Here is a 112,288-nt window from a genome sequence, read left to right as displayed (position 1 = left end):
ACTGACCCCGCCCGACGCGACGACGTACCCGCCGGTCGTAGCGGACGGCGTGTTCGCCGCCACGTACCCGTCCTGCGTCCCCACCGAACTGAAGGCTACCGCCGTGTCCGGCGCGGCTGTCAGCGTGTACGCGTACGACTGCGGGGCCGACGCGTTCCCCGCCGTGTCCACCGCGTACGCCCGCACCGTGCCGCTGCCCGCCAGCGTGACGCTCCCGCCGCCCGCCAGCGTCACCCGCGAGGCACTGCTGACCGGATCGCTGCCGTCCGTGGTGGCATACACCGTGCCCGGCTCGTTCAGGGCCAGCGTGACGGTCAGCGGCCCCACGTACGTGCCCGGTGCGGGCGACACGCTCACGACCGGCGCGGTCGTGTCCGGCGTCGTGCCGCCCCCACCCCCCGACCCCGCGCTGAAGAAACGCCACAGCTCCGCGCTGGCGTCCGGCCCTTTCGGATCCGTGTACGACCCGGCGGTACTCCCGCCACTCCAGGCGTGCCCCATGCCCGTCACCGACCACTGCTCGACCACGCCCCCCGCGAAGGTCTTCACGCTGTACGCCCGGCCCCCGCTGACCGTGCCCGAACGCGTCGTCACCTGCGCGGTGCTGCGACTGCCGTTGTCCTGCCCGTCGTCCGCGAGGTCGTTCGTCTGCACCCACTGCGCCGCCACCTGATCCCCGTTCACCGGGTACACCGTGTAGTCGCTGCTGCCGTGGAACACGATGGTCGGCACCGTCCGTTTGAACGTCCCCATCGCCGCATACGCCGCCGTGCCCTGCGCGTCCGGGTTCGGGCCGCCGCTGTTCATGGCCGTGAACGCCGCCGATGAACTCGTGGCCGCCTTGAACTCCAGCCCCGACGCGACCCCGATGCCGCTGAACACGTCCGGGTACGTGGCCCCCATGATCACGCTCATGGCCGCGCCCGCCGACAGGCCCGCCACGTACACCCGCGCGGCGTCCACGTTCACCTTGCCCTTCACGGCGTCCACGACCGCCTTGATCGCCGCCGGTTCCCCCTGCCCGCGCGCCTGATGTGCCGGATCGAACCAGTTCCAGCACTTGTTCTGGTTGGCCGTTGCTGGCTGCTCCGGGTACACGACCAGGAAGCCCTGCGTGTCCGCCAGATCGTTCATGCGCGTCCCCGCCGCGAAATCCGCCGGCGACTGCGTGCAGCCGTGTAGCATGACCATCAGGGGCCGCGCCGCGCCCGCCCCGGCCGCGGGGGTGTACAGCGTGTAGTTGCGGGTCACGCCCGCCCCGGTGGCGCTGCCCGTGGTCGTGGAACCGGTCGCCTGAGCGTGCAGTGGGGACGACAGGGGAGAGGACGGAGCCTGCGCGCAGGCAGCCAGCAGCAGTGGAAGAGACAGCAGGGCGGCGCGGTTCATGATGGACCTCACGGGAAGTGGGCGCGGCGCGCCCCGGCAACGGAACGACAGGAGTTCCGGCGCGGGCCGCCGGGAGAACGGGTTGAGACTGACCCGCCTACCCTACGCGCCGAGCGTCACACGCCGGTTACACACAGCGGGCGGAGGACAGGCTGCACGGCTCCCTGCGTCCCGCCTCTTCCGGCTGCCGTTACAGGTACGCCAGCGTCCAGTCCTGCGCGCCGTGATCCAGGCCCGCCCGCAGCAGCGCGAGGCCGTCCGGCGCGGTGTCCGCCCGGTGCGTCGCGCCGTCCAGCCCCGCTTGGAACTCCTCCAGCGGCAGGCGCGTGGGCGGCAGAAGTGTCGCGCGAACCACGCCGCCCTGCACGTCGTACCGCGCGGCGTACACGTTGCCCTTGCGGGCATCCAGCGACACGCCCTGCACACCGTCCCCGCCCACCAGCGCCTCCAGCGTGCTGACCCCCAGCACCGGCGCGCCCCACACCCGCCCCAGCCCCAGCGCGTAACTCGCGCCCACCCGCACGCCCGTGTACGACCCGGGCCCCGTGCCGATCACGACCGCGTCCGCCCGCAGGGGTAGCCCCGCCTCCGCGAACAGCGCCTGAACAGCGCCCGGCAGCAGCTCCGCGTGCGCGCGGCCCACCTCACGCGACACCCCCAGCGACCCGCCCGGCCACGCCAGCGCCAGCGTCAGCCACGGCGTTGCCGTGTCCAGCGCCAGGGTCACGTCCGGCTTCAGGGAGGCAGGGGCAGCGTGCTCAGTCATCGCCGGGCATTGTAAGGCAGCCCGCCCGGTGCGCCCGTCCCGCGGCGTCCTGACGTGCGGCGTTCACCCGCCCTTTGCAACCGCGTTTGTCACCCCGCCGGGAACGTGATCGGGGGGCGGCGGAAAGCGGCCCGGTGGTATGCTCGATCATCATGACGAACACCGCCAGTATCGCCAAAGGACTCGAAGGCGTTCTCTTCACCGAGAGCAAACTCACGTTCATCAACGGCACCGAAGGCATCCTGACCCACCTGGGCATTCCGATCCAGGAATGGGCGGAAAACAGCACCTTCGAGGAACTGTCCCTGGCCCTCCTGAACGGTCAGCTGCCCACCGCCGCGCAGCTCGCGCAGTTCGACGCGGACCTGAAAGCCAACCGCGCCATTCCCGAAGCGCTCGTGGAGATCATCAAGGGCATGCCGCGCGGCGTGCACCCCATGCAGGCGCTGCGCACCGCCGTGTCCTACCTGGGCCTGCTGGACCCGCAGTCCGAGGACACCAGCCCCGAGGCCCGGCGCGCCATCGCCACGCGCATGATCGCGCAGTTCTCCACGATCATCGCCGCGATCAACCGCGCGCAGGAGGGGCAGGACATCATCGCGCCCCGCATGGACCTGACGCACGCCGGGAACTACCTGTACATGCTCAGCGGCAAGGAACCCACCGCCGAGCAGGCCCGCCTGTTCGACATTGCCCTCGTGCTGCACGTGGACCACGGCATGAACGCCAGCACCTTCACCGCCATCGCCACCGGCAGCACCCTCTCGGACATGTACTCCTGCATCACGAGCGCCATCGGCGCCCTGAAGGGCCCCCTGCACGGCGGCGCGAACGAGGCCGTGATGGACATGCTCGACGAGGTCGGCACGCCCGACAAGGCCGAAGCCTATATCACGAAGAAACTCGACAACAAAGAGAAGATCATGGGCGTCGGGCACCGCGTGTACAAGTACTTCGACCCCCGCAGCCGCGTCCTGCGCGACTACGCCGAGGTGGTCGCCAGCAAGGAAGGCAAGAGCAACTACTACCAGATCCTGGAGACCATCGAGAAGGTCGTCGTGGACCGCATCGGCAGCAAGGGCATCTACCCGAACGTGGACTTCTACAGCGGCACCGTGTACAGCGACCTGGGCATCAAGAAGGAATACTTCACGCCCATCTTCGCGCTGGCCCGCATCAGCGGCTGGTGCGCCAGCCTGATCGAGTACACCGGCAACAACCGCCTGCTGCGCCCCGACGCCGTGTACACCGGCGCCACCGACGCGCACTACGTGCAACTGCAAGACCGCCAGTAACCGGCAAGGCAGAAGGGGCAGGCTGACCCGCGCGGGTTGGCCTGCCCCTCTGCCTGTTCATCCCTGAATCACGCGCAGATCGGTTCGACCACCCACGCCCCGTAATGATTCACGAAGTGCGCCCCGGACTCCCGGAATGCCCCGGCCACCTCCGGCAGGCGGCCCGGCTGATCCGACACGTCCACACTCAGGAGGATCTCGCCCCAGCCGAGCGCCTCCACGTACCGCTCCACGTGCACGCGCTCGTCGGTCGCGCCCTGCATCAACCGCAGCAGCTGCGCCCACAGTCCGTGCCGCCGACCGTCCGAGTCCAGCGCCGCCACGGCGTCCTCACCCATCAGCAGTTGCACCGACTGATCCCCCAGCCCCAGCGCCAGCAGGCGCGACGTGCACGCCTGCACGTCCTCCAGCGACCGGAACAGTCCGTACACCCGGCCCCGGCTGAGCATCATGAAATGCATCGCGCCCGCCCGCGCCGCGCGACCTCGACCCTGCACGCCTCTGGTCATGCCCATCACCTCATGACTGCCGCTGCCCAGCCAGGCAGCACCACGTTCCGGCGACCAACCACCGCGCCAACCGTCAGTTCAGGCCCCCACCGTACGCCGCCCGGACCACGCGGAATAGGCCCGAGCATACGGAAAGAGCCACGGGCACCGGTGTGCCCGTGACCCCGACGAAGCGTTACGCGCTCAGGCCCCGGCTGCCGTGCAGGGTGCGTTCCACCGTCTCGGTGACTTCCTGCTCGAAGCGGCGCAGGTGCTCGCGCAGGCGGTCCAGTTCCGCCACGCCCAGATCCGCCAGCCACAGCACGCTGCGGCCCAGCACCGCGAACGTCAGCGGCGCGTCCTCATCCGCGTCCTCGTCCGGGTCGACCGGGTCGAGATTCAACATCCCGTAATCCAGGCCCTGATTCATCAGGTTCATGCCCATCAGGATGTCCGGCAGGCTGTCCTCCTCGACGTACAGGTCCAGGTCCAGGTGCAGGCGCACGATCACCCCGCCCTGCGGATCGGCCTCCGCGAACATCGCCACGCGCGTCTCACCGTCCTGGATCAGCGCGCCGTCCTCGACCGCCTCGACAGTCAGGCCGCTCTGTTGCAGCGCCGCCATGATCCGCTGCAGTTCCGACTGGGATGCTGTCATGCGCCGGAGTATAGAGCCCACGCCCGCCCCGGACGGTCACGGCGTCCACGGTCCGTGCTCACTCGCGCAGCGTACGGTGGGGTATGCCCTCACTGCGTTCAGCTGGCTTCTTTCATGAACTGGGTTATGGAGACAGTCAGCCCAGCCAACCATCCATCCATGAGCCGCTGGACGTGAGTCTGTCTGCAGTCAAAGACCGGATCGTGGCATACCTGAGCCAGGGCAGTGCCTACGCGGTGGCAGCCGGTCCGTCGTTCGACTACTTTCAACGGCCGGAACGTCGTCCCATTGAGGGACTGGCTCTCTTGACGGATGGCGAGTGGATTTGGCCCTCGGATCTTGTCCATTACGTTCAGCATTACGCTGTCGCAGTACCGATCCAGTTTGTTGCACACATGCAGGCACAGAACTGGACGCCAAAGCAGCTGACGACACAGGAATTGATGGACGTGTCGCGTCGGGAACGCCAATAGATTCTGAAACCCTTACGCGTGGTACAGCCACACGCCGCGCGGCTCGTTCCAGGTGCGGTATAGCTGTCCCAGCAGGCGCAGGTGCTCGACGTGCGCCAGCGTCTCGGCCAGGGCGAAACGGCGACCCGAGACGTTCAGGTCACGCGGGAACATCGCCAGGGACAGCTCGTACGCGCTGCGGGGTTCGCGGGCCGCCTCGGCCGCCATGAAGTCCAGCCGCTCGTGGTGATGGGCGCGCAGTTCGCGCGCGCGGGCCTGCACGCCGGTCATGACCGGGCCGTGGTGGCCGACCACGGCCCGCGCCGGGTTCAGCGCCTCCAGTTTCCCCAGGGTCTGCAGGTAGTCGCCCAGCGGGTCGGGGCGGGTGTACGCGTACAGGCCCACGTTCGGACTGATGCGCGGCAGGATGGCGTCCCCGGCGATCAGGGTCCCCTCGGCTTCGTTCCAGAGGCCCAGGTGCCCGTCCGCGTGACCGGGCAGCCACAGCACCTCCCACGGCTGCCCGGAGAGGTCCACGTGCTGCCCCTCGCGCAGCGGCTGCACGCGCGACGCGGGATGCACCCGCTCGCGGCCCCGGCGGTTGTCGGCGCCCATGCTGCCTAGCGACTCGGGCGGCAGGCCGTGATCGCGCATATGCTTCAGGTGCCCCGGCAGCCACTCCTCCCACAGGTGCCAGTAGCGTTCGCCGCGGCCGATCTCGACGTCCAGCATCTGCACCTGCGCGCCGCTGCGTTCCTCCACGACGCCCGCCAGCCCGTAGTGGTCCGGGTGGTGATGCGTGATGATCAGGCGGTCCACGTCCGGCCAGTGCAGGCCCAGCGCCGCCAGCCCGGCCTCCAGCGCCGCGCGGGCCTCGGGCGTGTCCAGCGCGCAGTCGATCATCGTGACCGGGCCCACCGCCGGGCGGTCCAGCAGCACCGTCACGTACTTCATGGGGTACGGAATCGGCACCTGGAGGGCGTGAAGGTCACCCAGGACGTGGGTCAGCAGCGGCGCATCCGTCATGCCGCCGAGCGTACCACCGCGCCCCGGCGCCGCCCGCCACCGCGCCAGGAACACGAAAACCGGGTGCACGGCAAAGGGGAGGCGCCACGGCCTCCCCCGGACGCGCGCGCCGTCAGGGCAGTGTGCAGGTGTACGCGCCGCCCTGAACCGCGCAGATCACCGGACTGACCCGGTCCGCCGTGACCCGCACCAGCAGGTTCTGCGCCGCAAAACGCCGGTCGCGGGGCACCACGTTCAGCGCCACCACCCCGGGCCGCAGCGCCAGATCCAGCCCCACGCCCGGCTGCACCGACCCCGAGGGTCGCCGCTCGACGAACAGGTCGGCCAACACGTCGCTGCGCACCGACAGCGTCCCGGTCACCGGGCGCAGCGTGACGTCCACACGGTTCACGCTGTCCCCCGCGATGTTCACGCGCTGCGTGACGGTCTTGTACCCGACCCGCGACACCTCCACCGACACCTGCCCCTCCGGCAGGTCCGGGACGCTCAGCGGCGTCGTGCCCACCCGCACGCCGTTCACGCGCACGAGCGCGTCCCCGAAGTTCGACGTGACGTCCAGCGTCCCGAAGCGCACCACGCGGTACACCGTCGTGCCCACCGTGTACGACCCGGCGGGCAGGGCCCGCGCGGCGCCCTCGACCGCCCGCGACACGTCCGACACGCTGCGCGCACCCGCCGCGCCGTCCAGCGGCATCGGCTGCAGGCTGGCCACCGTGAACACCTGCGTGAAGCCCTGCGTGGCGGGCAGCGGCACCGGGACCACCTCGCCCGGACGGGTCTGCACCGTCGGCAGCACCAGCGCCCCACCCTGCGCGGGCAGCACCACCGACGTCACGAACGCCGCCCGGTCCGTCCCCACCAGCAGCGACCCCGGCCCGGGCGCGCGGTACAGCGCCTCCTCGCCCGTCACGGGCTGCGCGGCCCGCGTGCCCGGCGTCACCGTCAGGCGCAGCTGCGCGCCCGGCTGCGCCCGCAGCGGCGCCGGAACGCACCCACTGAGCAGACCCGCCAGCGCCAGGCCCGCCGCCCCCATCACACCACGTTTCATAAGACCAGGGTAAGGCACGCGCGTGACCCGCACCTGACGGTCCTCACACTCCGGCTTGCGCGGTGGGCGCGCCCTGCGTGCGCCGCTCCAGTTCCGCCAGCGTGCCGCTGACGTGCGTCAGGGGGTTGCCGCTGCGGTGCACCCAGGCGACCAGCCCGTCCGGGTCGATCAGGACCGTCACGCGGGACGCCATGTTCAGCAGGCCGCCCAGCGTGCCCATCACGCCGTACGCGCGGCACAGGCTGCGATCCCCGTCCGGGATGAGCGGGTAGCTCAGGCGACACGAGTCGCGGAACGCCGCCTGCCGCGCCTCAGTGTCGGTGCTCACGCCGATCACCTGCGCGCCCAGCCGCTCGAATTCCGGCAGGGCCGCCTCGAAGCGCTGCGCCTCGATGCTGCACCCGGCGCTGCCCGCGCGCGGGTAGAAGTACAGCACCACCCAGCGGCCCCGCAGCGCGCCGAGACTGACGGTGCGGCCGTCGTCGCTGCGGCGCGTGAAGTCGGGGGCGGCCTGTCCGGGCGTGACACTCATGCGCCCGATTGTACGGGCCGCCCGTACAATGCGCCCGTGCCCGATCCCACCGAATCCCTCCTGCGGCCCCTGCGCGAGCACGCGGGCGCCGTGGTGGTCGTGGGCGTGTCCGGTGGGGCGGACAGCGTGGCGCTGCTGCTGGCCCTGCGGCAGGCGGGCGCGCGGCCCGTGGCGGCGCACCTGGACCACGCCCTGCGGCCCGACTCCGCGCAGGACGCCGCGTGGGTACAGGCGCTCGCCGCGCGGCTGGACGTGCCGTTCGCGGGCGCGCGGGTGGACGTGGGCGCGGTCGCCGCCCGGCGCGGCTGGAACACCGAGGACGCCGCCCGCCGCCTGCGCTACGACTTCCTGGCGCGCGCGGCGAAGGCGCACGGCGCGCCGGTCATCCTGACCGCCCACACCCGCCGCGATCAGGCCGAGACGGTCCTGACGGCCCTGCTGCGCGGCGAGGCGGTGCTGCACGGCATTCCCGCCGTGCGCGGGCGGGTGCGTCGGCCCTGGCTGGACGTGCCCCGCGCCGACCTGGAAACTTTCCTGCGCGCGCAGGGGCAGGAGTGGCGCGAGGACCCCACCAACGACGACCCCGCGTACACCCGCGCGTGGCTGCGCCGCGACGTGATGCCCGTCCTGACCGCCCGCTACCCTGCGCTGGAGGCCACCCTGGCCCGCGTGGCACGGCATCAGGCGCAGGACGACGACGCCCTGAGCGCCCAGGCCACGCAGATCACCGCGCACGCCCCGCTGCGATCCGTGCCGCCCGCCGTGCTGCGCCGCTGGCTGCGCGCCCGTCTGCACGACGCGGGCCTCGACGCGCAAGCCACGCACCTCGACACTCTCGCGGACGCCCTGACGTCGGGCGGCACCACGCACCTCGACCTGCCCGGCGCGCACCCCGTCACCGTCACCGGGGGGAGGCTGCACCTCACCCCGCAGACGTACCCGGACCCCGACTTCCCCCTCCCGGACGGCTGGACGCGCCGCACCCGGCAACCCGGCGACCGCATCCACCTCCCGGGCGGCACCCGCAAGCTCAGCGACGTGCTGACCGACCGGCACGTGCCCCGCACCGACCGGGACCGCGTGCCCCTGCTGGTCAGTGATGAGGGCGTGCAGTGGATCGGCCTCCAGCCGCCCGTCTGGGCCAGCGGGGCACGCGAGCACGCCGCCCAGCCCCCCGACCCCCTGCATGCCGCGATGGGCGAGGCCCTCGCGCAGGCCCGGCAGGCCGCCGACGCGCAGGAAGTCCCGGTCGGCGCGGTCGTCCTCGGCCCGGACGGCACCGTGATCGGGCGGGGGCGCAACACCAGCCGCGAGCACGGCGACATGACCCGCCACGCCGAACTCCAGGCGCTGCGCGAGGCCGCCCGCACCCTCGGCACCCCGTACCTGACCGGCTGTACGTTGGTCGTCACCCTGGAACCCTGCCCGATGTGCCTCGGCGCGGCCCTCGAAGCCCGCATCGGGCACATCGTCTACGGCGCCGCCAACCCGAAGGTAGGTGCGCTGGGTGGCGTCACCGACCTCCTCGCCGCGCACTGGGGCCACGCACCCCGGGTCACGCCCGGCATCCGCGCCCGCGAGGCCGCCCGCCTCCTGAAAGACGTGTTCAGCCAGGTGCGCGCCCAGCGGTCCTAGCGGTTCAGCGCCGCGAGAGACGCCTGAAGCACCTGGAACTGCTCGGCGGTCAGGCCCAGCCGCGCCGCGCCCGCCTCGTCCTCGGCGGTCCCGTGCCGGACGATCAGCTCGTGCCGGGACACCCGCGCCACGTCAGTGTCCGTGGGGCCAGTGTGCAGTCCGGCAATCTCGAATCGCATGCGTCACCGTACCCGCGCCACTCCGGGCGCCGCAGCCGCCGACTGGCCGACGCTGCCCGAACGGATGATCAGCTGCTGCACCCGCCGCCACAGCTGGACCCGCAACTTGACCCGCCCCCGTCCGAGCAACTGCTGTCGCTGCCGGGCGCGCAGTCGCCGCCCGAGGTGCCGCCCATCCAGGTCACGCCCAGGTCCCCGTCGGAGCGGCGACGCAGCGCGGTGGGGGAGAGCTCCGGCGGGGTGAGGGTCACGATCAGCAGCGCGATCAGGCCCGCGCCCAGGGCCAGCAGCAGCGCCACGTGACTCCAGGCGAAGGTCAGGCCCGTGACGACCGCCACGCCCAGCGCCAGCCACAGGCCCGAGCGGCGCGCGCTGCCCTGCACGTGCTCCCGCCGGGCACGCGAGCGGCGAGGGTCCGGCCAGATGTCCGCCGGGGGACGCTCCCCGAAGGTGCGGGTGTAGGCATCCAGCGTCGCCTCGTACTGCGCGCGGAAGCGGGCCGGGTCGCCCGGCTGGCCGCCCCCGGGTTCGTGGTGCAGCGGCGCGGGCAGCAGCGGCGTCAGGCGCTCCCAGTAGTCGCGGGTGAACAGCAGGTGCAGGTGCCAGACCTCGTCCACGACCGCGGACGGCGTGACCGGCGTGCCCAGCGTGGACAGCAGCAGGAATCGGCGGTACTCCTGCGCGGCGCGCTGCGCGTAGGCGGGCGTCCAGCGCTGCTCGCGGCTCAGGCGGGCCAGCAGGCCGTCCGGCAGGGCGTAAGCGCGCAGCTCGTCCCACAGAGGGGGCAGCAGGGGCAGGGTGGGGAGGTCCGGGGTGACACTCGGCTGACCGCTCATTCGTTCGTGGCTCATGGCCCACTCCCTGACGGGACACGGCTTGCCGGTCGGCCTGGACGGCCTCCACGCTGGTGATCCCGTCACGATCAGCGTGCGCGCGCCCTGTCAGGCGCCCGTCAGCCCACCCGCGCCGACCCGTCCGCCATGACCTGCGCGTACGCCTCGCGCACCGCCGCCACCAGCTGATCGCCACTCAGGACACCACGCAGGTCCAGCATGCTGACGATCTCATGCGGGTCCAGCAGCGGATTCGCGCACGCCCGCAGCAGCGCGTAATGCACCACGCTCGTCCCCGGCCGCGCCCCGCCCGCCGGGGTCCACGCCTCGCGCAGGCGCGGCAGCAGCAGCGACGCGAAGCGCACCACCTCGCCCTCATGCCGCCGCAACTCCTTCTGCAAGGCCCCCACCGAGTGCACGCCCACGTAGTGCAGCAGGCTCGCCAGCCGCTGCGGCCGCTCCGGATCCGGCCAGTCCGTCAGGAGCAGGACGTCCAGCGCGCCCGCCACCTGCTGATCCAGATCCCGCACCGGCGCGACCCCCAGCAGGTGCTTCATGCTCGGCGCGTCGATGAACACCGCGTCCGGCGCGTCCTCCACCCGCGTGGGCAGCGTCGCCGCGTACTCCTGCGACAGGCGGTGCAGGGTCATGAACTCCTCGTCCGCCATCTCCAGCAGCCCCGCCAGCCGGTAGAAGCGCCGCTGCACCTCCCGCGGGATCGCCTCACGGTTCTTGTAGCCCAGATCATGCTCGATCTCCGCCCACGCGTGCTGGAGGATCGAACGGATCTGCACCTCGAACTTCAGGCCCGCGAACCCACCCAGGTCCGGCGAGTCCGGCGTGACCTGCACCACGTAATGCACGCCCATGTACCCGAAGCGGTCCGGGTCGTGCATCTTGCTCTTGTCGATCGAGTTCTCCCAGTCGATCACGTGATGCTCCTCCAGCAGGCGCGACACCACGCTCACGTCCGACTCGAAGTACGTGATCACGCGCACCGCCACCAGATCCGTCACGTCCGCCAGCGCCCCGTACCGGCCCGGCTTACGCCGCAACTTGTCCTCCAGACTCGCGCGTTTCTTCACGCGGCCCGTCACATGATGGATGTTCAGGCCCGCCCCGGCGATCAGGCGCGTGACGTGCGCCACCGCCGCGTCCCGCAGGCCCTCGAAGGTCTCGCACCCGTCCTCGTACGCCTGGAGTAGCTGACCGTTCATGTGCCCCCAGCTTAAACCCGCGCCCGCCCCGTCCGGCGCGCAGGTCCACACCCGACCCCCCGGCGCCGCGTGCTATCCCCAGACATGCGCCCCGCCCTGCCCGCCCTGCTCCTGGGCACCGCCCTGCTGACCCTCGGCGCGGCCCCCGCCGCCACCCCCAACCCCGCCACCGCCAGCGCCCCCGGCATCCTCGTCGCGTACCCCCCCGAAGGCCACCGGGTCGCGTTCGACCACGTCATCCTGGAGGGCATGGTCCCGCCCGGCGCGACGCTGACGGTCAGCGGCACGCCCGTCCCCACTGGCCCCGACGGCCTGTACATCAGCTGGTTCCCCCTGAAGCCCGGCGTGAACGACCTGCGCCTGATCGCCCGCACCCCCGCCCGCCCCGGCCAGAGCGCCCGCAGCATCACCCGCATCCTGCGCGTCACCCGCACCGTCCCCCGCACGCTGCCCACCACGCCCACCACCATCACCCGCGCCAGCATCACGCCCTCCCAGCCCACCGAACTGTGGGACCCCGCCGGGGACACCCCCCAGGACCGGCAGATTCCCGTGCGCTTTCAGGGCAGCCCCGGCGGCCGCGCCACCGCCCGCATCGCAGGCCTGCCCGCCCAACCCCTGCGCGAAGGCCCCGCCGGAACGTACAGCGGCACCCTCGACGTGCCCCCCACCGCCCGCCTGAGCAGCGCCGCCCTCACCGTCACCCTGACCGGCCGCGACGGGCGCACCTCCAGCGCCCCTGCGCCCGGCCCCGTCACCAGCACCCCCGGCACCGCCCGCACCGTCACCACCCCACCCGGCACCATCCCCGGCCCCGGCCTGAACGCCAGCAGCACCCGCCTCACCACCACCCAGGGCGCCCCGCTGCTGTACCCCAGAGACGGCACCACGTACCGCGCCGTCGGCCGCGTCGGCCCCGATCTGCGCGTCCGCCTCGCCCCCGGAATCAGCGCCCTGATCACTGCCAGCCAGACCACCCCCACCGGCTTCACGCCGCCCCCCGCCCCAGGCGGCGGCCCCATCACCCTGACCAGCACCCCCGACCAGCTCCAAGTGCACCTCCCCCTCGGCACCGCCCGGCCCCCCTTCACCCTCACCCAGACCGGCGAGCGCACCCTGCGCCTCACCCTCTACGCCACCCCCACCCCACCCCTCACCCCACCCGACCCCGGCGACCCCCACCTCGCCCACCTCACGATCAGCACCCCCACCCCCGGCGTCACCCAGCTCGACCTCACCCTCCAGTCCCCCATCTGGGGCTTCCACGCCGACCACGACGACCAGGGCCTCCTCCTCACCACCCGGCAGCCCCCCACCCCGGACCCCACCCGACCCCTCCAGGGCCGCGTCATCACCCTCGACCCCGGACACGGCGGCACCCAGAACGGCGGCGCCGGCAGCCTGGGCACCCCCGAAAAGAACCTCGTCCTCCCCATCACCCTCCTCATCGCCCAGCTCCTCCAGGCGCAGGGCGCCACCGTCATCCTCACCCGTGACACCGACACCACCCTCGGCCTCTACGAACGCGGCCTGATCGCCGAAAACACCAGCAGCGACCTCCTCATCAGCATCCACGCCAACGCCCTCCCCGACGGCCGCGACCCCCGCGGCACCCGCGGCCCCGAGATCTACTACACCCACCAGCAGGCCAGAGGCCCCGCGCAGGCCATCCTCACCGCCCTCCGCACCCAACTCCCCGACCTCGGCCCCGGCGCCGGACTCAAACCCGACGCCGACCTCGCCCTCACCCGCCCCACCACCCAACCCAGCCTCCTCGTGGAAACCGGGTACCTCACCGACCCGGGCAACCTCCGCCTCCTCAACAGCCCAGACGGACAGCGGCGCATCGCGCAGGCCATCGCCGACGGCATCAGCGCGTACTACGCGGGGCTGGCGGGACGGTAGGGATTCGGGGGTGGTGTTGGAAGGTGGGCGCCTGGCGGCGGGCCTCCCCACCCCCCAGCCCCCTCCGCAAGCGGCTCATACGAGTACCCCAGAGGGGCAGGGGGGGCAGTCGCTGCGCTCGGCAAGAGGCTTCACTTATGCAGCGGAGGTGGGTCGGGCGGTGACGGGTCTGGCTTCGACGCCATCCTCCGCCCCCCGTAAGGCCCGCGCGCTGCGCGCACGACGGCCGGTGGTGATCTGCGGTCAGCTGGTCGGTGGGACGCTGCACGCCGCTGATCGACTTTCAAAAGACTGCTTTTGCAGAAGCCCAAAAAGTAGAACCTTGCAGCACGCACCACGATGTGGGGCCAACCCATCGTCGTGGCAGACGAGCCCGTCGTGCGCGCAGCGCGCGGGGCGAACGCGGCGAGTTCGGAGGCATGCAGCCCCATACGTGGCCGAACCCGCCAGTTGCCCATCAGAAACGCCAGAGAAATACCTGCCGAGCGCAGCGAACACTCCCCCTGCCCCTCTGGGGTACTCGTATGAGCCGCTTGCGGAGGGGGCTGGGGGGTGGGGCAGCCCGCCGCAGGCGCAGCCACTCCAACTCAGTAGGCCAGCCCGCCACCAGTCCCAGTGAAGGGCCGTTACCGCCCGACAGCCTCCCGCCCGTACACGGCGATCAGCGCGTGCGCGAGTGGGGTGATGGCGTGGTCGGGAATGCCGGCGATGTTGATGCGGCCTTCGCGGGTGCCGTAGATGGCGTGGTGGTCGCGGAGGGTGTCCATCTGTTCTGGTGTGAGGGGGAGGAGGCTGAACATGCCCTGGTGGTGTTCGATGGTGAGGAGGTCGTGGGGGGCGCCTGCGTCGCGCAGGGCGTGTCCGAGGGCTTCGCGGACGGTGCGGATGCGGTCGCGCATGGTGTCGAGTTCCGCGTGCCAGGGGTGGGGGTTGTTCAGGAGGGTGGCGGCGATGGCGGCGCCGTGTTCGGGGGGCATGGAGTAGGTGCGGCGGGCGATGCCTTCGAGGACGCTGAGGACGGTAGGCTTTTCGTGTGGGTGGGGGACGAGGACGGTGGCGGTGCCGGTGCGTTCGCAGTACAGGCCCATGTTCTTGGAGCAGCTGGCGGCGATGAGGACGGTGCCGAGGTACTGGGTCATGATCCGCAGGCCCTGGGCGTCCTCGTGCAGTCCTTGGCCGAGGCCCTGGTAGGCCATGTCGATCAGGGGGATGAGGCCGCGCTCCTGGCAGTAGCTGGCGAGGGCGTGCCAGCTTTCCTGGTTGAGGTCGATGCCGGTGGGGTTGTGGCAGCAGCCCTGCACGAGGAGGATGTCGCCGGGCTGGGCGGCGTCGAGCGCGCCGAGCATGGGGGTGAGGTCTGTCGTGCCGGTGCCGTCGTCGTGCCAGGGGTACTCGGCGGTGAGGAGTCCGGCGGCGCGCATGAGTGGGTGGTGGTTGGCGTAGCCGGGGTTGGACGTCCAGACTGTCGCTTCGGGGTTGGCGCTGGCGATCAGGTCGGCGAGGGTGCGCAGCGCGCCGGTCCCGCCGACGGTCTGCACGGTGACGGCGCGGTCCAGGGTGGGGGTGTGGTCGCCGAGGAGCAGGCGGGTCATGGCGGCGTTGAAGTCGGCGTTGCCGCTCAGGGGCCGGTAGACCTTGCTGGGGGCCGCGTCGGCCAGGGTGCGTTCGGCGTGCTGGACGGCGTTCAGAACCGGGGTGTGGCCGTGCGCGTCGCGGTAGATGCCGATGCCGAGGTTGAGTTTGTGGGGGCGGGGGTCGTCGCGGTGGGCGTTCTGCAGGGCCCAGAGGGGGTCGAGGGGGAGGGGGCGCAGGTCACTGAACATGGGCAGCTCCTTTGGTTCGGGTGGGCATGAGGTTGAAGACGAGGACGCCGGTGGTGACGATGGCGACCCCGATGGCGGACGCGACGCTGGGCCGCTCGCCGAGCAGCGGCAGGGCGAGGAGGGTGGCGAGGACGGGCGCGAGCGCGCCGACGGTGGCGCAGCGCAGCGTGCCGAGGTGTTTCAGGGCGTAGGGGTAGGTGAGGGAGGCGACGACGCCGACGCCGATGCCCTGCACGGCGATGAACGGCAGCAGGTCCTGTGCGGGCACCTGCGTGAGGTGGCTGGGCAGCGTGCCAGTCAGCAGCAGCGGCGCGAGGATGATGAGTGACGGGTATGTGACCAGCATGGCGACGCTCAGCGGGTCGAGTCCGGCGCGGCGCATCCCGAGGGTGTACCCGCCCCACAGCAGGCTGGCGCTCAGCAGCAGCGCGATCCCGGTCAGGGGGGAGGTGCCGACCGTGCCCAGCCCGATGACCAGCAGGACGATGCCGAGGAGGATCAGGCTCAGGCCCGGCCACTGGGTGGCGGTCACGCGGTCGCGGAACAGCAGGGCGCCGACCAGCACGACGGACAGCGGGGTGGTCCCGGCGACGAGGGCGCTGACGTGCGCGGCAGACGTACTGGCGCCCCCGGCGGCGGCGATCAGGAAGAACGGCAGGCCCGCCCCGGCGGTGATCATCAGGGCCGCGTGTGGGGGGACGCGCCGCAGCGCGGGCAGGCGCGAGGGCAGCAGCGGCAGCAGCAGCGTGGCGGGAATCAGGAAGCGGATCAGCGCCACGTCCCCCGGCGTCAGCGGCGAGTGCCCGATGGCGCGGATGGTCAGCGCGAACGCCGCCCAGATCAGCACCGTGACGGCCAGCGCCGCCCAGCCGAGCAGCGCACCAGCAGGCAGGCCGCGCCCGGCGGCACGCGGGAACGAGGGGTTCAGTTGGCTCACCCTTGCATCCTCCGGCAACGGGTGGGTGCCGCCCCGGAATGGTCAGAAGCTGCCAAAACCTGCCCTCACGGGCGGCGTCAGGGGCAGAATCTGCCAGAATCCACCCATGGACGACCGTGACCGCCGCATCCTCGCCGCGCTGCAGGCGAACGGGCGCATCAGCAACCAGGACCTCGCGGATCAGGTGCACCTCTCGCCGTCGCCGTGCCTGCGGCGCGTGCGGCAGCTGGAGGACTCCGGCGTCATCCAGGGCTACACCGCCCTCGTGGACGAGGAAGCGTACGGCCTGACCGTCACGGCGTTCGTCCGCGTGCGGCTCCAGCTGCACACGACGGCCAGCATCCGCGCGTTCGAGGACGCCATCGCCCGCATGGACGCCGTACTCGACTGCTACGTCATGACCGGCGAGGCCGACTACCTCCTGCGGGTGCTCGTGGCGGACCTCAAGGCCTACGAGGCGTTCGTGCGCCGGGAACTGCACGCCGTGCCCGGCATCGCCTCCATCGACACCAGCTTCGCGTACGGCCGGGTGAAGCGGGCGACGGTGTACCCGCAGCTGGGGTGACAGGGGAGTAGGCAGTGGGGAGTGGGTCGGGGGTTGCGGGCGGAGGCGTCGCGGTCACGAACACCGCCCACTCACGGCTGATACGAGATTAAATTGACTTGCTTGCACCGTGATCTCGTTCCGTTGTCCCCTCTCCCCATGTGGGAGAGGGAGGGAGGAGCGAAGCGACGGAAGGGTGAGGGGGCCACCGGGCGACTCCGAAGGATGTGGAATCACTTTAGTCCCGCCTGACCTCTTCACCATTCCCTACAACCCACAACCCACATCCCACACCCCTGCTACCGTCGGGCCATGAGTGTTCGTCCGGTGACGGTGGTGACGGGTGCGGCGGGGGGGATCGGGGCGGCGCTGGCGCGGGAGCTGGCGGCGGGGCATGACCTGATCCTGTCGGGCCGGAACGTGGGGGCGCTGGAGGCCCTGTGCGCGGAGGTGGGGGGGACGCCGCTGGTGCTGGACCTGACCCGCCCGGAGTCGTTCGAGGCGGCGCTGGCGGGGCTGGGGCGCGTGTCGAACGTGGTGCACAACGCGGGGGTGGTGGAACTGGGCGCGGTGGCGGAGCAGCCTCACGCGGTGTGGTCGCACACCCTGGCGGTGAACGTGGTCGCCCCGGCGGAACTGACGCGCCTGCTGTTGCCGCGCGTGCGCGCGGAGCGGGGCTCGGTGGTGTTCGTGAACAGCGGCGCGGGCCTGCGCGCGAACGCGGGCTGGGGCAGCTACGCGGCGAGCAAGTTCGCCCTGAAGGCCCTGGCGGACGCGCTGCGTGAGGAGGAGGCCGCGCACGGCGTGCGGGTCACGAGCGTGTACCCGGGCCGCACGGCGACGCCCATGCAGCAGAAGGTGAGGTCGCAGGAGGGTGCGCCGTACACCCCGGAGGCGTTCGTGCGGCCGGAGTCGGTCGCAAAGCTGATCGCGTTCGCGCTGAATGCGCCCCGGGACGCGCTGCTGCCGGACCTGAGCGTCCGGCCCGGCCCGCAGTGAGCCCGGATGTCCCCGCGCCGCGTGCGGGTGAGGTCGTGCCGGGCCTGTGGGACGTGCTGGTCGTGGGGGCGGGTCCGGCGGGCCTGAGTGCCGCGTTGACGCTGGGCCGCTCGCGGCGCCGGGTGCTGCTGCTGGACGGCGGGCCGCCCCGCAACGCGAGCGTGTCGGCCGGGCACGGCCTCCTGACCCGTGACGGGATCAGCCCCGAGGAGCTGAAGGCGGCGGCCCTGGCGGACCTGGAACCATACGACGTGACGGTCCGTGCGGACAGTGCGCGCGAGGTCCGGCGGGTGGGCGAGTGCTTAGACGTGCGCGTCGGGGACGCGTGGCAGCGGACGCGGGTGCTGGTGTTCGCGACAGGTGTGCGGGACATCCTGCCGCCGGTGCCGGGCCTGCGGGAACGCTGGGGGCAGGGCGTGTTCCACTGCCCGTACTGCGACGGCTGGGAGCACGAGGGCCGTGCCCTTGCCGTGTACGGCTCCGGGCAGTCGGCGCATCACCTCGCCCTGACGGTCCGGGCGTGGTCCCCCCGCGTGACGCTGCTGTGCGACGGGGACCCGTGCCTGACGCCCGAACAGGCGCTCGATCTGGAGCGGGTGGGTGTGGCGGTCCGTACGCAGCCGGTGCGCCGCGTGAGTGGCGGCCCGCTGGAGGACACCCCAGTGTGCGTGTCGTTCGTGGGTGCCCCGCCCCTGAGCGTGGACGCGGTGTTCCTTGCGCCCGAGCAGCAGGGCGGCAGCCACCTGCCCGCCGCGCTGGGCTGCGCGATGGACGAGAAGGGCCGCGTGACCGTGGACGGCGATCAGGAGACCAGCCTGCCGGGCGTGTTCGCCATCGGGGACATGACGGGCGCGCCGCAGTACGTGGTGCAGGCGGCGGCGGCGGGTATGCACGCGGCGCAGGTGATCAACACCCGCCTGATCCACGCGGCGGTGCACTCCATGGGCGCGGCGTTCCACAAGAGCCCGGAGGACGAGGGGGCCCACGATCCCGACAGCCGTGAAGAGTAAGATGCTCAGGTGAGTATTGATGCGATCCTGTTCGATCTGGACGGCACCCTGCACGACCGCGCCGTCACGCTGCGCGCGTGGCTGGCCGAGCACGTCCGGCAGTTCGGCCTCCCGGACGGGTACGCCGCGCGCTTCCTGGAACTGGAGGATCACGGCTACCGCCCGAAAGCGGAGGTGATCCCGCAGCTCGTGCAGGAGTTCGCGCTGCCGCACGACCCGCGCACCCTGCTGGACACCTACGCGGGGCACGTGCAGCACGCTGTCCCGATGGCCCACGCACACGCCGTCCTGCGTGAACTGCGCGCCCGGGGCGTGCGGGTGGGGGTCGTCACGAACGGCTGGGAGAACCTCCAGCGCACCTGCGTGGACGTGTGCGGCCTGACGGGACTGATCGACGACCTCGTGATCAGCAGGGCCGTGGGGCTCAGCAAACCCGACCCGGCGATCTACCGGCTGGCGCTGGACCGCCTGGGCGTCCGCGCGGATCAGGCGTGGTTCGTGGGCGACTCGCCCCGCAACGACATCGCCGGACCGCAGGCGGTGGGCCTGCGCGCCGCGTGGCTGCCCACCACCCACCCCCTGCGCGGCGAGGTGCCGGACGCCACGCTGCGCGACCTGCGGGACGTCTTCAGTCTGCCCGGGTTGCCCGTTCCCGGAAGCGGGCGCTGAGCCAGCCCGTCACCTCGGCCAGCGGAAGGCTGAGCGTCTCGCCGCTGCGGCGGTCCTTCAGTTCGACCTCGCCGCGCTCCAGGGTGCGGCCCAGCGTCACGCGGTACGGGATGCCCAGCAGGTCCGCGTCGGCGAATTTCGCCCCGGCGCGTTCTTCCCGGTCGTCCAGCAGCGGGGCCAGTCCGGCGGCGCGCAGTGCGGCGTACAGGGTCCGCGCGGCCTCCTGCTGCGCCTCATGGCGGATGTCCACCACGATCAGGTGCGCGTGGAACGGCGCGAGGGCGTCCGGCCAGATCAGCCCCCGCTCGTCGGACAGCCCCTCCGCGACGGCCTGCGCCAGCTGCGACACGCCGATCCCGTAGCAGCCCATCTGGAACGGGCGTTCGCTGCCGTCCGCCGCCGTGAACGTCGCGTTCATCGCCGCCGAGTACCGCGTGCCCAGCTGGAACACGTGTCCCACCTCGATCCCCCGCGCGGACTGGAGCACCTGCGTGTCGTCGTGCAGGGCGGCCTCGCCCGCGCGGGCCTGCCGGACGTCCACCTCCTCCGGTAGGTCGTACTGCGTGCCCCAGTTCGCGCCCGTCACGTGCCAGTCGGTGTCGTTCGCGCCGGTCGTGAAATCCCGCAGCGCCGCGCCCGCCGGGTCGCACAGCCGCAGGAACGAGCCCACCACGTCCTCCCGCGCGGCAATCACACTGTCCGGCAGGTCCGGCGCGAGGTACCCCAGCGGCAGCGACCCCGCTGCCCAGGCGTCCGGCTGCGCGACCTCCAGCCCCACCAGTTCCCCGTCCACGCGGGCCTGCACGGCGTTCCACAGTTTCACCGGGTTCACGTTGTGATCCCCGCGCAGACTGACGAGCACCGGCCGTAGCACCCGCCGCCCCGCCCGCAGGAACACGGCGTCGTACAGGACGTTCTTCAGCATGTGCGCCGCGTCGCAGCCCAGCGCCGCGCACGCCCCGGCGACCGTCGCCGTGCCCGGCGTGTGCCGCCGCGCGAAGCCCGTGAACGGACTCGGGGCCGCCACCGACGCCCGCGACACGGCCCGCTCTGCGTTCGCCGCGTACTGCCCGTCCGGGGTGAACAGCACCTCGTCCTCACCCACGTCACTCAGGACCATGAACTCGCGACTCTCGGCCCCGCCGATGTTCCCGCTGTCCGCCTGCACCGCCCGCCACGCCACGCCCAGCCGCGACAGCACCCGCCCGTACACGCCACTCATCGCCTCGAAATGCGCCTCCAGGCTCGCCGGGTCCGCGTGGAACGAGTACGCGTCCTTCATCACGAACTCCCGCGTGCGCAGCAACCCGAAGCGCGGGCGCAGCTCGTCCCGGAACTTCCGGCTGAACTGGTACACGCTGACCGGCAGGTCCCGGTAACTGCGCACCAGACCGCCCACCACGTCCAGCGCGACCTCCTCATGCGTCGGCCCCAGCGCGTGCGCCCGCCCCGCGCGGTCCGTCACCGTGAACATGATCCCCTCCGCCTGCGTGTACGCCTCCCAGCGGCCCGACGCCTCCCACAGCGCCCGCGGCTGGAGCACCGGGAAGCTCACCTCCTGCGACACGCCCTCCAGCTCCTCACGGATCAGGGCCTCCAGCCTCCCCATCACGCGGGTCATCAGCGGCAGGTGCGCGTACAGGCCACTCCCCACCCGCCGCACGTATCCCGCCCGCAGCAGAAACTGTACCCCGCGCGTCTCCGCGCCCTCCGGCGTCTCCCGCCACGTGCGGAACAGACTCTCACTCAATTTCATGTGGTGCCCCCTCGGGAATCACGACCCACGCCACGCGACAGCAGGCAGGCGAGGTCGGAATAAGGCGATGTGACGACACACCCAGCTCAGAGCCGGGCGGCAAACTCCAGACATGGCAGCGTCGGACGTACCGCTTCCGACTCCGGTGCATTCCGGGAACTGCGCCGGAATGCTCCTGCGTCTCCGGCTGCACGTCTTTTCTGTTTCTCGCTCTGCTGCGCAGCTTTTTAAGTCCGCTCGGGTTGAGCAGAGTCCTCAACCACAGTTCATGTCACACCCCGGAGGGTGGCGGGAGCACGGGCAGGCCCGCACCGATCCGGATGGTGGGGAAGATCTGCTCGCTCATGCCGCCCAGACTAGACGCGAGGCCGGGGGCGGTCAAGCAGAACTGCCGGTTGTGGGTTGTCGGTCGTGGGAGGTGGGAAGAGCAAAAGGGCGGTGGGATGCAGGCCCACAGCCCACACCCCACCGCCCACAACCCGTTCACGCCCGCTGTTTGGCTTTCAGCGCGCCTTTCTGCTGGAGGTACTCGGCGATCTGCACGGCGTTCAGCGCCGCGCCTTTCAGGAGCTGGTCGCCCGCGACGAACAGGTCGATGCCGCCGTCGAACACCAGGGACTCGCGGATGCGGCCCACCTCGACGTCGTACTTGCCGCTGGCGGTCAGGGGCATCGGGTACAGCTTGCCTTCCGGGTTGTCGCGCACCTCGACCCCGGCGGCCCCGGCCAGCAGGTCGCGGACGGCGTCGGGGGTGGCGGGGCGTTCGAGTTCCAGGGTGATCGCCTCGCTGTGGGTGCGGAGGGTGGGGATGCGCACGGCGGTGCAGCTGATCTTCAGGCTGTCGTCCCCGATGATCTTGCGGGTCTCCCACGCGACCTTCATTTCCTCCTTGGTGTACCCGTTGTCCTGGAAGGAGTCGATGTGCGGGATGACGTTGAACGGGATGGGGTGCGCGAATACGCTCGCCTGCGCCTGTTCGCCGTTCAGTTCGGCGCGGGTCTGTTCGAGCAGTTCCTCCATGCCCTTGGCACCCGCGCCACTGGTGGCCTGATACGTGCTGACGATCATGCGTTTCACGCCGTACTCGCGGTGAATGGGGGCCACGGCCACCACGGCGATGGCGGTCGTGCAGTTCGGGTTCGCGATGATGCCCTTGTGGGCCAGGGCGGCGTCGCCGTTCACCTCGGGCACGACCAGGGGCACGTCGGCGTCGTAGCGGAAGGCGCTGCTGTTGTCGATCACGACCGCGCCGCCCTCCACCCACTTCGGGGCCAGGGCCTTGCTGATGCTGCCGCCCGCCGACGCCAGAATCACGTCCGCGTCGATGGCGCCTTCGGGCGTGACCTGCACGGTCAGGGGCTGGCCCTTGAAGGTCAGCTGCGTGCCCGCGCTGCGCGGGCTGGCAAACAGGAGCAGCTCATCGAATTGCAGCGTGCTGCTTTCCAGCACCTTGAGAAGTTCGTGGCCCACCGCTCCGGTCGCTCCGACAATCGCTACGCGCATGCTCGTCTCCTTGAATGAAAAAACCGCCCGGCGTGTCTCGCGGGGCGGCTGTCACAGAGCACCGCCCTCACGGGGTAATGGTGGTCATGACGGTCATGCGCCCCAGCGTAGGGGCTGCCCGGGTGGGGGTCAAGGCTGCCTGCCTAGCGTGAAGGGACGGTGGAGCTGGCCCCGACTCGCGCTGGGGTGCAGGGCGCATCTGGGGAAGTGCGGGTCATACGGGTTCCGTTTGTTTCGTTAACAGATCGGAACTCCACCGATCTGTCAACTCCACGTCCGGAACCCGCTTCTCTCCCGCTCGCTCCGCTCGGGTTGAAAGATTTTGCAAACCTTTCAACCGGAGTCCGTATCAGAGGTTCACGGGCCACCCGTCCACGCCCTGGTGGATGCAGGGCCCGGCGGTGGGGACGGTCAGGGTGATGGTCGTCATGGAGGTGAACGTGTTCATGTCGAGCATCCCGTCCCGCTGGACGGTCAGCGTCCCGAACGTCCGGGGGTCGAGGCTCTGCGTGGCGAGCCAGTCCGTCAGGTCGCGGACCTGGGGGCCGCTCAGGTTCAGGCAGGTGCGTCCGGCGCGGCCCAGGAACTCCTGCATCAGGTTCAGTTGCGTTCCGCTGAGGGTGTGCCTGGGCACCCTGATCTGCAGGTCGCGGATGGGCTGCTTGGGTGCGGCACTCGTGGTGAACGAGAAGAAGAAGTCCGGTTCGGTCAGGCTCCGCACGATGAACCCGTCGCGTCCGGTCTTCCAGATCGCCGTGCCGGTCACGGCCACCTGCGCCAGCGTGGTCGGCGCGGCGCTGACCCGGGTGGGAGCGGTCTGGGCCTGAGCGGCAGGCAGGGTCAGCAGGGCGGCCAGCAGCAGGGAGCGGGTCATGCCTCACGGTACGCGGGCGGACGGGCAGGAGTTGCCGCAGGTGCGTTACTTGCGCCTGCGTAGGAAGCTCAGCCACCCGGCGCGTTCGGGTTGCCGGGCCGGGGCGAAGTCCTCCATCTTGATTTCCGCTTCGGGGTGCGGCGCGGCTTCCCAGCCGTACTCGGTGGCGATCAGGCCGCCCAGGCGTCCGGCGGCGTACAGGGCGTGCGTGCGTTCCTGTTCCTCGGTGACGGCGCGGGGGTCGGCGAGGGACTGCAGCATGGCCTGCAGGCTCTCGTCGTCGCAGGTCCAGTGACCCTGGGTGAAGATGGCTTCCTTGCCGTACACGCGAATCCTGGCCGTCATGCGTTCCTCGGGGTGCCCGCCCGCGCGGGCTGAAGGGTGGGGTGGGTTGTGGGACCGGACCAGCATAGCGTACAGGGCACGCAAATGCAGGGGCAGGTGCGGCCGTCACGCCGCACCTGCCCCTTGTTGCTTCGGGGTCAGCTTTTCTGGCCGAAGCGGCGTTCGTTCCCGGCGGTCAGGCGGCCCACGTTGTCGCGGTGCTGCCAGATCAGCAGCGCGGCCAGGGCGGTCACGACGAGGCCCAGCCAACCGGGGCCGACCAGGAACGCGGTGAAGGCGGCCGCGACCGCGGCCAGGATGCTCCCGGCGGACACGAAGCGCGTGAGCCACACGGTCGTCATGAAGATCACGAAGAACGCGAGGCCCGCGACGGGCAGCAGCGCGGCGACCGCGCCGAAGGTCGTGGCGACGCCCTTGCCGCCCCGGAAGCGCAGGAACGGGCTGAAGTTGTGCCCGATGACGGCGGCGACGCCGCACGCGGCCATGACGGGCAGGCCGAGGTCCAGGTGGTACGCGGCCAGGACGGCCAGGACGCCCTTGAGAATGTCGAAGAGGGCGACCGCCAGGCCGGGGCCGTTGCCCAGGGAGCGCTGCACGTTGGTGGCGCCGCTGTTGCCGCTGCCGACCGTGCGGATGTCCACGCCACGGGTGCGGGCCACCCACGCGGCGGCGGGGATCGCCCCGAGCAGGTAGGAGAAGAGAACCGTCAGCACGGCAGAAAGGGTCACGGTTGCATGATAGGCCAGTCGTCTTACACCGGGTTTACTTCGGGGGGGGTTCAGGCGTGGCTTGCACTTCCCCCCGGAAGCCGCTACTCTGCTGTGCGCTGGAACGGTGTCCGAGTGGTTGAAGGAGCACGCCTGGAAAGCGTGTATAGGTGCAAGCTTATCGAGGGTTCGAATCCCTCCCGTTCCGCCAGATGCGTCGGGGCTCCCACATGGGGGCCCCGACGCCGTTCTGCGGATGGTGGTGGGGGCGTGCTTTACCACAATGGGCGGGCGTGTGCTGCCGCAGAGTTGTTGAACCGAGTCGATTTTTGGACCGGGAGGACTTTTTTTTGTCCGGGCGGGGGGGGTACGGTGTGCGTCGCACCAACAACTCATACGGACTCCGATTGAATGGCTGACGAAGCCGTTCAATCCGAGTGGAGCGAGTAGGAGCCGAAGCGGGTTCCGGACGTGAAGTTGGCAACCCGGTGCTGTCCCGGGTTGTCAACGAAACAAACGGAATCCGTATCAGCCCATGCCGGAAACCGGTTTCCGGCGCTCTTTCTCTGCCCGGAGGCCCATCATGATCCGTCGCCTTGCCATCCTGCCGTTCCTGCTGCCCGCCCTGCTCGCCGCCTGCGGCAGCCCCTCCGCCCCCACCGGCACCCCCACCGCCCAGCCGGGCCTGCCCGACGGCTTCAGCGCCGCCCTGGTCGCCGAGGCCGCCAAGGGCGGCACCGCCAGCACCCTGCGCGCGCAGGCCGCCAGCTGCCCCAACCAGCTGGCCCTCCCGTACGGCCAGAGCGGCCTGGACACCGGCCTGTACTGGTACAGCAAGGGTGAAACCGGTTCCCTGGGCGGCGTGGGCTGCAAGGCCCGCGCGGACGGCGCCGCCATGACCGGCTACTACGACCCCGCCAGGCCCGTGCTGGTGTTCGTGCACGGCTGGCAGAACGGCAGCACCGTCGCCGGCGTGCGCGACAACTTCTACTTCAGCGAGGCCAGCCGCAACGTCGCCGACGCCTGGATCGACGCCGGGTGGAACGTCGCCCTGTACCAGTGGACCCAGCTGGCCGACGACGAGGGCACGGCGGGCGCCCCGTACCACTCGCAGGCGAAGATCTGGACGCCCACCTACACCTACACCGACGCCCTGGGCCGCGCGCAGAACATCAACATGCGCTACCGCACCCCCAGCGGCACGTACGCCACGACCGGCATGCCCACCGTCAGCGCCGGGCAGCTGTTCTACACGGCGTACAAGAGCGCCCTGAGCCAGTGGACGTACGCCGGGACCGAGGGCGTGCGCGTCATGGGCCACTCGCTGGGCGCGCAGATGGCCCTCGCCATGACCGAGAAGGCCTACGCCGACACGGCCCTGAGCGCCGCCAAACGGCCCAAACGTGTCGTCCTGGCGGACCCCTACTGGACCCCCGCCAGCGCCGGGTCCGGTCACAGCTACGCGTTCCTCAGCCCCGACGTGAACCCCGCCGCGCGCAGCGCCCGCATCGCGCAGACCCTCAAGGGGCAGGGCGTGGCGGTCGAGTGGATCAAGTCCAGCCGCGTGAACGACCTGGGCGGCGACAACAACACGGGCATGGCGAAATTCATCAGCCGCACCGAGGTCTTCCCCGAGTACGTGTTCGATCTGAACCCCGCCAGCGGCGTGGCCCGCAAGCACGGCGTCGCGCCCCGCTGGTACCTGTGGAGCAGATCCTTCGCCGCCAAGACGGCCGTCAGCGCCGCGAACACCCTGAGCGGGGCGACCACCGTCATGAACAGCGGCGTGCGCTACGATCAGAACGCCGGGCGCAGCACCACCACCCCCGGTGACGACACCTTCGTCAGCGCCGCGAACCCCTGAACCGGGGAAGGGGAGGGGGCACCGGGAGTCGCTTCCCCGGTGCCCCCTCTGCCCTGCGTTACGCCCGTGCGGGGCGGGCGCGCCACGCGCTGATCAGCGGCAGGGCCGCCAGGACCGCGCAGGTGACCGCCAGTGCCGGGAAGCCCGCCCGCGCGATCACTGCGCCGCCCAGCAGGGTCCCCAGCCCGGCCGCGACGTACCCCAGCGCGTCGGTCACGCCCTGCGCCGCCGGGAAGCGCGTCAGGGCCTTGCTGCCCGCCACGAATGAGAGGTTCCAGCCGAGCCCCAGCAGGAACATGCTGACCGCCAGCCACACCTGACCGCTCAGGGGCGCCGTCAGGGCTGCGGCCGCAAGGAGCAGCGCGCCGCTCACGTACCCGAAGCGCAGGCCCAGCCGGTCGATCAGCGGGCCGGTCAGCCAGCCGAACCCGAACATGCCCAGGATGTGCCCGCTGATCAGCGCGGCCACCTGCGCGTGATCCATCCCCATGTGGTGCGCCCGCAGTGGCGTGAGGCTCATCAGGGTGACCATCAGCCCCTGCGCGGTCGCCACGGCCAGCGCCGTGGACTTCACGCCGGGAATCCGGAACGCCTCCGCCAGGGACAGGCGCTCGCGCCTCACCACGCTCGGGCCGCTCAGGGGCTGCCAGGACAGGATCAGCAGCGCGGCCACGCCCAGCAGCGCGCCGCCCACCAGCCAGCCCGTGACCTCCGGCGTGGCGCCCAGGACAGTCCCCAGCCGCTCGATGGGGTGCGAGAACCCGGTCATCACGAACGACCCCAGCACGCTCATGAGCATCAGCGCGCCCAGTGCGGTCCCGCGCCGCGCCTCGGGGACGCTCTCGGCGGCGGCGTAACGGGCCTGCTGGTACCCGCCCTGCGCGGCACCCATCAGCATCGCGCCGGTCAGGAACAGCGGCGTGAGCCCCGCGCGGGCACCCAGGAAACCCACCAGCGCCCCGACCGTCCCCAGCGCGAACGCCACGCTCAGGCCCGCGCGGCGGCCCCGGCGCAGCATCAGCGCCCCGAACAGCCCCGCCGACGTCGCCGCCGCCGCCTGGATCAGCGTGCTGGGCAGCCCGGCCAGCGCCTCGCTGCCCAGCCCCGACATGATCAGGCTCGCCAGCACCGTGCTGACGGTGGTCGCCCCGGTCGCCAGCGCCTGCGCGGCGTACAGCGGCGCCAACCGCGCGGCCCCGCTCAGCGTGGCGGGGCGGGCGGCGTCACTCACGGCAGGCGGCGCTCAGGGCAGGGGTCACGCCTCGCCCTGCGCCTGCCAGCGGGCCTGCACGGCGCCGCGCAGGTACGTCGCGGCGTCCTCGGTGCTGGCACCCGGCGTGAACACGCGCCCCACGCCCAGTTCCTGCAGGGTGGGCAGGTCCTGATCGGGGATGATGCCGCCCCCGAACACGATGATGTCCCCGGCGCCCTTTTCGCGCAGCAGGCCCATGACCTCGCGGAAGTAGTGCATGTGCGCGCCGGACAGGACGCTCAGGCCGATGGCGTCCACGTCCTCCTGCACGGCGGCGTTCACGATCATCTCGGCGGTCTGGCGCAGGCCGGTGTAGATGACTTCCATGCCCGCGTCGCGCAGGGCGCGCGCCACGACCTTCGCGCCCCGGTCATGGCCGTCCATGCCGGGTTTGGCGATCAGCACTCGAATTCGGCGGTCTTCCATGGTTCCTCCGGTGCCCGCCGGGCCGCGGCGCCTGCGCGGGGCAGGGCTCCGGGAACCTAACGGGCGTTTGGGCGCATTCTACGCGCTGCCCGGCGCGGCCGTCCCGCCCTGAGGCACGCAGGTCATCACCCGCCCGTCAGATTCACGGTGTACAACCCTCTCATGAGTGCCCTGCTGAACTCGCTGACCCTGGCCGCCCTGGCCGCACCATCCTCCGCCCCGGCCAGCCCGGCGGGCGTCACCTGGACGCTGGGCACCATCCAGCCCGCCGGGCGCGGCGCGATCACGCCCGGCGCGGCCCTGGCACGCCCCACCCTGCGCCTGGACGGCAGCGGCGCGGCGCTGAAACTCACGGGGAACACCGGGTGCAGCCCCCTGAGCGCGCAGGCGGCGCTGAAGGGCAGCGCGCTCGTGGTGCGCGGCGTGCAGGCGGGCGGCAGCGAACGCTGCACCGACGCCGCCCTGAGCCTGCGCGAGGACTACCTGCGCCTCCTGAACGCCACCACCCGCTACGACCTGAGTGGCGACACCCTGATCCTCAGTGGCGGGGCGGGCCGCCTGACCTTCACCCGCACCGGAGGCGCGATGACACAGACCCCCACCGACTCCCTGGACGGCACCTGGCAGATGCGCGTCACGCCCGGCCCGGCCGGACCGGAACGCGGGCAGGCGGCGCTGCGCTTCACGTTCAACGGGTCGAAGGTGACGGTCGCGGGCCTGACCGGCTGCAACACCGTGACCGCCTCGGGCGCGCTGGTGGGCCCGCAGGTCGTGCTGGGTCCGGTGATGTCCACCCGCCGCATGTGCCCCGGCACGGCCGGAGTGGCCGAGAACCGCCTGCTGGGCCTGCTGCGCGCCCCGCTGACTATCGAGCGGCAGGGCGCCGCGCTGGTCCTGCGTGGCCAGAGCGGCCAGCTGACCCTGACCCGCGCGCCCGTCCCGGCCACCCCCGGCAGCGTCCTGCCCGACCCGGCCGCCACGTACACCCTGACCCGCCTGAACGGGCAGCCTGCCCCGCAGACCCTGCGCCCGGTCACGCTGACCTTCAAGGACGGGCGGCTGGGCGGCAGTGACGGCTGCAACAGCGTGGGCGGCGCGTACGTGATCCGCGCGGGCCGCGTGGAACTGGACGGCGGGCTGATGGGCACGAAGATGGCCTGCGCGGACCAGCCGGACCTGGGCTTCCAGTCGTTCTTCGAGCAGCGGCCCACCCTGAGCGTGCAGGGCAGCACCCTGATCCTGAAGACGGCCGAGGACACCTGGGAATTCCAGGCGCGCTGAAGTCAGGCACACAGAGGAGGCCCCGGGGAACGTCCCGTGGGGCCTCCTCTGCCTGGAGTGGCGTTACTGCCAGGTGCCGCCGTTGTAGGTCGTGCTGCCCGTGGCGGGCGTGGTGAGGGTGCGGTTGCTGCCGCCTTCCCAGGTGACGCTGGCGCCGCTGTCGCCGGGTTTCTTGATGAACTTGAACTGCGCGGCGACGCTGGGCGGCAGGCTGACGGTGGTCTTCCAGGTGCAGGTGCTGCCCGAGCAGCCGCTGGGCGTCATGGCCAGCGCGGAGGCGGTGTTCCACGCGCCCAGGTCCGCGCGGTCCCCGACGAGGTACACGTCCTGCCCGAAGTACGTGCTGGCGCTGACCTGGAAGGTGACCTGCACGGCCGCGCCGCCCGTGCCGCCGGTGCCGGTCGCTCCGGCGCGGTAGATGCCCATCTTCCCGGCGCCGATCGTGACGGGCAGTTTGCCGCTGGCGACGGTGGCGCTGGCCGGGGCTCCCTCGGCGAGCAGATCGTTGAAGACCGTGCCGTTGCTCAGGGCGCTCTTGTCGGTCGCGCTGATGCCCGCGTTGCCCTGAATGTCGAGGTTCACGGTCGCGGCGCTGGCCGAGGTGTTCAGGACGACGATGACGCGGTTGGTGCCGCTGCCACGGTAGAAGGCGTACACGTTCTGCCCGCCGTTGGGGCGCCACATCTCGGCGTAGTTGCCCTTCCACAGGGCGGCGTTGCCCTTGCGAATACCGATGAGTTTCTTCGTCAGGTCGTACGTGACTTTCGGGTTGCCGCCGCCCGCCACGAAGTTCGCCTGGGTGGCGTTGCGGCCGGTGTCCGTCCAGGCCCAGGCGGGCATGTCGCGTCGGTTGTCGGGGTCGTTGCCGCCGTACATGCCGAGTTCGTTGCCGTAGTACACCTGCGGGATGCCGGGCAGGGTCATCAGGAGGCCCATGGCGTTCCCGTAGCGGGCGCGGATCTCGGTCTCGGCGACGCCGCTGCCGGGTTCGTTCACGAAGCGCGGCACGTCGTGGTTGTCCAGCAGGTTCACCTGCAGCAGCGTGCGGTCCAGGCCCAGGGTGCCCAGGGTGTCCTGCATGCTGCCCGCGACCCGGTCGAGGCTCCCGGCCTTCCCGACCGAGTCCACGAGCGCCTGCCGCAGCGGGAAGTTGAACGTCGAGTCGAAACCGGCGTCCAGGAACGGCTTGAGCTGGGCGGCGCTGCCGGACAGGAACGCCTCGCCCAGCAGGAACGTGTTCGGTCGCGCGGCGAGGACGCCGGGCACCCAGGAGTTCTGCCAGTAGCTGTTGGGGACGTGCTTGACGGTGTCCATGCGGATGGCGTCCACGGCGTAGTTCGTGACCCAGGTCTTGCTCAGGTTGGTCAGGTACGTGGCGACGGCGCTGTCCTCCTGCCGGAAGTCCGGCAGGCCCGCCAGCGGGCAGACGATCTCGTCGCCGGTGCAGTTGCTGTGGAACCAGGAGGGGTTCTGGGTGGTGATCCGCGCGCCGTACCCGGCGTGGTTGACGACCATGTCCATCATGTATTTCTGCCCGCCGGCCTTCAGGTCGCTGATCAGGCCGGTGAGGTCGGCGCTCGTGCCGAACTTGGGTTCGATGGCGGTGTCGTTGGGGTTGGTGTAGTCGGGCCAGTAGCCGTGGTAGCCGCAGGAATTGCCGTTGACGATGCCGACCTGCTTGTACACGGGGGTGGTCCAGACGGCGGTGGCGCCCAGGTCGCGGATGTACCCGAGTTTGTTGCGCAGGCCCTGGATGTCGCCGCCGTGGAATTTGGTGGGGCTGGCCGGGTCGAAGCAGTTCGGCTGGCCCAGCCCGTCGTTGGAAGTAGTTCCATTCGAGAAACGGTCAGGCATGACGAGGTAGATCACCTGCTGCCGCCAGGCGTCGATGTTCGTGCCACTGATGGCCTGTGCACTGACCGGCGTGGTGCTGGCTTTCCCGCTGGAAACGGTTCCATCAAGGGCAGGCGTCGGGGCGGAGGAGCAGGCGGAAAGAAGAAGGGCAGCCGAGAGGACTGCCGCGCCGGAGCGAGCCAGGACAGAGCGGTTCATGCGAAACCTCCATGGAATGGTTCCACAACGGCGTGGAACCGGTTTCAGGATTTTTGGTGCCCGGCAATCATAATCGACGGCACACCCGTTCCCGCAAGAGACCCCGCCGGTCCAGACAGACTGAAATCTAGACAGGTTGTCCAGATCTGCTTGCAGGGCGCTCAAAAAGCCCACCCGCCACTTCTGCGCCGCGCCACCAGCGCAGGAAGGCGGGCAGGCGTTCGCGCCACGCGGGTTCGTCGTGCCAGTGGCCCTCGCCGACCGTGAAGTGCGCCTCGGCGACGTGCGGGGCGAGCTGCGCGGTCAGGTCGCGGGCCAGTGTGAGGACCTCCTGCGCGCCCTGCACGCTGCTGCCCTCGTGGTCGCCGATGTCCACCCACACGCGCGAGTGCGGGTCGCCGCGCCCGGCCATCCAGCGCAGGAACGCGAAGTCGGCGGGCCACACGGCGGGACTGAACACGCCCAGCGTGCCGTACGTGCCGGGGTCGCGCAGGCCCGCGTACGCGGTGATCAGCCCACCGAACGAGGACCCGGCCAGCGCGGTGTCCTGCGCGGAGACGGGGCCGAAGCGGGCGTGCAGGTGCGGCAGGAGGGTGTCCCTGAGCCAGTCGGCATACTCGTCTGCGCCGCTGCTCTGGTCGTTCAGGTCGAAGGGGAACGGCACGTAGCGGCGGTTGCGGTCGTCGTTCACGGGCAGCGCGGCAATCCGGACCGGGTACCCGGCGTCCGCGAGGGCCTGCGCGGCCCCGGCGGCGTCCCAGCTGTCCCCGGCGAAGGTGCGGGCCTCGTCGAAGGCGTTCTGGCCGTCGTGCAGGATCAGCAGCGGCAGCGGTCCCTCGTGCCTGGCGGGCCACCACAGGCGCACGGACTGCGCGCCCCAGGGGGCGTCCAGCACGGTCTCCTCGCGCGGTGGGGCGCTGCGCGGCGGGCGGCCCGCGCCTTCGCTGGCGTCCTGCCAGCCCGCCACGGTCAGGAGCACAGTGGTGTCGCCATGAACTTTGATGCGGTGCGCGCGGGCGCGGCCGCCCCAGGCGTCGCCCTCCTCGGTGGTGGTGCCGTCCGGGTTCACGCGGCGCACCGTCGCCTGCGCCAGCAGACCGTCTGGCAGCTCGGTGTGCAGCACACCATCCCGGAAGGTCCAGCCCGTGGGGTCGTCGCTCCAGGCGCGGTGGTCGCCGGTCAGGAACAGCGTGCCCGGTGGGGTGCCGGGCGGCAGGGTCAGCCTGAAGGTCACGCGGGGCATGCGATCAGTCTAGGAGGGGAGGGCCGGGGTAGAGGAGTGGTGAAGGTCTCGTCAGCTTCGCGTGAGGGTTGTGTCAGGCGCGCAGCGGTAGGCTTTTGTCGTGGAGGACGAGGTTTGAAGTGATCCCGTCCGGGTCGGCTGCGGCTTGCCCACACCCCGGAAACTTGATATAGTCGCACTCAAGTTTCCTGGATGCAGGAGTTTCAGGAACCCGCTCTCACCAAGACCCCACCCGGGCGAAAAGGAGTTCCGAGATGCCCACCAACACCCTCCCCAGCAACGTCCCCGTCTGCCCGGTCCGCGGCAGCGTGATCTACCCCACGATGGTCCAGCACATCGACGCCAGCCGCGCCCTCTCCATCGGCGCGATCGAGGCGGCCATGGCCAGCGACAAGGTCATCCTGATCGTCTCTCAGCGCGACAAGGACATCGACGACCCCAAGGGCAGCGACCTGTACGACGTCGGCACCGCCTGCAACGTCCTGCGCGTGCGCAAGAACCCCGACGGCACCGTGCAGATGCTCGTGTCCGCCGTCGCGCGCGTCCGCGCCACCAACTACCAGCGTGGCGACCACCTCAGCGCCGACATCACCCCCCTGGCCGCCGAGGCCGACGACACCGTCGAACTCCAGGCCCTGGGCCGTGAACTGCGCGAACGCTTCGACGCCCTCGCCAGCGGCGGCAAACTGAACGCCGAGACCGTCCAGACCATCCACAGCAAGGAAGACCTGGGCGAGATGGCCGACCACATCGCCTTCAACCTCGACTTCAAACTGGACGACAAGCAGGCGCTGCTGGAACTGCCCAGCCTGACCGGCCGCATCCGCAAACTGCTCACCCTGCTCGACACCGAGAAGGAAGTGCAGGAAGTGCAGGCCAAGATCCGCGCGCAGGTCAAGGAAGAGATCGACAAGAACCAGCGCGAGTACTACCTGCGCGAACAGATGAAGGTCATCCAGAAGGAACTCCAGGGCGGCGAGGACGGCGAGGACGGCGACGAGGCCGAAGCCTTCCGCGCCAAGCTCGACACCCTCGACCTGCGCCCCGAGGTCCGCAAGGACATCGACCGCGAAGTGAACCGCCTGGCGCGCATGCACCCCGACGCCGCCGAGGCCAGCGTCATCCGCACGTACCTCACCTGGATCACCGAACTGCCCTGGAACACCCGCAGCGACGACCAGCTGGACGTCATGCAGGCCTCCCAGATCCTCGACGACGACCACTACGGCCTGGAGAAGGTCAAGGACCGCGTCCTGGAATTCCTCGCCGTGCGCCGCCTGCGCAAGGAACGCGCCGAACGCGGCGAACTGAGCGCCGAGGACGTCAACAAGGGCCCGATCCTGGTGTTCACCGGCCCTCCCGGTGTCGGCAAGACGTCAATCGCGCAGAGCATCGCCAAGGCGCTGGGCCGCAAATACGTCCGCATCGCCCTGGGCGGCGCCCGCGACGAGAGCGACATCCGTGGGCACCGCCGCACGTACATCGGCGCGATGCCCGGCCGCCTCATTCAGGGCATCCGCACCGCGGGCACCAAGAACCCCGTCATCCTCCTCGACGAGGTCGACAAGCTCGGCAGCTCCTACCAGGGCGACCCCTCGGCGGCCCTGCTGGAAGTGCTCGACCCCTCGCAGAACCAGCACTTCACCGACCACTACCTCGGCGTGCCGTTCGACCTGAGCGAGGTCATGTTCATCGCCACCGCCAACTACCCCGAGCAGATCCCCCCGGCGCTGATGGACCGAATGGAAGTCATCGACTTCAACAGCTACATCGAGCAGGAAAAACTCGAGATCGCCAAACGCTACCTGCTGCCCCGCCAGCTCATGGCGAACGGCCTGAAAGCCAACCAGATCGCGTTCACCGATTCCGCGCTGGAAAAACTCATCAGCCACTACACCCGCGAGGCCGGTGTGCGCAACCTGGAACGCGAGATCGGCACGGTCGCCCGCAAGGTCGCCCGCCGCGTCGCCACCGGCGAGGTCAAACGCGTCAAGGTCACGGACAAGGAACTCGACCGGTACCTCGGGCAGGCCCGCCACATCCCCGAAACCGAAGGCAAGGAAGACATGGTCGGCGTCTCGACCGGCATGTTCTACACCCCGGTCGGCGGTGACATCCTGTTCGTCGAGACCAGCACCAGCCCCGGCAAGGGCCTCGTCCTGACCGGCCAGCTCGGCGACGTCATGAAAGAAAGCGCCCGCGCCGCCCTGACGTACATCAAGGCGAACGCCGAACGCTTCCACATCGACAAAGCCCGCATCGACGACAGCGAGATCCACGTGCACGTCCCCGCCGGAGCGATCCCCAAGGAAGGCCCCAGCGCCGGTGGCGCCATGGTCACCAGCCTCATCAGCGCCCTGACCGGCATCCCCGCCCGCCACGACGTCGCCATGACCGGCGAGATGACCCTCACCGGCCGCTACCTGCCCATCGGCGGCCTGAAAGAGAAAGTGCTGGGCGCCCGCCGCGCCGGCATCAAGCACATCATCCTGCCCAAGGCCAACGAGGGCGACCTGCGCGACATCCCCCTGCACCTGCGCACCACCATGCGCTTCCACCCCTGCGAGACCGTGGATCAGGTGCTGGACGTGGCCCTCGTCGGCGGCCTGAAAGCCCTTGAGACGCCCCGTGACGGCAGCCCCGCCCCCACCCTCCCCGCCCCCAAACGCAAGAGCGCCCGCCGCAGCGACGCCCGCGCGTAACCGAACTTCCCGCTGCTCCCCGTCCACGCCGGACGGGGAGTTTTTTTGCACGCCGCGCGCACGCCATCGCACTATCCTGCCAGGACATGCGCCGCCTGCTCCCCCTGCTCCTCCTGACCACCCTGACCACTGCCCACGCCGCGTACTGTTACGACGTGCCGGGCGAGGACCGTACGCTGCTGCCCCGCTTCCAGGGCGCGCCCCGTCAGGTCACCGAGGAACGTCGCGTCTCCGACCCTGCCGCGCCGGACGAACCCGCCCGCACCACCACGCGCACGTTCACCTTCCAGGGCAGCCGGATGACGCAGGTGCAGACCCGCGCTCCCGGTGACCAGACCTGGACGCTGCTCACCCTGACCGGCCAGGCCGGGTACCAACGTGCCTGGGTCGGCCTGGAGGGCGTGTTCAGCGGGAGGAGTGTCACGCTCGCGCAGTTGCAGAAGCAGCCGCGCGAGCCGATCACGCTGACCTTCGACACTCAGGGGCGGCTGACCGCCTACAGCGGCGTCTGGGAGGACCAGACCCTCCAGGCGATGAAGGAACAGGTCAGCTGCACGTATTCCGCAGCGAAACGGCAGGTGGTGGAGCGAGTCACCCGCGCCGGGCTCATCAGTCAGGTGACCGCCGCACAACTTGACACGGAAGGCCGCCTGATCAGCAGGGAGATCGTCGCGACCCTCCCCGGGTCGGGGCTGCGAAACACGCGGCAGTCCACCTACATCTACGCCCCGGGCGGCTCAGGCATCCGAGTCGAGGAGACAGCCAACGGGCAGACCCTTCCAGCCGTGCTGTTGACCACCGATGCGGCCGGGCGCGTGACGCACATCGAGATGGCCGACCTGGGAGACGTGCAGGAACAGTGGCGGATCGAGTACGACGCGCGGGGCAACTGGGTGCGGCAGGTCGGGACCATGCAGGGGCAGACGTTCATGACCATCACGCGCCGCATCACATACTGAATGGGCCTGAATGCCCGCGTGGGTCGCGCTATCCTGTCGGTATGAGTGCGCCCGTGACGTTCCTGGTGGCCAGCCCGCACCTGCGCGGCAGCCTGTTCGAGGGAACCGTGATCCTGCTGCTGGAGCACGACACGAAGGGCGCGATGGGCTTGATCGTGAACGCGCCCATGACCCAGAGCGTGCAGGAGCTGATGCCGGAACTGACGGGGCACCCGGAGGTGGCGTGGCTGGGCGGTCCGGTGGACCCGACGCTGGGCTGGTGTCTGTACGCGCAGCCGGTGGACATGGAGGGCGAACTGCGCCTTCTGCCGGGCCTGACGGTGTCCAGTAGTCTGGATGTGCTGCGGGCGGTGGAGCGTAGCGGGCAGCCGTTCATGCTGGTGCTGGGGTACGCCGGGTGGGGTCCGGGCCAGCTGACCGAGGAGGCGCGCGAGGGGACGTGGGTGTGGGTGGAACAGTCCACGCCGGATCTGCTGTGGGATGTGCCCGCCGAGGAGCGTTGGCAGTCGGCGCTGGACCGCCTGGGTGTGGACGCCTCGCGGATCGTGCCGGGCGGCGCACAGGCGTAACGCGGCAGAGCAGCGCGGCTTCATGGAGGGTTGACCGGTCTGCATGGCCGGTCATTTCCGTTTGTGTGAACGGGTGGTCACCTCTAGACTGGCGTGTCCACTCTGCCGCGCTGTCCCCCGATTCGATTCCAGCAGGTGCCGTCATGCTCGAACAACCGCAACGCAAGGGCCAGAAGGCCAAGCCGAAACAGCCCACCGCCAAGACCGCCGCGCGTCCCGCTCAGCCTGCCCCGCTGAAGGTGGGGCGCACGCCTGCCGCGCCCCGCAGGGGCGTGAAGGCCGCGCCGATGATCGGGCCGCAACTGCCGCCCGGCGCGCGCAAAACCACACCCAGGACGCTGCCAACACCGAACCTGAAGGTCACGGGTCGTCCCGCCGCGCCGCCCCGCGAGGCCGGGGGGGTCATGGGGTTCTTCCGCAAGCAGCTGACCGGCCTGCACGCCAGCGCCGCGAAGAACCTGCCGGGCCTGCTGGAGGGCGCGAAGAAGGTCGTCAAGGGCGCCGCCGGCTTCGTGAAGAACCCAGTCAAGGGGGTCATCAATGGCGCGAAAGCCGTCGGGAAGTTCGCCGGGGCCAAGGTCGAGCAGTTCCGGAAGTGGTACGCCACGCCGGAAGGCAAGGCGAAATTCTGGAAGGGCGTCGCCCTGACCGCCGTCGCGGCTGTCACCGTCGCCACCGGCGGGGCACTCACGGCGCCCGCGCTGGCCCTGGCGGCCGGGATCAGCGCCGGGGGCGGCATCGCCGCGCAGGTCGTGGAAAACAAGGTCTTCAACGCCGCCGCGAAAGCCAAGGCGCAGAAGGACAAGAAGTACACGTTCAAGGAGCGCGCCGCCTTCCAGGGCGTCACCGCCAGGAGCATCGCCGTGGACGCCATCGTGGGCAGCGTGGGCGGCCCCGTATTCAAGTTCGCCGGGAAGGCCGTCGTCGGCGTGGGCCGCGCTCTCGGCAAGGGGCTCACGCCCGCCGCGCGGGGACTGGCGCACCTCGCACAGGGCGCCGTGAAAGGAAGCGGGAAGGCCGCCGCGAAACTCGCCCGGCGCGTCCTGCCTGCCGGTGCGAAAACGGTCCTGAAGAACGCCGGGCGACTGGCGCAGAAGTACCTCACGCAACCCGTGGCCCGCGCCGCCACCAACGTCAAGAATGCCGTCACGACCGCCGCCGGCAACGCCTCCGCGAAGGTCGGCTACGCCGCCCGCAAGGTCCGCGTCATGACCACCCGCCGCGCCCGGCAGGCCCGCGCGTACCTGAAAGCCCAGACGCCCACCCTCCGGAAACTCGCCAGCAAGGGCGCAGACGCCATCACCGGCACCGTCCGCAAGGGCGTGCAGGGCCTGCGCACCCTCGACCGCACCCTCCTGACGGGCCTGCGCAACCACGTCCGCCAGAGCCCCATCCTGAAAGCCGCCCGGAAGCTGAGGGACGCCGTGGACGGCGCCGGGAACACCCTCAGCCGCAAACTCACGAACGGCCGCGTCAAGGCCGCCGACCGCGTGGACGCCTGGAAGGCCACCCTGGGCGGCAAGATCAGCCAGACCAGCGTCGCCCGGCACGCCCGGCACCTCAAGGAAACCACCGTCCAGCGCCTCGACGACCTGATCGCCCGCAATCCCGACGGGCACGTCGCCAAGGCCATCGTGGAATTCCGCGCCAGCGGCACCGCCATCCGCACGCACCTGAACAAGGTCTGGACGGACGCCAGCCACGACCTGAACAAGGACCTCTCGCGCCTGCTGGGCCGCCACGGCAGCGTCCAGGCGGACTTCAAGGCCCTGGCCGAGCAGGGCGCCCCCCTGACGTACGGGGCGGAAGTCGCTCACGCCCGCGCCCTGGCCGAGAAACGCCTGCGGGACAAGGTCGCGCAGGACACCGAGGCGGCCCTGCTGGCACGCCGGAGTGGAAACAGCGCTGCGATAAGTGACCAGATGAGGCAGAGTATCAAGCGTGACGCGCAACTGCGTGCCGATCAGGAGGTGACGAAGGCCGCCGACCTGCTGACCCGTCAGGCCGAGACGTTCGTCGCTCGCCATCCGTCCACAAACCTCCAGACGCTGGCCATGAAGACCGAGGCGCTGAACGCGTCGAAGAAGGCCATGGAGCGGTACTTCGGGAAGAACGCTGCCGACAGGGGCGCGTTCGAGCGGCTGGGCATGGCGCTGACCACCCCGGCCCGCGTGCCGATCAACGAGCGGATCGAGAAGTACGGCAAGGTGATCCAGGCGCTGCGCAGCACCACGCCGCTGGCGTCGGTGGTCACCGTGGGATCCGAGGCCGTGGACGAGGTCCTCAGCAAGGCCGCCGAGTCGGCCATCGCCGCGCCCGTGAAGGCCAAGGCGAAGGAACTCAAGGGCGAGCAGGACGAGAAGCCTAAGAAGAAAGCCACCGAGGAAGAGGCCAATGGCCTGCTGAAGGTCGCCGAGGACATCCTCAAGGAAGTCTTCCCCAGCCTGAACCCGGACGACATCGTGGATGACATGAGCAAGCAGGCGAACATGAAGGCCGGAGACTGATGTTCGGCCTGTTCAGGAAGAAGCAGGCGGAACCGCATCTGCGCCAGGGTGTCGAGGTGGGGGAGATGCGCCTCTCGGCCAATCTGGTCATGCATGAGATGGCGAAACTCGATGACACTCTCTCGAACTACCAGATGGATGAAGAGACCGAGGACGTTCAATTCGACTACCGGGGAATTCATGTCGAGGCGCCATTCATCCGCAATGCGCTCGGTCTGTCTCTGACGACGCGGGTGCCGGAGTGCAACATTCTGCGGGCGGGGTCGGTGGCGGAGAAGGCGTTCGCGTACCGCTGCATCGATCACGTGTGCTCGACGTGCGCGGGGGTGCGGGCGCTGTTCGATCCGGTGTCCGGCGAGCTGGTGCTGGGCGTGGAGTCGGCAGGTTTCGACCGGCAGTTCCGGGCCGACACCTTGATCGACGTGGCGCTGTTCATGCTGGAAGAGGGCGTGATGGCGGCGCGGGCGTACCTGGGGCTGCCGTTCACGGAGGCTGTGCGGCCCAGCGTGTCGCAGTGGCTGGGCGGCTTCCATTACGGCGAGGGCTTCAACGTGTACCCGACGGTGTCGGATGCGTTCGCGGTGTTCATGCGCAAGAAGTACCAGGCCGAGGAACTGAGCCGGGATGCGACGTCGATCCTGCTCGCGTCGGGGCCGCTGCGCTTCGACGTGCGGTTCTTCGGGTGGCGCTTCGGGTATATGGTCGAGACGGCGACGCGTGGCTTTCGTCACGCCGCGCTGGATGACGGGCGGTACGTGCGGATTCAGGAGCGGCTCGCGCAGCTGGTGCGGGAGCCGGGGAACGCGGCGGACAGCGGCTGGAACTTCCGTGATCCGGCCGGGTCTGCGATTGCGTACTTCCGGCCGGACGGGACGTTCGTGGTGGGTGAGTACGGGTTCGGGAACGCGAAGACCGAGGAGAACGGCGCGGCGTTCGAGCGGGTGGCGACGCGGCACCTGCTGAACATGCGGTACATGACGTTCCTCGCGGAGGAATTCCCGCAGGAGCTGTACTCGGACGAGGCGAACCGACCTAACTGAGAAGTCCATCCGCCCCGGCGTGGGCGGGTGTGGACTGGAGGAGTGACATGGCTGCGCAGACGGTGAAGAAGAAGGTCGTGAAGGTCGCCCCCCCGCCCCGGCCAGCGGTGACGCTGCCCGAGGGGCTGGCGGCGGTGCGGGACGCGCTGGGGGCGCTGGGCTTCGCGGTGCAGGCCGACGCGGAGTCCGGGCTGGCGTTCATGTTCGAGGGCGGGCAGTACTACGTGCCCGTGCAGGGGGACGACGCGACGTTCTACCACCTGCTGTTCCCCAACTTCTGGGCGCTGGAGTCCGACGAGGAGTACGGGCAGGCGCTGTTCGCGTGTGACGCCGTGAACCGTGAGGCGAAGCTGGTGAAGCTGCACACCGTGGACGGCGACGTGTGGGCGGGCGTGGAGGTGCTACACGCGCAGCCGCAGGAGTTCGTGGCGGCCCTGCCGCGGTACCTGTCGTTCCTGCAGGAGGCGGTGCGGGCCTTCCGGGACGTGATGCTCGCCGCGCAGGAGGCCGGGGACGCGGAAGAGATCGAGGACGTCCCGCAGGCGCGGCCCGAACCCGTGGCCTGAGCCTGTCGGTGGCCCGGTGGGCGCGGTGAGGGGGCGCGTGTGGGTGGGCCGTGCTGTAATGCGGTGACGGCCCGCTGACCTTCACCCCGTTTACTGCTCAAGGAGTCATGACTGTGCCTGCTGAAAAGTCCCTGCCTGCCCGTTCCGTTTCCTCTCGTGGCCGCCCGCGGCGGAAGGAGGAACCCGGAGGGGGCGACGTGCGGACCCACAGCGCGGTCGCCAACCCCGAGAGTCCGTTCCTGAACCGCGAGCTGTCGTGGCTGGCGTTCAACGAGCGGGTGCTGGCCGAGGCGCGGGACGAGCGCAACCCGCCGCTGGAGCGGCTGAAGTACGCGGCGATCTGCGGCAGCAACCTCGACGAGTTCTTCATGGTGCGCGTGGCGGGCGTGCACCGCCAGATCGCGGCGGGCGTGAACACGCCGGGCCCGGACGGCCTGCTGCCCCGCGAGACGCTGGCGCTCGTGCGGGAGCGGACGCAGAGCATGCTGCGCGAGATCGAACGGGTGACCCGCAAGACCCTGCGTGACCTGAACGCGGCGGGCGTGCGCTTCGCGCGGGTGTCGGACCTGGGCAAGCGGGCGCGGGCGCAGCTGCGCGAACATTACCTCGCGGAGATCCAGCCGGTTCTGACGCCGCTGGTCGTGGACCCCAGCCACCCGTTTCCGTACCTGAGCAACCTGAGCCTGAACCTCGCGGTGCTGCTGGAGGGCGGCGACGGGGAGGACCCGGAATTCGCGCGGGTGAAGGTGCCGGTGGGGGTGCTGCCGCGCGCGGTGTGCATCGCCAACACGATCCTGCTGCTGGAGGACGTGATCGCCGCGCACATCGGCGAACTGTTCAAGGGCCGCACCGTGCTGGCCGCGCACGCGTTCCGCGTGACCCGCAACACCGACTACGAGTTCGAGGAGGAGGAGGCCGAGGATCTGCTCGCCACCATCGAGGACGGCCTGCGGCGGCGGCGCTTCGGGTCGGCGGTGCGGCTGGAGGTCATGCGCGACACCCCGCCGGGCATCACGGCCTTCCTGCAGGAGCGGCTGCGGCTCGCGCCGGAGGATATCTTCCTGCTCGACGGCCCGCTCGGCTCGGCGGACCTGATGGGTCTGCCGGTGAAACGCCCGGACCTGAGCTTCCCGGAGTTCGCGCCCGCCGTGCCGGACCTCGACGGTGACGAGGACAGCGGCATCTTCGACACGCTGCGCGACGGGGACGTGCTGCTGCACCACCCGTACGACGGGTTCACGAACATCCTCGATTTCCTGGAGGAGGCCAGCCGTGACCCGCAGGTGCTGGCGATCAAGCAGACGCTGTACCGCACCGGGGATGATCCCCGCCTGCTCGCGGCGCTGCGCACGGCCGCGGAGAACGGCAAGCAGGTCGTGGCGCTGATCGAACTCAAGGCGCGCTTCGACGAACAGCGCAACATCTCCTGGGCGCGCAAACTGGAGCGGGCCGGGGCGCACGTCGTGTACGGCGTGGCGGGCCTGAAGACCCACGCGAAGGTCACCATGATCGTCCGCCGCGAGGACGGTGGCCTGCGCCGCTACGTGCACATCGGCACCGGGAACTACAACGCGAAGACCGCGCGGCTGTACACCGACCTGAGCCTGCTGTCCGCCAACCCGGATCTGGGCGCGGACGTCGCGGAGCTGTTCAACCACCTGACCGGCTACGCCGAAGCCGAATACACGCACCTGCTGGTCGCGCCGGACACGGCCCGCACAGGCTTCGAGGCGCTGCTGGACCGCGAGGCCGCGCACGCCCGCGACGGTCTGGACGCCTGGGTGCGCGTGAAGGTGAATCAGCTGACCGACCCGGGCATGGTCGAGGCGCTGTGCCGCGCCGCGCAGGCGGGCGTGCGGGTGGAACTGATCATCCGTGGGGTGTGCTGCCTGCGCCCGGGCGTGCCGGGCCTGTCGCAGAACGTGCGGGTGCGCAGCCTGCTGGGCCGCTACCTGGAACACGCCCGCGTGTACGCCTTCGGGAACGGCGGCAGCCCCGAGGTGTACTTCGGCAGTGCCGACTGGATGAGCCGCAACCTGGACCGCCGCGTGGAGGTGATCGCGCCCGTGCTGGACGACCGGCACCGCGAGGCGTTCCTGAGCATCCTGGACACCGAGTGGGCCGACACGCGTGGCTCGTGGGAACTGAACGCCGACGGCGAGTACATGAAGATCCCGGGGGATTTCAGCGCGCAGGGAACCTTCGCGGCGGCGCGGCACCCGCTGTAACTCAGGTCGAAAGTGGGGGAAGGGGAGGCCCATAGTGTGGCCTCCCCTCCTTTCCGTCCGGACCAATCTATCCAGACCAACAAGAACCCCCCGGTGCGGACACCGGGGGGCCTTGAAGAGGGGGGTTAGCCCTGCTCTTCTTCGGTCTTCTTGTCGCCGCCCAGGCCGAACTGGGCGAACAGGTCGGCGTACACGTCGCCGAGCTTGGTGCTGATCTTGCCGCCCTGCTGGGCGTCCTTGGCGTTGTAGGCGTAGTCGGCGCCACCTTCACGGCGACGGCCACCGCCGCGCTGACCACCCTGGCCACCGCTGTAGCGGTCGCTGCGGGCGCCGCCACCTTGGCTGACGTAGTCACGCTGGGTGGGGGCCGCGCCGCCACCGAGGAAGCGGCGACGGCTGAGGCTGGCGCGCTGCTCGACGGGGTCGATGTTCAGGATGACGGCTTCGATCTCGTCGCCCTTCTTGAACAGGTCGGCGGGGTTGTTGACGCGGTTCAGGTCGAGTTCGCTGATGTGGATCAGGCCCTCGATGCCTTCTTCGATCTCCATGAACACGCCGAAGTCGGTCATGCCGGTGATCTTGCCCTTCACGGGGGTGCCGGGCGGGTAGCGGTCAGGCAGGGCGCTCCAGGGATCGTCCGTGGTCTGACGAATACCCAGGCTGATGCGGCGGTCCTTCGGATCGATGCGCAGGATGACGGCTTCGACCTCGTCGCCTTCCTTCATCACTTCGTTGGGGTGACGGACGCGCTTGGTCCAGCTCATCTCGCTGACGTGCACCAGACCTTCGAGGCCGCTTTCGAGTTCGACGAACGCACCGAAGTTGGTGAGGTTCGTGACCTTGCCGGTGACCTTCTGGCCGATGCTGTAGCGGTCAGTGGCGCCTTCCCAGGGGTCCTGGGTGAGGGCCTTCATGCTCAGGTTGATGCGTTCACGGTCGTTGTCCACGTCCATGACCTGCACCTGAACCTTGTCGCCCACCTTGACCACGTCGCGGGGGTGGTTGAAGCGGCCGTAGGTCAGTTCGCTGCGGTGAACAAGGCCGTCGATGCCGCCCAGGTTCACGAACACGCCGAAGTCGGTGATTTCGACGACTTCGCCTTCGAACTGCGCGCCGGCTTCCAGCTGGCCGACCGTGGCTTCACGGGCCTGCGCCTTCTGGGCTTCCAGGATGGCGCGGTGGCTGATGATCACGCGGTTGCGCTTGCGGTTCAGCTCGATGAGCTTGACCATCAGGGGCTTGCCCACGTAGGGGTCGAGGTCGTTCACGCGGCGGGTGTCCACCTGCGACGCGGGCAGGAAGGCGCGGATGCCCTCGACCTGCGCGACCAGACCGCCACGGACCTTCTCGAGCACCTCGACTTCGAAGGCTTCCTCGGCTTCCTGCATCTTCTCCAGGACGCGCCAGCCCTTGTCCTGATCGGCCCGTTTCTTGGACAGGACGATCTGGCTGTTGGGCAGGTCGACGCGCACGACGTACGCCTCGATCTGCTCGCCGGACTTGTACATTTCCTGGGCCTGCTCCAGCGTGACGGGCTCGTCGCCCAGCTGGTTCAGGGGAATGATGCCTTCGACCTTGGCGCCGATATCCACGGCAATGCCTTCCTGGCCGATGAACACGATGGTCCCGTCGACGATGTCGCCGCGGCTGACGTTCTGGGGCTCCTGCGCCTCACTGGCGAGGATGTCCTCCATGGTCATCGCGGGGTACTCGCGCTCCTCCACGGGGGTAGGGGTGCTGGGGGTGGTGCCCGTCGTGGGCTGAGTCCCGCCTTGCTGGGCGGGGGTCTGGGTGTTGTCTTCCATGAACTCCTGTCCTCCTGGGCGTGTGGCACGGGGGCCGCACGCCAGCCTGATACCTGCTTCCCGTGCGGGTCCGGTCCGGTGGACCGGGTGCATACGGCGCGGCAACACCTCAGTGTACCAGAGTCAAAGGACTTGCGGCAACTGCGATCTAAACGCGGTCCAGCGATACTTGCCGCGTGTCCGCCCTGACGGGCCCCCGCCCGGCGCTGGAGGGGGGTGCTTGACGAATGCGCGCAGGGGCCTCTATACTTCCCCACGCTTCACCCGACGGCGAAGCGACAGCAGGACCCGTGTTGGGGCATCGTCTAATGGCAGGACACCAGTCTCTGACACTGTCGATCTAGGTTCGAGTCCTAGTGCCCCAGCCAGAACACCCACCCGAAAGGGTGGGTTTTTTCATGCCATGTGGTTGGGCGGCGGGGACCCCCGCGCGGATGAGGTCGGGTGAGGGCACCCCCAACGGCGTGGCAGCGCTTCCAGCCCGGACGTGTCTTAGACTCCGGATCATGACCCAGACCCCCGCCCCGGAGTGGTACAAGAGCGCCGTCTTCTACGAACTCTCGGTCCGCACCTTCGCGGACGGCAACGGCGACGGCAAGGGCGACTTCCCCGGCCTGACCGGCAAACTCGACTACCTGCGCGGCCTGGGCGTGGACGTCCTGTGGATCCTGCCGTGCTACCCCAGCCCCCTGCGCGACGACGGCTACGACGTGGCCGACTACGTGGGCATCCACCCGGACCTGGGCACCTTGGACGACTTCAAGGTCTTCCTGCGCGAGGCGCACGCGCGTGGCCTGCGCGTCGTCACGGACTTCGTGACCAACCACACCAGCAGCGACCACCCCTGGTTCCAGGCGGCCCGGCGCGGCCCGACCCTCCCGGACGGCAGCCCCAACGAGTACCACGACTACTACGTCTGGAGCGACACCGGCAGCGAGTACGCCGGGGCCCGCATCATCTTCACCGACACCGAGACCAGCAACTGGACGCTGGACGAGCAGAGCGGCCGCTACTATTGGCACCGCTTCTTCTCCAGCCAGCCGGACCTGAACTACGACAACCCCCGGGTCGTCGAGGAGATCCTCCAGGCCGCGCGATTCTGGCTGGACCTCGGCGTGGACGGCTTCCGCGTGGACGCCGTGCCCTACCTGATCGAGCGCGAGGGCACCAGCTGCGAGAACCTGCCCGAAACGCACGACATCCTCAAACGCTTCCGGCGCATGGTCGACCAGGACTACCCCGGCCGCGTCCTGCTGGCCGAGGCGAACCAGTGGCCCGAGGAGGTCGTGGAGTACTTCGGCACCGACGCCGACCCCGAATTCCACATGTGCTTCAACTTCCCGGTCATGCCCCGCCTGTACATGAGCCTGAAGAAGGAGGACACCACCTCCATCCGCGAGATCATGGAACGCCTGCCCGCCATCCCCGCGTTCGGACAGTGGGTGACGTTCCTGCGCAACCACGACGAACTGACCCTGGAGATGGTCACCGACGACGAACGGGCCTTCATGTACGCCGCGTACGCCCCGGACACCCGTATGAAGATCAACGTCGGCATCCGCCGCCGCCTCGCCCCGCTGCTGGACAACGACCGGCGCCGCGTGGAACTCCTGACCACCGTCCTGCTGGCCCTGCCCGGCAGCCCCATCCTGTACTACGGCGATGAGATCGGCATGGGCGACGACCTGTCCCTGGCCGACCGCAACGGCGTGCGCACCCCCATGCAGTGGAACGCGGGCATGAGCGGCGGGTTCTCCACCGCCACGCCCGACCAGTGCTTCTTCCCGCCCATCGGGGACGCCGTGTACGGCTACGGCCGCGTGAACGTCCAGAGCCAGGAACAGGACCCCAGCAGCCTCCTGAAATGGACCAGCCGCCAGCTTGAACTGCGCCGCCGCCACCCGGCCTTCGCGGTGGGCGACCTGACCTTCGTGGACACCGACAACCCCGCCATCCTGGCCTTCGCGCGCCGCACCGGGGACGAGACGCTGCTGATCGTCAGCAACTTCGCCGGGAACGCCCAGTCGGTCCACCTGAACCTCGAACAGTTCGCCGGGCGCGTGCCCGTCACGCTGGCCGGGGCCAGCCCCTTCCCCGCCATCGGCGAGACGCCCTACGCCATGATCCTCGGGAAGTACGACTACTACTGGCTGCGCCTGAACTGACCCGGACCCGCGTCGCTGCGCCCGCCCCTCAGGCCGGGTGCAGCAGCGTGCTGCGGGCCTCCAGCGCGACACTGCCCGCGCTGTCCAGGCGTTCCAGCACCGCGTCGAACGTCCAGTCCTGCGCCCACACCCGCTTCATGGCCTGCAGGGTCGCCGTGCCCGGCGCGAGGAACGGGGCATCCTCGCCCAGTGTGGCGTCCGGGCGGCGCACCCGCACCACGGCGCCCGCCGGGAAGGACGCGCGGGCCAGCGTGCGGTAGAACGCCTGCACCGCGTCGTCCATCAGGTACGACGTGCGGATCAGCGCCTGCGCCTGCGCCGCCAGGGGCTCCAGGGCGTCCTCGTCGATGCGGGCCGGGCGGACCTTGGAGAAGAGGCGCCGCAGCTGCTCGGGCAGATTTCCGCCCCGGTAGAAGGCCTCCTCGAACGCGGGCGGCACGATCACGCCCGGCGTGCCCAGCGCCAGCAGGCGGGTCACCTCGGCGTGATCGGCGGCCGGGACGGCGGGAGCGTGGGCCTCCGCGAAGGTCAGCATGCCCGCAGCATAGCCCCGCACATACGGACTCCGGTTGAGAGGTGTGCAAACACCGTCGACCCGAGCGGACTCGGAGAGCTGCGCAGCAGAGAAACGGAATCCGCATCAGCCCATGCGGCTGCGCATCCAGGCCTTCACGCTGCTCGCCCCCGGCGTGTCCCGCACGAGCACCGCCGCGAACCCGCCCTCGAAGGGGCACACGACGAGTACGCGGTCCTGGAATTCCAGCTGCGCGGCCTTCAGCGGCAGCCCGGTCCGCAGGTGCGGCGCGAGCGTCTGCGCGGCCGTCAGCAGGAACTTCAGGTACGTGCCCACCTGCGCGCTCAGCAGGTCCGGGGTGGTGAGCGGTTCCCCCTGGGGGTCGAAGGCGCACGCGGCCGTCACGCCCGGCAGGACGCTCAGGCCCGCCACGAACATCTGCGCCTGCTGCCGCACCCGGTCCGGGGTGGGCGGCGCGGCGACCACGGCCCCACCACGCGCCCCCTGCGGGGCGGGCGCGGTGGGGGCGGCGGGCGACGGGACGGCCGGGGACGCGGGTGGGCGCGGCGTCGGGGCGGGCGTTCCTGCCGGGTGGGGCGCGGCCGGCGCGGCCGGTCTGGGGGGCGGGCGGGTGTCCGGGGCGTCGGCGGGCAGCACGTCCCGGCGGCCCAGCCAGCCCTGCAGCGCCGGGAACAGCACGCCGGGCCGCAGGGGCTTGCGCAGCACGTCCAGCACCTCCAGCGCCTCGGCCTCGGCGCGCAGGTCGGCCTCGATGATGCCGGTCATGAACGCCACGGGCAGCGCCGGGTGCGTGCGCCGCAGCTGCCGCGCGAGCTCCACGCCGCTCATGCCGGGCATGCGGACATCGGTCAGGACCAGGGCCGTGTCGGGCGTGAGGGCCTCCAGCGCCGCGGCGCCGCTCTCGGCCGTGACGACCGTCAGGTGCGGTGAGAGGAGGTACTCCAGGGTATGCAGCACACCGGGGCTGTCATCCACGATGAGGATCGTGGGGCGCCGGGCCGCTGCGGTGGTCATGCGTCCAGCCTAGCGGCCCGGGTGTGTCAGCGCCTTCACAAACCGGCGCCCGACTGTGAACATTATCACCCTGCACTCATCCAGGCGGGCGCGGCCCCCGCCCAGCTCGCCGCTATCCTGCGCACATGACCAGCCTCCACCCCCCTCGCCACGCGCCCACCGGGCAGCACGCGCCGCCCCGCCAGGCGGACGCCGCATGAACGCCCTGCAGCCCCTGCTGGCCCTCGACCCGCGCCTGCCCGCCGCGTGGGCGTGGGTGCAGGCGCAGATGCGGCCCGACGCCGCGCACGACGACGCTCACCTGGCCCGCGTGGCCCGCTGGACCATCCGCTGCGCCCCGGACCAGCCCCCCGCGCTGGCCGTCGCCGCCGCCCTGACGCACGATGTCGTGAACCTCCCCAAGAATCACCCGGACCGCGCCCACGCCAGCGAATTGAGCGCCCAGGCGGTCCTGAGCCAGCTGCCCAGCCTGGGCTTCACCCCGGACGACGCCCGCTGCATCGCGGACGCCGTGCGCGACCACAGCTACTCGCGCGGCGCGACCCCCATCAACCCGCTGGGCCGCGCGCTACAGGACGCCGACCGGCTCGACGCGCTGGGCGCACTGGGTGTCCTGCGCGTCGCGGGCGTCGGCGGGCAGCTGGGCCGCGCCCTGATGCACCCAGGAGACCCCTGGGCCGAGGACCGCGACCCCGACGACCTCGCGTACACCATCGACCACTTCTTCACGAAACTCCTGCGCCTGGACGGCACGTTCCTGACCCCCGCCGGGCAGGCCGAGGCCAGACGCCGCACCCTGACCATGCGCGCCTTCCTCGCCGAACTCGCCAGCGAACTCGAAATCGCGCCGCCTCAGCAGGGGTGATGGTGAACGGTTGATGGTTGATAGAAAGCGACCTCTATCAACCATCAACTGTCGACCGCTCACTCCAGGTGCGCGTGGTCGTTGTACGTCACGAGCGCCCAGCGTGCCCCTGCCCCCCGCCCGGTGCGGGTCAGGGTGGTGAGGCTGGTGTGGGACAACTGGTACGGAAACGGCAGCACGTACCCGGGCTGCGGCCGGGCAGGCCACGCGAACAGGTCGCACAGCAGCGCCCGGATCGCCGCGCCGTGCGTGAACGCGATCACGCGCCCGCCCGGCAGTTCCCCGGCCCAGTCGCGCAGGCGGGCGCCCACCTGCGACAGGCTCTCGCCGTCCGGGGCGGGCGTGCCCCACGGGTCCAGCTGCCACCGCGCGTAGCGGTCGTCACCCAGGACCTCGTCGGTCGTGACGCCCTCGAACACCCCGAAGTGCAGTTCCCGCAGGCGGACATCCAGCGTCAGCGGCGTGCCCGCCGGGAGGCTCAGCTCCGCCGTGCGGGCCGCGCGCGCCAGATCACTGCTGAAGGCCCGGTCGAACGAGCGGCCCGCCAGCCGGGGCCGCAGCCGCGCCGCCTGAGCCTCCCCGACCGCGCCCAGCGGCGTGTCCGACCAGCCCTGCCAGCGCCCCGCGCCGTTCCATTCGGTCGCGCCGTGTCGCACCAGCGTCAGGTGCAGCGGCGCGCCGTTCTCGGTCACGGGCGCGCCTCGAAATCCGGCTCGGCGGCACTCGTGTCCTGACCCTCCGGCAGGGGCGGCACCGGACGGGGCCTGCCGTGCTCATCGAGCGCCACGAACACGAAAAAGCCCGTCGTGGCGAGTTCCTGATCCCCGGTCGGCATGTGCTCGCGGTACACGTCCACGCGGATCGTCATGCTCGTGCGGCCCACCCGCACCACCTGCGCGTCCAGCGCAACGGCGTCCCCCACCCGGATCGGCACGTGGAAATCCACGCCGTCCATGCGGGCCGTCACGACGTTCCCCCCGGCGTGCCGCACCGCCGCGATGCTCGCCGCCTTGTCCATCAGGGACAGCACCCACCCGCCGAACGCGGTCCCGTGGTAGTTCGTGTCCTTCGGGAACACCAGTTCCAGCATGCGCGCCCGGCTGCGCGGCGCCTTCATCGTCTCGTCCATAGCGTCCTCCCCGCGCCGCCCGCGTGGGGGCACGTCAACCTTGACAGTGTACAGGGCGCCCCCAGAAGCGGCGCCGGGCGTGCCTGCACCGGGAACAGGCTGCGCACGGCATGAAAAAAGGAGCCCCCGTGCGGGGACTCCCTTCAGACCCGGGTGGGTCTTACCAGCGGTCGTTGCGGCGGCCGCCGAAGTCGCTCACGGGAGCGGCCTTCGTCACGACGATGTTCTTGGCCTGGGGGCCCTTGCCACGCTGGCCGTCTTCGATGTCGAATTCGACTTCGTCGCCTTCGTTCAGCTTCTTGAAGCCGCTGCCCTGGATCGCGCTGAAGTGCGCGAAGATGTCGGGGCTGCCCTCGGACTGAATGAAACCGAAGCCTTTTTCCGCGTTAAACCATTTCACGATGCCTACTGCCATACTCCACTCCTTGTCTTCGCAACACGCAAAACACGCACGAGCTCTTGCCTCGTGCGCGGTTCAATCATGCGTACTTGGAAAACTACAGGGTGCAGTATACACGATCACGCCTGCCCGTGTGTCACCCCACCCGCCACGCCCCTCCAGTCACGGCTCACGGGTCTCGGTCGGCCCGCGCCGCCTCCCCCGGTACGGCCGACCGGCGGGGTTCGCTCCGGACATCGTTCAGGCACAGTCGGCCCATCAGTTCACCCAGGTGCGCCGCCGACACCGGCAGCACCACCCGGCCCTTGAGGTACAGCGCACTGTCACTCTGCACGTCGTGACGCACCACGTCCCGCAGGTACACGGTGTACGTGCGGCCCTCCCGCGTGAAGCGCACGCGGTCCATGGTCCCCGGAACCCAGGTGAAACTCAGATTGGCTGCCGTCATGTGACACTCCTTGCTGGCCGCCGAAGCTCACCAGGATTCCAGTGTGCGCCCTGAGCGCCCCACCCGCACACCCAGACCCGACGCTCAGCGGACGGCGCGGCCCACATCCACACTGGCGTCCAGGGCCCCCAGCGCCTCGCCGGTCACGACCAGGGCGTCCGGCGTGACGCGCACGTCCGTGACCTTCAGGGCGCGCAGCGTGCCGCCCAGGGTCACGCCGGGCGCGGGCGAGAACGGCAGCCGACCCTGAACCTGCGCCCGCACTGCGTCCAGGCGGGGCCGCAGGTCGAAACGGGCCGCCTGCGTCACGTACGCCTGCGCGCGGGCGTCCGCCAGCCACGCCAGCACCCGCCCGGTCAGGCCCACGCGGCGCGTCGTGACCGTCACGTTCCGCAGCGTCAGCACCTGTCCCGCCGCGTCCAGGGTGGGCGTGCCGCGCACGTCCGTCGTGGCGCTGAGCCGCAGGCCCAGCGGCCCGCTGATCTGCATCTGCACGGCGGCGTTCAGCTGCGCCCCCTGCGGCGTCAGCGTCACGCCCGTGACCTGCAGCGTCGGCGAGGTCGGCACCGGGAGCGTCAGCGTGCGCCGCGCCGCCTCCCGCGTGGCGGCCGCCGACAGTTCCGGGTAGGGGAGACGCACCGGCACGCTGAGGTTCACGTCCGGGCTGAGCGTGTCGCTGCGGCGCAGGGCCGGGAGGGGCAGCGCCGCCTGTGTGGGCGCGCGGCCCAGCCCGGCGTCCAGGCGCAGCTGCGCGCCCAGCGTGAGCTTCAGGGCGTCCGGCGTGAACCGCAGCGGCGACACGCTCAGGTTCAGCGGCGTCACCCGCGCGTACGCGGCGTCCGGGGTGGGCAGCACCCACGGCTGCTGCGCCCGCGCCCACAGGGTCCCCGCCCGCTCGCGCAGCCGCGCCTGCTCCCGCACCGCCGCGCGCACCTGCGCCGCCAGCGCGTCCAGCTGTGCCCGCACCTGCGCGTCCACCAGCGACTGCACGCTGACCCGCACGCCCTGCGCCAGCTCCACACTCAGCGGGTCGGTCCAGGTGTAGTCCCCTTTCACCGTCACGTCCGCCTCCCACTCCGGCGTCACGGTCGGCACCACCGTCAGCGCCACGGTCGCCTCACCCCCGAAGTCCTGCGCCAGGAACGCCCCCACCCCGCCCGGCTCGGCGCGGAACGCCGCGCGGATCGGCACGCTGATCCGCAAACCCGACCCGTCCGGGAGTGAGCGCACCTGCACATGCCCCGCCCGCGTCACCGTTCCCGACAGCGACACCCGCAGCAGGCCCCCCAGGAACGACCGGTCCTCGTTCACCCGCGCGAACTCCAGCGGCACCCGCGCGTTCGCCGCGCCCTGCACCCCCGAGAGCGGCACCGACACCGGCACCGTGACCGTCGAGGGAGCGGAGGCGGCCAGCGCAGCGGGAGCAGACATGACGGCAGTCAACACCACCGGCGTGAGACCACGCATCAGACGAACGGAGGAGCGGAGCACAGCAGAGGCAGGCATCCCCCAGACGCTACCCGGCCCGCATGAGGTCTTATACGGATTCCGTCTGTTTCGTTGACAACCCGGAACCACACCGGGTTGCCAACTCCACGCCCGGAACCCGTTTTTCTCCCACTCGCTCCGCTCGGATTGAACGGCTTTGTCAGCCATTCAATCGGAGTCCGTATTACTCCGTGAATTAACCAACCGTGACTACATTCACGGTGCAGCGCGACCACCCGCCCCACGATCCCCGGCGCGCACAGGAGCCTCCCATGAACGAGCCGATCCGCCCGTACCCCGCCGACGACCACGACCACCACGACGACCTGAACAACCTGGGCCTGCAGGCCGACACGAACATGCTCGCGCGCAGCGTCCTCGACCGCCGCCACGTGCTGGGCCTGGGCCTGCTCGGCATCGGCCTGCTGGCCAGCAGCCGCGTCAGCGCCGCCACCGGGACCAGTGCCGCCTGCACTCCCATCCCCAGCGAGACCGCCGGGCCGTACCCCGCCGACGGGTCGGTCGCCAGCGGCCAGAGCCTGAACGTCCTCACCCGCAGCGGCGTCGTCCGCCGCGACCTGCGCCGCAGCCTCGGCACCGGCAACGTGGCTCCTGGCGTGCCCCTGACCCTCACGCTGAAACTCGTCAACACCAACGGAAGCTGCGCGCCCCTGCGCGGGTACGCCGTGTACGCCTGGCACTGCACCGCCGACGGCAACTACAGCATGTACAGCGCCCCTATCGTCGGCGAGGACTACCTGCGCGGCGTGCAGGCCAGCGACGCGGGCGGCAACGTCACCTTCCAGACCATCGTCCCGGGGTGCTACCCCGGCCGCTGGCCCCACATCCACTTCGAGGTGTACCCCACCCTCGCCAGCGCCACGAACGCCCGCAACCGGATCCAGACGTCACAGCTGGCCCTCCCGCAGGCCATGTGCCAGCAGACCTACACCCAGCCCGCGTACGGCAGCAGCGCCCGCTTCCTCTCGCAGACCAGCCTGAGCCGCGACAACATCTTCAGCGACGGATACGCCGCCCAGCTGCCCACCATCACCGGGAACGCCACCAAGGGCTACTCGGCCACCCTGACCGTCGGCCTCGCCCGCTGACCACCGAAGGGCCCGTACCCTGAAGGGCATGTGGGCCCAGCACACCCTGACCCTGCCCGCGCGGCGGCGCGGCTTCCACCTCATCACCCGCGAGATCGTCGGGGCCGTCCCGGAACTGGCACGCACCCGCGCCGGGCTGCTGCACGTCTTCATTCAGCACACCAGCGCCAGCCTCACCTTGAACGAGAACGCCAGCCCCGACGTCCGCGCCGACTTCGAGACGTACTTCAACCACGCCGTGCCCGACGGCTGGGCACCCTTCCAGCACACCCTGGAAGGGGAGGACGACATGGCCGCGCACATCAAGGCCAGCCTCCTGGGCCCCAGCCTGACCCTTCCTGTGCAGAATGGCCGCCTCGCGCTGGGCACCTGGCAGGGTGTCTACCTCTGCGAACACCGCGACCACGGGGGCCCCAGGCGACTGATCCTCACCCTGAACGGCGAGGCGTTGTGACGCTCGGGCCATCCGCGGTAAACAAGTCCCGCCGGATGGGCTGACATTTCCCGTACACTGAGGCACGGTGCTGCGCGCCGTGTTTTTTTTGCCGGGCTTCAGGCCGGGCGGGAGGGGCAAGTCTGTGCGCGTGGCCGGAGGGCTGAGATGCCTGGAATCGCAATTGTGGGCGCCCAGTGGGGCGATGAGGGCAAGGGGAAGATCACCGATTTTCTCGCGCCGGAAGCCGAGTTCGTGGTGCGCTACCAGGGTGGTGCGAACGCCGGGCACACGGTGACCGCCAAGGGGCAGACGTTCAAGCTGAACCTGCTGCCCAGCGGCGTGCTGCACGACGGGACCGTCAGCGTGCTGGGCGACGGCATGGTGATCGACCCGGACAAGTTCCTGGAGGAACGCCGGAACCTGATCGCGGGTGGCCTGAACCCGGACCTGCGGATCAGTGACCGGGCGCATCTGGTGCTGCCGCACCACAAGTTCGTGGATGGCCGCAAGGACTTCGTGGGCACGACCGGGCGCGGGATCGGTCCGGCGTACGCCGACCGCGCGCGGCGCGTCGGTATCCGCTTCGGGGACCTGCTGGACGACGGCGTGCTGACCGAGCGCGTGGAGCGGCTGCTGGAGGCCAAGCCGAACAGCACCCGTGACGCGGGCTGGACCAGCGTGCAGGTGGCCATGGAAGCCCTGGCGCCGGTGCGTGAGGCGCTGTCGCCGTTCGTGCAGGACACCGGAGCGCAACTGCGCGACGCAATCAGGGAGGGCCGGAACGTGCTGTTCGAGGGCGCGCAGGCGACCCTGCTGGACCTGAACTACGGCACGTACCCCTTCGTGACCAGCAGCCACCCCACGGTGGGCGGCATCCTGGTGGGCGCCGGCGTGAACCACAAGGCCATCCACAAGGTGTACGGCGTGGCGAAGGCCTTCAACACCCGCGTCGGGCACGGCCCGTTCGTGACCGAGGTGCACGACGATGCGGGCATCCTGCGCCTGCGTGGGGACGGCAGCAAGCCCTGGGACGAGTTCGGCACGACGACCGGCCGCGCCCGCCGGGTGGGCTGGCTGGACCTGGCGCTGCTGAAGTACGCGGTGGACGTGAACGGCCTGGACGGGCTGGTCATCAACAAGATGGACATCCTGGCGGGCCTGGACGAGATCCCGGTGTGCGTCGCGTACGACGCGGACGGGCAGCCCGTCTGGAAGAAGATGAAGGGCTGGGCCACCACCGACGGCGCCGACAGCCGCGCGACTCTGGCCAAGGAGGCGCAGGCGTACCTGGACCTGATTGAGGAGACCGTGGGCTGCCCCGTGGTGATCTTCTCGGCGGGCCCGGCGCGGGAGCAGACGTACGGCGAGGTCAGCTGGATCTGAAGTCGGCGCGTCCGGGGCGGGAGGGGTTCCCTGACTGGGGGACTTCTCCCGTTTCGCCTGCAAGGCATTTGACAGTTGACGGGCCGCGCGGGGGCCTACACTCCGCGCATTCATGTTCGCGCCGCTGAGTGCGGGGTGAGAAGGAGAGGGTCATGACGATAGAACCGCTGATCAGCGCCGCTGACGAGAAGCAGGAGGTGCCGGGCCTGCGCGCCCTGACGCACGAGTGGCTGGGCGCCATCGGCGAGGACCCGGACCGTGAGGGACTGCTGAAAACCCCGCACCGCGTGGCGAAGGCCTGGGGGTTCCTGACCGCCGGGTACCAGAAGACGCTGCACGAGGCGGTGGGGGACGCGGTGTTCGCGGCGGACGGCAGCGAGATGGTCATCGTGAAGGACATCGAGTTCTACTCCATGTGCGAGCACCACATGCTGCCCTTCTACGGCCGGGCGCACATCGCGTACATCCCGGACGGGAAGATCCTGGGCCTGAGCAAGTTCGCGCGGATCGTGGACTTGTACTCCCGCCGCCTGCAGGTGCAGGAGCGCATCACCACGCAGGTCGCGGACGCCGTGCAGGAACTCCTCGCGCCCAGGGGCGTGGCGGTCATGATGGAGGGCGTGCACCTGTGCATGGCGATGCGCGGCGTGCAGAAGCAGAACAGCAGCACCAGTACCAGCGCCATGCGCGGCCTGTTCAAGAGTGACGCCCGCACCCGCGCGGAATTCATGAGTGCCGTGCAGGGCACCCTCCGGGGTCGCTGAGCGGACCCCCCGGGCACGCGGGACGGGCGGCGGCGGCCGGGCCCTGGGGCCCCCGGGTGGACGTGGCCGCCGCTCTCCGGGCGGGGGCCTGTTCAGGCGCGCGGCGCGTGAGAGGGATGTAAGGCGCCAGGGCATACGCTGGGACACGTGCCGAGGTGGACGTGCTGCTGAACCTGTGCCTGCTCCTCACCGCCGCGTTCGTGCTGAGCCTGTCGTACCGCGAGTGGCCGGTGCGGCGGGCGCCGCTGGCCCACTGGGGCCGGGTGGCGTTCTCGGCGCTGACGGCGCTGCTGCTGGTGTGGTACAGCGCGCCGGTCGGGGACCTGAAGGTGGATCTGCGGTACGTTCCGGTGGCGCTCGTCACGCTGCGTTACGGGATCGGGCCGGGGTCGCTGGTGGCGCTGGGGCCGGTGGCGTGGCGCCTGATGGACTCCGAGACGGGCGGCGCGGTCGCGCTCGCCAACGCCCTGAGCGTCCTGCTGCTGGCGGGCGTGCTGCGCTCGCGGCTGAACCTCAAGCAGCTGCGCGTGACGCAGTGGCCGACGCTGCTCGTGCCCTACCTGGGCGTGGGCGTGGCGGTGTTCGTCGTGCCGGGCGCGCAGATTCTCGCGCCGTGGCTGTACCTGGGCATGCTGGCCCTGCACGGCCTGGCGACCCTGGCGGTGCTGGGCGTGCTCAGCGCGCGCCTGCAACTGCTGCGCCTGACCTTCGAGGCGCGGCAGCAGTCCCGGCAGGACGACCTGACCGGGCTGGGCAACCGGCAGGCCTTCGACGAGGGGCTGGCGCGCCTGCCGGGCGGCAGTCAGCTGGCGCTGCTGGACGTGGATCAGTTCCGCCGCCTGAACGAGGAGCACGGCGCGGCCGTCGGGGACCGGGCGCTGCGGTACATCGCGCAGGTGCTGCGTGACGAGGTCGGGCCGGGCGCGTACCGCCTGAGCGGCGAGGAGTTCGCGCTGCTGCTGGACCTCGGCAGCGAGACCGCCGCCCGGACGGTCGTGGAGCGCGTGCAGGCCCGACTGGCCGACCCCGGCGAGGTGCCCTGGGCGAACCTGAGCGTCTCGGCAGGCCTCGCGACGCGCCTGCCGCGCGAGCAGCCGGGTGAACTGCGCCACCGCGCGGACGAGGCGCTGTACCTCGCCAAGGCGAACGGCCGCAACCGCCTGATCCTCAGCCCGCACGCGCCGCGCCCGGCGTCCGTCCCGGACGCGCCGGGTGACATCCGCCCGCGGCACTCGCTGTGGCAGTCGCAGCGGTCCACCGTGCGGCTGCTCGCGCAGCGCCGCCCCCTGACGGACACCGACTGGCTGGAGGTCCTGCGCGGCGCGGTGGACACCGTGGACGGCGTGGAGGCCGCCAGCCTGAACATCCGCGAGGGCAACCGCTTCCGGATGTGCGCGGTCGTCGCCTACGATCCCGCCCTGCTGGGCCTGGAGTTCACGGAGGCCGCGCAGCTGCGCTGGTACGGCGGTCCGGCCGAGGACTGGCGGCGCGGCAAACCGCGCGCGGCGACCATGAGCGACATGCAGCGCGCCTGGCTGGACGAGGACAGTGTCCTGCCCGCCCACGACAGCGAGCGGCTCGACCGCGCCGGGCACCGTGAGCGGCTGCGCACGAACCTGTGCGTGCCGGTCGTGCTGGACGGCGAGGTGGTCGCGCACCTGAACCTCGATTCCCTGTCGAAGGAGGACGCCTTCCCGGCGGGCGTGATGCAGGACGCGGAGCTGTTCGCGCAGCAGATCGCGGCGCTGCTGCAACTCCAGGACCGCTGGCGGGAACTGGAGCAGCTGTCGCACCTGCACGCGCACCTGAGCCGCGCGGACGACGAGCAGCTGGCCGCGCACCTCGCGGAGACCGCGCACGACCTGCTGCGCACCACGTACACGCTCCTCATGCGGTACGACCCGTACGCGGACGCGCTGGTCCCGGCGGCCGAGGCCGGGCTGGGCGTGAATCCGCTGGAGGCGCCCACCCTGGCGCGCGGCGAGGGCGTGGCGTGGCGGGCGCTGTCGACGGGGCAGGTGATCCGCGTGGACGACATCCTCACGGCGCGCGGCGCGTTCCGCCCGCCGGTCAGCCACCCGGAGCGGCGGGCGCTGATGGTCGTGCCGCTCCTGTCGCGCACGGGCGACCCGCTGGGCGCGCTGTGCCTGCTGCGCGACCTGCCCCGCCCCTTCCGCACGCCGGACGAGGCGCTCGCGCAGATGCTCGCCAGTGTCGGTGCGCGCGTCATGGAGGGCCGCGCGCACGTCACGGACCTGGAAGTCACGCTGGACGCCGCGCTGACCATGCTGGGCGTGGCGCTCGAGGCGCGGGACTTCGAGACGCAGGGCCACACGCAGCGCGTGCAGGACCTCGCGCGGCGCATGGGCGAGGCGCTGCAGCTGTGCGGCCCGCAACTGACCGCCCTGCGGCGCGGCGCGGCCCTGCACGACATCGGGAAGCTGTGCATCCCGGACGCGGTGCTGCTCAAGCCCGGCGCGCTCAGCGCCGAGGAACGCGCGGTGGTCGAGCGGCACGCGCCGCTGGGCGCCGCCCTGGTGGCCCGCATTCCGTTCCTGGAACCCGAGGCGCAGCAGGTGGTCCGCTCGCACCATGAACGCTGGGACGGCGGCGGGTACCCGGACGGCCTGGCGGGCACGCAGACGCCGCTGCTGGCGCGCCTGTTCGCGCTGTGCGACGTGTACGACGCGCTGACCAGCGAGCGGCCCTACAAGCGCGCCATGAGTCACGAGTCGGCGCTGGCGGTCCTGCGTGACGGGCGCGGCACGCAGTTCGACCCGGACCTGCTGGACCTGTTCTGCCGGGTGGTGACGCCCCGGCCCGGCGTGGAATCCTGATAAGGACTCCGGTTGAAAGGTTTGCAAAAACTTTCAACCCGAGCGGAGCAAGTAGGAGACAAACGGGTTCCGGTCGTGGAGTTGGCAGATCGGTGATTTTCCGATCTGTTAACGAAACAAACGGAATCCGTATGACCCGCGCTGGCGTCCTGAACGCACACCGGGTGCGTCCGCCAGCGCTCAGGGCTGCGGGTGCGGCGCATCCTCCAGGGCCTGTTCCAGCGCCCGCCAGGGCAGTAGCGCGCACTTGCGCCGCGCGTGCAGGCGGCTGACGCCCGCCAGGGCCAGCAGGTCGCCCAGGTCCGGCGTGCCCTCGGCGTCGCCCATGACCATCGCGCGGAACGTGGCGGCCAGCGCCCGCGCCTCGGGCAGGGTCTTGCCGGTCAGGGCGACGGTCATCAGGCTGGCGCTGCTCTGACTGATCGCGCAGCCCTTCCCAGTGAAGGTCAGCTGCCCGATCCGGCCGCCCTGCACGTCGGCCCAGACGGTCACCTGATCCCCGCAGCCCGGGTTGTCCAGCGTGACGCCGGGCACGCCGTCCAGCGCTCCGGTGTGGCGCGGGCGGCGCTGATGGTCGGCGATGATCTGCTTGGCGACCGTCTCGGGCAGCAGCACGGGCCTTACTCCGTCCGGGCGAGGCGCAGCGCGGCGGCGCGCAGCATCTGCACGCCGGTCTCCAGACTGGTCTCGTCGATGGTGAAGCGCGGGTGGTGGTGCGGCCAGCGGCTGTCGGCCTCGTCGCTGCCGGACCCGACGTTGAAGTACGCGCCCGGCGCCTTTTCCAGGTACGCGCTGAAGTCCTCGCCGCCCATGGTGGGTTTCGCGTCCCGGAAGCGCCCCTCGCCCACCACGTCCAGCGCGATGTCCTTCAGCTGCGCCGCCACCCAGTCGGTATTGATCAGCGGGCGGTACCCGAACTCGTAGCGCAGGTCGTACGTCGCGCCGTGCGCCTCGCAGATGCCCCGGACCACACGCTCGATGAGTTGCGGCGCCCGCTCGCGCAGCGCCGGGTCGAAGGTACGGACCGTGCCCATCAGCTCGGCCGTGTCGGGAATGACGTTGTGGGTGGTGCCGCTCGTGAACTTCGTGATGCTGACCACCAGCGCGTCCTGCGCGGCCACCATGCGGCTCACGACATGCTGGAGGTTCGTCACGACCTGCGCGCCCACCGCGATGGGGTCCACCGTCTCCTCGGGGTGCGCGCCGTGCCCACCCTTCCCGCGGATCGTGAGTTCCAGCATGTCCGGCGCGGCCATGAACGCCCCGGGCTTCACGGCGACCACCCCGGCGGGCAGCTGGCTGTTCAGGTGCAGGCCCGTCACGACGTCCACGCCGTCCATCAGCGGGGTCTGCATGACCAGCTCCTCGGCGCCGCCCGGCCCGATCTCCTCGGCGTGCTGGAAGATCATGCGGATCTCGCCCGGCACGCTGTCCGGGGTGGCGGACAGCAGTTGCGCCACGCCCAGCAGGATCGCCGTGTGCCCGTCGTGCCCGCAGGCGTGCATCACGCCGGGGGTCTGGGAGGCGAACTCGAAGGTGTTCTCCTCGTGGATGGGCAGCGCGTCGATGTCGGCCCGTAGCAGCACGGTGCGGCCCGGCAGGCCCCCCTTCAGGACGGCCAGCACGCTGGTTGCCGTGAGCCGCGAGACGTTCAGGCCCGGCATCTTCCGCAGCTCGGCCTCGATGTACGCGGCGGTGGCGTGCTCCTCGAAGCCCACCTCGGGGTTCATGTGCAGGTGCCGCCGCCACGCCACGAGCTGCGTGCGGAGTTCCTCCACCCGGTCCTGAGTTGCAGTCATACCTCAGCCTAGCGCCTCCGGGCGGCCGGACGGGTAGCGTTTCGATCTGCCGGACAGTTCCCGCCCGTCCGCCGAAACCAGAGGTGAAGGAACCTGAGTCCAGTCTCAGCAACTTTCCTCCGTGACGTGTCGTAATGGACGGCATGAAGACCTCCTCGAAAGGCAAACTCGGCCTGATCATGGCCGCCGCTCCGGTCGTGCTGGAACTGCTCGTCAAGGCCCGCGCCGCCCAGAAGAAGAACAGCCGCTACACCCGCGCCCGCAAACGCGACCGCATGATCGACTCGCTCCTGAGCGGCGCGCAGCGGGCCGTGGGCAAACGCGGCAAACGCCGCTTCTTCTGAACCCCCAAGGCCCCCTCAAGGCGCGCCTCCCCATCCGGCGGGGGCGCGCCCTTACGGTGGGGCATGCCTCTGAAACCGGACATCACGCCCCCCGAAGCGCAGGACACGCGGGTGGGCTTCGCCCTGGTCGGCATCGGTAAGCTGACCGCCGAGGAACTCATTCCCGCCGCGCGCACCAGCGAGCACGCCTACGTGGCCGCACTCGTGAGCGGCGAGCCGGACAAGGCGGACGGGTTTGCCCGCGCGCTGGGCCTGACCGAGGCGGACGCCTACACCTACGAGCAGTTCGGCGAACTGGCGGGCCGCGAGGACGTGCAGGCGGTGTACATCGTCACGCCGAACAGCCTGCACCGCGAGTACGCCACCCGCGCTGCCCGCCTTGGCAAGCACGTCCTGTGCGAGAAACCGCTGGGCGTGAACGCCGAGGACGCCCAGGCCATCGTGGACGCCTGCCGGGAAGCCGGGGTGCTCCTGATGACCGCGTACCGCTGCCAGTACACCCCGGAACACTGGGCGGCCAGGGACGCCGTACAGGGCGGCACGCTGGGCGACCTGAGGCTGCTGCACTCCATCCACGCGCAGGTCGAGGACGACCCCGAGGTCTGGCGCCTCAAGCGCGAGCTGGCGGGCGGCGGCCCGCTGCCGGACGTGGGCATCTACAGCCTGAACACCCTGCGGTTTCTGACCGGGCAGGAACCCGAGTGGGTGTTCGCCACGCAGCACCAGCCCGGCGGCGACCCGAGATTCCAGGAGGTCGAGGCGTCCATGAGTGCCCTGCTGGGCTTCCCCGGCGGCGTGAGCGCGACCATCCAGACGAGTTACGCCGCGCACGACACCGGCACCCTGCGCGTGATGGGCGAGGCGGGGAGCCTGAACATGGACCCCGCCTTCCCCTACGACGGCCTGAAACTCAGTCTGTCCGATGACGACGGCACCCGCCAGCCCAGTTTCCCCGACTACGACCAGTTCACGCTGGAATTCGACCACTTCGCGGGGTGCATCCGCAGCGGCGACACCCCGTGGACGCCCGGCGAGGAGGGCGTACAGGACCACGTCATCATGGACGCCCTGTACGAGAGCGCCCGCACCGGGCAGGTCGTGCGCCTGCCCACCCACACGAAACGCGACGCGTTCCGGGGCACGAAACCCGAACTGCCGCAGAAGTAGAACCCCAACGAATCCTGAACGTCCCGTGCGGGGAACCGTAGCCACTCGCGCACCTGCCCTGCGGCTGATCTTCCTACAGTCTGCTCATGGATCTCCGCAGCGGACGCGCCTTCTGGCCCCTCACGAACGGCCTCATGCACACCTACCCGCCCCTGAGCGGCGACGAGAGGGCCGACGTGCTCGTCATCGGGGCGGGCATCACGGGCGCGCTCCTCGCCGACTCGCTCAGCGCCGCCGGGCTGGACGTCGTCGTGACCGACCTGCGCGACGCCGCGTTCGGTAGCACCAGCGCCAGCACCGCCCTGCTGCAGTACGAGATCGACACGAACCTCGTGGACCTGATCCCCATGATCGGGCAGGCCGACGCGGAACGCGCCTACCACCTGTGCCGCGACGCCATCGACACGGTGCGCGACCTGACCGCCGAACTGCCCGACGACTGCGGCTTCCGCGAGCGGGGCAGCCTGTACTACGCCAGCAACCGCCGCGACGCCCGCATGCTCGCGCAGGAACACGCCGCCCGCACCCGCGCCGGACTGAACGTGGAACACCTGGACGCCCGCAGCCTCAAGGCCCGCTTTGGCATCACGGCGCCCGCCGCGCTGTTCAGCCCGGACGGCGGCGAGGTCGATCCGTACCGCCTCGCGCAGCACCTGCTTCAGCGGGCGCAGTCGCGGGGCGCGCGGGTGTACGACCGCACGGAAGTCACCCGCCTGGACGAACACCGCACCGAATTCACGGCGCACACCGACCGGCACGCGAAGATCCAGGCCCACTGGGTCGTCGTCGCCACCGGGTACGAGGCCGAGAAGTTCCTCGGCAGGCGCCTCGCGCAGCTGAAGAACTCCTACGCCCTGGCGACCGAACCCATCGCAGAAACCGACGGGGAACTGTGGCCCACCGGCTGCCTCATCTGGGAAACGGCCCGCCCTTACCTGTACGCCCGCACCACCCAGGATGGCCGCGTCGTCATCGGCGGCGAGGACGACAACCACCACAACCCTGCCCGCCGCGAACGCGCCCTGCCTGCCAAACAGAAACGGCTGGAACGCAAACTCGGCAAACTCCTGCCGCACCTCCACCCGGAAACGGCCTTCGCCTGGGCGGGTACCTTCGGCGAAACGAAGGACGGTCTCGCGTACATCGGCCCCCGGCAGCCGGGCGACCGGCTGCTGTTCGCCCTCGGCTACGGTGGCAACGGCATCACGTACAGCGTGCAGGCCGCCCGCCTCCTCACCGGACTGATCCAGGGAGAGGAGAGTGACGACCTGCGGATCTTCCGGCTGGACCGGTGAGGGTCTGAAGGTCGAAGGGTCCGAGAGTCTAAGGCTACTGCCCAGCCTCAGACTCTCGGACCCTTCGACCCCTGACCCCTTAAGCCCGCTGGTAGGCGACTTTCCCGTCCACGACCGTCAGCAGCGGCCAGCCTTTCAGCGTTTCCCCGGCCCAGGGCGTGAACTTGGCCTTGCTCCTGAACTCGGCGGGGTTCACGGGGCGTTCGGTGTTCAGGTCGAGGATGACCAGATCGGCCTTCGCGCCCGCATCCAGGGTGGGGGGCTCCCAGCCCATGACGCGCGCCGGGGCGGCGGTCATCAGGTCCAGGATGCGCTCCAGGCCCAGCGTCTCGCCGAAACGGGTGTACATCAGCGGGAACGCCAGTTCGATGTACGCGATGCCGCTGGGCGCGTCCAGCAGGTCGCGTTCCTTCTCCGCGCGGGTGTGCGGCGCGTGATCCGTCGCGAGGCAGTCCACGCTGCCGTCCCGCAGCCCCTCCAGCAGGTGGTCGGCGTCCGCCTGGGTGCGCAGGGGCGGCGCGACCTTGTAGATCGCGTCGAAAGAACGCAGCGCCTCGTCCGTCAGGGTCAGGTGGTGCGGGCAGACCTCGCACGTCACGGGCAGGCCCTGTGCCTTCGCGGCGCGCACCAGATCCAGCGCGCGCGCCGTGCTCAGGTGCTGGATGTGCAGCCGCGCCGGGACGCCCTGCGTGTGCAGGCCCGCCACGATCTCGATATCCCGCGCCACGCGCGCCGCCTCGGCCGCCGCCGGGTTGCCCGGCAGGCCCAGCGCCTCGCTGACCGGCCCCTCGTTCATCACGCCGTCCGCGCGCAGGCTGGCGTCCTCGGCGTGCACGCTGATCACCATGCCCAGGCTCCCGGCCGTCTCCAGGCCCAGACGCAGCGTCCGGGCGTTCTCGTTCGTGCGCCCGTCGTCCGTGAACATCGCCGCCCCCGCCTCTTTCAGGTACGTCAGTTCGGCCAGTTCCTCGCCCTTCTGCCCCTTCGTCAGCGCCGCCGCCGGACGCAGCCGCGCGAAGCCCAGCCCCGCCGCCTTCTCGATCAGCGTCCGCACGATCGCCGGATCGTCCACCACGGGGCTGGTGTTCGGCATGCTGACCACCGTGCCGTACCCACCGGCCGCCGCCGCCGCCAGACCACTGGCGAGATCTTCCTTCTCCGTCTGCCCCGGCTCGCGCAGGTGCGCGTGCAGCTCGATCAGCGCGGGGGCGACCGTGCCGCCCTGCCCGTCGATGACCTGCCCCTCTCCCTGCTGATCTGTCGGGAGGTTCCAGCCCTTGATCAGGCCGCCCTCGATGGTGACGCTCTCGGTCTTCTCCGACCCGACGCGCTTGATATTCGTAATCGTGATCATGTGTCCTCCGTATGTCCTGTGGCGAGGTTCTCGACCTTGAAGCTCCGGGAGTGAGTCTGTTCCAGTCCGCTGACGTGATGACGAAGAGTCAGCGCGTACCGTTGACCCAGCCAGATCAGTTCGTGCTGCCAGCAGGGTTCGGTGTTCTCCCACCAGTCGAGCGTCGTGTCGTCCCGTGCTGCTGGGCCGTGAGTGGCCTGGATCAGGTCGCGCAACTGATTGATTTCGGCCGTCCGGCTCTCACCAAGACGTTGAGCCTCTTCCAGGCTGACCAGTTCGGGGGTGGGCTGGGCGTCCACGAGCAGCGTCACCCACTCCTGCCGCTCCTCCACCACGACCGTTCCACGCTCTGAACGGGTCCGTGCCGTCTGGTACCTGAGGCCGAACTGTTGCGCCGCCTCCCTGAGTGAAGTCCGTTCCGCTTGAAGCCAGAGGTCGAGAGCCTGATGCACCGTGCCCTCGACCTCCGACATGCTCAGTTCCGTCCGACGAGCAGGTGGTACAGGACGCTCATGCGGATGGCCTGGCCGTTCTCGACCTGTTTCAGGATGCGGCTCTGGGGGCCGTCGGCGGCGTCGCTGCTGATTTCCAGGTCGCGGTTCATGGGGCCGGGGTGCAGGACGATGGCGCCGCTCTCGGCTTCTTTCAGCAGGGTGTCGTTCACCTGGTAGGTGTCGGCGTATTCCTGGAGGCTGCCGAGGAACCCGCCGCTCATGCGTTCGCGCTGGAGGCGCAGGGCCATGACGGCGTGGGCGCCGCGCACCGCTTCGCGGGGGTCGGTGGTGAGGGTCACGCCGGGCATGCGGGCGAGGCCGGGGGGAAGGAGGGTGGCGGGGCCGCACAGGACGACCTGCGCGCCCAGTTTGGGCAGCAGTTCGGCGTTGCTGCGCGCGACGCGGCTGTGGCGGACGTCGCCGAGGATGGCGATCTTCTTGCCTTCGAGGCTGCCGTATTCCTGGCGGATGGTGTACGCGTCGAGGAGCGCCTGGGTGGGGTGGGCGCGGCGGCCGTCCCCGGCGTTGATGACGGGTTTGCCGCTGTAGCGGGCGACGAGGTGCGCGGCGCCGGCGGCGTGGTGGCGGACGATGTACGCGTCGACCTTGTAGGAGGTCAGGACTTCCAGCGTGTCGCGCAGACTCTCGCCCTTGCTGACGCTGCTGGCCCCGGCGGCGAACGTGAGGACGTCGGCACTCATGCGCCGCGCGGCCAGTTCGAAGCTGGTGCGGGTGCGGGTGCTGTTCTCGAAGAACGCGTTGCAGACCGTCAGGCCCTGCAGGGCCGGGACCTTCTTCACGGGCCGGTCGAGCACCTGGAGCATGGTGTCGGCGTTGTCGAGGATGGCGCCCAGACGTTCGGGCGTCCAGTCCTGGAAGTCCAGGAGGTGGGGTGGGCGGGCGCCCATGCTGGTGGGGCCGTTCTGTCCGCCCGTCATCGCAGCGCCTCCATGTCCCACAGTTCGACGCTGTCCACGTCGTCGGTTTCCTGCAACTTGACTTTCACGACCTCGGTGGCGGCGGTGGGGAGGTTCTTGCCGACGTAGTCCGCGCGGATCGGGAGTTCGCGGTGACCGCGGTCCACGAGGACGGCCAGCTGGATTCCGGCGGGGCGGCCGAGGTCGATCAGGGCGTCGAGTGCGGCGCGGACGGTGCGGCCGGTGTACAGCACGTCGTCCACGAGGATCACGCGGCGGTCGCGCAGGTCGAACGGGACCTGCGTCTCGCGGATGATGGGCTGCTGGGCGACCTCGCTGAGGTCGTCGCGGTACAGGGTGATGTCCAGCATGCCGGTGGGGACGTCCACGCCTTCCAGGGTGCTGAGTTTCTCGGCGAGGCGGCGGGCCAGGGGGATGCCGCGGGTGTGCACGCCGATCAGGGCGAGGTTCTCGGCGCCCTTGTTGCGTTCGATGATCTCGTGCGCGATGCGGGTCAGGGCGCGGCGGACCTCGTCGGCGGTGAGGATCGTGGCTTTAGGCGTCACGGTGTCCTCCGGTGCGGGCCATAAAAAAAAGGCCGTGCAGCGCGGGCTGACGGGTCGGGGTTGGGTGGTTCATGGGGCTCCTTCTCCTGCCTCACGGGGCGGGTGCAGCCTCACGGGACTGCCGGGAAAGGGACGTGGTGTGGAGTTGTGGGTCGCGCCAGGCGGCGGGCCTCGTGGAGTGTACACCGCCGGGCGCCGGGGTGTCATGTCGCCTGTCCGGCCTGGTGGGGGAGGGTGCGGCGCATCAAACTTGACATGATGGCACTCAGGTTTTAATATGACCGTAGTTGAGCGCAAGGCACTCAGATGTCATGCAAGAGTGCGGCGCGCTTCCAGCCTCAGGAGGTCATCACATGATGCGATTCGATCCCTTCCGTGAAATCGAGGAACTCACCCAGCGCATGGACCGCGCCTTCGGCCAGCCCGCCGCGCCCGCCCGCTTCGCCCCGCCCGTCGACGTGCACGAGGACGAGCACGGCCTCGAACTCACCCTCGACCTGCCCGGCGTCAGCCCCGACCAGGTGCAGATCGAGGCGGAAAACCAGACCCTGACCGTCCAGGCCACCCGCACCTACGACCGCCGCGAGGGCCGTACCGCCCACCGCGTCGAACGCGCCCACGGCACCCTCGCCCGCACGTTCAGCGTCCCCGCCAAGTACGACCTGACGAAGGTCGAGGCGGACCTGCAGCACGGCACCCTGACCCTCAAGGTGCCCCGCAGCGAGGCCGCGCAGAAACGCACCATCACCGTCCGCACCGGCACCGTCCTCGACACCGACACCGCCAGCGCATAACAACCAGACACGAAGCAGGGCGAGCCATCTGATCGGCTCGCCCTGCTTCTGTCTGGGTTGTCGGTTGTGGGTTGTGGGGTGATCCATCAACCATCCTCCATCACCCATCGACCCTACTCGCCTTCGCGGACGGCTTCCAGCAGCTCCTGCACGATGTTCAGCGCCGCCGGGCCCAGCGGGGATCGCGTGACGCCCATCAGCGTGCCGAGCTTCTCGCGCCGCGCGGGCGTGAGGTTCAGCCACCGCTGGAGGTCCTCGCGGTGCGTGCGGGCGGTCTCGTCACGCAGGTAGCGCACCGCGCCGTCGTAGTACCCGGCCTGAAACGCGGCCCGCGCGCGGCGTTCCTGCTCGACGAGGCCCAGGCCGCGCGTGGCGAGCAGTACCCGCCGCGCCTCCGGCTCGCCGCCGAACGCGTACAGGCTCTCCAGGTGATTCACGGCCTTCGGGAAGCGCAGCCCGGCCGAGGCGCGCCACGCGTGCGGCAGGCGGATCTCGAACTCCGGCCACAGGTGCACCCAGGTCAGCAGCGCCGGGTACAGGCGCGTCAGGGCTATGTCGCGGGCGTCCGCCAGGGCCAGCAGCTGCTCCTGCACGCCGTGCCCCGCGCCCGTATGCGCGGCCCGCGCGGCGCTCAGGGCGTCCTGCGCGCCCAGCAGCAGCTCCGCGCGGTGCGCCGCCCGCTGCGACGCGCTGAGGTTCCACAGCGTCCGCTGGATCCGCCCGTAATGCCCGGTCGGGTCGTACAGCACGCGACTGGTCGCCAGCAGCGCCAGCGGCGCCTCCGCGCGGGCCGCGTCCCAGTCCCGCCAGGCCTCCAGCTGCTCGAACGGGAAGCGCTCGACGATCACGCCCGCCCGCGCGTCCGAATGGGCACTCAGCAGGCCCCGCTCGAACGTCACGAACGTCGGCACGCTCCCCGCCCACTGGAACTCCGTGCCGAAGCTGCCCGCCTGCGCCACGGCACGCACCTTGCGGTCGGCGACCAGCCGCTCCGCGACCCGTTCCGGCGAGTGCCGCTCCGACCTCTCCCTGCCTGCTTCCGTCATCACGTCACCCCCTCTTCCCGGTTCCGGCCGGGCCGGGCAGCATACCCCACCCCGGCCCATCGCTCCGTGACCCCCTGCGGCGTTCAGCCCCGCCTGTTCAGTCCAGGCCGTTCAGGCCCGGCGGGCCACGACCGTCTCCGCGCCCGTCACGCGGTCCCCCACGCTCACGGTCGGCGTGAACGCCAGCGGCACGTGCAGCAGCACCAGCCCGCCCTGCTGCAGGAACGCAGCCTTGTACCCGGCGCGCACCTCGTCCCCCTCCCGCGTGAACGACGTGCCGCTCAGGCCCGCGCGGCCCGCCACCAGCGTCACCGTCACGTCCCCGTCCGGCGTGCCCACCACCGCCGCCTGCCGTTCGTTCTCCAGCGCCCCGCGCGACGACAGGGCGTCCACCGCGCGGCCCGCCAGCACGCCCAGCGTGCCCGCCGCGTCCAGCAGCGGCACGTTCACCCGCGCGCCCACGTGCGTCGCGTACGACACCGCGCCCGACACCGGCTGGAACACGTAATGCACGTCCAGCGGCCCCACGGGCACCCCGATCAGCCAGCCGTCCGCCGCGCCCGGCGTGCCCAGCAGCGCCGGCACGTCCAGCCCGTCCGCCCGGCCATCCTCCACCCGCCGCACGAAGCCCACCACGCCGTCGGCGGCACTCAGGACCTCGCCCACCCCTACCTTCGGGAGGCGCACCGGGTCACGGTAGCGGTACACGCCACGCAGGTACAGGGCCGCGCCAGCAGCCAACGCAACAGGAATCAGACGGCGAACACGCATGCCCACAGTCTAAAGGGCCCGCGTGCTGCGCCGGGAAGAGACACTCTTGGGGGATGTGGGGCTCTGAGCTGTGGGCTCTGAGGCGAGCTCCGGCTTGTGCATCGGCAGCCGCTGTTGCCCACAGCTCACAGTCCCGAGCTCACTGCTCCTGAAGGATCTGCACGCCCAGCAGCGTGTCCGCGCCCGCCCCGGCAATCGGGCCACTGTTGTTGTAATTGCGCTGAAGGCGGTTCAGGACGTCCTGCCCGGCGATGACCTGCCCGAACACCGTGTAGTTCCCGCTGAGGAAGTCGGCGGGCGCGACCGTGATGAAGAACTGGCTGCCCTGCGAACTCAGGCTCTGCGAGCGGGCCATGCCCAGCACCCCGGCCCTGTCGAAGCGCACGCCGCTGACGAGTTCCGCGCTGAACTGGTACCCGGGACCGCCCGTGCCCCAGCGGCCCTGCTGGGTGGTGTCGGCGCTCAGGGGGTCGCCGCCCTGCGCCATGAAGCCGTCGATCACGCGGTGGAAGCGCGTGCCGTCGTAGAAGTGGTTCAGCGCGAGGAACACGAAGTTGTTCACTGCGACCGGCGCGACCTTCGGGTAGAGGTCCAGGGTCACGTCCCCCTGACTGGTCTTCAGGACCGCGCGGTAGCGTTTGGTCGGGTCGATGATCTGCGCGGGCGCGCTGCCGAACGAGCGAACCGGGGCCTGCGTGAGCTCCGGCATCGCCTGGAAGCTCAGCACCGGGGCGGGCGTGGGCGCCGCAGGAGTGGGGGAGACCGGCACGGGGGTGACCGGAGCAGCGGTCACCGGCGGCGTGGTGGTTGGGGCGGTAGTGGCGGCGGGCGCGCAGGCGACCAGTGCGGCACCCAGCAGGACGGAAGCGGTGATCAGGGCACGTCGGGACATGCCCCAGTCTTTCACAGCCTCCATGAGAGGCGGTGCCCCACCCCGCGCCGCCGGATTCAGATTTATTGAGGTTCGGCGCGACTCTGTTCAGCGCGGGCGTTCCGGGCCCCAGCGGTTCAGCGCCCACAGGCCCGCGCCGATCAGCACGGCAGGCACGGCCAGGATCGTCCAGGCGGGCCAGTCCAGCAGCAGGATGCCCGCCCCGGCCAGCAGCACGGACGCCGCCACGATGATCCAGCGCAGCGCCTCGTCCAGCAGGAACGCCCACAGGTCCGCCCAGAACCCCTGTCTCGTGTTCATACGCCCAGCGTACCGGGTCCGGGCACTCCAGCGGGAGGCTATTCCAGTGGGAGGCTGGTCGTGTACTTCTCCTGCTTCACGACGATCGTGCTGGCGGTGTTCCGCACGCCGGGAATGGCGGCCAGGGTGTTCACCAGGAAGTGCTGGTACGCGTCCAGATCCGGCACGGACACCTTCAACAGGTAGTCGATGTCCCCCAGGCACAGGAAGCACTCGAGCACCTCGGGACGGTCCTGCATCTTCTTCGCGAACTCCTCGAAGCCCGCCTTCGTCTGCTTGTCCAGCGTGACGCGCACGATGACCATCAGTTCGCGGCCGACGGTTTTCGGGTCGAGCAGCGCCACGTACCGCTGAATGACGCCTTCCTCCTCCAGGCGGCGCACGCGGCGGAGGGTGGGGGCGGGGGTCAGGCCGATCTCGTCCGCGAGTTCCGTGTTCGGAATGCGGGCGTCCCGTTGCAGGATCCCCAGAATCTGCCGGTCGATGGCATCCAGATCATTCTGAGACATGATGGAGCGCATTCTAGCAGATCGGCGCAACCCCGTTGCGGGGTATGGCCCGGAAAGGGCATGTGCGGGCAATCCTGATTGCGCCACTAACTGTTAATCTTGCGTTCAACACAGCATCAACCCGCCGGCAGGAGACACCTGCACGGCCCGCGAGGTCACACCATGCACATCGGGCTCCCGAAAGAAATCAAGGTCAAGGAAAACCGCGTCGCCCTCACCCCCGGCGGCGTCGCCACCCTCGTCCGCCGCGGCCACACCGTCACCGTCCAGCACGGCGCCGGCCTCGGCAGCGGCATCGCCGACCAGGACTACGTCAACGCCGGCGCCACCCTCGGCAGCGCCGACGACGCCTGGGCCGCCGAGATGGTCGTGAAGGTCAAGGAACCCATCCAGAGCGAGTACCACTACCTCCGCCCCGACCTCCTCCTGTTCACGTACCTGCACCTCGCCGCCGACCGCCCCCTCACCGACGCCCTCCTCCAGGCGGGCACCACCGGCGTCGCCTACGAAACCGTCCAGCTCGACGACGGCAGCCTCCCGCTGCTCACCCCCATGAGCGAGGTCGCGGGCCGACTCAGCGTCCAGGCCGGCGCGTACCACCTCCAGAAACCCGTCGGCGGACGCGGCGTCCTCCTCGGCGGCGTCCCCGGCGTGCAGCCCGGGCACGTCACCATCATCGGCGGCGGCGTCGTCGGCACCAACGCCGCCAAGATGGCCATGGGCCTCGGCGCCAAAGTCACCATCCTCGACGTGAGCCAGCGCCGCCTCGCGTACCTCGACGACGTCTTCTTCGGCAAGATCACCACCATGATGAGCAGCGAAGCCAACATCCGCGACCTGCTCCCCACCACCGACCTCCTCATCGGCGGCGTCCTCATCCCCGGCGCCAAAGCCCCCCACCTCGTCACCCGCGACATGCTGAACCTCATGCCCGAAGGCAGCGTCATCGTCGACGTCGCCGTCGACCAGGGCGGCTGCGTCGAAACCATCCACGCCACCACCCACGACGACCCCACCTACACCGTCGACGGCGTCATCCACTACGGCGTCGCCAACATGCCCGGCGCCGTCCCCCGCACCAGCACCTTCGCCCTCACCAACCAGACCCTCCCCTACGCCCTCCTCCTTGCCGACCACGGCGCGGGCGCCCTGCAACGCAACCCCGCCCTGATGCTCGGCCTGAACACCCACCAGGGCAAACTCACGTACCAGGGCGTCGCCGACGCGTTCGAACTGCCCTACGTGGCGCCCGAAGCCGCGCTGGCCTGATCGAGTTCCGGGCGTCTGGCCTGGATGTTCGACTGACGGCCCCACCCCCCAGCCCCCTCCGCAAGCGGCTCATACGAGTACCCCAGAGGGGCAGGGGGGGCTTTCGTTGCACTGGGCAAGAGTTTCTTTCAGCGCGGCGGAGGTGCAGTGGGCGGGGACGGGTCCGGCCTCGACGCCATCCTTCGCCCCCCTCGTAGGCCCGCGCGCTGCGCGCACGACGGCCGGTGGTGGTTTGCGGCAGCGGGCAGGGTGGATGGTGCGGGCCGCTGATCTACTTTCTTCGCTTCGGCAGAAGCATGGGTTCAGGCTCCCCTTGACTCGCAGAGCCCGCAGGGAGGGGAGCTGTCAGCGCAGCTGACTGAGGGGTTTGGGTTCCGCTGCGCAGCAGCCTCCTGTCCCACTTCCCACACCCCACTCCCCACTGCCCTCTCGCTTCCCGCGTACCCTGTGGTCATGTTCTCCCGTCCTGGTCGTGCTGCTTCGCCCCTGAGTCCGGAGGGTTCGCGTGTGAGGCGTGATCCGCGTCAGCTGGTGCGACTGCTGGCGTTCGCGCGGCCGTACCGGTGGGTGTTCGTGGTGGGTGTGGTGGCGACGCTGGTGTCGAGTGGGTTGAACCTGGTGTTCCCGGCGTTGTTCGGGCGGTTGATCGACGCGTCGTTCCTGCGGGTGGGTTCGACGGATACGTCGCAGCTGGACCGGACGGTGGTGGCGCTGCTGGGCATCTTCGCGCTGTCGGCGGTGTTCGGGGCGGCGCAGTCGTTCCTGCTGTCGCGGGTGGGGGCGGGCGTGGTGGCGGACCTGCGACGGGCGGTGTTCGCGCACCTGCTGACGCTCTCGCCGCGCTTTTTCGGGGAGCACAAGACCGGGGATCTGACCAGCCGCCTGACGTCGGACGTGGGCACCGTGCAGACCGTGACCAGCACGGCGCTGGCGCAGCTGGCGGCGCAGTCCGTGAGTCTGGTGGGCGCGGTGGTGCTGCTCGTGACGACCAGTCCGCGTCTGAGCCTGCTGACCCTGGCCGTTATCCCGCTGGTGATCGGGACGGCCGTGACCATCGGGCGGCGGATCCGCCGCGTGAGCCGCGAGGTGCAGGACGCCGTGGCAGGCGCGAACGCCAGCGCCGAGGAGGCCATCAGCGGCGTGCGCGTCGTGCAGAGCTTCACCGCCGAGAGCCTGGAGGAGGGCCGCTACGGGCAGGGCGTCACGCAGAGCTTCCTGGCGGCGCTGAAACGCGCCCGCCTGCAGGCGCTCATGGCGGGCGTGATGAGCTTCCTGACCTTCGGCGCGCTGGCCGTGGTGCTGTGGTACGGGGGGCGGCTGGTCATGGCGGGCAGCCTCACGCCGGGGAACCTCGTGACGTTCCTGTTCTACGCGCTGCAGGTGGGCGGCACGGTCGTCGCGCTGACCGGCGTGTTCAACCAGTTCCAGGAGGCGCTGGGCGCGTCGGGCCGCATCTTCGAACTGCTGGACGAACGCAGCGACCTGCCGCAGCCCGCGCAGCCCGCCCCGCTGGCCCGCGCGGAGGGCCGCGTGTCCTTCGACGGCGTGTCCTTCACCTATGACGGTGAGACTGAAGGGACGCGGGCCGCCGTGCTGCGCGACGTGACCCTGGACGTTCCCGCCGGGCAGGTCGTCGCGCTGGTCGGGCCGAGCGGGGCGGGGAAGACCACCCTCGTGAACCTCATCCCGCGCTTCTGGGACGTCACGGGCGGCACCCTGCGCGTGGACGGCCGGGACGTGCGCGACTACGCCCTGGCGGACCTGCGCGCCCAGGTGGGCCTCGTGCCGCAGGAGACGCTGCTGTTCAGCGGCAGCATTCGCGAGAACATCCTCTATGGTCGCCCCGGCGCGCGCCCCGACGAGGTCGAGGCCGCCGCCCGCGCCGCGAACGCCCACGAGTTCATCCGCGCCTTCCCGCACGGCTACGACACGGTCGTCGGGGAACGTGGCGTGAAACTCAGCGGTGGGCAACGCCAGCGGGTCGCCATCGCCCGCGCCATCCTGAAAGACCCCCGCATCCTGATCCTCGACGAGGCCACCAGCGCCCTCGACAACGAATCCGAGGCCCTCGTGCAGGCCGCGCTGGAACGCCTCATGCAGGGCCGCACCACCTTCGTCATCGCCCACCGCCTCAGCACCATCCGCAACGCCGACCGCATCCTCGTCATGGACGCCGGAAGCGTCACCGAGGACGGCACCCACGCCCAGCTGCTCGCCGCCGGGGGCCTGTACCGCGACCTGTACGAACTCCAGTTCCGCGCCGAACAGGACGCCCAGGCTGACCTGAAGCTCACCACCAGCTGAACGCCAGCGGCGCACAATACCCGTCATGGAACAGAGGGACTTCGGCACCACCGGCCTGCGCGTCAGCCTCCTCGGCCTCGGCGCCGGGCAGATCGGCGACGGCGCACTCAGTGAAGACCACGCGGGCACTCTCCTGAACCGCGCCATCGACCGGGGCATCACCCTCGTGGACACCGCGCGCGGCTACGGCCTCAGCGAGGAACGCATCGGACGGCACCTCGCCTACCGCCGCCACGACTTCATCCTCAGCAGTAAGGGCGGGTACAGCGCCGACGGCGCCGACGACTGGACGCCGCAGGCCATCCGCCTCGGCATCGAACAGGCCCTCACGCGGCTGCGCTGCGACTGGATCGACATTTTCCACCTGCACTCCTGCCCCGCCGAGACCCTGCGCCGCGACGACCTCCTCGGCGCCCTCGACGACGCCCGGCGTGACGGCCTGATCCGCGTCGCCGCGTACAGCGGCGAGAACGAAGCCCTCGCCTGGGCCATCCAGAGCGGCCGCTTCGGCAGCATCGAGACCAGCGTCAACCTCGCCGACCAGTTCAGCCGTCGCCAGCTGCTCCCCGCCGCCACCGAGAGCGGCATGGGCGTCATCGCCAAACGCCCCATCGCCAACGCCGCCTGGCGCTTCACCGAACGCCCAGTCGGCGACTACGCCGAAACGTACTGGGAACGCCTGCGCACCCTGAACATCGACACAATCCGCCAGAACGCCGGACTCGACTGGCTCGACCTCGCCCTGCGCTTCACCGCCCACGCCCCCGGCGTCCACAGCGCCATCGTCGGCACCGCCAGCATCCAGAACCTCGAACGCAACATCGACCTCGTCCAGCAGGGCCCCCTCCCGCTGGACGTCCTCACGCACATCGAAGCCGCGTGGACCCAAAACGGGCTGGAATGGGGCGGGGAAGTGTAAAGGCGACACCCCCTCCCGGCCTCCCCCCTCTGCTCCGCAGCTTTGCAAGGCAAGGGGGAGGAGAAAAGGATGGTGGGCGGGGCTGGTGGTCACACGCCCCCTTACCCGCCCCTGCGGGGCACCCTCTCCCACGAGGGGAGAGGGTCCTTAGGCCCGCGCGGCGCCGCGGACGCGTTTCTCGGCTTCGATGGCGCGCTGGAGGTCCTGGATCTGCCGCAGGAGGCCCAGCTGCTCGGTGGGGGCGGCAGAAGGCACCTGTTTCTTCAGGAGGTCCACCTCGGCGCGCATCGCGTCGATGCTGAGGGTCACCTGAATGTCGTCCACGGCGGCCGCCGCGTACCCGCTGACCTTCTGCTCGTACTGCTGGCTGTTCTCCCGGCCGATGGTGCCCGCGTCGCGGCCCTCGAACATCAGGCGGATCAGGAGCTGCTCCTCGGGCTGACCACGGAACACGTCCAGAATGTCGTCGGGCGTCTGCGCGCCGCGCGCGGCCAGCATCACCTTGCGCACCGACTCGTTGCGCCACGGCATGCTGCCATCCAGTTTCGCCAGCAGCGACGGATCGACCAGCAGCTGCTTCAGGAGGGCCAGTTCGCGGTCCTCCTCGCTGCGCGTGCTCGTCATGCCCGCCAGATGCGTGTCCGTCAGGGTGCGCCGCTTGGCCTTGCTGGCGATCCACTCCATGAGCGCCTCGGGCTTAATGCCCAGCGTCTCGCACGCCGCGCCGCGCACACCCTCGGCGATCTCATCGAGGGGATCGAGGTTCTGCATGCGCGGCAGCAGTTCCATCAGGATGCGGCGTTTGCCCTCGCTGGTGCCCACCCCGTGCCGTTCGATGGCGGCCTGCACGCGGTACCGCACCTCGTCCAGACCGCTGCTCAGGGCCGTCCGCAGCAGTTCGGTGTCCCCCGCCAGCAGGGTGTCCGCCGGATCCTTCCCGCTCGGCACGCTCGTGGCGCGCACGCGGAACTTCGCGCCCAGCACCTGATCCAGTCCCGACAAGGTCGCCTTCAACCCCGCCTCGTCACGGTCGAACAGCAGCACCAGACTCTGCGCGCCCAGCCGCTCCAGCAGCGTCGCGTGCTCCGCGGTCAGGGCCGTGCCCAGGCTCGCCACCGCCCCCGTAAACCCGTGCTGGTGCATGGTGATCACGTCCATGTAACCTTCCACCACCACCAGCTCCCCGCCGTTCTTCAGGCCCAGGCGGGCCTTATCCAGCCCGTACAGCAGCTCACCCTTGCGGAACACGTCCGTTTCCGGGGTGTTCAGGTACTTCGGCTTGCTGTCGTCCAGCACGCGCCCCCCGAACCCCACCAGCCGCCCCAGGTGATCGCGGATGGGGAACATCACCCGCGCGCGGAACCGGTCGTACACCCGCCCGGACTCCGGATTCTCGATCAGCAACCCCGCCTCCAGCAGCTGCCGTTCCGACACGCCCTTCACCCGCGCATGCTTCAACAGGCCGTCCCAGCCGTCCGGCGCGAAACCCACCTCGAACGACTCGATGGTCGCGTCCGTCAGCCCACGCCGCCGCAGGTACGCCAGCGCCGCCTCGCCCGCGGGCCCCATCAGGTGCTCACGGAAATACGCCAGCGCGAACGCGTTCACATCGAACACGTCCCGGCTCGACCGTTCCCCGTACCGGGCCTCCACCTGAATCCCCGCCCGCTCCGCGAGCTTGCGCATCGCGTCCCCGAAACTCAGGTTCTCCGTGCGCTGCACGAAACTGAACACGTCCCCGCCCGCCTTACAGCCGAAGCAGTAGAAGTAGCCCTGCTCCGTATCCACCTGGAACGACGGCGACTTCTCCTTATGGAACGGACACAGGCCCTTCAGGCGACCGCGACCGGCAGGCGAGAGCTGCACGTACTCGCCCACCACATCCGCAATGTTCAGGCGCGAACGAACCTCTTCTTTCGTTCCCACGGCAGCACCTCACCCCCTTTCAGACGGCCACCCACCGGGCAGCCGGAGACGCCCAGTGTACCCCACACCCGCCCAACCCGCCAGAGGAAAAAAAATGCGACTGAGACGACAAAAAAAACCGGGCTGCCGGGGCATGCGTCCAGCACGGGAATGCGGCACGCCCACCCACGACGCCGGGCACAGGCAGGCGCGGAACTACAGGAGGCAGGCACAGGCGAAAGCAGGGGAAAAGAGACGGGCGGGGCCCGTGGACACCCCCACCCGGCCTCCCCCCTCAAGGGGGAGGAGAAAAACCCCAGGGTCTCCCCGATTGCATGAGGGTCAAGTTCCGGCCAACTGCGCGTGAACCCGCCTTCAGGCGCCCATCACGCCCGCACCCACCCGCGCGGCGCACGCTGAACCGCATGAGCCAGTACAAGGTCAGCCAGAGCGACACCACCCACGGCACCGACGGCGAGCACCACCTCGTCAAGGGGCAGCAGAGCAGCATGCGCCTGTGGCACCGCGAGGAACCCAACGCCGACAAACCCGAGAGCACCCACGAGTACGAAACCCTCGGGTACGTCATCGAAGGCCGCGTCGATCTGATCGTGAACGGCGAGACGATCAGCCTCCAGCCCGGCGACTCCTACCACGTGCCCGCCGGCGTCCCCCACACCTTCCGCGTCACCGAGACCCTCACTGCCGTCGAAGTGACCACGCCCGGCACGGACAAGTAAGAACCCCTCACCCTGCGAGTCCCTCTCCCCAGCGGAGAGGGACAAAACTGCCCGCCCCTGGCCTGTGCCGGGGCGGGCGCGTTCTTTCCTTGACCGTCAGGCGGGCGTCGCCACCACGAACGCCGCGCTGTCGTAATACGTGCGGAAAGCCGACACCTTCCCATCCTGCACGTCCAGCAGGCTCACGCCCCGGTAAGAGATCTCCCGCCCACCCGGCAGGCGACCCGACGCCACCCACTCGAGCACGCCCAGACCCCCCACCTCCTGCACGCGGGAGAACTCGCTGCGCACCTCCTCGAAATTGCCCAGGTAGGCCTCCCAGAACTCGCGCGCACCCTCCGCGCCCTCCCAGGTCTGCTGCGTCAGGTTCCGCAGCGTCACGTCCCCCGCGTGCAGGGTCAGCAACCCCGAAACGTCCCCGCCCTGCTCGGCGGTCTGTAAGGCCTTCGCGAACTCCTCAGTCAGTGTCATGCCCCCCACCCCATCACACGCCCCCGGCGCGCAAGGCAAGAACCCACACCAACTCAAGCCCCCCTCAACCCCGCCTCAACGCGCCTTCAGACCACCATCACGCCCCGCACCCCCCCACACGGCACGCTGAACGCATGACCGACCAACCCCTGAAAGGCAAAACCATCGCCATCCTCGCCGCCGACGGCGTCGAACAGGTCGAACTCGTCAAACCCCGCGAGGCCCTGGAAGCCGCCGGGGCCACCACGCACCTCATCAGCCTCAAGGCCGGGCAGATCCAGAGCATGAAAGGCGACCTCGAACCCCAGGACAAATACGACGTGGACCACACCGTCACGCAGGCCAACCCCAGCGACTACGACGGCCTCCTCCTGCCCGGCGGCACCGTCAACCCCGACAAGCTCCGCCTGGACGCGTACGCCATGAAGTTCGTCCGTGCGTTCTACGACCACGGCGCACCCATCGCCGCCATCTGCCACGGCCCCTGGAGCCTCAGCGAAACCGGCATCAGCAAAGGCCTGAAAATGACCAGCTGGCCCAGCCTGAAACACGAACTCACCCTCGGCGGCGCCGAATGGGTCGACCAGCAGGTCGTCGTGGACAAGGGCATTGTCACCAGCCGCAACCCCGACGACATCCCCGCCTTCAACGCCAAGATGATCGAAGAATTCCAGGAAGGCGACCACAGCAGCAAGAGGTAAAAGGGAAAAGAGCAGGGCCGCACTCGGGGGAGGAAGCCGGACCACGTGTTTATTCCGGACTCGTTTGCGGACGACATCTCTATGCGGTTCAAATGGTGCGAATTTTTCACAAAAATGTAAAATCGGTAGGACTGAGCGCGCCGCTGCCTTTTTGACAGTATATTAATACGCGATGTCCACGACTTTTTTAATCAGCCCTAATTCATCCGCAATCTCTGAAGCAGATGTCCAAGCTCATGCCGCATCTATTCTTGGCGCGGCAGGATATACCGTCAAGCACCACAAAAGTGGTAATGTGAGAATTGACAAATCCTGGCCGTCTAAAACAAAAAGTGGAAAAGGACATGGATTCCCTGATACTTTGCTGTTTTCTGGCGGCAATGATTTGCCAATGTGTGTTTGGGAAAATAAAAATCCTTCCGTTAAAGTAGATCTAGCACTAGATGAAGCAAAATTTTACATCGAAGGCCTTCATGCGGCCATGGCTTTGGAACCAGCGCTTCCGAGGATTGCAGTAGGATTTAATGGAATTGATTCTATAGTTGAATACTATACTCCGGAAAGGAAATGGGTTCCGGTCAAATCTGATGGCAAGCTTCTTGTAAATGAATTCCCAAACCCGGAACTACTCTTAGGTGGTATTGATTCTTCGGGAAATTTTATTGGACGTTTAGGATTTGCTACTATTCAGGATCTTAGAGACGCATTGAAAAAACTGAAAACAATCTATAGGTTGATTCCTGTGCTTTCGTCTGGACGCAACCCAGTAGATTTTACTGTGGCTCTTCTGACACTCAAGTTGCTTCTTGAACAAAACGTATCGTGGGGAACATGGGCTGAGCAACCTGCATTAGTTCCGGGTGCCGCATCTGAGAGTCACGCCGTTGCAGAACGTCTGGTTAGCCTCGTGGATAGGATATTGGCTGATCCAATAATGAAAGCCAAATATGGCGATATATTTGATTTTAAAGATTCTATCGAAGAAAGCGAAATAAACTTCAAATTCAAATTTATCCTTTCAAAGATAGACAGGCATAAGAATAGTTTTTCAGAAATATTTAAGACTCTTGATTCTCTGCCGCCCTTGGAGCATGCAAACTTTGATATATTTGGAGAAGTTTTTCAATGGATTGGCGACGAATCAACAAAAAAGGCCTTGGGTGAATTCTTCACTGGCAGACACATTATTTCCTCTGTGGTGCCCATATTATTGGAGCGTTCGGGCGGATTGAGATCGATGTCAGACGTTGAAAAGCTAAAAATAGGTGATATAGCCTGCGGAACTGGTGGATTTTTAACAGAGGCATTGCGTTACATTAAAAAAACCTTATCCCTTAGCGACGCCCAAACAAGGGAAATATCAAAAAAAGTATTTTTCGGTTACGATCTAGGTTATTCTAACGCATCGCGCGCGAGAGTTAATATGTATTTCGCCGGCGATGGTTTCAGTGAAATAAAAGGCGGTTTTGATAGCTTGGCAAAGCATAGTATTACTCAATTTCCAGCTGACGGATTTGATTTTATCCTAACTAATCCGCCTTACGGTAAGTCTTCATATGGAAGAGCTGAGGAGGCTTTCTTATCGAAAGTTATTGAAATATTAAAGCCCGGCGCTTGGGGAATGATTGTTCTACCTGCGGGTGTTGTTGAAAATCCTCGATCATCTGCGGCTAGATATATGCTTTTAAGAAGCTGTAAAGTAACCGACATTATATCGTTGCCTAAACATGCCTTTGCCCCTTATACGCAGCAGAAAACGGTAATCGTTGTATTTCAAAAAAGAATCGTAGATAGCATGCCTCTATCAGAAGCGTGGTCAGGTTTAAGTCTGATAGAAAATGAGAAGATCTCAATGTACGTTGTAGATAACGATGGGTATGCGAATAGTGACAAACGCTATCCGACAGATAGAAAGTCTGTTGATGGATCATGGTTGCATGACGAACTATCACGATGGGTTGATCCCTTCGGTAACTCTCGCCCTAGTCATCTTCATGCTGCTCTAATAGATGAGGTTGAACCTCCTTTCAAGGTAAATGAGTTTAATAAAGAAACTGGGAAAAAGTACGGTAGATTTAGATTGATGGATCTGCGAGACAAAGATAGGGGTGTTAATCTTTTACCAGAAGCCTCGTTGAGGCCAAAATTACACGAAATAGATTACTATGAATACGTAAAGCGTGCTCAAAGTTTGATTGATTATTATGATAGAAAAACTGACAATCTAGAATGCGGAATCTTGAGCGAGGCTGAATACCTTATGGGTGTGAATCTGATTTACCCTGCGCAATCGATTATGATTAAATCAACAATTAATGATATCTTTGAATTGACAAAGGGGGATCAATCATTAAGCGAAGCTATAATATATCGTTATTATGAGGAAGATGGTCTACCCGTATACGGTGGGGGAGTGGAAAGCCCCAAATATAGAATTTCAGAAAGCGCAATTACAGGCAACGGAAAGGAAATTAGTATACATGAAGGCCCATCCATTGTTTTAGCCATGGACGGTTCATCTGGGGCCATGACAGTTATTGACACGGGTAAGTTTTCTGCAAATCATCATGCATTAGTATTGCGGCCAAATGATGAAAAATTTCAATTGTATTGGTTTAAGCAGCAGATGGAGCAGTCAATGCGTAATTCGGCTTCAAACAAAGGTGCCTCTGCGACATTAACTCTACCGTTTGTCAAATTGGCAGTGGTAGAAGTGCCAATCAAGGCAATTAGAAATGAAATAAACAATCTAAGACGAAGACTTGAGGAAATACGAAAGAAATTACATGAATGAAATAATTTTAAAAGATTCTCGGGATAATAAAAAGTAAAGGCTATGTCTTAGGTGTAACTAAAGAAATATGAAATTTACTTGGAATAATAGTTAAGGGGTAGTTTTACCTCCCCCCTTAACTATTTAAATAAATATGGAGAGAAACCCATTTACGCCTCGATGGTATCTGATTAGCGACCCCGCGAGCCGGACAGCATCGTCACATTCGCTAGGATGAGCCGCATGGCCACCCCGCTGACGGAACAGGATCTCTACGAGATCATCCGCAAGCAGGCGGAGCAGATCGAACAGCTTCAGAAGCGCATCGAGCAGTTGGAGCGTCAGCAACGCAAGTATGCCGCCCCTCATAGCCGGGGAAGTCGGAAAGCCCACCCGAAAACCGCAGGTCGTCGCGCTGGGGAAGGCGTCTTCACATACAAGCGTCCTCCTGCTCCCGAGCAGGAGGACGTCGTGATCGACGTCCCGGCGCCCAACACCTGCACGGCCTGTGGCTACGTCGGCGAGTTGATCTTCAAGCGTAACGACCGCGCCTGGATCAGTGACCTGCCCGCTCAGACCGTGCAGATCACGGCCTACCACGTGCCGGTGATGGTCTGCCCGCAGTGCGGGCAGACTGTACGTGGCGCGCATCCCGACCTCCAACCGGACCAACGTGGGGCGACGGGACACCGATGTGGTCCCCGACTGGCGGCCACCATTCAGGCGCTGCACCACGAGGTTGGTCTCCCACAGCGCCGCATTCCACGGGTGCTGGGACTGACCACCGGCATCCGGGTGTCCCAGGGGGCCATCACCCAGGCCGCCCAGCGCCTGGCACGTGATGGACGTCCGCTGGCGACACATGTCGAGTCCCTGGAACGGGAGCTGCGCGCAGCTCCCTATGTCCACCACGACGACACGGGCTGGCGAGTGAACGCGACACAGGCCTGGGTGAGCACCTTCCGCTCGGCCGAGACGGTGCTGTTCCGAGCGAATCTCCAGCACACCAACGTCGAGTTGCGTGCAGTGCTCGGCAACGCCTTTGGTGGAGTCCTGGTGTGCGACCGCTTCAAGGTCTATGACAGTCACACCCTGGCAGGGGTCCAGCAGCAAAAATGTCTGGCTCACGTCCTGCGCAACGTCCAGACGGTGAGTGAGCAGGCTCAGGGGAAGCGGGGACGGGGCCGGGAGTATGGGCAGCGCTTGGCCGAGGTGTGCCGAGCATTGATGGCGCTGCATGCCCAGCACCGTCGTGGAGGATGCAGCCTGGATGAGTACCGACAGCAGGGTGAGGCACTCACCCTGCGTCTGGACGCCTTACTCGACCGGCGCCCACTGAAGACCCCGGGGAACGAACGGCTACGACTGGGGTTGCTCAAGCAGTACCGGCAGGGCCGGTTGCTGCGGTTCCTAGTAGACCCGGATATCCCGCCGACGAACAACGCGGCGGAACGGAGCCTGCGGTCGGTGGTGATCGCGCGCAAGGTCTCGCAGTGCAGCAAGAACGCGCTGGGTGCACAGACGTACATGCGGATCAAGTCGACGGTGGAGACCGCGCGGTTGCGCGGTCAGGACCCCGTCGATGTCCTGATCAACCTGCGTCGCTAATCACGTACCCTCGATGTAATCCTCAACGGGCGGGCAGCTGCACACGAAGTTTCTGTCGCCGTAGACGTTGTCCACGCGGTTGACGCTGGGCCAGTATTTCCATTGCTTTTGCGTGGCGGTGGGGTAGGCGGCGGTTTCGCGGCTGTAGGCGCGGTTCCAGTCCATGTCGATCAGGTCGGCCTGGGTGTGGGGCGCGTGCTTCAGCGGGCTGTCGGCGGCGGTGATCAGGTCGTCCTGCACGTCCTGAATCTCGCGGCGGATGCCGAGCATCGCCTGGATGAACCGGTCGAGTTCCGCTTTGGGTTCACTCTCGGTCGGTTCGATCATCAGCGTGCCGGGCACGGGGAAGCTCATGGTAGGGGCGTGGAAACCGTAGTCCATGAGGCGCTTGGCGACGTCCTCCTCGCTGATGCCACTGGCGGCCTTGAGGGGGCGCAGGTCGATGATGCACTCGTGCGCCACGCGGTCGTTGCGGCCGGTGTACAGGACGGGGAACGCGCCTTTGAGGTGGTGGGCGATGTAGTTGGCGTTCAGCAGGGCGACCTGCGTGGCGACTTTCAGGCCGCGTGCGCCGAGCAGGCGGATGTACAGGTAGCTGATGGGGAGGATGCTGGCGCTGCCGTACGGCGCGGCGCTGACGGCCCCCGTGCTGCTGTCGCTGGTGGGGCGCACGGCGTGGTTCGGGAGGAACGGGGCGAGGTGCGCCTTCACGCCGATGGGGCCCATGCCGGGGCCGCCGCCCCCGTGGGGAATGGCGAAGGTCTTGTGCAGGTTCAGGTGGGACACGTCGCTGCCGATCAGGCCGGGTTTGGTCAGGCCGACCTGGGCATTCATGTTCGCGCCGTCCAGGTACACCTGCCCGCCGTGCTGGTGGATCAGTTCGCACGCTTCCATGACGCGTTCCTCGTACACGCCGTGCGTGCTGGGGTACGTGATCATCAGCGCGCCCAGGTTCTCGCTGTGCTTCTCGGCCTGGGCTTTCAGGTCGTCCATGTCGATGTTGCCGTCCGCGTCGGTCTTCACGACGACGACCTGCATGCCCATCATGGCGGCGCTGGCAGGGTTCGTGCCGTGCGCGCTGGCGGGAATCAGGCAGATGTTGCGGTGCGCCTCGCCGCGGCTCTCGTGGTACTTGCGGATGACCAGCAGGCCCGCGTACTCGCCCTGCGCGCCGCTGTTCGGCTGGAGGCTCACGGCGTCGTACCCGGTGATGTCCGCCAGCCACGCCTCCAGTTCCGCCAGCATCTCCGCGTACCCTTCCGTCTGGTCGGCGGGCGCGAAGGGGTGAAGCTGGCCGAACTCGGGCCACGTCACGGGAATCATTTCCGTCGTGGCGTTCAGTTTCATGGTGCAGCTGCCCAGCGGGATCATGCCGTGCGTCAGGCTGTAATCCTTGTTCTCCAGGCTCTTCAGGTAGCGCAGCATGCCGTGCTCGCTGTGATGCGTGTTGAACACCGGGTGCGAGAGGTACTCGCTGGTGCGCTTCAGGTCGGCGGGAATGCCGTCCACGAACTTGTGCTGGTACTCGGACAGCACCTTGAACTCCTGACCGTTGTCGTTCTGGCGGGTTCCGGCAATCGCTTCGATCAGGTCTTCGACGTCGGCGGGCGTGGTGGTTTCGTCCAGGCTGACCGAGATCAGATCGTTCTCGTAGCGGAGGTTGATGCCCATGCCTTCAGCGCGGTTCCGGATGGCAGAGGTGTCACCCTTGAACGTCAACGTGTCGAAGAATTCCCCGTTGACCAGTTCGACGCCAGCCTCCGTCAGGAAGCGCGCCAGGATGCCGGTCAGGCGGTGCGTGCGCTCGGCAATCGTCCTGATGCCTTCGGGGCCGTGGTAGACGGCGTACGCGGCGGCCATGTTCGCCAGGAGGGCCTGCGCGGTGCAGATGTTGCTGGTGGCCTTCTCGCGGCGGATGTGCTGCTCGCGCGTCTGCATCGCCATCCGCAGCGCGGGACGGCCCTTGACGTCCTTGCTGACGCCGATCACGCGGCCGGGCATGGAGCGCTGGAAGTCGCTGCGGCACGCCAGGAATGCCGCGTGCGGCCCGCCGAAGCCCATGGGGACGCCGAAGCGCTGCGCGCTGCCGATCACGATGTCCGCGCCCATCTCACCCACGGGTTTCACGAGGGCGCTGGCGAGCAGGTCGGTCGCGGCGATCAGCAGGCCGCCGCTGGCGTGCACGCGTTCGGCGATGGGGGAGAGGTCGTGCAGGTCGCCGTACGTGCCGGGCGTCTGCACGAGTGCCGCGAAGGTGCCTTCGGGCAGTTCGGCGTCGGCGGGACCGGTGACGATCTCGTACCCGAAGTACTCCGCGCGGGTGCGGATCACGTCGATGGTCTGCGGGTGCACGTCCTGCGCGACGTACAGGGTGGTGCCCTTGCTCTTGCCCGCCCGCTTGGCGAGGGTCATGGCCTCGGCGGCGGCGGTCGCCTCGTCCAGCAGCGACGCGTTGCACACGGGCATGGCGGTCAGGTCCATGATCGCCTGCTGGAAGTTCAGCAGCATCTCCAGGCGACCCTGGCTGATCTCCGCCTGATACGGGGTGTACGCGGTGTACCAGCCGGGGTTCTCCAGCATGTTCCGCAGGATCACGCCCGGCGTATGCGTGCCGCTGTACCCCATGCCGATGTAACTGCGGAACACCTTGTTCTTCGCGGCGACCGCCTTCAGGTCGGCCAGCGCCTGCGCTTCCGTGACCGGGCCGCCCACGTTCAGGTCCCCCGTGAAGCGGATGCTCTCGGGCAGCGTCGTGTCACTCAGTTCATCCAGGCTCCCCACGCCCAATTCCGCCAGCATGGCGGCCTGTTCGGCCTCGGTCGGGCCGACGTGACGGTCGAGGAAATCAGCGGTCTGCAACAGATCAGTCAGGGAACGGGTCATGAAGTACTCCTGGGGGTGGGGCGTCGGGGGGGCATGGCGGCGCTGCGGCCCACCCCTTCCCGACCTCCCCCCGGTCAGGCGGAAGGAGGCAGACGTGTGAGCCTCTGTGGTCTCCCTCCCCCTTCAGGGGGGAGGGCTGGGGAGGGGGTGCTGCGGGAACGCGCGGCCCGCCGGGGGGTCAGTTGTTCGCGGCTTCGTATGCGGCGGCGTCCATCAGGTCGCCCTCAATGGTCACGTCGAGTTTGAACAGCCAGCCGCCTTCGTATGGGGCGCTGTTGACGAGTTCGGGCGTGCCGCTCAGGGCGTCGTTCACGGCGGTGATGGTGCCGCTGGCGGGCGCGTAGATGTCGGACGCGGTCTTGACGCTCTCGACGACGGCGATGGTTTCGCCTGCTTCGACGACGCGGCCCACTTCGGGCAGTTCGACGTACACGACGTCGCCCAGCTGGTCCTGTGCGAAGTCGGTGATGCCGACGGTGCCGTCGGCGGCGAGCCATTCGTGGGAGGCGGCGTACTTCAGTCCGGTGGGGGTGGTGGTCATGGGGTGCTCCTTCGGAGGGTTGATGGTGAATGGGTGATGGGTGATGGATCGGTTCTTTCTACTATCAACGGTGGGCCATCACCGTTTGTAAAACGGCAGTTGGACGCGGGTGGCGGGGTGGTCCTTGCCGCGCACCTCGACGTCGAAGATGTCGAGGGTGGCGTGTTCGGCGTTCACGAGGGCCATGGCGATGGGGTGCCCGAAGGTGGGGCTGCTGGTGCCGCTGGTGACGTGCCCGACGACCTCACCGCCGATCTTGACGGGGTAGCCTTCGCGGACGGGCACGCGGTCCAGTTTCAGGCCGATCAGGGTCTGGGTGGGGGCCGCGCGGATGTGCTCGTGGCCGACGTGGGTCTTGTCCTTCACGACCCAGCTGTACGTGCTGCTCAGCGGGTGGATGGTGTCGCTGAATTCGTGCCCGTACAGCGGGAAGCCCGCTTCGAGGCGCAGGGTGTCGCGCGCGCCCAGCCCGGCGGACGTGAAGCCGACGGCCAGGAGCTTGTCCCAGACGGTCTCGGCCTCGCTGGCGTCCACGAAGACCTCGAAGCCGTCCTCGCCGGTGTACCCGGTGCGGGCCAGCATGACGTCGAAGCCGAACAGTTTGGCGGGGAAGAAGGCGTTCTTCTTCTTGCTGCTCAGGTCGGTGTCGGTGTGGGGTTGCAGCAGGCTCTCGGTCTGGGGTCCCTGCACGGCGAGGAGGCCCCAGCGGTCGCTCTCGTCGGTCAGGGTGACGTCGAACCCTTCGGCGTGGCGTTGCAGGTGCGCCCAGTCCTTGGCGATGTTGCTGGCGTTCACGACCGTCAGGTACTCGTCTGGCGCGACCATGTAGATGTAGATGTCGTCCACCAGCCCGCCGGACACGCCGGGCAGCCAGTTGTACTGTGCGCGGCCGGGCTTGAGTTTGCTGACGTCGTTGGTGGTGACGTGCTGCAGGAACGCCAGTGCGCCGCTGCCCTGCACGCGGAATTCGCCCATGTGGGACACGTCGAACACACCGGCGGCGTTGCGGACGGCGTCGTGTTCGGCTTTCACGCCCGCGTACTGCACGGGCATGTCCCACCCGCCGAAGGGCACCATTCGGGCTCCGGCGCGCAGGTGCGCGGCATGCAGGGGCGTCCGCTTCAGCGGCTCGGTGGGGGACTGGTTCACACCTGAAACTGTAGCCGACCCACCCCCGGAGCGTCCGGGCCGTCTGGACGCCCGGGGGGTGTACGCTGAGGTGTGAAATCCATGGAAAACGGCGTTCCACAGGGTGAAAATCCGAGTCGAACCAGCTGGATGACCAGGGCGTCAGTTTCCTCCCGGAGGGCCATCCCGTGAGTCCCTCGCACCTGCTGGCGCTGCGGCCCCCGCCCGACATCGAGGCCCGCGTCGTGGCGTTCCGCGAGGCCCACGGCGTGCGCGACGCGGCGGCGGTCCCGCACATCACGGTCAAGGCCCGCAGTGGCCTGGACGACGACCTGCGCTGGCTGGACCTCATCCCGGCGGTGGCGGCGGCGACCCCGCCCGTCCCGGTCGAACTGCTCGCGCCGCGCGTGTTCCCGAACGGCAGCGCCCTGTACCTTCCCGCCCGCAGCACCGGCGCCGTGCGGCTGCACCTCGCGCTGCTGGATGCCCTGCGCCCCACGCGCCGCTTCGGGTACGAGGGGCCGCACCTGACCCCGCACCTCACGCTGGCCCTGGGACGGCGGGACGTTCCCCTGGACGCCCTGCTGGACGCGGCGGGGCAGGCGTTCGCACACCCGCTCGCGTTCACTGCCACGGACCTCGTCTGGATGCGCAAACCCGGACCCGGTGGGCCGTACCAGCCTGTCGAACGCTGGGCGCTGGGCGGGTAGAGGTCGCGGCCTCGTGGCGGCGCGCTGCGCCCGGTAGACTCGCTCATGCCGCGTGTCGCCCGGACCGAGATCACCGTGCAGGCCCCCCTGGAGCGGGTCTTCGACCTGCTGGTGGAGTTCAGCGCGTACGGCAGCTGGAATCCGTTCGTGGTGGAGGTCACGGGGGCTGAACGTGCGGTCGAGGGGGTGCGGATGCGCTTCAAGCTGCCCTGGCGCGGGGGGCGGTTCATGCACTCCGACGAGCAGGTCACGCGCGTGCAGCCTCCGGTGGGCGGCGCGGCGCTGGTCGCGTGGCGGTACGACAGTCCCCTGGCCCGCTGGGGCCTGCTGCGGTCGGAGCGGGTCCAGACCCTGCGGCAATTGCCGAATGGCGACACGGCCTACGCCACCGAGGAGGTCTTTCACGGTCCGGCGGCGTCGCTGGTGCCCGTGCGGTGGGTGCAGGCGGGGTTCGAGGCGCAGGCGCGGGCCATGCGCGATCACCTGTCGCCCACCTGAAGGACGGCTGCCGGGCTGGTTCGGTGTGCCCTCCGACGGTTCCGGCGCGCCGGGCGTCGCCTACTACCGGCATGCATACCCTGATTCTGGGCGCGACGGGCGGGATCGGCGCGGCGACGGCGCGGGCCTTTGCGGCGGCTGGGCACACGCTGACCCTCTCCGGGCGGGACGGGACGCGACTGGCGGCGCTGGCCTCCGAGCTGGGCGCGACGGGCCGCGCGGCGGATGTGGGCTTCGAGAGTCACGTCCGCACGCTGCTGGAGGCGTCCCCGGAACTGGACACGCTGGTGTACGCGGCGGGCGCGGCGCACCCCGAGCCCCTGCGGGACGCGGACCCCACGCACGTCCGGGGGGTGTGGAACGCCAACTACTTCGGGGCGCTGTGGACGCTGAAGCACGGGCTGGGGCGGCTCGCGCCGGGCGGGCGGGTGTACCTGCTGGGTGCGCGGCCGGAACTGGTGACCGCGCGGGGCTTCAGTCAGTACGCGGCGAGCAAGGCGGCGCTGGCCCGCGCGGCGGAGGTCGCGCGGCTGGAGCACCGGGGCGTCGGGATCACGCTGGTGCTGCCGCCCGCCGTGGAGACGGGCCTGTGGGCGCAGGTGGGCCGCGTGCCGCGCGGCGCGCTCGGGCCGGACGCGGTGGCGCGTGCCCTCGTCGCGGACCGCGCGGGCGAGGCGCAGGCGGAACTCAGGATCGACGGGTGAGGAGCATCAGCCCGCGCGTGAGGTTCCGTTGCGCCCCGGCGTACAGGGCGAGCATGACGCCCTCGGTCAGGGCGCGGCTCAGCCGGTCCCGCAGGAGGTAGCGCCGCACGAGGATCAGCAGGTCCGACGCGACGAACATCCACCCGCCCCGCCGCAGCAGGCGCGCCGCGTCGGGGTGCGCGCGGGCCAGTCGGGGGTCGGCGGCCAGCAGCGCCATGAGGTTCAGCAGCGCCCCGTACCCGCTCAGGACCGGGAGGCTTCCGGGGTCGTGCCGGATCAGCAGGCCCGCGCCGAGCAGCAGTCCCGCCGCGCGCGCGGGCCAGTGGCCGGTGTGGGGCCGCGCGCCGCGCCGCCACAGCAGCGTGACGGTCAGGAGTTGCGCCAGCGCGTACCACGCCGCGCCGCCCCGGAACGCGCCGGGGTTCCCGCGCGGGTCCGGCTGGTGCGTGGAGCGGGCGATGGTCACGCCGCCCAGTGCGGCGGCCCCCAGCGACAGCAGCAGGGTGAGGGTGTCCCGCGCGTCCCGCCCGGGCTCTGTGCGGGTGATCTCGGCGGCCAGCGTGGCGATCAGCGTCGCCTCCGCGATCTGGTGGGGGCGTGGCCGGTCGAGCATCCCGGCCAGGACAGTCGCGGTGGCCGCCGCCCGGAACGCCTTCACTGGACCTCCGTCGCGCCGCGTTCGGTGACGAGCCACTGCGCGGGGCAGTCGTGCGGGTCGCGCGGCAGCCCCGGCACGAGCAGGGCGTGCTGGATCACGCCGACCGTCACGCCCCGGAACGCGGGCAGCAGGCGGTCGTAGAAGCCCCCGCCGTAGCCCAGGCGCACGCCCGCGTGGTCGAACGCCAGCCCCGGCAGCAGGATCGCGTCCACCGTGTCCAGCGGCACCTGCGGCGCGTCCTGCGGGGGTTGCAGCGCCCCGAAGCGGCTGACCTCCGTCGCGGTGTCCCAGGGGTGTAGCGTCAACCTCGGCTCGGGCCGGAAGCGGGCGCGGGGGGCCAGCAGCTCGAACTCGCCATGCAACGCCGACACGTCCGGCTCGCCGCTCAGCGCGCGGTACGCCAGCACCCGCCGCGCCCCCAGCCTCTTCAAGAGATCGCGCAGGGTCGCCGTGACCGGCGCGGACACGTCGGGCAGCTCCGCGCGCACTGCTCGGGCCCAGGCGCGCCACTCGGACTTGGGAGTATCGGGGGAGAGGACGGAACCCACGTCCGACACTATGCCCGAAGGCCGCCGCGCCCCCCGCTCGTCAGTGGGCCGCGTGCGCCCCGTTCGGCCGGTCGAAGTCGTGCCAGCGTTCCCCGTCGAACAGCGGGTGCCACGGGGCGGGCGCGATCACCTGCGTGAACGAGTTCAGGCCCGTCTCCGGCGTCCAGTGGTGCAGCAGGCACATGGGCGGCTGCCGCTGCACGACCAGCAGCGCGGCCCGCTGAAGGTCCGGGTGCAGGGTCGCGTCGGTGCCGGGGCAGGTCATGACGGTCGTATGCGCGAAGCGCGCCGTGAGGCTCATGTGCAGGTGCCCGGCCGCGACGCGCAGCACCTGCGGGTGCTCCAGCAGCAGGTCGCACAGCGCCTCGCGTCCGCGCAGGTCCATGCCGTCCAGCACGTCCAGCCCGGTCCGCACCGGGGGGTGGTGCATGAACAGCAGCGTGGGCCGCCCGGGCGCCTCGCGCAGTCGCGCCTCCAGCCAGTCCAGGCGCGTGCCGTCCAGTTCGCCGCCACCATGCCCCGGCCGGTGCGTGTCCAGGCCGATCAGGCGCAGCGGGAAGTCCTCTGCGGCGTACTGCATGAAGCCCGGCAGGTACCCGGGCGGGGGCGGGAACCGGTCCAGCAGCGCGGCGCGGTCGTCGTGGTTACCGGGTACCAGGAACGCCGGGACGCGCAGCGCGCCCAGCAGCTCGCGAAACAGCGCGTACTCGTCGGGCCGGGCGTGCTCGGTGCAGTCCCCGGTGAGGATCACGGCGTCCGGCAGGGCAGGCATGGTGTTCACGTGCGCCACGGCCCGCGCGAACGCCGCCGCCTTCTGCGGGAACCGGTAATCGATGTGCGGATCGCTGAGTTGCACCACCTGCATGCCTGTCACCCCCGGACAACGCCCGCGCGGACCCATACGGCCCGGCGTCCGGTCCAGTGTGCGCCTTTTCGCATGACGGAATTCACACATTCCCGCCGGGCGGCCGGGTGAAGGGAACGCACAGGTCAGGGGAGGCCTGGGCGCACGTTGCCCCGACCTCCCCCGACCGGCCCGGCTCAGGGCGCCTGGAGTTTCAGCGCCACGCTGCTCAGCGCGACCTTCACGCTGCCCTTCATGGTCGCCTTGCCGCTGGTCAGGTCCACGGTGTACAGGTCGGTGCTGCTCGCCCCGGCGCGGCTCAGGACGGCCGTGCCCGCCCCGGCGATATCGAACCCGGTCTTCCCGACCATGACGTCCACACCCAGCGCCCCCACGGTCTGCAGGGTGTTGAAGGCCGGGGCGCCCGCTGCCGGGTGGGTGATCAGGGCGTCCTGATCGGCGTCGATGGAGTACAGCGTGGTCGTCAGGCCGGAGTTGAGTTTGCCGGTGTCGTTGAACGAGTTGGTGTACGCCGCCGCGACGAGGTTCGGGTTGGGCGTGCCGGTCGGGTACGCGAACGTGCCGTCGGCGGTGGTGCCGGTGGTGGCCGGTGTCGGCAGGGCGCTCAGCGTGTGGCGGAAGTTGGCGTCGTCCGTGCCCAGCACGCGCAGGCGGTTCGCGGCGGGGTTGAAGTCGGCGGCGACGAGCCCCTTGCCGCTCAGGGTCACGCTGCTGTCCAGCGTCGCGGTGCCGGTGTCGGCGTTGATCATGTACACGCGGCCGCTGCTGGCGAAGCCGTACAGCATGCCGTCGGTGTTGCGGACGTCCAGGTCCACCAGGGTGTCACCGCTGCTCAGCCCGGTGATGGTCACGCTGCGGCGGCTGGCGTCCGGGTTGTCCAGCCCGAAGGTGTACAGCGTGGTGCCGTTCAGGCCGTACGTGACCGGTCCGGCGGGCGCGGCGGGCGTGCGGGGCATCGAGCAGGACGCGAGGGTCAGGGCGGACAGGAGCAGCAGGGCGGCGTGTTTCATGGGGAACCTCCGGGGACTGGGCACGTGCATGGGGCGCATGCGGGACAGGGGCGGTTGTGGCGGGCGGGCGCGCCGTGACCGGCGGGGTGGCAGGGGGGAGGATCACGGCTGCTGACCAGCTGTATGCGGCGGGCCGCCTGTCGGATCACACGGCACGTTCACGCTTCCTTCATGGTCCGGTTGCGCCGCGTCGGGCCGTTCCGGGGGCGCAGGCGGTATCCTGCGCGGCGCTCCCCGAGCGCCCCTGCCCATGCTGATCGAGTCCCTGACCCACCCTGCCCCCGAAGCCCTGCTGGCGTTCCTGCGCGCCCACCTGCACGCCCGAGTGACCCTGCATCTGGCCGGAGAGGTCGAGGTGCTGTACGCCGGGCGGGCCACCAGCATGGCCGAGGCCGGGGACCGCCTGCTGCTCGTGAAACCCGACGGGTCCCTGCAGGTCCACGGGCCCAGGGGCGTGAAACCCGTGAACTGGCAGCCGCGCACCGATCACCTCTCCGCGGACCTGGACGGCGGATGCGTGGTCCTGCACGCCGAGCGCCGCAGCCCCGCCGAGGTCGTGCGGGTGCGCGTCATCGGCTGCGCGCAGGTCACCGCGCTGAACCTCGCCGACGAGGCGCTGTTCCTCCTGCAGGGCAGCGAGGCGCAGATGCAACAGGCCCTCGCCCGCGCGCCGCACCTGATCGAGGACGGCCTGACCGTCCTGGACCGCGAACTGCTCGTCGGGGTGGGCGGCATCGACCTGTACGCCCGCGACAGCCAGGGCTGCTTCGTGGTCGTGGAACTCAAGCGCGGCAAGGCCGGACACGACGCCGTCCACCAGCTCGGGCGGTACGTGGACGCCGTCCGCGCACAGGTATCGGCCCCGGTCCGCGGCATCCTCGCCGCGCCGGACATCACCGTGCCCGCCCTGAAGGTCGCGCAGGCCGCCGGACTGGAGTACGTGAAAGTCGACGCGCTTCCCCAGGTGCAGGAGGAAGCGCGCCAGCCGATGCTGTTCTGAGGATGGCTGTGGGACGTGGGTTGTGGGAACAGCTCAACCCCACAACCGACAACCCACACCCCTCATCCCACCTCTTTGGGTCCCTTGAGTCCGGTGCGGCCCTCGCGTTCCTGGAGGACGGCGGCGACGTCGGCGGGGCTGACGCCGACCTCGGCCATGGCGAAGAGGGTGTGGAAGAGCAGGTCGGCGACCTCGGTGGCGAGTTCGGCGCGGTCGGCGTTCTTCGCGGCCAGGAGGACCTCGCCGCTTTCCTCGCTGATCTTCTTCAGGACGCGGTCCAGGCCCCCGGCGTGCAGGCGGGCCACGTAGCTGTTCTCGGGCAGGGTGGCCAGCCGTTCGGTGATGGTGGCGTACACGCGGTCCAGCGTGTCGTCCAGTCCGGCCTGGGGGGCGCCCGTGGTCAGGAGGGGCTGGTGGTAGCAGGAGTACGCGCCGGTGTGGCAGGCCGGGCCGGTCTGCACCACGCGGTACAGCAGGCTGTCGCCGTCGCAGTCGGCCTGCACGTCCACGACCTGCTGGGTGTGGCCGCTGGTGGCGCCCTTGACCCACTGCTCGCCGCGTGAACGGGACCAGTAGGTGGCCTCGCGGGTGTCCAGGGTGCGTGCGACGGCGGCGCGGTCGGCCCAGGCCTGCATGAGGACGGCGCCGCTGCGGGCGTCCTGCGTGACGACCGGGATCAGGCCGGTCTGAGGATCGAACTTCAGGGAATCGAGGGTCAGGGCAGTCATGTCAGGCCCCCTCCGGAGGCCACGGGTAAAAAGGGAATTCAGGGGCGGGTCGTGTCGTGCCAGTCGAGCCGGACGGGCAGCCCCTCGCCCTTCAGGTACGCCTTGACCTGCGGGACGGTCAGTTCGCCGAAGTGGAAGACGCTGGCGGCCAGCGCGGCGTCGGCGTTCCCGCCGTGGTCGCCGCCGAGCAGCACGTCGCGGAAGTCCTGCAGTTTTCCGGCGCCGCCGGACGCGATGACGGGCAGGTCCACGGCGCGCGCCACGGCGCGGGTGGCGTCCAGCGCGAAGCCGCCTTTGGTGCCGTCGGCGTCCATGACGTTCAGGCAGATCTCGCCCGCGCCGAGCGCCTGCCCGCGGGTGGCCCACTCGATCAGGTCCAGGCCCGTGTCCACGCGGCCACCGGCGCGGAACACGTTCCAGCCGCCGCCTGCGCGGCGTTTGGCGTCGATGCTGAGCATCACGCACTGCGCGCCGTAGTGGTCGCTGGCCTCGCGGATCAGTTCGGGGCGGCTCAGGGCGCCGCTGTTCACGCTGATCTTGTCCGCGCCCGCCAGCAGCAGCTGCCGGAAGTCGGAAAGATGGTTCACGCCGCCGCCGACGGTCAGGGGCATCATGACCTGCTCGGCGACCCGCGCGGCGACGTCCAGCATCAGGCTGCGGCCCTCATGGGTGGCGGTGATGTCGTAGAAGACCAGTTCGTCGGCCTGCTGGGCCTCGTACGCCTGCGCGAGCACCAGCGGGTCCCCGGCGTCGCGGTGGTTCTCGAAGAACCGGACGTTTTTCACCACCCGGCCGTTCTGGACGTCCAGGCAGGGAATGATGCGCTTGCTCAACATGGGGCGCAGTCTACGTGCTACCCGCGCGGGGCAGTGTGGGGCTGCCCAGTGCGCCCCTGACCCCGCAACGTTAAATCAAGTTAAGGAAAGACTCATGGACTTTGCTACACTGCGGGTCACCGGGCGGCATGGTGCTCCCCGGCTGACTCAGGCGACCTCACGCGCACCGGGAGGCCCCGTGAACACCCGCAGAATCCTGCTGATCGACGACAACCCCAACGACGTGGAACTCGCCCTGACCGCGCTGGACGAGGTCGCCACCGGGGGCGCGGTCAGCGTGGCCAGCAGCGGCCCCGAGGCCATGACCCTCCTGCGCCACGCCCGCGACGACGGCCACCTGCCCGACCTGATCCTGCTGGACCTCAAGATGCCGCACATGGACGGCATCGCCATCCTGGACGCCATCCGCGCCGAACGCGGCCTGGACGGCATCCCGGTCGTGATGCTCACCACCAGCGGCGAGAACCGGGACATCCGCGAATCCTACGCGCACGGCGCGAGCGCCTACGTCGTCAAACCCCTGGACTTCACGCAGTTCCGCGAGGCGCTGCGCACCATCCAGGCCTTCTGGACCTCCCTGAACCGCCCCCCACGCACCAACTGACCCGCCCCGCGCGAGCTGAAGGTTGCGCCAAGGACCACCCCGCGCGCCGGACGCTACCCTCTCAGGCATGCGCGTGTACATCGGCTGCGGCGGTTACAGCAACGACGACTGGGCGGCCCCGGGCCTCCTGTACGACGGCGTGCGCAAGGACGACTACCTCGCCACGTACGCCCGGCACTTCGACGCCGCCGAACTGAACGCCTCCTTCTACGGCATTCCCGGTCTGAAGGCTTTCGAGGGCATGCTCCGCAAGAGTGCCGGACGGGTGCGCTTCACCGTGAAACTCCACCGGGTGTTCACGCACGACCGCGCCCCTACCGACGACGACTTCGACCGCATGCTCCAGAGCCCCGAACCGCTGCGCGAGGCGGGCGTGCTCGGGCCGTACCTGGCGCAGTTCCCGTACTCGTTCCACCGCACGCCCGCCAACCGCCGGTACCTGCAGATGCTCACCGAACGCTTCGCCGGGCACGAACTGGCCGTCGAGATCCGCCACGAAGGCTGGGATCTCCCCGAGGTGCGCGAGGGCATGGCGCAGCGCGGCGTGATCTGGGTCAGCCCGGACTACCCGCCCGCCGGGGGCCTGCCCGAACCGCAGCTGCACGTCACGGCGGACGTCGGCTACCTGCGCCTGCACGGCCGCAACGCCACGAACTGGTGGGACGGCCAGAGCGCCGCCGAACGCCACGACTACCGCTACAGCCGAGCCGAGATGGACGAGTGGGCGCAGAAGATCGCGCTCGTCGCCGACGACCTCAGCGAACTGTACGTGTTCTTCGAGAACACCACCAGAGGCCACGCGCTGAAGAACATCCCGCAGCTGCGCGAAGCCCTGAACGCCCACGGCGTGCCCGTGCAGGCGCCCGACCCGCTGGACTTCCCCGACGACGGCCGCCTGCTGTAGGGGCAGTGGGGAGTGGGACGGCCTTGACGTGGGCGGGTCCGGCGCGCAGACGCTGTTGACCATCAGCCATCAGCCATCAGCCATCAGCCATCAGCCATCAGCCATCAGCCATCACGGCCAGCGCGGCCTGCACGCCCCGGCGGGTCGCGGCGAGCGCCTCGGGGACGCGCCACGCGCTGCGGTCGCGGGGGCCGACGGGGTTGCTGATGCCGCGCACCTCCATCGCCGGGACCCCGGCGAGCAGGGCGGCGTGGGCGATGCCCGCGCCTTCCATGCCCTCGCACAGCGCGCCGGCGTACCGGCGTTCCAGCGCCTGAGCCTGCGCCGCGCTGCCGGTCACGCCGCCCAGCGTCAGGGCCGGGCCGAGTGCCGCGCAGGCGCGGGCCGCGACCGCCCGGGCGTGTGTCCAGGCGGGAAAGACCGCGCCGTGCGGCGTGTCCGGCAGGACGGACAGGCCCAGGTCGTCCAGCGGGAGGAAGGCGGCGCCGTCCCAGGCGCCCAGGTCCGCCTGGATCATCACGCTGGACACGGCGAGGTCGCCGGGGCGCAGCCCGCTGCCGGGGTACGCGCCGCCGATCCCGGCGCTGATGACCAGCCGGGCCGGGGCGGCCGTCAGGGCGTGGGCGGTGGCCAGGGCCGCCGCGACCGGCCCGACCCCGCTGACGATCACGCGGGCGGGCAGGTCCCGCAGGTGCGCGGCCTCGCCGGGCGTGGCGACGACGATCAGGACGTCCGGGCTGGGCGCGTCGGGAGCGGCAGGGGACAGGGGCATGCGTTCAGGCTAGAGCATGTGCCGGGCCGCGTCGGCTGCCGGGTCGCCCCCGGGGCGCAGGCAGGCCCGGGACTGATGGCGTGGGCGTCGCCGTTCAGTCCCGGGCCGGGATGGAGGTGTGCTGGGGCCTACTCGTCGCAGCCCAGGGCGCGCAGGAGGTCCAGTTCGGTGATGGGCGGACTCTGGCGCGTGCGGGTGGGGACAGGGACTCGGCGGCTGAACAGACGACGCAGGAACGCGGTCATGGTGGAACCTCCAGAACTGATGATGACCTGATCATACATTAAGAAAGCTTCATGTTGATGTGAGATCGTTCAATCTCCTCAGGATCGCCGGACGGCGCCCACACGACGTCCACCCGCCCGGCCCAAGCTGACCGTGGCCTGAAGCACCATTAAGTTTGCCGCTGCCTGAACTCACGGCGCGTCATGTGCCGCCCCGTAGGCTCATCAGCGGAGGTCCCACATGAAAAAACTTCTTCTTATCCCGGCCGCGATGCTCCTGAGCACCGCCGCCGCTGCCCCCAAAATCAGCGCCCAGAGCATCATCGTGAACCCCACCCAGCCTGACCTGAACGTCAGCGTGCGCGTGGACAAGGACACGACCGGCAACCAGAACCCCGCCTACCGCGTGGGTGACAAGATCAGCATCAGCGCCACCGTCAACCGCGACGCGTACGTGTACCTGTTCAACGTGAACCCCGACGGCAGCGTCGACCAGATCCTCCCCAACCGCCTGAGCGACAGCAACCTCGTCAAGGCCAACACCACCAAGGTGTTCCCCGCCCCCGAGGACAAGTTCAACTTCACGGTCGCCGGCCCCATCGGGCAGAACAAGGTCCTGGCCCTGGCCAGCCTCACCCCTCTGAACCTCGACCAGATCAGCTCCTTCAAGACCACCCAGGACCAGTTCGCCACCGTGAACGCCAAGAACCAGGCCGGTCTGGCCCAGGCGCTGAGCATCGTCGTCAACCCCCTGCCCCAGAACAGCTGGGTCAGCGACACCGCCTTCTACACCGTCGCGGGCCGCACCCCCATCAGCACCGGCAGCCTGTTCGTCGGCACGAACGTGAACAACGCCACCGTGATCCTGAACGGCCAGCGACTGGGCGGCGCGAACGTCACCTACAGCAACCTGAAGGCCGGCAGCTACCCCATCCGCGTCCAGGCGCCCGGGTACCGTGACTTCACCACCACCGTCGCCATCCGCGGCGGCAGCACCACCAACGTGAACGTCGAGTTCGCGCAGGCCGTCACCCCGGCCCCCGTGAACAGCGCCTTCACCGTGTCCGTGCGCAGCAGCGTCAGCGGCGCCCGCATCTTCGTGGACGGCCAGGAGGCCGGGACCATCCGCAACGGCGGCCTGGACCTGCAACTCGACGGCGGCACGCACGAGATCGTCATGATCGCCCCCGGCTACCGCACCTTCGTGAGCAACTACAACATCACGAAGAACGGCCAGATCACCATCAACCCCAGCCGCTGATCCACGGCTCAGGTTGCGCCCCCACCCCACGCGGGTGGGGGTTGTTCCGATGCGCCCCTCAGGCGGGACCGTCACGCTGCGGGCCGTCGCGCAGCAGGTCGTGCAGTACCCGCGCCGTCATGCCCCAGATGTCATGCCCCTGCCACGGGTAGCGGTACAGCGGCACCCGCGTCCCGTCCGGCAGCGTGCGGACCTCCCGGGTCATGGGCGCGGCGCGCAGGTCGGCCAGGCCCGGCAGGAGCAGCTGCGCGACCTCGCCCGACAGCGTCAGGGTGGGCTGGGCGGGAATGCGCGCCAGGACCGGCGTCACGTGGAAGCCGATGGGCGTGAACACATCGTCCAGTTCACCCAGGACCGTCACCTGCGCCGGGTCCAGCCCGACCTCCTCCTGCGCCTCGCGCAGCGCGGCCTCCACCGGAGTCTCGCCGCGCTCCAGGCTGCCGCCGGGGAAGCTGATCTGCCCTTTGTGGGTGGGCAGGTCCGCCGAGCGCACCGTGAGCAGCACCCGCGCGTCCACCTCGCGCGTGAGGCCCACGAGGACCGCCGCGCGGCGGTAGTCCGGCAGGTGCAGCGTGCGGCGCTCCCGTTCCCCCAGCCACGTCGCCCACGGGTCGGCCGTCACCGCGTCCAGCGGGTCGGTCATGAGGTCAGCCCGGCGTCGTCCGGCAGGGCCCGCAGTGTGCTCAGGGTCCGTTCGCGCAGGGCCAGTTCGGCGTCCACGCCCGCCGCGCGCGCCCAGGCCACCACGGCCTCCAGGACGTCCGCGATCCCGTCGGCCGAGGCTGGTGCGGCCTGCGCGGCCGCCAGCAGCGCCTCCTGCGCCGCCTCGGGCGTTGCCTTCGCGTGACCGGCGAGCTTCTGCGCCTTCGCCTCGCGTGCCAGGGCCCCCAGCGCGGCGGGAACGCGCTGCTCGGGGCGCCGCACGCGGCCACCGCGCTCGGCGGCCTTGATGGCCTGCCAGTTCGTCACGACCTCCTCACTGCCGCTCACGTCCGTCCCTGCGAACACGTGCGGGTGACGCCGTACGAGTTTCTCCACGATGGCCCGCTCCACGTCCGGGTACCCGAAGGTCCCGGCCTCCTCGGCAATCACGCTGTGGAACGCCACCTGCAGCAGCACGTCACCCAGCTCGTCAGGCAGGTCGGCCGGGTCGGGGCTGCTGACGGCGTCGGCCGCCTCGGCGGCTTCCTCCAGCAGGTAGGGACGCAGGGACTCGTGCGTCTGCTCACGGTCCCAGGGGCAACCGTCCGGGGCGCGCAGGCGCCGCATGATCGAGAGGAGGTCCTGCATGTCCCCCACTCTAGAGCGCGCGTGAGCGCCAGGGCCGCCCTGACCCGCGGTGGCCCTCACGGGCACTTCACGCCCCGTCAGGAAAGGTGTGATGCACTGACACGCATGACCACCCCCCGCACCCTGACCCGCGCCGCCCTGGCCGCCCCGCTGCTGGCCCTGGGCCTCGCCTCCGCCCAGGCGCCCGCCCCGAGCGCCCAGCAGCTCGCCACCGCCACGTACGTGATCCTCGATCCCGTCATTGAGGGCAACCAGAACCTCGTGAACGCCGACCAGCGCCGCAGCATCCTGGAGGCCATGAAACGCGACAGCGGCGGCGCCCTGAAACGCCGCTACCCGCAGGCCACCATCGCCGCTACGCCCACCGCGAACGCCATCCAGGTGCGCCCGGTGTTCGTCGCGCCCAACGCGCTGGTGCCGTGGAACAAGCTGGGCGCGCGCCTGGAACTGCAGACGCCGCAGGGGCAGAAGTACAGCGTGAGCGAGACCTTCGGGATCAGCGTGTTGCTGCGCTACCGCGCGGAATTCGTGAACTACATGTACGACCAGCTCGCCACGCGCCTGCCCCGCTGAGTCGCGGACACCCACAGCCGCCGCCCTCCCCCGATTGTCGGGAGGGCGGCGGTGGTCGCATGATCAGGACCTGAAGGCCACGTTCACACTGCTCTGCCGTTCACACTGCGCGTCGGCGGGCGCGTGTTAGGGTGCCGCCCATGACGCAGACCACCCAGAAGAGCGCCTTCATCACCGGAGCCAGCAAGGGCATCGGGCACGCCGTCGCGCAGGCCCTGATCGCCGACGGGTACGCCGTGACCATCACCAGCCGCAACGCCGACGAGATCGCGCAGGTCGCCGCCGGGCTGGGCGCGGGCGCGCGCGGCGTCGCCTGCGACGTGAAGGACCCCCGCGCCGTGCAGGCCGCCGTGGACGCGCACGTGGCGGCCTTCGGCGGGCTGGACGTGCTGTTCGTGAACGCGGGCGTGGGGCACTTCGGGAACGTCGCGGACCTGAGCATCGAGCAGTGGCAGGACGTGATCGACACGAACCTCAGCGGCGCGTTCTACACCGTCAAGGCCGCCATTCCCGCCCTGACTGAACGCGGCGGGTACATCTTCACGCTGTCCAGCCTCGCCGGGAAGAACCCCCTGCCGGGCGGCGGCGCGTACAACGCCAGCAAGTTCGGCCTGAACGGCCTCAGCGAGGTCCTGAACCTCGACCTGCGCGACCGGGGCATCAAGGTCACGCAGATCATGCCCGGCAGCGTCGCCACGCATTTCAACGGCCACACGCCCGATCAGGACAAGGACGCCTGGAAGATCCAGCCCGAGGACCTCGCGCAGCTCACCGTGGACCTCCTGCACATGCCCGAGCGCACCCTGCCCAGCCGCGTGGAAGTCCGCCCCAGCCGCCCCCCGAAGAAGTAAACGGGTGATGGTCGATGGGTGATGGAGGGGGGCAGCGTCCCGTCCATCACCCATCACCTGTTGACCATCAACGCGTTTTCCCCGTGCTGCTAGAATGCCCGGGTGTACACGAACCGCCGCGCTCATTACGAGTACGAACTGCTGGAGCGCTTCGAGGCGGGGATCAGCCTGACGGGCAGTGAAGTCAAGAGCATCCGCGCGGGCGGCGTGGACTTCCGCGACGCCTTCGCCCGCCTGAACGGCGGCAACATCGACCTGGAAGGCCTGTACATCCCGACCTACAAGGAAGCGACGTACAACAACCACGAGCCCCGCCGCACCCGCCGCCTGCTGCTGCACCGCGAGGAGATCGGCAAGGTGAGGCGCGGCCTGGAACAGAAAGGGCTGACGCTGGTCCCCACCCGCCTGTACCAGAAGGGCAAGTTCTTCAAGGTGGAAATCGCGCTGGCGCGCGGCAAGAAACTGCACGACAAGCGCCGCGCCGAGGCCGAGAAGACCGTGCGCCGGGAGCTGCGCGAACTGTGAAGCTGCGCGTACCGGGCCGCCGCACCGCCCTGAGCGCCGCCGCCGCCAGCCTGCTGCTGATCGGCCTGGCCGGCGCGCAGATCGCCTTCTCCCGCCTGAATCTGGCCGGGCGGGACGTGCAGAGCATCCAGCTGTACGGCGCCGAGTACGCCAGCCAGAGCAACCTCAGCGGCCTGCTGAGCATCACGCAGGACAGCGGCGTGGTCCGCGTGACCGGCCTGGGCCACACCCTGCTGCTCCCGCTGGACGAGGACCAGCAGCGGGCCACCACGTCGTTCAACACCGTGCAGCTCGACACGCGGCGCGTGCAGGGGCGCACCGCGACCATCGTGAACGGCAACCTGTACCTCCCGCTGGACACGCTGGCCAGCGGCCTGGGCGCCCAGTACGAGCAGGGGAAGTTCACGCTGACCGCGCCGAAACTGGTCAGCGTCAGCAGCCGCGCCGGGCGCGACACGGACCGCGTCGTGCTGGACCTCAGCCGCGACGTGCCGGTCCAGGACGAGCAGCGCAGCGACCGCGTCGTCCTGACCCTGAAAGGCATCCAGGGCGACGCGCGCCGCTACACCACCCGCGGGGCGTTCGTGCCCAGCGCCGAGGTCGCGCGCAGCGGCAGCGACCTGACCGTCACGCTGCCCCTGCCCGCCAGCAGCGGCTACCGGGTGTTCAAGGTCGTGCGGGGCAGCGGCGTGCGCGTCGTCGTGGACGCCGGACCCGGCGTGGCCAGCAGCGCCCCGGCGGTCCTGTCGCGCATCAACTCGCCACTGATCGTCCTGGACCCCGCCGTGGTGCCCGGCGTGAGCAGCGACGTCACGCTGGAAGTCGCCCGGCAGGCCGCGCAGCTCCTGACCGAGAAGGGCTGGCGGGTGCGCGTCACGCGTGACGGCGGCGCCGGACTGAACCGCGAGGAACTCCTGACCCTGGCCCGCCAGAGCGACGTGTACCTCGCGCTGGACCTGGGGCGCCTGCCCGGCGCGCGCCGCAGCGGCGTGACCGTGTACGAGCAGACGGGCCGCGCGGGCAGCCAGCTCATCAACGCCCTGCGGGGCGGCAGCAGCGCCCCCTACAGCACGCTGGTCGTGGCCGGGGCGGGCAGCACCCGCCGCCTGGGTGAACTGCTGCGCGGGGAACTCAAGGGCGGCGGCGTCACCGCCGGGCAGCAGACCATCAGCCGCGTGCAGAGCCTCGGCGAGGCCCCGCAGGCGGCGCTGCTGCTGGAACTCGGCTGGGCGAACAACGCGCAGGACCTCGCCACGCTGGGCAGCGCCGCCCGGCAGAAGATCCTGTCGGTCGCGGTGGCCCGCTCGGTCGCCACGTACCTGACGGCCCGCGCGAACAACAACGCGAACCTCAGCGCGCCCGGAGGCACCCAGTGAGCGTGCCGCGCAAGCTGTTCTCGCCGTTCAACGTGGTCTCGGCCGCGCTGCTCGCCGTGTCCGTCCTGGCCCTGCAGGCCGTGCAGCGCACGCCGCCCACGCCCGAGCCGCCCAAACTGGACCTGACCGAACGGCAGACCCTGAAGGTCAAGGTGTACTTCACCGACCCGCAGGTGCAGGCCCTGAAACCCGAGACCCGCACCGTGCAGGTGAGCCGCACGAACACCCGCTCGGTCGCGCAGGCCGCCGTGGACGTCTGGGCGCGCGGCCCCTTCGACAAGAGCTTCCTGGGGGTCGTGCCCGCCGGGACGCCCGCCCCGAAGGTGTACCTGCGCGGGCAGCACTACTACGTGGACCTGCCCGAGGCGTACACCAAGCTGCGCTACGGTGCCAGCGGCGAACGCATGCTGCTGTGCACCCTGACCCGCACCCTGCTGGAACAGAAGGGGCAGGACGTGACGTTCCTGGTCAGCGGGCAGAACGTCGAGGCGCTGGGCCGCATTGACCTCACGCAGCCGTTCGCGGCCGGGGACTGCGCCGACCAGTAAGGCCCCCCTATGCTTCAGAGCGTCACCCTGCAGGGCTTCAAGAGTTTCGCCGACCGCACCCGTCTGGAGTTCGGGCCCGGCGTCAGCGCCGTCATCGGCCCGAACGGCAGCGGCAAGAGCAACGTCGTCGAGGCCATCCGCTGGGCCACCCACCAGGCCCGCGCGCGGGACCTGCGCGCCGGGCGCGGCACCGAACTGATCTTCCACGGCAGCGGCGGCAAGGCCCCGCTGGGCCTCGCGGAGGTGCAGCTGGAACTCGTGACGCCCGCCGGGGAGCGCGTGAACCTCGCGCGGCGCGTGTACCGCGACGGGACCGGCGAGCAGGACCTGAACGGACGCGGCGTGCGCGTGCGGGACGTGCAGGGCGCGCTACGCGGCACCGGCCTGGGCCCGGGCGGGCTGGCCGTGATCGGGCAGGGCGAGGTCAGCGGCGTCGTTCAGGCCGAGGGGAAGACCCTGCTGGGGTACGTGCAGGAGGCCGCCGGGCTGTCCCGCGCCGTGACCGCCCGCCAGGAGACCGAGGCGCGCCTGCGCGAGGCGGACACGCACCTGGACTCGCTGCGGCTGGTGCTGAACGAACGCGAGGCCGCGCTGGAACGGCTGGCGCGCGCCGCGCAGGACGCCCGCACCCACCGCGACCTGAGCGGGCGGGTGCTGACCCTGGAGGACGCCCTGCGCCGTGACCGGCAGCTGACCCTGGCCCGCGAGGTCTTCGCCGCCCGCAGCGAGGCGAGCGAACTGGAGGCCCGCAGCGCCGCCCTGGCCGCCGAGGTGCAGGCCGCCGCGACCGCCGTGGACGCCGCCCGTGACGCCGCGCAGGAAGCCCGCGCCCGCCGCGACGCGTACGCCGGAGCGCTCGACACCCTGCGCGCCGCCCGCGACGCCGCCGCGCAGGCGCAGCGCTACCGCGCCCATCTGGACGCCGAACGGCAGACCCTGACCGCCGAACTGGACGCGCTGCCGCGCACGCCCCCGGAACAGCCCGCCCCGGACCTGACCGCGCTGGACGCCGCGCTGACCCAGGCCCGCGCGCAGGCGGACGCCGCCGAACGCCGCGCCCGCAGCCTGGACGCCGATCTGACCCGCGCCCGCGCCCTGGCCGCCCGCGCCGCCGAGGCCGCCGCCCGCCACGACGCCAGCCGCGAGACCATCCGCGCCGAGTTCGAGCGCGCCCAGGGCAACCTGACCCAGGCCCGCGAAGCGCTGGACGCCGCGCAGGAGCGCCTGACGCACGCCCGCGCCGCGCGTGAAGCCGCCGAGCGCGCCTACCTGGGCGTCCGCGACGAGCGCGAGGCCGCCACGCAGCACGAACGGCACCTGCGCGGCGAACTGGCCCGCGTGAACGCCAGCGTCGCCCCGCTGCGGCGCGAACGCGACCGGCTGGAACAGACCCTGAACTCCTACGCCCGCTACGGCGAGGGCGCCCGCAACGCCCTGCGCCTCGACCACCCGGGCATCGTCGGCTCGGTCGCCGACCTGCTGACCGTTCCCGCCGAGTACGAGACCGCGCTGGGCGCCGCGCTGGGCCGCCGCCTGGAACAGGTCGTCGTGAACCGCGCGGACGACGCCCGCGAGATTATCGACGAACTGAGGCGCGTGGGCGGCCGCGCGACGTTCCTGCCGCTGGACCTCATCCGCGCCCGGCCCCGCCGCGACGGCGCGCTGCTGCGCGAGGACGGCGTGATCGGCAACCTCGCCGACCTGTGCCCCAGCGACCCGCCCCTCGTCGCCGAGAGCATCCTGGCCGACAACCTGGTCGTCCGCGACCTGCGCGCCGCGAACCGCATCGCCCGCGCGCACGCCAGCCGACCCCGCCTCGTCACGCTGGACGGCGAACTTGTGGAACCCGGCGGCGCGATCACCGGGGGCCGCGCCCGCGACACCGGCAGCGGCGTCCTGGGCGACCAGCGCCGCTTCCAGGAACTCGACGCGGAACTCGAGGACGCCGACCGTCAGAGCGCGCGCCTGAACGCCGAACTGAAGAAGGTCGAGGCGATCCTGGCGGGGGGGACCGAGCGGCACGCCACCCTGCTCGCCGCCCGCGAACGCGCCGCGCAGGAGGAAGCGGGCGCCGAGCGCCGCGTGACCGAACTGGGCGCGCAGACCCGCAGTCTCCAGGCGAACCACGACCGCCTCGCCGCCCGCCTGGGACCCGACGAGGCGGAACCCGAACCTCTGGCACCCGGCGAGACCCTCCCGGACGTGGACGCCCTGACCGCCAGCCTCCAGACCGCCCGGGAGAGTGCCGAGACGCACCGCGCGCAGGAACGCCACGCCGCCGAGGCCCTCGCCCTGGCGCAGCAGGCGGACGCCGCGTGGCGCGCCTACCGCAGCGGCCGCGCCCGCGCCGGGGACCTCCGCACCCGCCTGGACACGAACGCCACCTCGCTGACCGCGCAGGACGCCGCGCTGGACGCCGCCCGCGCCGAGGTGACCCGCCGCGAGGCCGCGCTGGGCACCCTCGACGAGAACGAGTACGCCCGCGCCGAATACGCCCGCGAGAAGGCCAGTCAGGACTACGCGAACCTCATCGGCACGCAGAACAAGGCCCGAGCGCGCCTGGACGACCTGCGCCTCCTGATCGCCCGGCGCGAGGGCAGCCTCGAACCCATCCCCGACGGCTGCCTCCCGCCCGGCACGCCCCGCGAGTGGACGGCCGAACTGACCCGCACCCGCGCCGCCCTGGACGCCCTGGGCCCCGTCAACGCCCGCGCCGAGGCCGACCACGCCGCCGAGACCGCGCTGCTGGACGCCCAGCGGTCCGAACTGCACGACGCGGACGCCGCCGCGCAGGAACTCCGCGCGCACCTGCAGGAACTCCAGACCGCCGAGGAACACGCCACCCGCGCTGCGTTCGACCGCGTGAACACCGCCTTCCGCGAGTACAGCACCGAACTGCTCGGCGGGCAGGGCGACCTGGAACCCGAAACCGACGAACAGGGCATCCTGCGCGGCCTGCGCCTCGCCGTGCAACCCCGCGGCAAACGCACCCGCTCCATGACCCTGCTCTCCGCCGGGGAACGCACCATGGCCGGCCTGGGCTTCCTGTTCGCCCTGAACCACGCAGGCGGTGAGGGCAGCGCCGGGGGCCTCCCCCTGGCCGTCCTGGACGAGGTGGACGCCCCGCTGGACGAGGCGAACATCCGCCGCTTCACCGCCTTCCTGAAGCGCTTCAGCGAACGCGGCGCGCAGTTCCTGCTCGTCACGCACCAGAAAGCCACCATGGAAGTCGCGCACGCCCTGTGGGGCGTCACCACCGACCAGACCGGCGCCAGCCGCGTCCTCAGCATCCGCCAGCACGACGACGCCCGCGCTGGGTAGGTCACATCGGCTTGAGTCGCGCCCCCTGCGGGCCTAGAGTCAGGGCATGACCACGCAGACGCGCGCCGCCCGACTCGGCCAGATTGTCCTGTTCGGCCTGGGCGCCGGTCTGGGCACGGGCGCGCTGAGCGTCCTGATCGGCGCTGTCCTGGCAGGCGGCCTGACCCGCTCGGGCGCCGCGACCGCGCTGGGCTGGGGTGGCCTGGGCCTGACGTTCCTGGCCGGGGCAATCATCTACTCGCAGAACGGCCAGCGTCAGATCGAGACTGGCATGCGCGCCCGCCTGGGCGAAGGGTACCGCGCGCCCGGCCTGCCCTGGGCGCAGATCCTCACCGCCCTGATCGGCGCCGGAGTGCTGTTCCTCGGGCAGTTCGCGCTGAGGTGAGTTCTTTGCCGCCTGCCCTGAACCGTGCCCGTCATGCACGCGGCATTCGTCCGTCGACACGGAGGTCATACGGACTCCGGTTGAAAGGTTTGCAAAATCGTTCAATCCGAGCGGATGCGAGCAGGAGCGGAACGGGTTCCGGACGTGGAGTTTGCAGATCGGTGGTGTTCCGATCTGTCAACGAAACAGACGGAATCCGTATCAGTCCATGATGACGCGCCCTGGTCTGCCAGACCGGTCCACGCGGGACGTGTTGCTGCTGCACGGGGCATTCCTGAGTGGTGCGAGCTGGTCACCTGTGGTCGGTGCGCTCGGGCCACAGGTGAACGTCCACGCGCCCGACCTGCCGGGTCATGGGCGCACGGCGGTCCCACCCGCCTGGACGGTCGCGTCCATGGCCGAGGTGGTGGCCCGGGATCTCATGCGGCCCGTGCATGTGTGCGGTCACTCGCTGGGCGGCATGGTGGCGCTCCAGCTTGCCCTGAGTGCGCCGCACCTCGTGGCGTCCCTGACGATGGTGGAGTCGAGCGCCGGGACGAACGATACGCCACTGAACCGTCTCGGCACCAGGCTGGGCAGCGTGCTGATGCGGGCCGTACCGGTCCCGGCACTCGCGTCGCTGTTCGCGGCGGATCTGGCGGGGCCGGACCCGGCACTGCGGGAGGAGGTGCGGCGGTCGGTGCTCCGTTACCGTTCCCAGCGGTCCGATCTGCTGGGGATCTGGAATGCCGTGGCGGCGTTCGACGCGTGGTCACATCTGCACCGGGTGAGCGTACCGACGCTGATCGTGACGGGCGCCAGCAACACCCGGACCGCGCCGCACGCCCGGCAGCTCCAGGCCGCCATTCCCGGCGCACAGGGTCGCGTGATTCCCGGTGCGGGGCATCTGCTCCCACAGCAGCAGCCTGTACGGCTGGCGCACCTGCTCGGCGAGTTCTGGAATCCGCCGGGTTGCTGACGCGGAATGCAGCGGAGTTCACTGGACCGCTCATACGGATTCCGTCTGTTTCGTTAACAGATCGGAATACCGCCGATCTGCCAACTCCACGCCCGGAACCCGTTTCTCTCCTCCTCGCTCTGCTCGGGTCGAAAGATTTTGCAAACCTTTCAACCGGAGTCCGTATCATACCGTGCTGCCCAACACGGACCTGCGCGGCGGACTCCGCCAGATGAGGGATGCGAGGCACCCGGCGGACTGCGCCATTCGTGGGATGGCCCGCCGGGGCCGGGGCGTGGCATGCTGGGGTATGGACATCACGCCGACCAATTCCACGCCGCAGGAGGCGCTGAGTGCGTTCCTGACGCACTGGCAGGGCGGGCAGTACCACGCGATGGCCCTGGCCCTGCCCGCGCGGGTGTTCCCGACGCGGCGGCGCAGCGTGCGGCAGGTGCGCCGCGCGTACCCCGGCACCCTGAGCGGGTTCAGCATCCTGTCCGCGCGGGACACCGACCCGGCCGCGACGAACGTGGACGTGCAGGTGCTGTGGCGGCAGCGCGGGGGCCTGGAACTGGGCCGCGTGCGCTACCGCATGGTGTACGTGGACGACCGTGACCAGCCCATCGCGCGGCACCACCCGGGCGGGCAGTGGAAGCCGTTCGCGACGTACACCCTCCCGGTGCCCCGTCCCCTGCGGGCGTAACGGGAATGGAGGAGAGGGGGCGAGCCGCGCAGGCCCGCCCCCGTTTCACCCCCTCCCGGCCTCCCCCCTGAAGGGGGAGGAGAAGGCGGCCATTCGCCGTTCTCACTCCCTACATCCCACTCCCTACAACCCCCTTTACTGCACGCGGAAGGCGGCGGCGTCCCGCGCGGGCAGGCTGAGGTGCAGGTACCCGCCGCTGACGCTGACCCTGGCGTCCTGCCCGGCGTACAGGGAGGGGGTGGCGGCCAGCGCGGCCCACTTCACGCCCAGGCTGCCGAGTTTCAGGGAGTAGGTGCGGCGCGCGTTGCCGCTGTGCCACGCGGCCAGGACGGTCTGGCCGTTCAGTTCGCGCGTGAACAGCAGCAGCTGCCCGCTGACGCGGTCGGGGGTGGGGAGCAGGGTCTGCGCGCCGTTGCTGAGGGCGGGGCTGGCCTTGCGCGCGGCGATGGCGGCTTTCGTGGCGTCGAACACGGCGCGCTCGGCGGGGGTCCACCCGTCCTCGAAGCGCATGTCGCGGCGGTTGTCGGGGTCGCTGCCGCCGCGCATGGCGATCTCGGTGCCCTGCCAGATGACGGGCACGCCGCGCAGGGTCATCAGGGCGCGCAGGCCGTAGCGGGTGCGCTCCTGGCCGATGTCCTCGAACAGGCTGCCCTGCGCGAAGCGCGGCACGTCGTGGTTGTCGAGGAACAGCGCGACCTCGCCCGGGCGGGGCAGTTCACCCTGGCGGGCGAGGACGCTGCGGACGGCCTCCAGGCTGCTCTCGCCCATCACGCTGGCTTTCATGGCGTCCTGCAGGCTGAACAGGAACAGGCTGTCGAAGCCTGCCTTCTGCCAGTCGGCGACGGTGCCGGTGTCCGCGCCGAACCACTCGCCCAGCGTCCAGGTGCCCGCCTGCCGGTCGGCGGCCAGCAGGTCCCGCAGGAACGGTCCCTCGACGTGCTTGATCGCGTCGTAGCGGAAGGCATTCACGCCCTGTTCACGCCAGAAGTTCGCGTTGCCCAGCAGCAGGTCGCGCACCTGCGGGTTGCTCTGGCGCAGGTCCGGCAGGCCCGACAGGGGGCAGTCCACGTCCTTGTTCTGGGTGGCGTCGCAGGTGGCCTGCGTGTTGAACCAGTCCTTGCGCAGGCGCACGGCGGCCGCCTCGTAGCCGTAGTGGTTGATGACCTGATCGAGCACGACGCGCATCCCGGCGCCCTGCGCGGCCTTCACGAACGTCCCGAAGTCCGCCAGCGTCCCGAAGTGCGGGTCCACGTTCCGGAAGTCGGCGGGCCAGTACCCGTGGTACCCGGCGGTGCCGAACGAGTTCGCCGCCT

The 112,288-nt window shown here is 69.7% G+C and carries 106 protein-coding genes and 2 tRNA genes (2 of these 108 running past the window's edge); 53 read left to right on the top strand and 55 right to left on the bottom strand.

The genetic code is table 11. The features are described from left to right. Together DEIGR_RS20875 and tsaB are read right to left on the bottom strand one after the other, a co-directional pair. Positions 1-1,386, bottom strand: the 5' portion of a protein-coding gene (locus DEIGR_RS20875) for an extracellular catalytic domain type 1 short-chain-length polyhydroxyalkanoate depolymerase (RefSeq protein WP_160329935.1). It extends 444 nt beyond the left edge of the window; only the first 1,386 of its 1,830 coding nucleotides appear in the window; the start codon lies at positions 1,384-1,386; its stop codon lies beyond the left edge, outside the window. 190 nt (positions 1,387-1,576) lie between these two features. Next, positions 1,577-2,152 carry a tRNA (adenosine(37)-N6)-threonylcarbamoyltransferase complex dimerization subunit type 1 TsaB gene (tsaB, locus tag DEIGR_RS12585; RefSeq protein WP_058977750.1) on the bottom strand — a complete coding sequence of 192 codons (576 nt, stop codon included), beginning with the start codon at positions 2,150-2,152 and terminating at the stop codon, positions 1,577-1,579. 152 nt (positions 2,153-2,304) lie between these two features. On the opposite strand from tsaB, the gene DEIGR_RS12580 reads away from it, so the two are divergent. Then, positions 2,305-3,447, top strand: a complete 1,143-nt coding sequence (locus DEIGR_RS12580) for a citrate/2-methylcitrate synthase (RefSeq protein ID WP_058977748.1) — start codon at positions 2,305-2,307, stop codon at positions 3,445-3,447. A 68-nt stretch (positions 3,448-3,515) separates the two neighbouring features. Here DEIGR_RS12580 and DEIGR_RS12575 read toward each other — a convergent pair whose 3' ends face one another. Continuing rightward, a complete protein-coding gene (locus tag DEIGR_RS12575; RefSeq protein WP_153013733.1) occupies positions 3,516-3,956 on the bottom strand; it encodes an ACT domain-containing protein in 441 nt (146 codons plus the stop codon). A gap of 175 nt (positions 3,957-4,131) precedes the next feature. Beyond that, on the bottom strand, positions 4,132-4,593 hold the full coding sequence (locus DEIGR_RS12570) for a hypothetical protein (RefSeq protein WP_058977744.1): 462 nt from the start codon (positions 4,591-4,593) through the stop codon (positions 4,132-4,134). 83 nt (positions 4,594-4,676) lie between these two features. Here DEIGR_RS12570 and DEIGR_RS20410 point away from each other — a divergent pair, with 83 nt between their 5' ends. Beyond that, a complete protein-coding gene (locus tag DEIGR_RS20410; protein WP_153013732.1) occupies positions 4,677-5,066 on the top strand; it encodes a hypothetical protein in 390 nt (129 codons plus the stop codon). Between the two features lie 12 nt (positions 5,067-5,078). Here the strand turns inward: DEIGR_RS20410 and DEIGR_RS12565 are convergent, their stop codons facing one another. The 3 genes from DEIGR_RS12565 to DEIGR_RS12555 all read right to left on the bottom strand — a co-directional run bounded on the left by DEIGR_RS12565 (position 5,079) and on the right by DEIGR_RS12555 (position 7,651). Next, complete coding sequence (locus tag DEIGR_RS12565) at positions 5,079-6,071, bottom strand: MBL fold metallo-hydrolase (RefSeq protein ID WP_058977742.1); 993 nt, start codon at positions 6,069-6,071, stop codon at positions 5,079-5,081. A gap of 112 nt (positions 6,072-6,183) precedes the next feature. Continuing rightward, the gene (locus DEIGR_RS12560; protein ID WP_058977740.1) at positions 6,184-7,119 is read right to left on the bottom strand and encodes a PEGA domain-containing protein; all 936 of its coding nucleotides are present in this window, start codon (positions 7,117-7,119) and stop codon (positions 6,184-6,186) included. A gap of 43 nt (positions 7,120-7,162) precedes the next feature. Further along, complete coding sequence (locus DEIGR_RS12555) at positions 7,163-7,651, bottom strand: peroxiredoxin (protein WP_058977739.1); 489 nt, start codon at positions 7,649-7,651, stop codon at positions 7,163-7,165. 36 nt (positions 7,652-7,687) lie between these two features. Between DEIGR_RS12555 and tilS the strand changes: the two genes are divergently transcribed. Further along, positions 7,688-9,286, top strand: coding sequence for a tRNA lysidine(34) synthetase TilS (gene tilS, locus DEIGR_RS12550; protein ID WP_058977737.1), 1,599 nt, complete (start codon positions 7,688-7,690; stop codon positions 9,284-9,286). On the opposite strand, the gene DEIGR_RS12545 is transcribed toward tilS, so the two are convergent. The 3 genes from DEIGR_RS12545 to DEIGR_RS12535 form a co-directional block, all read right to left on the bottom strand. Next, on the bottom strand, positions 9,283-9,465 hold the full coding sequence (locus tag DEIGR_RS12545) for a hypothetical protein (RefSeq protein WP_058977735.1): 183 nt from the start codon (positions 9,463-9,465) through the stop codon (positions 9,283-9,285). The genes tilS and DEIGR_RS12545 overlap by 4 nt on opposite strands. Before the next feature lie 68 nt (positions 9,466-9,533). Beyond that, entirely contained in the window at positions 9,534-10,316 is a 783-nt protein-coding gene (locus DEIGR_RS12540; RefSeq protein ID WP_153013731.1) for a glycine-rich domain-containing protein, read from the bottom strand. A gap of 101 nt (positions 10,317-10,417) precedes the next feature. Continuing rightward, the gene (locus DEIGR_RS12535) at positions 10,418-11,515 is read right to left on the bottom strand and encodes a GTP pyrophosphokinase (RefSeq protein ID WP_058977731.1); all 1,098 of its coding nucleotides are present in this window, start codon (positions 11,513-11,515) and stop codon (positions 10,418-10,420) included. Between the two features lie 84 nt (positions 11,516-11,599). Between DEIGR_RS12535 and DEIGR_RS12530 the strand changes: the two genes are divergently transcribed. Beyond that, a complete protein-coding gene (locus DEIGR_RS12530; RefSeq protein WP_058977729.1) occupies positions 11,600-13,420 on the top strand; it encodes an N-acetylmuramoyl-L-alanine amidase family protein in 1,821 nt (606 codons plus the stop codon). 626 nt (positions 13,421-14,046) lie between these two features. Here DEIGR_RS12530 and DEIGR_RS12525 read toward each other — a convergent pair. Together DEIGR_RS12525 and DEIGR_RS12520 are read right to left on the bottom strand one after the other, a co-directional pair. Further along, positions 14,047-15,243: an amino acid aminotransferase gene (locus DEIGR_RS12525; RefSeq protein WP_058977726.1), complete on the bottom strand. Its 1,197-nt coding sequence runs from the start codon at positions 15,241-15,243 to the stop codon at positions 14,047-14,049. Further along, on the bottom strand, positions 15,233-16,180 hold the full coding sequence (locus tag DEIGR_RS12520; protein ID WP_201785752.1) for a DMT family transporter: 948 nt from the start codon (positions 16,178-16,180) through the stop codon (positions 15,233-15,235). Before DEIGR_RS12520 ends, DEIGR_RS12525 begins: the two co-directional genes overlap by 11 nt. Before the next feature lie 106 nt (positions 16,181-16,286). Between DEIGR_RS12520 and DEIGR_RS12515 the strand changes: the two genes are divergently transcribed. From DEIGR_RS12515 to DEIGR_RS12500, 4 genes are all read left to right on the top strand, one after another. Continuing rightward, a complete protein-coding gene (locus tag DEIGR_RS12515) occupies positions 16,287-16,745 on the top strand; it encodes an Lrp/AsnC family transcriptional regulator (RefSeq protein ID WP_058977725.1) in 459 nt (152 codons plus the stop codon). Positions 16,746-17,036: 291 nt separating this feature from the next. Beyond that, a complete protein-coding gene (locus DEIGR_RS12510) occupies positions 17,037-17,723 on the top strand; it encodes an SDR family oxidoreductase (RefSeq protein ID WP_058977723.1) in 687 nt (228 codons plus the stop codon). Positions 17,724-17,758: 35 nt separating this feature from the next. Next, a complete protein-coding gene (locus DEIGR_RS12505; RefSeq protein ID WP_058978722.1) occupies positions 17,759-18,733 on the top strand; it encodes an NAD(P)/FAD-dependent oxidoreductase in 975 nt (324 codons plus the stop codon). A gap of 9 nt (positions 18,734-18,742) precedes the next feature. Continuing rightward, positions 18,743-19,402, top strand: coding sequence for an HAD family hydrolase (locus DEIGR_RS12500; RefSeq protein WP_236704744.1), 660 nt, complete (start codon positions 18,743-18,745; stop codon positions 19,400-19,402). Here the strand turns inward: DEIGR_RS12500 and DEIGR_RS12495 are convergent. From DEIGR_RS12495 to plsY, 5 genes are all read right to left on the bottom strand, one after another. Next, positions 19,362-21,158: a proline--tRNA ligase gene (locus DEIGR_RS12495; protein ID WP_058977721.1), complete on the bottom strand. Its 1,797-nt coding sequence runs from the start codon at positions 21,156-21,158 to the stop codon at positions 19,362-19,364. The genes DEIGR_RS12500 and DEIGR_RS12495 overlap by 41 nt on opposite strands. A 483-nt stretch (positions 21,159-21,641) precedes the next feature. After that, on the bottom strand, positions 21,642-22,661 hold the full coding sequence (locus tag DEIGR_RS12490) for an aspartate-semialdehyde dehydrogenase (RefSeq protein WP_058977719.1): 1,020 nt from the start codon (positions 22,659-22,661) through the stop codon (positions 21,642-21,644). 349 nt (positions 22,662-23,010) lie between these two features. Continuing rightward, on the bottom strand, positions 23,011-23,535 hold the full coding sequence (locus DEIGR_RS12485; RefSeq protein WP_058977717.1) for a hypothetical protein: 525 nt from the start codon (positions 23,533-23,535) through the stop codon (positions 23,011-23,013). Positions 23,536-23,580: 45 nt separating this feature from the next. Then, positions 23,581-23,880 (bottom strand): hypothetical protein, encoded by a 300-nt coding sequence (locus DEIGR_RS12480; protein WP_058977715.1) that lies wholly within the window; start codon positions 23,878-23,880, stop codon positions 23,581-23,583. Between the two features lie 137 nt (positions 23,881-24,017). Next, a complete protein-coding gene (gene plsY / locus DEIGR_RS12475; protein WP_058977713.1) occupies positions 24,018-24,608 on the bottom strand; it encodes a glycerol-3-phosphate 1-O-acyltransferase PlsY in 591 nt (196 codons plus the stop codon). A gap of 100 nt (positions 24,609-24,708) precedes the next feature. On the opposite strand from plsY, the gene DEIGR_RS12470 reads away from it, so the two are divergent. Continuing rightward, positions 24,709-24,798, top strand: a tRNA-Ser gene (locus DEIGR_RS12470). Between the two features lie 372 nt (positions 24,799-25,170). Continuing rightward, positions 25,171-26,451, top strand: a complete 1,281-nt coding sequence (locus DEIGR_RS12465; RefSeq protein ID WP_058977711.1) for a hypothetical protein — start codon at positions 25,171-25,173, stop codon at positions 26,449-26,451. Positions 26,452-26,509: 58 nt separating this feature from the next. Here DEIGR_RS12465 and DEIGR_RS12460 read toward each other — a convergent pair whose 3' ends face one another. Next, positions 26,510-27,682: an MFS transporter gene (locus DEIGR_RS12460; protein ID WP_058977709.1), complete on the bottom strand. Its 1,173-nt coding sequence runs from the start codon at positions 27,680-27,682 to the stop codon at positions 26,510-26,512. Between the two features lie 24 nt (positions 27,683-27,706). Then, positions 27,707-28,129, bottom strand: coding sequence for a cobalamin B12-binding domain-containing protein (locus tag DEIGR_RS12455; RefSeq protein ID WP_058977707.1), 423 nt, complete (start codon positions 28,127-28,129; stop codon positions 27,707-27,709). Positions 28,130-28,291: 162 nt separating this feature from the next. Between DEIGR_RS12455 and DEIGR_RS12450 the strand changes: the two genes are divergently transcribed. Beyond that, entirely contained in the window at positions 28,292-29,410 is a 1,119-nt protein-coding gene (locus tag DEIGR_RS12450; protein WP_058977705.1) for an META domain-containing protein, read from the top strand. 63 nt (positions 29,411-29,473) lie between these two features. On the opposite strand, the gene DEIGR_RS12445 is transcribed toward DEIGR_RS12450, so the two are convergent. Next, positions 29,474-31,462 carry an alpha-amylase family glycosyl hydrolase gene (locus DEIGR_RS12445; protein WP_169796855.1) on the bottom strand — a complete coding sequence of 663 codons (1,989 nt, stop codon included), beginning with the start codon at positions 31,460-31,462 and terminating at the stop codon, positions 29,474-29,476. 127 nt (positions 31,463-31,589) lie between these two features. Further along, a complete protein-coding gene (locus DEIGR_RS12440) occupies positions 31,590-32,705 on the bottom strand; it encodes an alpha/beta hydrolase (protein WP_058977703.1) in 1,116 nt (371 codons plus the stop codon). 254 nt (positions 32,706-32,959) lie between these two features. On the opposite strand from DEIGR_RS12440, the gene lon reads away from it, so the two are divergent. The 7 genes from lon (at position 32,960) to ppk1 (ending at position 43,276) form a co-directional block, all read left to right on the top strand. Then, a complete protein-coding gene (gene lon, locus DEIGR_RS12435) occupies positions 32,960-35,407 on the top strand; it encodes an endopeptidase La (protein WP_058977701.1) in 2,448 nt (815 codons plus the stop codon). Between the two features lie 86 nt (positions 35,408-35,493). Then, on the top strand, positions 35,494-36,366 hold the full coding sequence (locus tag DEIGR_RS12430; RefSeq protein ID WP_058977699.1) for a hypothetical protein: 873 nt from the start codon (positions 35,494-35,496) through the stop codon (positions 36,364-36,366). Positions 36,367-36,407: 41 nt separating this feature from the next. Next, positions 36,408-36,935, top strand: a complete 528-nt coding sequence (locus DEIGR_RS12425) for a YqgE/AlgH family protein (protein ID WP_058977697.1) — start codon at positions 36,408-36,410, stop codon at positions 36,933-36,935. 143 nt (positions 36,936-37,078) lie between these two features. Beyond that, positions 37,079-39,442, top strand: a complete 2,364-nt coding sequence (locus DEIGR_RS12420) for a hypothetical protein (protein WP_058977695.1) — start codon at positions 37,079-37,081, stop codon at positions 39,440-39,442. Next, entirely contained in the window at positions 39,442-40,482 is a 1,041-nt protein-coding gene (locus DEIGR_RS12415; protein WP_058977693.1) for a hypothetical protein, read from the top strand. Before DEIGR_RS12420 ends, DEIGR_RS12415 begins: the two co-directional genes overlap by 1 nt. Positions 40,483-40,529: 47 nt before the next feature. Continuing rightward, positions 40,530-41,048 (top strand): hypothetical protein, encoded by a 519-nt coding sequence (locus tag DEIGR_RS12410; protein ID WP_058977691.1) that lies wholly within the window; start codon positions 40,530-40,532, stop codon positions 41,046-41,048. A gap of 107 nt (positions 41,049-41,155) precedes the next feature. After that, positions 41,156-43,276, top strand: coding sequence for a polyphosphate kinase 1 (gene ppk1 / locus DEIGR_RS12405; RefSeq protein ID WP_083524047.1), 2,121 nt, complete (start codon positions 41,156-41,158; stop codon positions 43,274-43,276). Positions 43,277-43,401: 125 nt separating this feature from the next. On the opposite strand, the gene DEIGR_RS12400 is transcribed toward ppk1, so the two are convergent. Then, entirely contained in the window at positions 43,402-45,081 is a 1,680-nt protein-coding gene (locus DEIGR_RS12400) for a 30S ribosomal protein S1 (protein WP_046844297.1), read from the bottom strand. Between the two features lie 294 nt (positions 45,082-45,375). On the opposite strand from DEIGR_RS12400, the gene DEIGR_RS12395 reads away from it, so the two are divergent. Together DEIGR_RS12395 and treS are read left to right on the top strand one after the other, a co-directional pair. Then, a tRNA-Gln gene (locus tag DEIGR_RS12395) sits at positions 45,376-45,449 on the top strand. 138 nt (positions 45,450-45,587) lie between these two features. Further along, the gene (treS, locus tag DEIGR_RS12390; RefSeq protein WP_058977689.1) at positions 45,588-47,246 is read left to right on the top strand and encodes a maltose alpha-D-glucosyltransferase; all 1,659 of its coding nucleotides are present in this window, start codon (positions 45,588-45,590) and stop codon (positions 47,244-47,246) included. A gap of 28 nt (positions 47,247-47,274) precedes the next feature. Here treS and DEIGR_RS12385 read toward each other — a convergent pair whose 3' ends face one another. Together DEIGR_RS12385 and DEIGR_RS12380 are read right to left on the bottom strand one after the other, a co-directional pair. After that, entirely contained in the window at positions 47,275-47,781 is a 507-nt protein-coding gene (locus DEIGR_RS12385; RefSeq protein ID WP_058977687.1) for a hypothetical protein, read from the bottom strand. A gap of 105 nt (positions 47,782-47,886) precedes the next feature. After that, positions 47,887-48,795, bottom strand: a complete 909-nt coding sequence (locus DEIGR_RS12380) for a response regulator (RefSeq protein WP_058977685.1) — start codon at positions 48,793-48,795, stop codon at positions 47,887-47,889. Positions 48,796-48,991: 196 nt separating this feature from the next. Between DEIGR_RS12380 and DEIGR_RS12375 the strand changes: the two genes are divergently transcribed. After that, positions 48,992-49,660, top strand: coding sequence for an HD domain-containing protein (locus DEIGR_RS12375; RefSeq protein WP_058977683.1), 669 nt, complete (start codon positions 48,992-48,994; stop codon positions 49,658-49,660). Positions 49,661-49,719: 59 nt separating this feature from the next. On the opposite strand, the gene DEIGR_RS12370 is transcribed toward DEIGR_RS12375, so the two are convergent. From DEIGR_RS12370 to DEIGR_RS12350, 5 genes are all read right to left on the bottom strand, one after another. After that, complete coding sequence (locus tag DEIGR_RS12370; RefSeq protein ID WP_236704743.1) at positions 49,720-50,352, bottom strand: histidine phosphatase family protein; 633 nt, start codon at positions 50,350-50,352, stop codon at positions 49,720-49,722. After that, on the bottom strand, positions 50,349-50,789 hold the full coding sequence (locus tag DEIGR_RS12365) for an acyl-CoA thioesterase (protein WP_058977681.1): 441 nt from the start codon (positions 50,787-50,789) through the stop codon (positions 50,349-50,351). Before DEIGR_RS12365 ends, DEIGR_RS12370 begins: the two co-directional genes overlap by 4 nt. Before the next feature lie 160 nt (positions 50,790-50,949). Continuing rightward, positions 50,950-51,204 carry a cold-shock protein gene (locus DEIGR_RS12360; protein ID WP_046844300.1) on the bottom strand — a complete coding sequence of 85 codons (255 nt, stop codon included), beginning with the start codon at positions 51,202-51,204 and terminating at the stop codon, positions 50,950-50,952. Between the two features lie 154 nt (positions 51,205-51,358). Next, positions 51,359-51,637: a hypothetical protein gene (locus tag DEIGR_RS12355; RefSeq protein WP_058977679.1), complete on the bottom strand. Its 279-nt coding sequence runs from the start codon at positions 51,635-51,637 to the stop codon at positions 51,359-51,361. Between the two features lie 84 nt (positions 51,638-51,721). Next, positions 51,722-53,068: a DUF4403 family protein gene (locus DEIGR_RS12350; RefSeq protein WP_236704742.1), complete on the bottom strand. Its 1,347-nt coding sequence runs from the start codon at positions 53,066-53,068 to the stop codon at positions 51,722-51,724. A 329-nt stretch (positions 53,069-53,397) separates the two neighbouring features. On the opposite strand from DEIGR_RS12350, the gene DEIGR_RS12345 reads away from it, so the two are divergent. From DEIGR_RS12345 to DEIGR_RS20870, 5 genes are all read left to right on the top strand, one after another. After that, on the top strand, positions 53,398-54,234 hold the full coding sequence (locus tag DEIGR_RS12345) for an intradiol ring-cleavage dioxygenase (RefSeq protein ID WP_058977675.1): 837 nt from the start codon (positions 53,398-53,400) through the stop codon (positions 54,232-54,234). A 28-nt stretch (positions 54,235-54,262) separates the two neighbouring features. Next, entirely contained in the window at positions 54,263-54,688 is a 426-nt protein-coding gene (locus DEIGR_RS12340; protein WP_058977673.1) for a secondary thiamine-phosphate synthase enzyme YjbQ, read from the top strand. 147 nt (positions 54,689-54,835) lie between these two features. Beyond that, positions 54,836-56,053 carry an adenylosuccinate synthase gene (locus DEIGR_RS12335; protein WP_058977671.1) on the top strand — a complete coding sequence of 406 codons (1,218 nt, stop codon included), beginning with the start codon at positions 54,836-54,838 and terminating at the stop codon, positions 56,051-56,053. 152 nt (positions 56,054-56,205) lie between these two features. After that, positions 56,206-56,817, top strand: coding sequence for a GTP cyclohydrolase I FolE (gene folE, locus DEIGR_RS12330; RefSeq protein WP_058978711.1), 612 nt, complete (start codon positions 56,206-56,208; stop codon positions 56,815-56,817). A gap of 161 nt (positions 56,818-56,978) precedes the next feature. After that, the gene (locus tag DEIGR_RS20870) at positions 56,979-59,654 is read left to right on the top strand and encodes an HD domain-containing phosphohydrolase (RefSeq protein ID WP_160329934.1); all 2,676 of its coding nucleotides are present in this window, start codon (positions 56,979-56,981) and stop codon (positions 59,652-59,654) included. 180 nt (positions 59,655-59,834) lie between these two features. Here DEIGR_RS20870 and sufU read toward each other — a convergent pair whose 3' ends face one another. Continuing rightward, positions 59,835-60,269 carry a Fe-S cluster assembly sulfur transfer protein SufU gene (gene sufU / locus DEIGR_RS12320; protein WP_236704741.1) on the bottom strand — a complete coding sequence of 145 codons (435 nt, stop codon included), beginning with the start codon at positions 60,267-60,269 and terminating at the stop codon, positions 59,835-59,837. Positions 60,270-60,274: 5 nt separating this feature from the next. Continuing rightward, positions 60,275-61,453, bottom strand: coding sequence for a M20 family metallopeptidase (locus DEIGR_RS12315; protein WP_058977667.1), 1,179 nt, complete (start codon positions 61,451-61,453; stop codon positions 60,275-60,277). Positions 61,454-61,596: 143 nt separating this feature from the next. Here DEIGR_RS12315 and DEIGR_RS12310 point away from each other — a divergent pair, with 143 nt between their 5' ends. The 3 genes from DEIGR_RS12310 to DEIGR_RS12300 all read left to right on the top strand — a co-directional run bounded on the left by DEIGR_RS12310 (position 61,597) and on the right by DEIGR_RS12300 (position 64,259). Further along, entirely contained in the window at positions 61,597-61,797 is a 201-nt protein-coding gene (locus DEIGR_RS12310; protein ID WP_229844112.1) for a hypothetical protein, read from the top strand. A gap of 63 nt (positions 61,798-61,860) precedes the next feature. Next, positions 61,861-62,964: a Gfo/Idh/MocA family protein gene (locus tag DEIGR_RS12305; protein WP_058977663.1), complete on the top strand. Its 1,104-nt coding sequence runs from the start codon at positions 61,861-61,863 to the stop codon at positions 62,962-62,964. 86 nt (positions 62,965-63,050) lie between these two features. Beyond that, positions 63,051-64,259 carry an NAD(P)/FAD-dependent oxidoreductase gene (locus DEIGR_RS12300; protein ID WP_058977661.1) on the top strand — a complete coding sequence of 403 codons (1,209 nt, stop codon included), beginning with the start codon at positions 63,051-63,053 and terminating at the stop codon, positions 64,257-64,259. A 79-nt stretch (positions 64,260-64,338) separates the two neighbouring features. Here the strand turns inward: DEIGR_RS12300 and DEIGR_RS12295 are convergent, their stop codons facing one another. Genes DEIGR_RS12295 through pyrR form a run of 4 tightly spaced genes read right to left on the bottom strand, consistent with a single transcriptional unit; the run spans position 64,339 to position 67,590 of the window. Beyond that, positions 64,339-65,613 carry a dihydroorotase gene (locus tag DEIGR_RS12295; protein ID WP_058977658.1) on the bottom strand — a complete coding sequence of 425 codons (1,275 nt, stop codon included), beginning with the start codon at positions 65,611-65,613 and terminating at the stop codon, positions 64,339-64,341. Next, positions 65,610-66,086 (bottom strand): hypothetical protein, encoded by a 477-nt coding sequence (locus DEIGR_RS12290; protein ID WP_058977656.1) that lies wholly within the window; start codon positions 66,084-66,086, stop codon positions 65,610-65,612. The genes DEIGR_RS12295 and DEIGR_RS12290 overlap by 4 nt, the downstream gene beginning before the upstream one ends. Positions 66,087-66,088: 2 nt before the next feature. Then, positions 66,089-67,015 carry an aspartate carbamoyltransferase catalytic subunit gene (locus tag DEIGR_RS12285; protein WP_058978708.1) on the bottom strand — a complete coding sequence of 309 codons (927 nt, stop codon included), beginning with the start codon at positions 67,013-67,015 and terminating at the stop codon, positions 66,089-66,091. A 26-nt stretch (positions 67,016-67,041) separates the two neighbouring features. Then, positions 67,042-67,590, bottom strand: a complete 549-nt coding sequence (gene pyrR / locus DEIGR_RS12280; protein ID WP_058977654.1) for a bifunctional pyr operon transcriptional regulator/uracil phosphoribosyltransferase PyrR — start codon at positions 67,588-67,590, stop codon at positions 67,042-67,044. 353 nt (positions 67,591-67,943) lie between these two features. Between pyrR and DEIGR_RS12275 the strand changes: the two genes are divergently transcribed. Continuing rightward, complete coding sequence (locus DEIGR_RS12275) at positions 67,944-68,384, top strand: Hsp20/alpha crystallin family protein (RefSeq protein WP_058977652.1); 441 nt, start codon at positions 67,944-67,946, stop codon at positions 68,382-68,384. A 113-nt stretch (positions 68,385-68,497) separates the two neighbouring features. On the opposite strand, the gene DEIGR_RS12270 is transcribed toward DEIGR_RS12275, so the two are convergent. From DEIGR_RS12270 to DEIGR_RS12250, 5 genes are all read right to left on the bottom strand, one after another. Then, on the bottom strand, positions 68,498-69,430 hold the full coding sequence (locus DEIGR_RS12270; protein ID WP_058977650.1) for a hypothetical protein: 933 nt from the start codon (positions 69,428-69,430) through the stop codon (positions 68,498-68,500). 111 nt (positions 69,431-69,541) lie between these two features. After that, positions 69,542-70,201 carry a phosphatidylserine decarboxylase gene (locus DEIGR_RS12265; RefSeq protein WP_058977648.1) on the bottom strand — a complete coding sequence of 220 codons (660 nt, stop codon included), beginning with the start codon at positions 70,199-70,201 and terminating at the stop codon, positions 69,542-69,544. A 139-nt stretch (positions 70,202-70,340) separates the two neighbouring features. After that, entirely contained in the window at positions 70,341-71,093 is a 753-nt protein-coding gene (locus tag DEIGR_RS12260) for a peptidylprolyl isomerase (protein WP_083524174.1), read from the bottom strand. 87 nt (positions 71,094-71,180) lie between these two features. Then, a complete protein-coding gene (locus tag DEIGR_RS12255) occupies positions 71,181-71,393 on the bottom strand; it encodes a hypothetical protein (RefSeq protein WP_058977646.1) in 213 nt (70 codons plus the stop codon). A gap of 38 nt (positions 71,394-71,431) precedes the next feature. Beyond that, on the bottom strand, positions 71,432-71,902 hold the full coding sequence (locus DEIGR_RS12250; protein ID WP_058977644.1) for an Lrp/AsnC family transcriptional regulator: 471 nt from the start codon (positions 71,900-71,902) through the stop codon (positions 71,432-71,434). 162 nt (positions 71,903-72,064) lie between these two features. Here DEIGR_RS12250 and ald point away from each other — a divergent pair, with 162 nt between their 5' ends. The 3 genes from ald to DEIGR_RS12235 all read left to right on the top strand — a co-directional run bounded on the left by ald (position 72,065) and on the right by DEIGR_RS12235 (position 76,394). Continuing rightward, positions 72,065-73,171: an alanine dehydrogenase gene (ald, locus tag DEIGR_RS12245; RefSeq protein ID WP_058977642.1), complete on the top strand. Its 1,107-nt coding sequence runs from the start codon at positions 72,065-72,067 to the stop codon at positions 73,169-73,171. 453 nt (positions 73,172-73,624) lie between these two features. Then, positions 73,625-75,475 carry an ABC transporter ATP-binding protein gene (locus DEIGR_RS12240; protein WP_058977640.1) on the top strand — a complete coding sequence of 617 codons (1,851 nt, stop codon included), beginning with the start codon at positions 73,625-73,627 and terminating at the stop codon, positions 75,473-75,475. A 25-nt stretch (positions 75,476-75,500) separates the two neighbouring features. After that, positions 75,501-76,394 carry an aldo/keto reductase gene (locus tag DEIGR_RS12235; RefSeq protein ID WP_058977639.1) on the top strand — a complete coding sequence of 298 codons (894 nt, stop codon included), beginning with the start codon at positions 75,501-75,503 and terminating at the stop codon, positions 76,392-76,394. A gap of 147 nt (positions 76,395-76,541) precedes the next feature. On the opposite strand, the gene dnaG is transcribed toward DEIGR_RS12235, so the two are convergent. Continuing rightward, a complete protein-coding gene (gene dnaG, locus DEIGR_RS12230) occupies positions 76,542-78,320 on the bottom strand; it encodes a DNA primase (protein WP_058977637.1) in 1,779 nt (592 codons plus the stop codon). Positions 78,321-78,724: 404 nt separating this feature from the next. Between dnaG and DEIGR_RS12225 the strand changes: the two genes are divergently transcribed. Continuing rightward, complete coding sequence (locus DEIGR_RS12225) at positions 78,725-79,039, top strand: cupin domain-containing protein (RefSeq protein ID WP_058977635.1); 315 nt, start codon at positions 78,725-78,727, stop codon at positions 79,037-79,039. A 96-nt stretch (positions 79,040-79,135) separates the two neighbouring features. Here DEIGR_RS12225 and DEIGR_RS12220 read toward each other — a convergent pair whose 3' ends face one another. Beyond that, positions 79,136-79,510 carry a nuclear transport factor 2 family protein gene (locus tag DEIGR_RS12220; protein WP_058977633.1) on the bottom strand — a complete coding sequence of 125 codons (375 nt, stop codon included), beginning with the start codon at positions 79,508-79,510 and terminating at the stop codon, positions 79,136-79,138. 134 nt (positions 79,511-79,644) lie between these two features. On the opposite strand from DEIGR_RS12220, the gene DEIGR_RS12215 reads away from it, so the two are divergent. The 3 genes from DEIGR_RS12215 to tnpC all read left to right on the top strand — a co-directional run bounded on the left by DEIGR_RS12215 (position 79,645) and on the right by tnpC (position 84,592). Beyond that, entirely contained in the window at positions 79,645-80,211 is a 567-nt protein-coding gene (locus DEIGR_RS12215; RefSeq protein ID WP_058977630.1) for a type 1 glutamine amidotransferase domain-containing protein, read from the top strand. 172 nt (positions 80,212-80,383) lie between these two features. Next, the gene (locus tag DEIGR_RS19695) at positions 80,384-83,005 is read left to right on the top strand and encodes an N-6 DNA methylase (protein WP_083524173.1); all 2,622 of its coding nucleotides are present in this window, start codon (positions 80,384-80,386) and stop codon (positions 83,003-83,005) included. 222 nt (positions 83,006-83,227) lie between these two features. Beyond that, positions 83,228-84,592 (top strand): IS66 family transposase, encoded by a 1,365-nt coding sequence (gene tnpC / locus DEIGR_RS12210; protein ID WP_058974636.1) that lies wholly within the window; start codon positions 83,228-83,230, stop codon positions 84,590-84,592. On the opposite strand, the gene gcvP is transcribed toward tnpC, so the two are convergent. The 3 genes from gcvP to gcvT form a co-directional block, all read right to left on the bottom strand. Next, positions 84,593-87,475, bottom strand: a complete 2,883-nt coding sequence (gene gcvP / locus DEIGR_RS12205; protein WP_058977628.1) for an aminomethyl-transferring glycine dehydrogenase — start codon at positions 87,473-87,475, stop codon at positions 84,593-84,595. Between the two features lie 178 nt (positions 87,476-87,653). After that, a complete protein-coding gene (gcvH, locus tag DEIGR_RS12200; protein WP_058977626.1) occupies positions 87,654-88,016 on the bottom strand; it encodes a glycine cleavage system protein GcvH in 363 nt (120 codons plus the stop codon). 78 nt (positions 88,017-88,094) lie between these two features. Further along, positions 88,095-89,165, bottom strand: a complete 1,071-nt coding sequence (gcvT, locus tag DEIGR_RS12195; RefSeq protein WP_058977624.1) for a glycine cleavage system aminomethyltransferase GcvT — start codon at positions 89,163-89,165, stop codon at positions 88,095-88,097. A 167-nt stretch (positions 89,166-89,332) separates the two neighbouring features. On the opposite strand from gcvT, the gene DEIGR_RS12190 reads away from it, so the two are divergent. The 3 genes from DEIGR_RS12190 to DEIGR_RS12180 all read left to right on the top strand — a co-directional run bounded on the left by DEIGR_RS12190 (position 89,333) and on the right by DEIGR_RS12180 (position 91,056). Further along, entirely contained in the window at positions 89,333-89,854 is a 522-nt protein-coding gene (locus tag DEIGR_RS12190) for a 2'-5' RNA ligase family protein (RefSeq protein ID WP_058977622.1), read from the top strand. A gap of 45 nt (positions 89,855-89,899) precedes the next feature. Further along, entirely contained in the window at positions 89,900-90,352 is a 453-nt protein-coding gene (locus DEIGR_RS12185; RefSeq protein ID WP_058977620.1) for an SRPBCC domain-containing protein, read from the top strand. A gap of 71 nt (positions 90,353-90,423) precedes the next feature. Further along, on the top strand, positions 90,424-91,056 hold the full coding sequence (locus tag DEIGR_RS12180) for an SDR family NAD(P)-dependent oxidoreductase (protein ID WP_058977618.1): 633 nt from the start codon (positions 90,424-90,426) through the stop codon (positions 91,054-91,056). Here DEIGR_RS12180 and DEIGR_RS12175 read toward each other — a convergent pair. From DEIGR_RS12175 to DEIGR_RS12160, 4 genes are all read right to left on the bottom strand, one after another. After that, positions 91,040-91,714: a lysoplasmalogenase family protein gene (locus DEIGR_RS12175; protein ID WP_153013728.1), complete on the bottom strand. Its 675-nt coding sequence runs from the start codon at positions 91,712-91,714 to the stop codon at positions 91,040-91,042. The genes DEIGR_RS12180 and DEIGR_RS12175 overlap by 17 nt on opposite strands. Further along, positions 91,711-92,262: a 5-formyltetrahydrofolate cyclo-ligase gene (locus DEIGR_RS12170; RefSeq protein WP_058977615.1), complete on the bottom strand. Its 552-nt coding sequence runs from the start codon at positions 92,260-92,262 to the stop codon at positions 91,711-91,713. Before DEIGR_RS12170 ends, DEIGR_RS12175 begins: the two co-directional genes overlap by 4 nt. Positions 92,263-92,302: 40 nt before the next feature. Continuing rightward, on the bottom strand, positions 92,303-93,127 hold the full coding sequence (locus tag DEIGR_RS12165) for a phosphodiesterase (protein WP_058977613.1): 825 nt from the start codon (positions 93,125-93,127) through the stop codon (positions 92,303-92,305). 176 nt (positions 93,128-93,303) lie between these two features. Continuing rightward, positions 93,304-94,137, bottom strand: a complete 834-nt coding sequence (locus DEIGR_RS12160; RefSeq protein WP_058978704.1) for a DUF4394 domain-containing protein — start codon at positions 94,135-94,137, stop codon at positions 93,304-93,306. 250 nt (positions 94,138-94,387) lie between these two features. Here DEIGR_RS12160 and nucS point away from each other — a divergent pair, with 250 nt between their 5' ends. Beyond that, positions 94,388-95,137, top strand: coding sequence for an endonuclease NucS (gene nucS / locus DEIGR_RS12155; RefSeq protein WP_058977611.1), 750 nt, complete (start codon positions 94,388-94,390; stop codon positions 95,135-95,137). A 62-nt stretch (positions 95,138-95,199) separates the two neighbouring features. Here the strand turns inward: nucS and hisIE are convergent, their stop codons facing one another. Both hisIE and hisF read right to left on the bottom strand, forming a co-directional pair. After that, the gene (hisIE, locus tag DEIGR_RS12150) at positions 95,200-95,865 is read right to left on the bottom strand and encodes a bifunctional phosphoribosyl-AMP cyclohydrolase/phosphoribosyl-ATP diphosphatase HisIE (RefSeq protein WP_058977609.1); all 666 of its coding nucleotides are present in this window, start codon (positions 95,863-95,865) and stop codon (positions 95,200-95,202) included. Positions 95,866-95,903: 38 nt separating this feature from the next. Then, the gene (gene hisF / locus DEIGR_RS12145) at positions 95,904-96,701 is read right to left on the bottom strand and encodes an imidazole glycerol phosphate synthase subunit HisF (RefSeq protein WP_058977607.1); all 798 of its coding nucleotides are present in this window, start codon (positions 96,699-96,701) and stop codon (positions 95,904-95,906) included. Positions 96,702-96,879: 178 nt separating this feature from the next. Between hisF and DEIGR_RS12140 the strand changes: the two genes are divergently transcribed. Then, a complete protein-coding gene (locus DEIGR_RS12140; RefSeq protein WP_058977604.1) occupies positions 96,880-97,305 on the top strand; it encodes a response regulator in 426 nt (141 codons plus the stop codon). A 67-nt stretch (positions 97,306-97,372) separates the two neighbouring features. Further along, the gene (locus tag DEIGR_RS12135) at positions 97,373-98,209 is read left to right on the top strand and encodes a DUF72 domain-containing protein (protein WP_058977602.1); all 837 of its coding nucleotides are present in this window, start codon (positions 97,373-97,375) and stop codon (positions 98,207-98,209) included. 97 nt (positions 98,210-98,306) lie between these two features. On the opposite strand, the gene mqnB is transcribed toward DEIGR_RS12135, so the two are convergent. Next, the gene (mqnB, locus tag DEIGR_RS12130) at positions 98,307-98,981 is read right to left on the bottom strand and encodes a futalosine hydrolase (RefSeq protein WP_058977600.1); all 675 of its coding nucleotides are present in this window, start codon (positions 98,979-98,981) and stop codon (positions 98,307-98,309) included. Positions 98,982-99,446: 465 nt separating this feature from the next. Here mqnB and DEIGR_RS12125 point away from each other — a divergent pair, with 465 nt between their 5' ends. Beyond that, positions 99,447-100,466 (top strand): DUF4384 domain-containing protein, encoded by a 1,020-nt coding sequence (locus tag DEIGR_RS12125; RefSeq protein WP_058977599.1) that lies wholly within the window; start codon positions 99,447-99,449, stop codon positions 100,464-100,466. Between the two features lie 58 nt (positions 100,467-100,524). On the opposite strand, the gene DEIGR_RS12120 is transcribed toward DEIGR_RS12125, so the two are convergent. Together DEIGR_RS12120 and DEIGR_RS12115 are read right to left on the bottom strand one after the other, a co-directional pair. Beyond that, entirely contained in the window at positions 100,525-101,109 is a 585-nt protein-coding gene (locus DEIGR_RS12120; RefSeq protein WP_058977598.1) for an NUDIX hydrolase, read from the bottom strand. Next, positions 101,106-101,756, bottom strand: a complete 651-nt coding sequence (locus DEIGR_RS12115; protein WP_058977597.1) for a MazG family protein — start codon at positions 101,754-101,756, stop codon at positions 101,106-101,108. Before DEIGR_RS12115 ends, DEIGR_RS12120 begins: the two co-directional genes overlap by 4 nt. A 105-nt stretch (positions 101,757-101,861) precedes the next feature. Here DEIGR_RS12115 and DEIGR_RS12110 point away from each other — a divergent pair, with 105 nt between their 5' ends. The 9 genes from DEIGR_RS12110 to DEIGR_RS12070 all read left to right on the top strand — a co-directional run bounded on the left by DEIGR_RS12110 (position 101,862) and on the right by DEIGR_RS12070 (position 110,975). Continuing rightward, positions 101,862-102,329 carry a hypothetical protein gene (locus tag DEIGR_RS12110; RefSeq protein WP_058977595.1) on the top strand — a complete coding sequence of 156 codons (468 nt, stop codon included), beginning with the start codon at positions 101,862-101,864 and terminating at the stop codon, positions 102,327-102,329. 140 nt (positions 102,330-102,469) lie between these two features. Beyond that, positions 102,470-103,180 carry an SDR family oxidoreductase gene (locus DEIGR_RS12105; protein WP_058977593.1) on the top strand — a complete coding sequence of 237 codons (711 nt, stop codon included), beginning with the start codon at positions 102,470-102,472 and terminating at the stop codon, positions 103,178-103,180. Positions 103,181-103,282: 102 nt separating this feature from the next. Beyond that, the gene (smpB, locus tag DEIGR_RS12100; protein WP_046844347.1) at positions 103,283-103,705 is read left to right on the top strand and encodes an SsrA-binding protein SmpB; all 423 of its coding nucleotides are present in this window, start codon (positions 103,283-103,285) and stop codon (positions 103,703-103,705) included. Then, complete coding sequence (locus DEIGR_RS12095) at positions 103,702-105,081, top strand: N-acetylmuramoyl-L-alanine amidase (protein ID WP_058977591.1); 1,380 nt, start codon at positions 103,702-103,704, stop codon at positions 105,079-105,081. The genes smpB and DEIGR_RS12095 overlap by 4 nt, the downstream gene beginning before the upstream one ends. Continuing rightward, positions 105,078-105,629 carry a GerMN domain-containing protein gene (locus tag DEIGR_RS12090; RefSeq protein ID WP_058977589.1) on the top strand — a complete coding sequence of 184 codons (552 nt, stop codon included), beginning with the start codon at positions 105,078-105,080 and terminating at the stop codon, positions 105,627-105,629. The genes DEIGR_RS12095 and DEIGR_RS12090 overlap by 4 nt, the downstream gene beginning before the upstream one ends. A gap of 9 nt (positions 105,630-105,638) precedes the next feature. Beyond that, positions 105,639-108,950, top strand: coding sequence for an AAA family ATPase (locus DEIGR_RS12085; RefSeq protein ID WP_058977587.1), 3,312 nt, complete (start codon positions 105,639-105,641; stop codon positions 108,948-108,950). A gap of 46 nt (positions 108,951-108,996) precedes the next feature. Then, positions 108,997-109,335: a hypothetical protein gene (locus tag DEIGR_RS12080; protein WP_058977586.1), complete on the top strand. Its 339-nt coding sequence runs from the start codon at positions 108,997-108,999 to the stop codon at positions 109,333-109,335. A gap of 211 nt (positions 109,336-109,546) precedes the next feature. Then, on the top strand, positions 109,547-110,293 hold the full coding sequence (locus tag DEIGR_RS12075) for an alpha/beta fold hydrolase (protein WP_160329933.1): 747 nt from the start codon (positions 109,547-109,549) through the stop codon (positions 110,291-110,293). A gap of 289 nt (positions 110,294-110,582) precedes the next feature. Then, positions 110,583-110,975 carry a hypothetical protein gene (locus DEIGR_RS12070; RefSeq protein ID WP_058977582.1) on the top strand — a complete coding sequence of 131 codons (393 nt, stop codon included), beginning with the start codon at positions 110,583-110,585 and terminating at the stop codon, positions 110,973-110,975. A 135-nt stretch (positions 110,976-111,110) separates the two neighbouring features. Here the strand turns inward: DEIGR_RS12070 and DEIGR_RS12065 are convergent, their stop codons facing one another. Next, a protein-coding gene (locus DEIGR_RS12065) for an alpha-amylase family glycosyl hydrolase (RefSeq protein ID WP_058977580.1) crosses the window boundary here: on the bottom strand, positions 111,111-112,288 show its 3' portion. 277 nt of this gene lie beyond the right edge of the window; 1,178 of the gene's 1,455 nt are visible here — the last part of the coding sequence; its start codon lies off the right edge, out of view — the gene reads right to left on this strand; its stop codon occupies positions 111,111-111,113.

The organism is Deinococcus grandis (genome assembly GCF_001485435.1).
Lineage (GTDB): Bacteria > Deinococcota > Deinococci > Deinococcales > Deinococcaceae > Deinococcus > Deinococcus grandis.
The sequence above is the reverse complement of the archived record's forward strand: the minus strand, read 5'-3'. Positions and strand labels throughout refer to the sequence as shown.

Bases quoted from the DNA above. Each gene is read 5' to 3' on its own strand.
- tsaB (WP_058977750.1), bottom strand. From the start codon at position 2,152: ATGACTGAGCACGCTGCCCCTGCCTCCCTGAAGCCGGACGTGACCCTG.
- DEIGR_RS12580 (WP_058977748.1), top strand. From the start codon at position 2,305: ATGACGAACACCGCCAGTATCGCCAAAGGACTCGAAGGCGTTCTCTTC.
- DEIGR_RS12575 (WP_153013733.1), bottom strand. From the start codon at position 3,956: ATGACCAGAGGCGTGCAGGGTCGAGGTCGCGCGGCGCGGGCGGGCGCG.
- DEIGR_RS12570 (WP_058977744.1), bottom strand. From the start codon at position 4,593: ATGACAGCATCCCAGTCGGAACTGCAGCGGATCATGGCGGCGCTGCAA.
- DEIGR_RS20410 (WP_153013732.1), top strand. From the start codon at position 4,677: ATGCCCTCACTGCGTTCAGCTGGCTTCTTTCATGAACTGGGTTATGGA.
- DEIGR_RS12565 (WP_058977742.1), bottom strand. From the start codon at position 6,071: ATGACGGATGCGCCGCTGCTGACCCACGTCCTGGGTGACCTTCACGCC.
- DEIGR_RS12560 (WP_058977740.1), bottom strand. From the start codon at position 7,119: ATGAAACGTGGTGTGATGGGGGCGGCGGGCCTGGCGCTGGCGGGTCTG.
- DEIGR_RS12555 (WP_058977739.1), bottom strand. From the start codon at position 7,651: ATGAGTGTCACGCCCGGACAGGCCGCCCCCGACTTCACGCGCCGCAGC.
- DEIGR_RS12545 (WP_058977735.1), bottom strand. From the start codon at position 9,465: ATGCGATTCGAGATTGCCGGACTGCACACTGGCCCCACGGACACTGAC.
- DEIGR_RS12540 (WP_153013731.1), bottom strand. From the start codon at position 10,316: ATGAGCCACGAACGAATGAGCGGTCAGCCGAGTGTCACCCCGGACCTC.
- DEIGR_RS12535 (WP_058977731.1), bottom strand. From the start codon at position 11,515: ATGAACGGTCAGCTACTCCAGGCGTACGAGGACGGGTGCGAGACCTTC.
- DEIGR_RS12530 (WP_058977729.1), top strand. From the start codon at position 11,600: ATGCGCCCCGCCCTGCCCGCCCTGCTCCTGGGCACCGCCCTGCTGACC.
- DEIGR_RS12525 (WP_058977726.1), bottom strand. From the start codon at position 15,243: ATGTTCAGTGACCTGCGCCCCCTCCCCCTCGACCCCCTCTGGGCCCTG.
- DEIGR_RS12515 (WP_058977725.1), top strand. From the start codon at position 16,287: ATGGACGACCGTGACCGCCGCATCCTCGCCGCGCTGCAGGCGAACGGG.
- DEIGR_RS12510 (WP_058977723.1), top strand. From the start codon at position 17,037: ATGAGTGTTCGTCCGGTGACGGTGGTGACGGGTGCGGCGGGGGGGATC.
- DEIGR_RS12495 (WP_058977721.1), bottom strand. From the start codon at position 21,158: ATGAAATTGAGTGAGAGTCTGTTCCGCACGTGGCGGGAGACGCCGGAG.
- DEIGR_RS12490 (WP_058977719.1), bottom strand. From the start codon at position 22,661: ATGCGCGTAGCGATTGTCGGAGCGACCGGAGCGGTGGGCCACGAACTT.
- DEIGR_RS12485 (WP_058977717.1), bottom strand. From the start codon at position 23,535: ATGACCCGCTCCCTGCTGCTGGCCGCCCTGCTGACCCTGCCTGCCGCT.
- DEIGR_RS12480 (WP_058977715.1), bottom strand. From the start codon at position 23,880: ATGACGGCCAGGATTCGCGTGTACGGCAAGGAAGCCATCTTCACCCAG.
- DEIGR_RS12465 (WP_058977711.1), top strand. From the start codon at position 25,171: ATGATCCGTCGCCTTGCCATCCTGCCGTTCCTGCTGCCCGCCCTGCTC.
- DEIGR_RS12455 (WP_058977707.1), bottom strand. From the start codon at position 28,129: ATGGAAGACCGCCGAATTCGAGTGCTGATCGCCAAACCCGGCATGGAC.
- DEIGR_RS12450 (WP_058977705.1), top strand. From the start codon at position 28,292: ATGAGTGCCCTGCTGAACTCGCTGACCCTGGCCGCCCTGGCCGCACCA.
- DEIGR_RS12445 (WP_169796855.1), bottom strand. From the start codon at position 31,462: ATGAACCGCTCTGTCCTGGCTCGCTCCGGCGCGGCAGTCCTCTCGGCT.
- DEIGR_RS12440 (WP_058977703.1), bottom strand. From the start codon at position 32,705: ATGCCCCGCGTGACCTTCAGGCTGACCCTGCCGCCCGGCACCCCACCG.
- lon (WP_058977701.1), top strand. From the start codon at position 32,960: ATGCCCACCAACACCCTCCCCAGCAACGTCCCCGTCTGCCCGGTCCGC.
- DEIGR_RS12430 (WP_058977699.1), top strand. From the start codon at position 35,494: ATGCGCCGCCTGCTCCCCCTGCTCCTCCTGACCACCCTGACCACTGCC.
- DEIGR_RS12425 (WP_058977697.1), top strand. From the start codon at position 36,408: ATGAGTGCGCCCGTGACGTTCCTGGTGGCCAGCCCGCACCTGCGCGGC.
- DEIGR_RS12420 (WP_058977695.1), top strand. From the start codon at position 37,079: ATGCTCGAACAACCGCAACGCAAGGGCCAGAAGGCCAAGCCGAAACAG.
- DEIGR_RS12415 (WP_058977693.1), top strand. From the start codon at position 39,442: ATGTTCGGCCTGTTCAGGAAGAAGCAGGCGGAACCGCATCTGCGCCAG.
- DEIGR_RS12410 (WP_058977691.1), top strand. From the start codon at position 40,530: ATGGCTGCGCAGACGGTGAAGAAGAAGGTCGTGAAGGTCGCCCCCCCG.
- ppk1 (WP_083524047.1), top strand. From the start codon at position 41,156: ATGACTGTGCCTGCTGAAAAGTCCCTGCCTGCCCGTTCCGTTTCCTCT.
- DEIGR_RS12400 (WP_046844297.1), bottom strand. From the start codon at position 45,081: ATGGAAGACAACACCCAGACCCCCGCCCAGCAAGGCGGGACTCAGCCC.
- treS (WP_058977689.1), top strand. From the start codon at position 45,588: ATGACCCAGACCCCCGCCCCGGAGTGGTACAAGAGCGCCGTCTTCTAC.
- DEIGR_RS12385 (WP_058977687.1), bottom strand. From the start codon at position 47,781: ATGCTGACCTTCGCGGAGGCCCACGCTCCCGCCGTCCCGGCCGCCGAT.
- DEIGR_RS12380 (WP_058977685.1), bottom strand. From the start codon at position 48,795: ATGACCACCGCAGCGGCCCGGCGCCCCACGATCCTCATCGTGGATGAC.
- DEIGR_RS12375 (WP_058977683.1), top strand. From the start codon at position 48,992: ATGAACGCCCTGCAGCCCCTGCTGGCCCTCGACCCGCGCCTGCCCGCC.
- DEIGR_RS12365 (WP_058977681.1), bottom strand. From the start codon at position 50,789: ATGGACGAGACGATGAAGGCGCCGCGCAGCCGGGCGCGCATGCTGGAA.
- DEIGR_RS12360 (WP_046844300.1), bottom strand. From the start codon at position 51,204: ATGGCAGTAGGCATCGTGAAATGGTTTAACGCGGAAAAAGGCTTCGGT.
- DEIGR_RS12355 (WP_058977679.1), bottom strand. From the start codon at position 51,637: ATGACGGCAGCCAATCTGAGTTTCACCTGGGTTCCGGGGACCATGGAC.
- DEIGR_RS12350 (WP_236704742.1), bottom strand. From the start codon at position 53,068: ATGTCTGCTCCCGCTGCGCTGGCCGCCTCCGCTCCCTCGACGGTCACG.
- DEIGR_RS12345 (WP_058977675.1), top strand. From the start codon at position 53,398: ATGAACGAGCCGATCCGCCCGTACCCCGCCGACGACCACGACCACCAC.
- DEIGR_RS12340 (WP_058977673.1), top strand. From the start codon at position 54,263: ATGTGGGCCCAGCACACCCTGACCCTGCCCGCGCGGCGGCGCGGCTTC.
- DEIGR_RS12335 (WP_058977671.1), top strand. From the start codon at position 54,836: ATGCCTGGAATCGCAATTGTGGGCGCCCAGTGGGGCGATGAGGGCAAG.
- folE (WP_058978711.1), top strand. From the start codon at position 56,206: ATGACGATAGAACCGCTGATCAGCGCCGCTGACGAGAAGCAGGAGGTG.
- DEIGR_RS12315 (WP_058977667.1), bottom strand. From the start codon at position 61,453: ATGACTGCAACTCAGGACCGGGTGGAGGAACTCCGCACGCAGCTCGTG.
- DEIGR_RS12310 (WP_229844112.1), top strand. From the start codon at position 61,597: ATGAAGACCTCCTCGAAAGGCAAACTCGGCCTGATCATGGCCGCCGCT.
- DEIGR_RS12305 (WP_058977663.1), top strand. From the start codon at position 61,861: ATGCCTCTGAAACCGGACATCACGCCCCCCGAAGCGCAGGACACGCGG.
- DEIGR_RS12300 (WP_058977661.1), top strand. From the start codon at position 63,051: ATGGATCTCCGCAGCGGACGCGCCTTCTGGCCCCTCACGAACGGCCTC.
- DEIGR_RS12295 (WP_058977658.1), bottom strand. From the start codon at position 65,613: ATGATCACGATTACGAATATCAAGCGCGTCGGGTCGGAGAAGACCGAG.
- DEIGR_RS12290 (WP_058977656.1), bottom strand. From the start codon at position 66,086: ATGTCGGAGGTCGAGGGCACGGTGCATCAGGCTCTCGACCTCTGGCTT.
- DEIGR_RS12285 (WP_058978708.1), bottom strand. From the start codon at position 67,015: ATGGGCGCCCGCCCACCCCACCTCCTGGACTTCCAGGACTGGACGCCC.
- DEIGR_RS12275 (WP_058977652.1), top strand. From the start codon at position 67,944: ATGATGCGATTCGATCCCTTCCGTGAAATCGAGGAACTCACCCAGCGC.
- DEIGR_RS12270 (WP_058977650.1), bottom strand. From the start codon at position 69,430: ATGACGGAAGCAGGCAGGGAGAGGTCGGAGCGGCACTCGCCGGAACGG.
- DEIGR_RS12265 (WP_058977648.1), bottom strand. From the start codon at position 70,201: ATGCGTGTTCGCCGTCTGATTCCTGTTGCGTTGGCTGCTGGCGCGGCC.
- DEIGR_RS12260 (WP_083524174.1), bottom strand. From the start codon at position 71,093: ATGTCCCGACGTGCCCTGATCACCGCTTCCGTCCTGCTGGGTGCCGCA.
- DEIGR_RS12255 (WP_058977646.1), bottom strand. From the start codon at position 71,393: ATGAACACGAGACAGGGGTTCTGGGCGGACCTGTGGGCGTTCCTGCTG.
- DEIGR_RS12250 (WP_058977644.1), bottom strand. From the start codon at position 71,902: ATGTCTCAGAATGATCTGGATGCCATCGACCGGCAGATTCTGGGGATC.
- ald (WP_058977642.1), top strand. From the start codon at position 72,065: ATGCACATCGGGCTCCCGAAAGAAATCAAGGTCAAGGAAAACCGCGTC.
- DEIGR_RS12240 (WP_058977640.1), top strand. From the start codon at position 73,625: ATGTTCTCCCGTCCTGGTCGTGCTGCTTCGCCCCTGAGTCCGGAGGGT.
- DEIGR_RS12235 (WP_058977639.1), top strand. From the start codon at position 75,501: ATGGAACAGAGGGACTTCGGCACCACCGGCCTGCGCGTCAGCCTCCTC.
- DEIGR_RS12225 (WP_058977635.1), top strand. From the start codon at position 78,725: ATGAGCCAGTACAAGGTCAGCCAGAGCGACACCACCCACGGCACCGAC.
- DEIGR_RS12220 (WP_058977633.1), bottom strand. From the start codon at position 79,510: ATGACACTGACTGAGGAGTTCGCGAAGGCCTTACAGACCGCCGAGCAG.
- DEIGR_RS12215 (WP_058977630.1), top strand. From the start codon at position 79,645: ATGACCGACCAACCCCTGAAAGGCAAAACCATCGCCATCCTCGCCGCC.
- DEIGR_RS19695 (WP_083524173.1), top strand. From the start codon at position 80,384: ATGTCCACGACTTTTTTAATCAGCCCTAATTCATCCGCAATCTCTGAA.
- tnpC (WP_058974636.1), top strand. From the start codon at position 83,228: ATGGCCACCCCGCTGACGGAACAGGATCTCTACGAGATCATCCGCAAG.
- gcvP (WP_058977628.1), bottom strand. From the start codon at position 87,475: ATGACCCGTTCCCTGACTGATCTGTTGCAGACCGCTGATTTCCTCGAC.
- gcvH (WP_058977626.1), bottom strand. From the start codon at position 88,016: ATGACCACCACCCCCACCGGACTGAAGTACGCCGCCTCCCACGAATGG.
- DEIGR_RS12185 (WP_058977620.1), top strand. From the start codon at position 89,900: ATGCCGCGTGTCGCCCGGACCGAGATCACCGTGCAGGCCCCCCTGGAG.
- DEIGR_RS12180 (WP_058977618.1), top strand. From the start codon at position 90,424: ATGCATACCCTGATTCTGGGCGCGACGGGCGGGATCGGCGCGGCGACG.
- DEIGR_RS12165 (WP_058977613.1), bottom strand. From the start codon at position 93,127: ATGCAGGTGGTGCAACTCAGCGATCCGCACATCGATTACCGGTTCCCG.
- DEIGR_RS12160 (WP_058978704.1), bottom strand. From the start codon at position 94,137: ATGAAACACGCCGCCCTGCTGCTCCTGTCCGCCCTGACCCTCGCGTCC.
- nucS (WP_058977611.1), top strand. From the start codon at position 94,388: ATGCTGATCGAGTCCCTGACCCACCCTGCCCCCGAAGCCCTGCTGGCG.
- hisIE (WP_058977609.1), bottom strand. From the start codon at position 95,865: ATGACTGCCCTGACCCTCGATTCCCTGAAGTTCGATCCTCAGACCGGC.
- hisF (WP_058977607.1), bottom strand. From the start codon at position 96,701: ATGTTGAGCAAGCGCATCATTCCCTGCCTGGACGTCCAGAACGGCCGG.
- DEIGR_RS12135 (WP_058977602.1), top strand. From the start codon at position 97,373: ATGCGCGTGTACATCGGCTGCGGCGGTTACAGCAACGACGACTGGGCG.
- mqnB (WP_058977600.1), bottom strand. From the start codon at position 98,981: ATGCCCCTGTCCCCTGCCGCTCCCGACGCGCCCAGCCCGGACGTCCTG.
- DEIGR_RS12125 (WP_058977599.1), top strand. From the start codon at position 99,447: ATGAAAAAACTTCTTCTTATCCCGGCCGCGATGCTCCTGAGCACCGCC.
- DEIGR_RS12120 (WP_058977598.1), bottom strand. From the start codon at position 101,109: ATGACCGACCCGCTGGACGCGGTGACGGCCGACCCGTGGGCGACGTGG.
- DEIGR_RS12115 (WP_058977597.1), bottom strand. From the start codon at position 101,756: ATGCAGGACCTCCTCTCGATCATGCGGCGCCTGCGCGCCCCGGACGGT.
- DEIGR_RS12110 (WP_058977595.1), top strand. From the start codon at position 101,862: ATGACCACCCCCCGCACCCTGACCCGCGCCGCCCTGGCCGCCCCGCTG.
- DEIGR_RS12105 (WP_058977593.1), top strand. From the start codon at position 102,470: ATGACGCAGACCACCCAGAAGAGCGCCTTCATCACCGGAGCCAGCAAG.
- DEIGR_RS12085 (WP_058977587.1), top strand. From the start codon at position 105,639: ATGCTTCAGAGCGTCACCCTGCAGGGCTTCAAGAGTTTCGCCGACCGC.
- DEIGR_RS12080 (WP_058977586.1), top strand. From the start codon at position 108,997: ATGACCACGCAGACGCGCGCCGCCCGACTCGGCCAGATTGTCCTGTTC.
- DEIGR_RS12075 (WP_160329933.1), top strand. From the start codon at position 109,547: ATGACGCGCCCTGGTCTGCCAGACCGGTCCACGCGGGACGTGTTGCTG.
- DEIGR_RS12070 (WP_058977582.1), top strand. From the start codon at position 110,583: ATGGACATCACGCCGACCAATTCCACGCCGCAGGAGGCGCTGAGTGCG.